Consider the following 113,788-nt stretch of genomic DNA (forward strand, 5'->3'; position numbering starts at 1 on the left):
CAAGGAACTGGATAACTACACGCTGGCCGATTTGGTTGAAAAGAATCAACCGCTTTATAAATTATTGCTGGTGGAGTGACGTAAACTTCACTGGAGATGACAACGGAGGAACCGACATGTCACAAGATCCTTTCCTGGACCGCGAATCTGAAAAATACGCTAATCCAATCCCGAGCCGGGAATTTATCCTCGATCATTTAGCAAAACGCGAAAAACCGGCTAGCCGAGATGAGCTGGCAATAGAGCTGAATATTGAAGGCGAAGAACAACAAGAAGCATTGCGCCGCAGACTGCGCGCAATGGAACGCGATGGTCAACTGGTCTTTACGCGTCGTCAGTGCTATGCGCTGCCGGAACGTCTTGACCTGCTGAAAGGGACCGTTATCGGTCATCGCGATGGTTATGGCTTCCTGCGCGTTGAAGGCCGTAAAGATGACCTGTATCTGTCGTCCGAGCAGATGAAAACCTGTATTCACGGCGATCAGGTGCTGGCGCAGCCGCTGGGCGCCGACCGTAAAGGCCGTCGCGAAGCGCGTATTGTCCGCGTACTGGTGCCAAAAACGGGCCAGATTGTGGGTCGCTACTTTACCGATGCGGGCGTTGGCTTCGTGGTGCCGGATGACAGCCGCCTGAGCTTCGATATCCTGATCCCCCCGGAACAGATCATGGGCGCGCGAATGGGGTTTGTGGTGGTGGTTGAGCTGACCCAGCGCCCAACCCGCCGCACCAAAGCGGTCGGCAAGATCGTTGAGGTCCTCGGCGACAATATGGGTACCGGCATGGCGGTCGATATGGCCCTGCGCACCCATGAAATTCCCTACGTCTGGCCGCCAGCGGTCGAAAAGCAGGTCGCCGGCCTGAAAGAACAGGTACCGGAAGAGGCGAAACAGGGGCGCGTTGATTTACGTAGCCTGCCGCTGGTCACCATTGATGGCGAAGACGCCCGTGACTTTGATGATGCCGTGTACTGCGAGAAGAAACGCGGCGGTGGCTGGCGTCTGTGGGTGGCGATCGCCGATGTGAGCTACTACGTGCGTCCGGGTACGCCGCTGGATGGCGAAGCGCGCAGCCGCGGCACGTCGGTCTACTTCCCGTCTCAGGTGGTTCCGATGCTGCCTGAAGTGCTCTCTAACGGCCTGTGTTCACTGAATCCTCAGGTCGACAGGCTCTGTATGGTTTGTGAAATGACGATTTCGGCCAAGGGGCGTCTGACCGGCTTCAAATTCTACGAAGCGGTGATGAGCTCCCATGCCCGTCTGACCTATACCAAAGTCTGGCATATGCTGCAGGGCGACCAGGATCTGCGTGAGCAGTACGCGCCGCTGGTTAAGCATATTGAAGAGCTGCATAACCTCTACAAAGTGCTGGACGGCGCGCGTGAAGAGCGCGGCGGTATCTCATTTGAGAGTGAAGAAGCTAAATTCATCTTTAATGCTGAACGCCGCATTGAACGTATTGAGCAGACTCAGCGTAACGACGCGCACAAGCTGATTGAAGAGTGCATGATCCTGGCGAACATCTCCGCTGCGCGCTTCGTTGAGAAGGCCGAGGAACCGGCGCTGTTCCGTATCCATGACAAACCGAGTACGGAAGCGATTACCGCATTCCGTTCGGTGCTCGCGGAGCTGGGGCTTGAACTGCCTGGCGGCAACAAGCCGGAGCCGCGCGACTATGCGGAATTACTGACCTCTATCGCCGATCGTCCGGATGCAGAGATGCTGCAAACCATGCTGCTGCGGTCGATGAAACAGGCGATATACGACCCGGAAAACCGCGGCCACTTTGGTCTGGCGCTGCAATCCTATGCCCACTTCACCTCGCCGATTCGCCGCTATCCTGACCTTTCGCTGCATCGCGCAATCAAGTATTTACTGGCGAAAGAGCAGGGACATAAAGGCAATAGCACCGAGACCGGCGGCTGGCACTACAGCATGGACGAGATGCTGCAGCTGGGGGCGCACTGTTCAATGACCGAGCGTCGTGCTGATGAAGCGACGCGCGATGTTTCGGACTGGCTGAAGTGTGATTTCATGCTGGATCAGGTGGGTAACGTCTTTAAGGGCGTGATTGCCAGCGTGACCGGCTTTGGTTTCTTCGTCCGTCTGGATGAGCTGTTTATTGATGGTCTGGTGCACGTCTCTTCCCTCGATAACGACTACTACCGCTTCGATCAGGTCGGACAGCGTCTGATTGGTGAATCCGGCGGCCAGACCTATCGACTGGGCGATCGCGTGGAAGTGCGCGTTGAAGCGGTCAACATGGACGAGCGTAAAATTGACTTCTCGCTTATCTCCAGCGAGCGCGCGCCGCGCAACGTCGGTAAGACCGAGCGTGAAAAAGCGAAGAAGGGCGGCGCAGGTAAATCTTCCGGACGTCGCCGTCAGGCGGGCAAGCAGGTAAACTTCGAGCCGGATAGCGCATTCCGCAAACAGAAAGGTCAGTCTCAGCCGAAAGCCGCTCAGCCAAAAGGCGAGAAGAAAGCGAAGAAGCCGTCGGAGAAAACCCAGAAGATAGCCGCAGCGACCAAAGCCAAGCGCGCGGCGAAGAAAAAGAATATCGCTGAGTAGTGCGATTCCCTTTCCCCCCGCGCCTCCCGACATCGTGGCGGGGCGGGGGGAAGGGAACGGATAACAGAACCTAAACGAGTAGATAAATGAGTGAAATGATTTACGGCATCCACGCGGTGCAGGCACTGCTGGAGCGCGCTCCTGAACGTTTTCAGGAAGTCTTTATTCTGAAAGGCCGTGAGGATAAGCGCCTTATGCCGCTGATCCATGCCCTGGAAGCGCAGGGCGTGGTGATTCAGGTCGCCAGCCGCCAGTTTCTGGATGAGAAAAGCGAAGGCGCCGTTCATCAGGGAATTATTGCCCGCGTGAAGCCCGGACGTCAGTATCAGGAGAACGATCTGCCGGATCTGATCGCCTCTCTCGATCAGCCGTTCTTTTTGATCCTTGACGGCGTGACCGATCCGCACAACCTCGGCGCCTGTTTACGTAGTGCTGACGCCGCTGGCGTGCATGCGGTGATTGTCCCCAAAGATCGTTCTGCGCAGCTGAATGCCACGGCGAAAAAAGTGGCCTGCGGCGCGGCGGAAAACGTCCCGCTGATCCGCGTCACCAACCTGGCGCGTACCATGCGTCTGCTGCAGGAAGAGAACGTCTGGATCGTCGGTACCGCCGGTGAGGCCGATCATACGCTGTTCCAGAGCAAAATGACCGGATCGCTGGCGCTGGTCATGGGGGCGGAAGGCGAAGGCATGCGCCGCCTGACCCGGGAGCACTGCGACGAGTTGATCAGCATCCCGATGGCCGGTAGCGTGTCGTCGCTGAACGTATCGGTAGCCACCGGTATTTGCCTGTTTGAAGCGGTACGCCAGCGCAGCTAATCTCTTCTTTCCAAATAAGCCATTCTCTGGAATGGCTTATCTTCTTCAGTTCTGACCGCCTTCTCGCTCTATCCGACGGGCAATGTCGAGACCTCTTTCAACATAGTTCAGGACCTGGCTCAAGGGTAATTCCTCTCCCGGTTCATCTCCCGTTTGCTCGAGGAATTTAAGCTGCGCGCCTCGATTCTTTAATACTTTGATGAGATTAAGAAAACTTCCAATAGGATTCTGCTCTTCCAGAATGTCATCGCAGATTTTGTTTTCATCAAATGAGGTGACGTAACCGGAAGCGTTCAGGTTCTGTTTGATAGCGCTCATCGCGAGATGAGGAAGATGGCGGTGGATAAGCGGAATATAGTTCGGCGCATTTTGCCGATCTTCAATAATTAAATGAATCATGAAATTCCCTTTCTGATTGTGAGAGAACTTTATAACAGAGTTCTCTGACGGAAAGTGCGCCGTTGTCCATACTTATGGATAGAGCCATTGAAGGAGGGAAACATAATGCACTGGCAAACTCATACCGTATTTAATCAACCCTCGCCGCTATGTAACAGTAACTTATTCCTGTCCGATACCGCCCTGCGTGAAGCCGTCGTCCGCGAAGGCGCGGGCTGGGATAGCGATCTGCTGGCGAGCATTGGCCAACAGCTGGGGACGGCCGAATCGCTGGAGCTGGGGCGCCTGGCCAACAGCAATCCGCCGGAACTGCTGCGCTATGACGCAACGGGATCGCGTCTTGACGATGTTCGTTTCCATCCCGCCTGGCATTTACTGATGCAGGGGCTGTGCGCTAACCGGGTACATAATCTTGCCTGGCAGGAAGAGGCTCGTGAAGGCGCCTTCGTTGCCCGCGCTGCCCGCTTTATGCTGCATGCGCAGGTCGAGGCGGGCACCCTGTGTCCCACCACCATGACCTTTGCCGCGATTCCATTGCTGCAGCGCTCCTTACCCGAGACTTTTAGCGACTGGCTATCGCCGCTATTAAGCGATCGCTACGATCCGCACCTTGTGCCGGGTAATCAGAAACGCGGGCTGCTTATCGGGATGGGGATGACGGAAAAGCAGGGCGGGTCCGATGTCCTGAGCAACACGACGCGAGCGGAGAAAAGCGCAGAAGGCTTTTATCATCTGATCGGACATAAATGGTTTTTCTCGGTACCGCAGAGCGATGCTCATCTGGTGCTGGCTCAGGCGCCGGCGGGCCTCTCCTGCTTTTTTGTTCCGCGCCTGTTGCCGGATGGCCAGCGTAACGGTGTACATCTGGAAAGGCTGAAAGATAAATTAGGTAACCGCGCGAACGCCAGCAGCGAAGTCGAGTTTTTCAATGCCTGCGGCTGGCTGGTCGGAGAAGAGGGCGATGGCGTCCGGCAAATTCTCAAAATGGGCGGCCTGACCCGTTTTGACTGCGCGCTGGGTAGCCATGCGCTGATGCGCCGGGCCTATTCGGTAGCGCTATACCATGCTCTGCAGCGTCAGGCATTTGGTAAAAATCTGGTCGATCAGCCGATAATGCGTCAGGTTCTGGGGCAGATGGCGCTGCGGCTGGAAGGGCAAACCGCCTTTCTGTTCCGCCTGGCGAGGGCCTGGGACAGGCGCGACGATGTGCAGGAAGCGCTATGGGCAAGGCTGTTCACGCCCGCCGCGAAATTTGCTGTCTGCAAATCCGGGATCGCGTTCGTCGCCGAGGCGATGGAGGTACTGGGCGGTTCAGGCTATTGTGAAGAGAGTGAATTACCGCGTTTGTACCGTGAAATGCCGGTAAACAGCATCTGGGAAGGTTCCGGTAATATTATGTGTCTGGACGTGATGCGGGTTCTGATGAAGCAGCCGGCGGCGCTCGAACTTCTGGCGGCGGAGTGCGCGGAAGTGAAAGGGCAAAATCGTCATTTCGATCGGACGTGGCGGCAGCTGCAGCAGTGGCTACGGCGGCCTCTGGAAGAGCAGGGGCGGGAGATTACCCGGCTGGTCTATATGCTGGGCGTTGGGGCGCAGCTATTACGCTTCGCGTCACCGCCGCTGGCAGAGGCCTGGTGCCGTATGATGCTCGACGCGCGCGGCGGCATGCGGCTGGATGAGCAGACGCTGGATGACTTACTGTTACGGGCAACGGGGCGTGGACGACAGGCGCCTCAGGCATAAAGAATGGCCTGTACCCGCCAGTTGTCCGGCTGCTGCTCCTCGTACATCTGGACGATGCGATACCAGGAGGCGCCCTGCTCATCGGCCTGCACGGCGATAGCGTGTTCAACATCCTGCTGGCTGCCCGAGATGTTGTTAACGCAAATCAGGCCAATTTCGTTCAGGCCCGTTACGCAGTCAGCGCTGGCAAACTCCGCTGACTGCGCGGAAGTATTGGCCGTGACGGTGGTCAACATCAGGCTGGGTAGGGTAAAAGTTCGTTTCATCGTCAGCTCCATTTCACATAGTCCTGAGGGCAGTCCGTTGCTAACGTTCTGCCAGGTTACAGCTGGCCGAACGTTATTATGCACAGGAGAACGTGAATGGATGCAAAGCAGTGTAAAGCTGGCTTAAAGGTTGACCGCTATTTACGGTACAAAATTGCCTGCGAATACCACTGGCCCGGAACCATGGTGTCATCAATCATTATGATGACGTAGTAATCCGCTTTAGCCGCCTCAGCTTTGACCTTTAGCGCAGCCTCGACATCCATCGGTGAGCCGTACATTAATACGCTCACCGTCCCCATCTTCTGCAGACCCGCCGTCTGATTACGCTGGATCTCTTGTGGATGGTCGGTTGCCGGCGGCGGCGCCTTTGGCGTCCCCTGTAGGGCGCTACAGCCGGTTAAAGCGATTGCCATTAACCACGGTGCAAACCTACGCATAACCATATCTCGTTTCCTGTTAGTCATAGTGTAGTGGTAGCCTGAATGTCATTTCCGGGGAATGTTCCCAAATTGTTATCCCGTACGCGATTTTCGAATGAAAATATCGTGAAAGCGTAATCTGGTTCTCAAGATTATGAATCATGTGCGAACGAGCGACTTGAGTAATAACATAACATCACTTGAGAGAAAGGAGACGGTAAATGATTGCATTAGAAATGCGTAACCTTGCGGGTGGGGAGGTTCTCCATGCATACCCGCAGGGCGCCGCAGATACGGCGCTGCCTTGCATTGTCTTTTATCATGGTTTTACCTCTTCTAAGCTGGTCTACAGCTATTTTGCCGTTGCGCTTGCAGAGGCGGGGTTTCGGGTGATTATGCCTGATGCAGCGGAACACGGCGCGCGCTACCGGGGAGACGAGCAGGGGCGGATGCAGCGCTTCTGGCCGATTCTGATGAACAATTTTATTGAATTTCCGGCACTACAGGAGGCGATTCGGGATCGGGGATGGCTTGCTGACGACAGGCTGGCGGTGGCAGGCGCATCGATGGGCGGAATGACGGCATTAGGAATTATGACCCACCACCCGGAGCTGAAAAGCGTAGCCTGCCTGATGGGGTCAGGCTATTTCAGTTCGCTCTCGCAGGCGCTTTTCCCTTCGCCTTCGTTCGATGCAGAACAGCTGGTGGCGTGGGACGTCAGCCAGCAGCTGGCGACCCTGGCCAGCCGTCCGCTGCTGCTCTGGCACGGCGATGAAGATGATGTCGTGCCGCCGGGGGAAACCTTCCGCCTGCAGCAGGCGCTGCAGCAAAACGCGCTGGCCGACAATTTAACCTGCCTCTGGCAGAAAGGCGTCCGCCACCGCATTACGCCGGAAGCGTTAGCCGCGACGGTGGACTTTTTTCAACGTCACCTTTAAACGCGAATCACCTGCACGCCCTGATCCTCAAGCTGCTTGAGGATCGCCTCATCCGCCTGTTTACCGGTAATCACCAGGTCGATTTGCCCGGCCTGGCTAAAGAGCATTCCGGCGCGTTCGCCGACTTTGCTGCTGTCGACCAGGACCGCGAGTTTGCCGACGACGTTAAGCATTTTTTGCTCCGCCATCGCCGTCAGCATATCGGTTTTATACAGCCCTTCGGCGGTCAACCCTTTGCCGCTGGTGAACATCCAGTGCCCGGCATACAGGCTGTTTTCGCTGCCCTGCGGGCTCAGGGTGATAGAGTGGCTGCGGTTATACTGCCCGCCCATAATGATGACGCTGTCGTGTTCCTGATCGATCAGATAGTTGGCCAGCGGCAAATAGTTGGTGATGATCTGTACCGGTTTGCCGCACAGCTCCTGCCCAAGCAGGAATGCGGTAGAGCCGCAGTTAATGACGATGCTTTCGCCAGGGTTGACCAGCTGCGAAGCCGCACGCGCAATCCGTACCTTCTCATCGTGGTTTTGCGCCTGGTGAATATTCATTGGCGACCAGCGCGGGCGCTGCTCGCTGATGGCTTCCGCGCCGTTGCGGACTTTTTTTAGCCTGCCGCTTTCGTCGAGTTTGTTGATATCGCGTCGTGCCGTCGCCGGAGAAATTCCCAGCCGGGAAATCACCTGCTCCACGGTGACAAATCCCGTTTGTGCCAGCAAATCCAGTAAAATTTGATGTCTTTGCGCTTCCGTCATGAGCAAATCCGATTAAAAGTGATAAGCAAAGATGATATTTGAAATCAGGTGAAAATACTAATGCTGACGGGGATAATTTCCGGCGGGCGGTCCCGCCGGAGAAGCCTTACAGGAACGACTTAAAGGGCAGGTCCGGTTCCATCGTGAAGCAATCGTCGAATCCGCGCGGATAATGGTATTCGAAGTTGTCTTTATCCAGCGGCCAGGTGAATTTTCCGCCCACCTGCCAGATGAAAGGCTTAAAGCCATACTGCAGACGATCTTTTTTCATCTCCCACAAAACGCGGATTTCCTGCGGATCGGCCTGGAAGTTTGACCAGATATCGTGATGGAACGGGATTACCACTTTAGCATTCAGCGACTCGGCCATGCGCAGGATATCGGCGCTGGTCATTTTGTCGGTGATACCGCGCGGGTTCTCGCCATAGGAGCCCAGCGCCACGTCGATCTGGTGTTCGTTACCGTGCTTCGCGTAGTAGTTGGAGTAGTGGGAATCGCCGCTGTGATACAGGTTGCCGCCCGGCGTTTTGAACAGGTAGTTCACCGCGCGCTGATCCATTCCGTCCGGCAGGACGCCTGCGGCTTTTTGATCCGCGGGTAAGGTGATGAGGGCCGTACGGTCAAAAGCGTCAAGCGCGTGGATTTCAACATCCTTTATTTTAACCACATCCCCTGGTTTCATCACGATACAGCGCTCTTTTGGAACGCCCCAGCCCATCCACAGGTCGACGCAGGTTTGCGGGCCGATGAACGGCACGTCCTCGGCGCAGTTCTGCATGACCGCGGCGGCCACGTTCACATCAATATGATCGTTATGATCGTGAGTGGACAGTACGGCGTCGATCTGGCGAATAGCGAACGGATCGAGAACAAACGGAGTGGTGCGCAGGTTTGGCTGGAGCTTCTTCACGCCGGCCATACGCTGCATCTGGTGGCCCGTTTTCATCAGCGGGTTCCCGTGGCTTTGCTTGCCGGTACCGCACCAGAAATCGACGCAGATATTGGCTCCGCCTTCGGATTTCAGCCAGATGCCCGTACAACCCAACCACCACATGGCAAAGGTGCCCGGCGCAACCTGCTCTTGTTCAATTTCTTCGTTCAGCCAGCTACCCCACTCCGGAAAAGTGTTCAGGATCCATGATTCGCGGGTGATGGTTTGTACTTTACTCATTTGTTTTTCCCTCACATATTATCAGAAGTAATCACGATGTGATTTGTTTTGACGAATACTGGCACCGTTTATTCAAGATTGCAATCCTGAAATTTGCCCTTCATGAGGGGAATCGTGGAGAGTAAAAAGAGGGGCAGGCTGACGTTATGACATGAGTTAGGTTTTATTTCATTGATTTAAATATACTATTTTACATTTTGTAGAAATGAGAATTAATACGATGGCGGATTGTGTGATTATTTGCGGCGTGCGTCACATTTAATCAAATATAATCTTGTTGTGATTATTTTTGATTATTAGAGTGATCGCAACAACCAACCTGGGCGTAGCGTGCGTTCAGAGCGTCCACCTTCTGGAGTGTGTTATGGAGATTCTCTACCACATCTTTACCGTGTTCTTTAACCAGGTTATGACCAACGCCCCGCTGCTGCTGGGTATTGTGACCTGCCTGGGCTATATCCTGCTGCGCAAAAGCGCCAGCGTTATTGTTAAAGGGACGATTAAAACCATTATCGGTTTTATGCTGCTGCAGGCCGGCTCCGGCATTCTGACCAGCACGTTTAAGCCGGTCGTGGCGAAAATGTCTGAGGTTTACGGCATTAACGGCGCTATCTCCGATACCTACGCGTCAATGATGGCCACGATCGAACGCATGGGCGACGCCTACAGCTGGGTGGGCTATGCCGTGCTGTTAGCCCTGGCGCTGAATATCTGTTATGTCCTGCTGCGGCGTATTACCGGTATTCGCACCATCATGCTGACCGGGCACATCATGTTCCAGCAGGCGGGGCTGATTGCCGTCTCTTTTTACATCTTCGGCTACCCGATGTGGACGACCATCATCTGTACGGCGGTACTGGTGTCGCTCTATTGGGGCATTACCTCGAACATGATGTATAAGCCGACTCAGGAAGTGACCGACGGCTGCGGCTTCTCCATCGGACACCAGCAGCAGTTCGCTTCATGGATTGCTTACAAGGTCGCCCCGTATCTGGGCAAAAAAGAGGAGAGCGTTGAGGATCTTAAGCTGCCGGGCTGGCTGAACATCTTTCACGACAACATCGTCTCCACGGCCATCGTGATGACCATTTTCTTCGGCGCGATTCTGCTCTCCTTCGGCATCGACACCGTACAGGCGATGGCGGGTAACACCCACTGGACGGTCTATATCCTGCAAACGGGCTTCTCGTTCGCCGTCGCTATTTTCATTATCACCCAGGGCGTGCGCATGTTCGTCGCCGAACTTTCCGAGGCGTTCAATGGTATCTCCCAGCGCCTGATTCCCGGCGCCGTACTGGCCATTGACTGTGCGGCGATCTATAGCTTTGCGCCAAACGCCGTCGTCTGGGGCTTTATGTGGGGCACCATCGGCCAGCTGATCGCCGTCGGTATTCTGGTCGGCTTCGGCTCTTCCATTCTGATTATTCCGGGCTTTATCCCGATGTTTTTCTCAAACGCCACCATCGGCGTCTTTGCTAACCACTTTGGCGGCTGGCGCGCGGCGCTCAAGATTTGTCTGGTGATGGGCATGATCGAAATATTTGGCTGCGTCTGGGCGGTGAAGCTGACCGGCATGAGCGCCTGGATGGGCATGGCGGACTGGTCAATTCTGGCGCCGCCGATGATGCAGGGCTTCGCCTCCATCGGTATCGCGTTTATGGCCGTCATTATCATTATCGCACTGGCTTATATGTTCTTCGCAGGGCGCACGCTGCGCGCTGAAGAGGACGCGGAAAAACAACTGGCAGATGCTTCTGCTCAATAAGGAGTTTCGACTATGACCGTACGTATTCTGGCTGTATGTGGCAACGGGCAAGGCAGTTCCATGATCATGAAGATGAAGGTGGACCAGTTTTTGACCCAGTCAAATATCGATCACACGGTAAACAGCTGCGCGGTGGGGGAATACAAAAGTGAACTCAACGGCGCGGACATCATCATCGCCTCCACCCATATCGCCGGTGAGATTAGCGTCTCCGGCAATAAATACGTGGTTGGCGTGCGCAACATGCTCTCGCCTGCGGATTTTGGCCCGAAACTGCTGGAGGTGATCAAAGCGCACTTCCCGCAGGATGTGAAGTAAGGACGCCAAATGAAATTACGTGATTCGCTGGTGGAGAACAACTCCATCCTTTTACAGGCCGACGCCAGCACCTGGCAGGAAGCCGTCAAGCTGAGCGTTGATTTACTGGTGAAGGCGGATGTCGTGGAGCCGCGCTACTACCAGGCCATTCTGGATGGCGTTGCTCAGCACGGCCCTTATTTTGTGATTGCTCCCGGTCTGGCGATGCCGCACGGTCGGCCGGAAGAGGGGGTGAAGAAAACGGGCTTTGCGCTGGTTACGCTGAAAACGCCGCTGGTTTTCAATCATGAGGATAACGACCCGGTCGACATCCTGATCACCATGGCGGCCGTGGATGCCAATACCCATCAGGAAGTCGGCATCATGCAGATCGTCAACCTGTTTGAAGATGAAGCCAATTTTGACCGTTTACGCGCCTGCCGCTCCGCGCAGGAAGTTCTGGAATTAATTGATAACGCTACGGCAGCGGCCGTTTAAAAGGAACACCAAAATGTCATTACCTATGTTGCAGGTTGCGCTCGATAACCAATCTATGTCTTCCGCGTATGAAACGACGCGCCTGATTGCCGATGAAGTGGACATTATTGAAGTCGGTACCATTCTCTGCGTGGCTGAGGGCGTACGCGCCGTTCGCGACCTGAAGGCGCTCTATCCCAACAAAATCGTGCTGGCGGACGCCAAAATCGCCGATGCCGGTAAAATTCTCTCCCGCATGTGCTTTGAAGCCAACGCCGACTGGGTCACCGTGATCTGCTGCGCGGACATCAACACCACCAAAGGCGCGCTGGACGTGGCGAAAGAGTTCAACGGCGACGTCCAGATCGAACTGACCGGCTACTGGACCTGGGAGCAGGCGCAGGAGTGGCGTGAAGCGGGCGTTCAGCAGGTGGTTTATCACCGCAGCCGCGATGCCCAGGCCGCCGGCGTAGCGTGGGGCGATGCGGATATCAGCGCGATCAAACGCCTGTCCGGGATGGGCTTTAAAGTCACCGTCACCGGCGGCCTGGCGCTGGAGGATTTGCCGCTGTTCCAGGGGATTCCGATCCACGTCTTTATCGCCGGTCGCAGCATTCGCGACGCCGCTTCCCCGGTGGAAGCCGCGCGGCAGTTTAAACGTTCGATCGCCCAGCTGTGGGGCTAAGGAGCGGCTATGCTGTCGAAACCTATTCCGCTCGGCATCTATGAAAAAGCGCTCCCCGCCGGGGAGTGCTGGCTGGAACGTCTGCGGCTGGCTAAGGCGCTCGGTTTTGATTTCGTCGAAATGTCGGTCGATGAAACTGACGACCGCCTGGCCCGGCTCGACTGGAGCCGGGAGCAGCGCTTCGCGCTGGTTAACGCGATTGCGGAAACCGGGGTGCGCGTGCCCTCAATGTGCCTGAGCGCCCATCGGCGCTTCCCGCTCGGTAGCGAAGACGACGCGGTACGGGCGCAGGGCCTGGAGATTATGCGCAAAGCGATTCGGCTGGCGCAGGATGTGGGGATTCGCGTAATCCAGCTGGCGGGCTACGACGTCTACTACCAGGAAGCCAATAACGAGACGCGTCGTCGTTTCCGCGATGGGCTAAAAGAGAGCGTTGAAATGGCCAGCCGCGCGCAGGTAACGCTGGCGATGGAAATTATGGACTACCCGCTGATGAACTCGATCAGCAAGGCGCTGGGCTACGCCCACTACCTGAATAATCCGTGGTTCCAGCTCTATCCGGACATCGGCAACCTTTCCGCCTGGGATAACGACGTACAGATGGAGCTTCAGGCCGGGATGGGGCATATCGTGGCGGTGCATATAAAAGACACGAAACCCGGCGTATTTAAAAACGTGCCGTTCGGCGAAGGCGTCGTCGATTTTGAACGTTGTTTCGAAACGCTCAAGCAGACGGGCTACTGCGGCCCGTATCTAATTGAAATGTGGAGCGAAACGACCGACGATCCCGCCGCCGAGGTCGCGAAAGCGCGCGATTGGGTGAAGGCGCGGATGGCCAGCGCCGGTCTGCTGGAGGTGGCATAATGCAAACGCTGAAACGGCAGGTTTTCGACGCCAATATGGATTTACCGCGCTACGGCCTGGTCACTTTTACCTGGGGTAACGTCAGCGCTATCGACCGCGAACGGGGGCTGGTGGCGATTAAGCCCAGCGGCGTCGCCTACGAGACCATGAAAGCGGACGATATGGTGGTCGTGGATCTCGAAGGGAACGTGGTGGAAGGACGCTATCGTCCTTCTTCCGATACCGCCACGCATCTGGCGCTGTATCGCCGCTATCCGAGCCTTGGCGGCGTGGTGCATACCCACTCGACGCACGCGACGGCCTGGGCGCAGGCGGGTCTGGCTATTCCCGCTCTGGGGACGACCCACGCGGACTACTTCTTTGGCGACATTCCCTGCACCCGGGCGTTAAGCGCGCAGGAAGTGGCGGAGGCTTATGAGCTGAACACGGGCCACGTGATTATCGAAACGCTGGGTGACGTTGAGCCGCTGCATACGCCGGGCATCGTGGTCTATCAGCACGGGCCTTTTGCCTGGGGCAAGGATGCGCACGATGCGGTGCATAACGCGGTGGTGATGGAAGAGGTGGCGCGGATGGCGTGGATTGCTCGCGCGATCAATCCGCAGCTGAAGCCCATCGATAGCTGGCTGATGGACAAGCATTTTATGCGCAAGCACGGGCCAGATGCCTATTACGGGCAAAAGTGAAACAGGTGCTCCGGAGCATTTCATCTTTATGATGAATCAACCGGTCTGCTCCGGAGCCATTTTTAGTTTTGCTGATAAGCCGACGGCATGCAGCGCATGCCAACCAGCGTCACAACGCAGATTATCGCGCCGGCGTAAAACGTCGAGGCGGCGCCCAGAACTTCCCACAGCACGCCCGCACCTGCGCTGGCCAGCAGCAGGGCGATGCCGCTCATTAGGTTGAACATCCCGAACGCTGTTCCGCGCAGTTCAGGCGGGGCGGTGTGCGCCACCATCGCCGCCAGCAGACCCTGCGTCATGCCCATATGAATACCCCACAGCGCGACGCCGGCTAAAAGCGTGCTCCAGTGGCTGCTGAGCGCCAGCACGATATCGGCGGCGATCAGCACCAGCAGGCCCCACTGCAGCATTTTGCTGTGGCTCATGCTGTCCGATAGTTTCCCGAATGGATAGGCGGTCAGGCTGTAAACCAGATTCATGGCGACCATCACCAGCGGAATAGCGAACAGCGGGATCGCCATCTGCTGGGCGCGCAGGACCAGAAAGGCTTCGCTGAAGCGGGCGAGGGTAAAAATCGAGCCGATAGCCACCACCCACCAGTAGGCGGCGGAAAGCTTCTTGAGATTCTCGCGGCGCAGGGGGTTAGTGCGTTTCTGGACGATCGCCGTCCTGGGCTCTTTTAATCCAAAGCCCAGTAAAGCGATAGAGAGAACGGCGGGGATCGCCTCGACCCAAAAAATAGACTGGAAATCGTTATCCCAGAGAAACATCAGCGCGACGGCAAGCAGCGGCCCCAGAAAAGCGCCGATGGTATCCAGCGACTGGCGCAGCCCGTAGGCGGCTCCGCGAATTTCCGGCGGGGTGACGTCGGCGACCAGCGCATCCCGCGGCGCGCCGCGTATCCCTTTGCCCACGCGGTCGATCATCCGGGCGCTAAACATCACGCCTGAGGTGGGCGCGATGGCGAAAAGAGGCTTGCTCAGCGCACCCAGGCCATAGCCGAGCAGCGCCAGCCCTTTACGCTTGCCGACATAATCGCTGATGACGCCGGAAAACACCTTCAGTATCAGCGCGGTGGCTTCCGCGACGCCTTCGATAATGCCGATAATAATGACGCTGGCTCCCAGCGTGGTGGCCATAAATAGAGGGAGCAGGCTGTGGATCATTTCCGAGGAAACATCCATCAGCAGGCTAACGCCGCCAAGAACCCAAACCCCTTTTGGGATACGGCTTAGCGTGGCAAAACGCGGAACCATGAAGCACTCCGGATAATCATGCGGTTAAAGAGTGATTAAATCAGGTTACGCTGGCGCTGATAAGTCACGAGAAAAAATAATTCTCAATTGCATTAAGGCGCGATTGTGCGGGTATGACCGCCGGGCAATGCCATCGCTGGCTTCCCCCTGCAACGGGAAGAAGCCAACGATCCGGGAAAACTAGCGGTAAATGGCGGCACTGGCGTGAATGGCGCCGTCGCTTCCCGGTTCATGAATGAGGATCGGCTGGAAGTACTTCGCTCCCTGAGCATCGCTCTGCTGGCTAAGCGCCTGGTCGGCTTCCTGCTCGGTGGCGATGTTGTGGTTGATATAGATAACGCCGAGGCTCTGCACATCGTCCATGTTGCGGGCCTGGCGGGCATCGATTTTAATAGCAGCCAGCGCGTTGGCGCTCAACAAAAGCGCTGCCATCATGGTTATGAGGATGTATTTCATCACCTACCTCCTTATGACGCTCCTGACGTTCACCCGCTTCCCTGGGGTATGGATTGCTTCTGATCTAAGTGTAATCTCTGCCTGTCTGGCGTATCGCGACCATTTCTGATGCAGTTGTTCAAAAAATTGTCGCTTCCGTCGTTGATTAATTTTAAATCACCGGCTTAAGGCCACTTCGCGCTTAGTGCGAATTATTTGCACAATTCACTTGTCTTAAACCCCGCTCGCCCGTATTATGACGCGTCAATTTTTCAGCCGCCCTTTAACACGTTCCTTGCCTCCATGGGCCGCGGCTGACCCAGACAGGAGGCTGAATAATCCGTAAGGAGCAATTCGATGCGTCATTACGAAATCGTTTTTATGGTCCATCCTGACCAGAGCGAACAGGTTCCGGGCATGATCGAACGTTACACTGGTGCAATCACTGCAGCAGAAGGTACGATCCACCGTCTGGAAGACTGGGGCCGCCGTCAGCTGGCTTATCCGATCAACAAACTGCACAAAGCTCACTACGTTCTGCTGAACGTTGAAGCGCCGCAGGAAGCGATCGATGAGCTGGAAACTAACTTCCGCTTCAACGACGCCGTTATCCGCAGCATGGTAATGCGTACTAAGCACGCTGTTACCGAAGCATCTCCGATGGTTAAAGCGAAAGACGAGCGCCGTGAGCGTCGCGAAGATTTCGCCAACGAAACCGCAGATGATTCTGAAGCTGGGGATTCTGAAGAGTAATCCTGATGACCAACCGTCTGGAGCTGTCCGGCATTGTATGCAGGACTCCACTTCGTAAGGTCAGCCCGTCAGGAATTCCACACTGCCAGTTCGTGCTTGAGCATCGTTCAGTGCAGGAGGAAGCCGGTTTTCACCGGCAGGCATGGTGCCAGATGCCCGTGATAATCAGCGGACACCAGAACCAGGCCATTACTCACAGTATAACGGTCGGTAGCGCAGTAATCGTTCGAGGGTTCATCTCTTGCCACAAGGCAAAGAACGGCTTGAGCAAAATGGTTCTGCATGCCGAGCAGATTGAATTGATAGATTCTGGAGACTAGCCATATGGCACGTTATTTCCGTCGTCGCAAGTTCTGCCGTTTCACCGCGGAAGGCGTTCAAGAGATCGACTATAAAGATATCGCTACGCTGAAAAACTACATCACCGAAAGCGGTAAGATTGTCCCGAGCCGTATCACCGGTACCCGTGCAAAATATCAGCGTCAGCTGGCACGCGCTATCAAACGCGCTCGCTACCTGTCCCTGCTGCCGTACACTGATCGTCATCAGTAATCGGTCACGGTCCATTAATACGACTTTGAGAGGATAAGGTAATGCAAGTTATTCTGCTTGATAAAGTAGCAAACCTGGGTAGCCTGGGTGATCAGGTTAACGTTAAAGCGGGCTATGCTCGTAACTTCCTGGTACCACAGGGTAAAGCTGTTCCTGCTACCAAGAAAAACGTTGAATTCTTCGAAGCACGCCGTGCTGAACTGGAAGCCAAACTGGCCGAAGTTCTGGGCGCTGCTAACGCACGTGCTGAAGCAATCAACGCACTGGGCACCGTTACCATCGCGTCTAAATCTGGCGACGAAGGTAAACTGTTCGGTTCCATCGGTACTCGCGACATCGCTGACGCTGTAACTGCAGCTGGCGTTGCCGTTGCTAAGAGCGAAGTTCGTCTGCCGAACGGCGTTCTGCGCACCACCGGTGAGCACGAAGTGGACTTCCAGGTTCACAGCGAAGTTTTCGCTAAACTGGTTGTTAACGTTGTAGCTGAGTAATTTTTTACTCAACTCACGTCGAGACGCCGGCCTTGTGCCGGCGTTTTGCTTTTCTGTCTTTGTCGAATCTTTTCCTGGTATGGTGGCTATTCTTAGCAACTTTCTGGATAATAAAATAAAACACTATTTTATTTCTGGTGAAGTGAATGGACGCACCCTCGATTTTTTCCCGCAAGAAAGTGGCTTATGCCTGCGCAACCCTCTGCTGTCTGCTGTGGGGAAGCTCCTATCCGGCGATTAAAAGCGGCTATGAACTGTTTCAGATTGCCACTGATGATGTGCCGTCTAAAATCGTCTTTGCTGGCTATCGCTTTCTGTTTGCCGGCGCGCTGCTGCTGCTCTTCGCGCTGGTGCAGCGTAAGCCGATTGCCCGCTTGAATCCCCGTCAGTGCGGGCAACTGGCGATACTTGGCGTCACGCAAACCTCTATCCAGTACGTTTTCTTCTACGTTGGCCTGGCGTTTACCACCGGCGTGAAGGGATCGATTATGAACGCCACCGGTACCTTCTTCAGCGTTCTGCTGGCGCACTTTATCTATCAGAATGACAGGCTGAGCTACAACAAAGCCATCGGCTGTATTGTCGGCTTTGCCGGCGTAATGCTGGTGAATGTTAATCGTTCATTGAGCGATTTTAGCTTTGTCTGGCAGGGTGACGGCTTTGTGGTGCTGGCGGCGTTTATCCTGTCGGCGGCGACGCTGTACGGGAAGCGCATTTCGCAGACGGTTGACCCGACGGTGATGACCGGCTGGCAGCTGGCGTTTGGCGGCCTGGTACTGGTCGGCGGCGGCTATCTGACCGGCGGCACCCTTGAGGTTCACAGCGCCGCTGCTGCGCTGGTTCTGGCTTATTTGACGCTGCTCTCTTCCATCGCCTTTGCGCTATGGAGCGTGCTGCTCAAGCATAACCGGGTGAGCATGATTGCGCCGTTCAACTTTGTGGTCCCGGTCGCCGGCACCGTACTGTCGGCCATCTTCCTCGGCGAGAATATTCTTGAACTGAAATATGCGGTTGCGCTGGCGCTGGTGTGCGCCGGGATCTGGTGGGTGAATAAGCCGGGGACAACATCCGGGAAATCGCCACAGCAGGCCGGGTAAGCTACCCGGCCGTGAGGCCTTAACGGACGCGAATAAAGCTGCCGTTCGACTGGCGGGTAAATAGCACCTGCTGGCCGCCGCCGGTATCGATAGTCAGCCCGGTGACCACGCCGCTGGCGTTCTGACGGATCTGGACCGTCTGCCCGGTCTGCAGTGAGCTTAGCGGTTTACCGGCGCCTTCCACCTGGGCCATGGCGTAAACGTCGGTCGGCGGCAGGTTGTGGTCGCGGAACAGCTGCGCGAGAGTTTTCCCCGATTCAATACGGTAGGTCCGCCACTGCTGCTCGATGCCGGGAGTCGACTGCGGCTCCTGATAAGGCTGAGATGCGGTCTGCTGCGGCTGATCCGGCTGCTCATCCTGAATCGGCTCCGGTGCGACCGGCGCCACCTGATCGGCATCGTTGACCGGCGGCGTGTTGGTGATGGGCGGCAGCGGGACCGCCTGATTGCCGGAAGAGGGCTGCGACTGGGATTGCAGGTTGAGATTCGCCTCGCGGCTGGCCTGAACCGGGCTGCTGTTATCCTCGGAAGGGAGCAGAACGCCGATAATTACCAGCAGCGCCCCGGCAATGATGCCGCGGCGGTGCATCGGCGGTAGCGGATCCATGAGGCGAAAATGATCCGGGGCGTGCCAGATCTTCGCCAGGGTAGATGTCAGTTCAAAGCGCCCGGGCATGGCTTTCCTCCTGCTCCGCATATTTTTATCCTGTAAATAAAGTATATACCCTAAATAATTTAAGTCGCAGGACAAGGTTTGCCTTGAACAGCGCTTGCGCTGGCCCCGTAGGGGCGAGGCCGCAGGCCGAGTAACGCGGCAAGCCAGTAAGTTCCCAGGAGCATAGATAACTATGTGACTGGGGCGCGCTGGCGAAGCCAACGCTCCTGCAACTTAAAGTATGACGGGTATAGATGGCTAACTTCCTGAAGGACGAGACAAAGCTATGTTTCGTGAGGTTAACCTTATCTCTCTATTGTTTCTGTTTCCCTTAGATTTGTCATCATCCAGGCGACAAAGTTTTACCCGTCGTGCTATGGCTGATATGCTTCCCACCTCTTTTCTCCGCTCGCCGCCTTTCGCAATTTGAAGGCCCGGGAGCATGAGAATCCCCACCAAAAAAGGAACAAAGATGGCAACCCCAACTTTTGACACGATCGAAGCACAGGCAAGTTACGGTATCGGCTTGCAGGTTGGACAACAGCTGAGCGAATCTGGCCTGCAGGGGCTGCTGCCGGAAGCGCTGGTCGCGGGTATTGCTGACGCGCTGGAAGGTCAACAGCCGCAGGTGCCGGTGGAAGCCGTTCACCGCGCGCTGCGCGAAATCCACGAACGCGCTGACGCCGTGCGTCGCGAGCGTTTCCAGGAAATGGCCGCGGATGGCGAGAAATACCTGGAAGAAAACCGCGAGCGCGAAGGCGTGAACAGCACCGAGTCTGGCCTGCAGTTCCGCGTTCTGACCCAGGGCGAAGGCCCGATCCCGGCGCGTACTGACCGCGTTCGCGTTCACTACACCGGCAAGCTGATCGACGGCACCGTCTTCGATAGCTCCGTTGCGCGCGGCGAACCGGCTGAATTCCCGGTGACCGGGGTGATCGGCGGCTGGATTGAAGCGCTGACTCTGATGCCGGTGGGTTCCAAATGGGAACTGACGATTCCGCACAGCCTGGCCTACGGCGAGCGCGGCGCGGGCGCATCCATTCCTCCGTTCAGCACCCTGATTTTTGAAGTTGAACTGCTGGATATTATCTAAACAGCAGGTGCTTCCTCTCCCGTACGGGGGAGGGAGCCGCTTTAAATAGTGTAAAACCCTTAAGTTGAGCGTTTGGTGGAGCTTTATATTGCATATCTGCTTAATGGGTGTATTTTTGTGAGCTGTTTCGCGTAACCGGAGTGATATAACACTCACTTTAAACATAAAATTAACATTATATCTAAATCATAGTATTCATCCCTCCGATTCTTACCTAATATCGATAAACCCTCGTTCCGGGGTTAATACGAATGAAGGGCCAGTAGAGCCCGAACAACACAGACAGGTACAACAGGAAAAAATCACATGGTAGATCAGGTCAAAGTCGCTGCCGACGAACAGGCTCCGACTGAACAATCGCTGCGGCGAAATCTCACTAACCGGCATATTCAGCTTATTGCTATCGGTGGTGCGATTGGCACCGGGCTGTTTATGGGCTCAGGCAAAACCATCAGCCTTGCCGGGCCGTCAATTATTTTTGTTTATATGATCATCGGCTTTATGCTGTTTTTCGTCATGCGCGCCATGGGCGAACTGCTGCTGTCGAATCTCGAATACAAGTCGTTCAGCGATTTTGCCGCCGACCTGCTGGGCCCCTGGGCAGGCTATTTTACCGGCTGGACCTACTGGTTCTGCTGGGTGGTAACCGGGATGGCGGACGTGGTGGCGATCACCGCCTACGCGCAGTTCTGGTTCCCGGGACTCTCCGACTGGGTCGCCTCGCTGGCGGTCATCCTGCTGCTGCTGGGCCTTAACCTCGCCACCGTGAAGATGTTCGGCGAGATGGAGTTCTGGTTTGCGATGATCAAAATCGTCGCTATCGTGGCGCTGATTGTCGTCGGCCTGGTGATGGTGATGATGCACTTCCAGTCACCGACCGGCGTAGAGGCCTCTTTCGCCCATCTGTGGAATGACGGCGGCTGGTTCCCGAAAGGCATCAGCGGATTCTTTGCCGGGTTCCAGATAGCGGTCTTCGCCTTTGTGGGCATCGAACTGGTGGGAACCACGGCGGCGGAAACCAAAGATCCTGAGAAATCCCTGCCGCGGGCGATTAACTCAATTCCAATCCGCATCATTATGTTCTACGTCTTTGCGCTGATCGTGATTATGTCAGTGACGCCGTGGAGCTCCGTCGTGCCGTCAAAGAGCCCGTTCGTTGAGCTGTTTGTGCTGGTCGGGCTGCCGGCGGCGGCAAGCCTGATCAACTTCGTGGTGCTGACCTCGGCGGCCTCTTCCGCTAACAGCGGCGTGTTTTCCACCAGCCGTATGCTGTTCGGTCTGGCGCAGGACGGACAGGCGCCGAAAATGTTCGCCAAGCTGTCGAAGCGCGCGGTACCGGCGAAAGGCCTGACCTTCTCCTGTATGTGTCTGCTGGGCGGCGTGGTCATGCTGATGGTCAATCCAAGCGTGATCGCGGCGTTTACCATGATTACCACGGTGTCGGCGATCCTGTTTATGTTCGTCTGGACGATTATCCTGTGCTCGTATCTGGCCTATCGCAGAAAGCGTCCGCAGCTGCATGAGCAGTCCAAATATAAGATGCCGCTGGGCAAACTGATGTGCTGGGTGTGCATGGCATTCTTCGTCTTTGTGCTGGTCCTGCTGACGCTGGAAGCCGATACCCGCGAAGCGCTGATGGTGACCCCGCTGTGGTTTGTGCTGCTCGGCGCGGGCTGGCTGTTTGCCGGCAAGAAGCGCCTGGCGAAATAAAAAATCTTCGGCAGCGGTTTTTAACGTTGCTTGCAACGGTCCGTCATAAAAAAGGCCACCCGGGGTGGCCAATAAGACTGACAATGTCGAGGGCGCCTGCGGGCGCCTTTTTATTTACTTTCCGGCGAGGGCACGCGGGAACAGTACGTTATTTTCAAGGCTGATGTGCTCCATCAGGTCATCAATCAGCTCGTTGATGCCGTTGTACATCGCTTTCCAGGTAGTGCAGGCTTCCGCCGGCGGCGTCACGTTCTGCGTGATGTGCTTAATCACCTCCAGCAGCTCGCCCGCTTCATCATGCTCGCTTTCCATGACGCTGATAGGACCGCCGGCCTGCGTTCCCATGCCCTGTTTGATCATCGGGAACAGAATCTGCTCCTCTTTCATCATATGGCTGGAAAGCTCCTGGTGCAGCATGGTCAGATACTTGGTTAAGCCTTTCGGAACGTTGGGCTTGTCGGCGTGAACGCGCTCGACTTTAGTGGCCTGTAAAATCAGCTCCGGCAGCTGCTCGCGATGCCGGTCGTGATAGCGAACGATAATGTGATCGATGATTTCCGCATAGGGCGCAGCCCGCCAGTCGCGCTCTACCGGCTCTTCCGCCAGTTTGGCCAGCTCGGCTTCAATCACCGCGACGTCCAGTTCTTTGCGAGACGCCGCGCGCTCCAGCGTCTGTTTGCCGCCGCAGCAGTAGTCCATATCGTATTGACGGAACAGCGCGGAGGCGCGCGGAATCGTCAGCGCCAGCTCGCCTAAAGGTTGGTCACGGAAAGCCATAGCAGTTACCTCGTCATCAAGAATATAAGTTGTATTTTAAATGCATCTTATGTTCCTGGGAATACCCCTTTAGGATACCAGGCTATTTTTTCTCGCTGACCAGCTCCTGCAGCGCGGGCTTTTCCGGGCGGGCACGCACGGCGGACACCACGCCGAGCACCAGCAGCAGGATACCGCTGAAGGTGAGAAGCGGGGGCAGGCTCTGGCGCAGAATAAAGGTATACAGCAGTCCGGCAAGGGTTTCGAAGACGATCAGCGGCCCGAGGATCACCGTTGGCAGACGCTGGCTGGCAACGTTCCAGCACCACGCGCCGACCCATGAACAGAAGATAGCGATCGCCAGCATCAGGGTGACAAACACCGCCGGGCGCGGGCCGAAGGGGAGCGGAAAGTCCGCGTGCTGGCCGTGCAGCCACCCGCAGGCGATAAGGTATCCGGCCAGGGATACCGGCAGGGTCACCAGCGCCTGCGCGGTGGCCCACATCATCGGCGGTTTATCCGGATTTTCCCGCAGCCAGCGGGCGTTGCGCAGCGCGTACCAGGCCCAGCATACCACCGAGATCAGCGCCAGCGCGATACCGGAGCCGTAGCGCCACGGGCTGAAATCGGGTAAGCCCTGATGCAGCTCGGCGATATTGACGCACGCCAAGCCGAGGGCAATACAGACCAGCGCCGGGAACAGGCGTCGCCACGGCAGCTTGCCGTCGCGCTGGCTATAGAGCAGGTTGGCGAAAACCGGCAGCACGACCGGCAGGGTGCCGATAATCATCGTCGATACCGGCGCGCCGGTACGCTGAATCGCGCTGGCCAGGCAGACGTAATAGATTAAGTTGCCCATCATGGTCAGCCCCAGCGCCGTCCACCAGTCTTTCCCGGTGAGCTGGCGCAGCCGCGCGCGGCCCAGCCAGGCCAGCGGCAGGGCGATCAGCCCCAGCGCCAGATAGCGCCCCATCGACTGTAAAACCGCCGGGTATTCCGGCACCAGTAAAGGACCCACGAATATCAATCCCCACATCAGCCCTGCCAGCAGGGCGTACAGCACACCACTAATCATCACGCCTTCCATTACTTTTTTCGTTGGCGACAGTGTAGGCGAGGCAAAAGCGGGAATATTGTATGAGGTTGCGCATTAGCGCGGGAGAACCTGCTTTTGATAACGTACCGGCGTAATGCCGTAGCGGCGGGTGAACGCGCGCGTCAGGTGCGACTGGTCGGTCAGCCCGGCGGCGAGAGCAACGTCGGCGGCGGGCATGCCGTGGGTGAGAAACGCTTTGGCGCGCCACAGGCGAATCGCCATCAGCATCTGGTGCGGCGTAACGTGGAAGTGCGCTTTGAACTGGCGCTGGAAATGGTACGGGCTCAGCGCCGCCACCTGCGCCAGCTCATCGAGGGTCACCGTACGCATATAGTTGTCGTGCAGATAGTCGCGCACCCGCTCGAAGCGGTGGCGGGCTTCGGGCAGCGCAGCGGCGTGATGGGCAAACGGGCGGAAGGTATCGATCAAATCCAGCAGCAGGCCCTGCTGCGCCAGCGGATCGTCAGTATGCCACAGGCCGTAGATGAGATTGCCGATTTGCCGGGAGCGCAGGGGATCCTGGCGAACCACCTCGCTGAACCACCAGTGGCGTTCGCCGGTCACCTCTTCCAGCGTATCCGGGTCGAGATAAATCATCCGATAGCGCCAGCCGTCGGCGGTCTCTGCCTCGCCGGTGTGCAGCTCATCGGGGTTCATGGTGACGATCGAGTTAACCGAAGCCACGTGCTGGCTGCCGCGATAGCGAAAACGCTCGGCGCCGAGCTCGATCGCGCCGATACCAAAGGCTTCATGGGTGTGCGGTTCAAAGGCGTAGCGGGAGATATGGGCATGGTACAGCTCAACGCCGGGCAGCTGCGCCAGATGGCGAAAGCGCGCGCTGTCTCTTTCATCACTGAACTGTTCTGGTACGCCTTGCATGCGATAACTCCCGACGGACATCCGTGCATTATTGAGGATGGCCCGCCGGGATGCTACAAAAATTAACCACTATGTAACAGTTACAGAATGCCTTTGACGCTCTCTGCCAGCGTCGTGGTTGGGCGACCGATGAGCTTACTCAGGGTGCGGCTATCGTCGAACAGACCGCCTTTGGACGCGCCGGTATCAGAATCCGCCAGCATGTCAGCCAGGCCAGCGGGCAGGCCTACGCCCTTCAGCGCGGCGGCGAAGTCGGCTTCGCTGAGGTTTTGATACACCACGTTTTTACCGCTTTGTTTGCTCAGCTCAGCGGCCAGTTCGCTCAGCGTCCACGCTTCATCGCCCGCCAGCTCGTACACTTTTCCGGCATGGCCCTCTTCGGCGATAACGCGAGCGGCGGCGGCGGCGTAGTCCGCGCGGGTGGCGGAGGCGATTTTGCCGTTACCGGCCGCGCCGATAAATACGCCATGCTCAATCGACGGCGGCGCGCTGGCAAGGTAGTTTTCGGTGTACCAGCCGTTGCGCAGCAGGGCATACGCAATGCCGGAGTCGGCGAGCATTTTCTCGGTGGCGATATGCTCATCCGCCAGCCCCAGCGGGGAGGTATCGGCGTGCAGCAGGCTGGTGTAGGCGATAAATTTCACGCCGGCGGCTTTCGCCGCGTTAATCACGTTGCTGTGCTGGACGGCGCGCTGGCCGACTTCGCTGGACGAGATCAGCAGGAGTTTGTCCACGCCCTGCAGGGCGGCGGTCAGCGCGGCTTCATCGCTGTAGTCGGCCTGACGAACCACTACGCCCTTTTGGCTCAGCGATTCGGCCTTCGCCGGGTTGCGCACGATAGCCACAACCTGGCCTGCGGGGACGGTAGTTAACAGATTTTCCAGGACGTGCTGGCCAAGCTGGCCGGTTGCGCCGGTAATTGCGATCATAGGTCTTCTCCTTCGTGTTCATTGGCAGTTGTGGTAAGCTAACACCTTAACTAACTTTTAGTAAGTACGTACAAAAAGGTAAGTATGAATATGGCGAATCTGACGCTGAGCGAGCAGCTACGCAACGGCAACCTGTTTGCCGAACAGTGCCCCTCGCGGGAAGTGCTCAAGCACGTGACCAGCCGCTGGGGCGTACTGATTTTGGTGTCCCTGCGCGATGGCACCCATCGGTTTAGCGATCTGCGGCGTAAGATCGGCGGCGTCAGCGAAAAGATGCTGGCCCAGTCGCTCCAGGCGCTGGAGCAGGATGGCTTTCTTAACCGCGTGTCGTACCCGGTGGTACCGCCGCACGTTGAATATAGTCTGACTCCGCTCGGTGAGCAGGTGAGCGAGAAGGTGGCGGCGCTGGCGGACTGGATTGAGCTGAACCTGCCCGCGGTTCTGGCGAACCACGAACAGGTAGCCTGAGGGTGATGCCAGGGTAGCCCCGGTAAGCGCAGCACAACCGGGGAACCGGCAATTATTTACTCAAATCCAGCTGATAAATGGCAAAGCCGATATCGTCGGTAGCCACCTGGCGCATCGGGTATTGCGCTTTCTCTTTGATAAACGCCGCGGCCTTATCGCCTGGTGAGGTTTCAAAGCGAATATCCAGCGGTACGGTGCTGTGGATCGGCGCCAGGCGCCAGTTGTTATCCGCCGCCGGATGGATCTCGCCGTTTTTCTTCGACTCCGCGCCAATCCACGCCGCCAGCACCGAGCGGTTTTCATCCGGCGAGGCGAACGCGATATGATCCTCACCGGTGCCCTGGAATTTACCGCCGTAAGCGCGGTAGTTATTGGTCGCGACGAGGAAAGTGGCGTTCGGATCGATTGGCTTGCCGTTAAAGGTCAGGTTTTTAATTCGCTCGGCCTGCGGATTAACGGGCTGACATTCGCCGTCATAGCGCGCCGGCTGGGTGATATCGATCTGGTAGTTCACGCCATCGATGACATCGAAGTTGTAGGTGCGAAAGCCGTCCCAGTTAATCAGCGACTGCGGCTTGCTGCTGCCGGGGTCAATCTGATTGAACTGCCCGGCGGAGCACTCCAGCCACTCTTTAACCTCTTTACCGCTGACTTTCATCACCACCAGGGTGTTGGGATACAGGTAGAGGTCGGCGGCGTTGCGGAAGGTGAGCTGCCCTTTTTCCACTTCAACAAAGCTGGCGGGGTCATTTTTGCGTCCGCCGACTTTAAACGGCGCGGCGGCGGAGAGTACCGGCAGTTTCGCCAGATCCGGGTCGCCCTGAATATAGTGCTCAACGTAGGCCTTCTGGGCCATATTGACCACCTGTACGGTCGGATCGTCCTGCACCAGCGCCAGATAGCTGTACATATTGTCCGAGGATTGACCAATCGGTTTGCCGACAAACTCGCGGGTGGCGTCATGGTCGGCTTTTAGTACCGCCACCATGTTGCTGTCTTCTGCCGCCAGCGATTTCTTCGCCACCGAGTCGTAGATCGGCCGCGCTTCGGCTTTCGCTGCGCTGACCTGCCATTTACCGCTGTCGTTGTTCAGAACCAGATCGACCACCCCAAGGTGATCGCCCCACATGCCCGGCATCACTGCCGGTACGCCGTTCAGCGTACCTTTCGCGATATCTGCGCCTTTGATACCGGCAAAATCTTTGCTCGGGAAGACGGCGTGCGCGTGGCCGAACATAATGGCATCGACCCCAGGCACCTGGCTTAAATAATAAACGGAGTTCTCCGCCATGGCCTGATACGGGTCGGCGGAAAGGCCGGAGTGGGCAATGACCACCACCACGTCCGCGCCTTTCTCACGCATTTCCGGGACAAACTTGCGCGCGGTAGCGGTAATGTCATTGACGGTGACTTTGCCGCTGAGATTGGCTTTATCCCAGGTCATAATCTGCGGCGGTACGAAGCCGATATAGCCAATGCGCAGGGTCTGCGTTTTGCCGTCGCTATCCTGTACCTGGGTATCCTGAATCAGATAAGGCGTAAACATCGGTTGGCCGGTTTTGGCGTCAATAATATTGGCGTTCACGTAGGGGAATTTTGCCCCGGCCAGCGCTTTGTGCAGGAAGTCGAGCCCGTAGTTAAACTCGTGGTTGCCGAGGTTACCTACGACATAATCCAGGGTATTCATCGCCTTGTAGACCGGGTGAACATCGCCTTCTTTCAGTCCCTTCGCCGCCATATAGTCGCCCAGCGGGCTGCCCTGAATAACGTCGCCGTTATCGACCAGCACGCTGTTTTTGGCTTCCTGGCGCGCTTTCTCAATCAGGGTTGCGGTGCGCACCAGGCCAAATTTTTCCGTGGCGCTGTCTTTGTAATAGTCAAAGTCCATCATATTACTGTGCAGATCGGTGGTTTCCATGATCCGCAAATCGACCGTCGCCGCATTTACGCTGGCGGCGATCAGCGTGGCCAGCAGCGTTGCGCTAAACTTAATCATCAGTGGCGTCCTTTTTTATGAGCAATGGCACAGAAGAAAATGTATTTACATTCTGTTGCTTACAGAAATGTGAATCATGCCAGAAAAGCGGTGAAGGAAACCGCCATCGTTATCACAGATAGCGGAACTCACAATGATGCGATATAAATAAAACAACGAGTTAACGCCACTGTAACCAGACGAGGTGGAGAATGTTAGAACAAGTATGTCAGCTAGCACGGAACGCGGGCGATGCCATCATGGAAGTTTACGATGGAAAACAGCCGATGGACGTTGCCAGCAAGAAGGACGATTCTCCGGTCACGGCCGCGGATATTGCGGCACACAAGGTGATTATCAGCGGCCTGCTGGCGCTGACGCCCGATATTCCGGTTCTGTCGGAAGAGGACCCGCCGGCCTGGGAGGTACGCCAGCACTGGCAGCGCTACTGGCTGGTGGACCCGCTGGACGGCACCAAAGAGTTTATCAAGCGCAACGGCGAGTTTACCGTCAATATCGCCTTGATTGAAAACGGGAAGCCGATCCTTGGCGTGGTCTACGCGCCGGTGATGAAGGTGATGTACAGCGCGGAAAAGGGCAAAGCGTGGAAAGAGGAGTGCGGCGTTCGCAAGCAGATTCAGGTCCGCGATGCGCGTCCGCCGCTGGTGGTGATTAGCCGCTCCCACGGCAATGACCCGGAGCTGCAGGAGTATCTGGAGCAGCTTGGCGAACACCAGACCACCTCAATCGGTTCATCGCTGAAGTTCTGTCTGGTCGCCGAAGGGCAGGCCCAGCTTTATCCGCGCTTCGGGCCGACCTCCACCTGGGACACCGCGGCCGGTCATGCGGTCGCCAGCGCCGCCGGGGCGCACGTTCACGACTGGCAGGGGCGTACCCTTGATTACACGCCGCGTGAATCGTTCCTCAACCCCGGCTTCCGGGTCTCTATTTATTGAGCAGCTTGTGCAGCAGGGCAACCACCTGCTGCACCTCTTCCTGGCTAAGCGCGCCGTCTTTAGCCCACTGTACGCGGCCATCTTTATCCAGCACCACGATGGCCGAACTCTCTTCATTAAGCTGCCACGCTTTGCGGACCACACCGTTGCTGTCGACGATAAACTGCGACCAGGGGTAGAGCTGCTTGTTGCTCTCAATACTGCTGCGGACAAACATGCCTGAACCCGGGATAGCGTCATCGGTATTGACGATTGTGGTGGTTTGATAGCGATCGTGCGGGAGCTTCGCGCTTTTAATCGCTTCAATCAGGGTCGCGTTTTTTTCTTTTGCCGACGAGCGCCCGGCAATATGCTGCACGACGTGCACTTTCCCCACCAGCTGCGCGCTATTCCAGCTTTTATAGCTAAACTTATCGTTGCTCAGTACCAGCTCCCCCCGATCCGCGACGCCGACCGGCGCAACGCGCTGACCATCGACAAAGTTATGCGCCGACGCCATCAGCGGGAACAGGAGACATGAAACGGCCAGTAATCTACGTAGGGTCATGGTGTTTCCTTTTATTATCTGTGCAGGTGATCCGACCACTTGGTCTGCTTTAATCATAAGTGCGATTTATGGGCATTACCCGCAATGATGGTGCCAGTTTGCGTGTTGACGCACAATTCCGTCTAAAATCGGCGACTTATACTACCTTCATCGGATGCCTGAAACGAAAACTCTGAATTATTGTCATCATAAGGTAAATAAACTTATACAAACTGGGTATCACTCAGATTCTGGACTATAGTTTCAGGGCATTAAAATTTGCGATTCCGGTACGTGGGCTAACTGTGGCACCACAGGAGCGTAACCCTGGCAGGAGACAACAATGAAAATTTTCCAACGCTACAACCCGCTACAAGTAGCGAAGTACGTGAAGATCCTGTTCCGTGGACGTTTGTATATCAAGGACGTTGGCGCTTTTGAGTTTGATAAGGGCAAAATCCTTATCCCGAAGGTTAAGGACAAGCTGCATTTGTCAGTGATGTCTGAAGTCAACCGCCAGGTGAGCCGTCTGCAAACAGAGATGGCATAACCTGAAAAGAGGTATGACTACACGGTAAAAAGGCGGCTCCCTAAGGGAGCCGTTGATGTTTCTGGACCTATCCCTTCATTTCCGCATAGCGTTTACGGTACTCTCCCGGGGGAATGCCGTTATGTTTACGGAAAATGCGCGTGAAATAGACCGGGTCTCCGTAACCTACCGACAGGGCGATTTTGTTAAGCGGCAGGGAGGTGCTCTGGATCAGCCACCTCGCGCGGTTGATGCGCTGCGCCTCGCGCCAGGCGTAAACCGTTTGCCCCAGCTCATTTTTGAACAAATGCGCCAGCCGCGAAGGGGAGAGAAAAACCATCGCCGCCAGGGTCTCGATCTTCATCTCCTGGGCAATATGTTCGTTAAGATAGTCGCACACCGCGTTAATCCGCGGGTCGTGGGCGTGGCGGTTGCTGATCGGCTGTCGCTGAAAGCAGTTCAGGATCAGGCGCTCCAGCGCATTCATCGCCAGCGCCTCCGACAGCGGGGCGGAAGCGGAGTGGTGGCGGATAACTTCATAGAACAGATCGCGCAGACTCTGCAGCTGCTCAGGATCGTTGACCGTGGTTTTACCAATGCCGTGGGTCGTTTGATCCCATTTTAGCCAGTCTATCCAGTAGGGCCGGGGGATGAAGTAGATCCATAAATGATCCCAGTATTCGCTGTGTTCGTCCCGTCCGTAATGGTGCGGAACGCCGGGCGGGAAGAGCAGCAGATCGTTTTCACGACACAGAAGGGAGCCGTCTCCCGCTTTCGCGCGCGCCTGGCCGCGAAGCGTCAGATTGATGATGTAACCTTTCATCCCCTGCGGGCGGTTTATGTAGTAGTCCAGCTTTGAGCCGCGGGTGATGGGGGTAAAGCCGGCGACGACCCAGGCGTTGAAGGTAAAGGTCTTCATCAATGGCGAGAAGTTCAGTAGCTCATTGATATCCAGTTCCATCGTTTCTCCCGCCCGAGCGCCGCCGCCCGCTTAACTTTCGATGATAGTAAATTCCCATGCTTTGAGGCGCAACGGCTGGCCGCAGCTAACTTTTTCCCCGCTCAACAGCGCGTTGCCCGATGTCTCGCTGATAAACGCCTGCGGTTCGCCGGAGTAGTTGAACAGGAAGTGGATGCTGTTGCCGTCGCGGTTGCGCATCTTTTTGACCACCAGCGGATAGCGGTAGGCCGATGTACGTGAACGCAGATCCAGTCCTGCGGTCAGCCGATCGAACAGCTGGCTAATCAGCGTTTTCTGCGGCAGGAAGCCAACGTAAATCGCCCGACCCTGAGCGTAATCCGCCTCGGTGGCGGCGGCATAGTCGCCCCATGCCGGATGCTGATAGCGCAGTAGCGTACGGGTACCGGCGTCCGGCGTCAGCAGCTCCATCCACAGCTCGGCCTGATTGTCTTGACGGCAATCAATGTCAGCGCTGCAGGCGCTTACCGTGGTTTCTTCCGGCAGGGTGAATTGACTGTAGCTCACGCCGCAGCTCTCGCGCAAAATTCCCGGCTGCGCGCCGCTGCGCACCTTCACGTTTTCATCGCTAAAGCCTGATTTAAAGCCGATCAGCGCTCTGCCGCCCTGCTCAATATAGCGGTTGATGCGCGTCAGCAGGCCATCATCGGCGGCGTAGAGTCCGGGTACGATCAGCGCGCGGTAGCGCGCGGTTTCCTCGTTAACGTCGTGGATAATATCGAGGCTGATATTGTGGTCGTACAGCGCATCGTGGAAGCGGCGGAAAATATCGTTATAAATATTGCCCTGCGCGTCGCCGGGACGGAACTGGTTAAGGGCGTCCATCGCCTCATTGCTTATCAGCAGCGCGACGTCGTTTTCTGCCTTCAGCTCCGCCAGCTGTGGCGACAGGCGGGAAAAGTCAGCCCCGATAGTGGTGGCCTCCTGCCAGGTCGCGTTGCGTGAGAAGTCGTGGCTTAACAGCCCCTTCCAGTAGGTCTCGAACGCGTTATGAATCGAATGCCAGTGCCAGTAAGAGACCATTGCCGCCCCCGATGCCACGTGGCTAAAAGCCTGCAGGCGCAGCTGGCCCGGATAAGGTGTCCACTGGGCAAAGCCCTGCGCCTGGGTTTCCAGCACGAAGTAATTCTTACCCTGCTTTAGCGAACGCGTAATGGCGCCGCCAAACGCGATTTCTCGCCCGGTCAGGTGTTTCTGGCTCGGATGATAGATATCGACTCCGGCAATATCCAGCGTCTGCGCCGCCGCAAAATGGTCAACTCGCGGCTGCACGCCGTAGGAGTAGCCGCGCCATTCAAAATCGAAGTTGTGGGTGACGAACTGATGCGGCTGGGCATATTCGCGCACGATCTCCGCCTGCCAGGCGAGATACTCCGTCACCTGCTGGCGCTGGTAGCGGGAGAACGCGCAGGCGAGGCTGGCGTTGATAGTGTTTTCGACCGGCGGAAAATCCTGCCAGCTATCGATGCGGTTGCTCCAGTAGTCCAGACCAAAATCGTTATTCAACCGGTCAAGGTCGGGGTATTTTTCCTGCAGGCTGCGTACAAAACCCTCCTGCATATGGCGGCCGATATTATCGTAATGCTTGGTTTCGTTATCCAGCTGCCAGCCAATAATCGCCGGATGGTGCTGCACGTGCGCCATTAGCGTACGGATAATCTTTTCGGCATAGCGGCGAAAGGTCGGGTTGACGATATCCATAATCTGGCGCGGGCCATATTTTTGCTGCCCGTTGACGGTAGTGACCAGAATATCCGGGTGCTTCGCCGCCAGCCAGGCCGGGACGGCGTAGGTTGGCGTGCCGATAATCACCGCGATCCCCGCTTTATGCATGGCATTCAGCACCCGGTCGATATGGTAGAAGTTATATTCGCCCTCCCGGGGCTCCAGCGTACTCCAGGTCGATTCGGCAATCCGCACCACGTTAATGCCCGTTTCCTGCATTAAGGCGATATCTTTCGCCAGCCGATCTTCCGGCATATATTCATCGTAATAGGCCACGCCATAAAATAAATCAGACATACAGGTTACCTCCTTAAATTAATGCGCGGGCGCCGGCTGCGGGGCAAAAGCGCGCGCTTTGTCCAGCGTAATAAATGAAATCAGCGTAAAGCACAGGGCGATACCGCCGAGCACGATATAGCTGCTGGTAAAGCCCATGCTCTGGTACATATGACCGATGCCGGTAGAAAGGAAAATAGAGCTAAAGCTTTTCGAAAACTGGAAGCCGATTAAATAAACCGTGGCCGAAAGCAGCGGGTTGAAGTTGGCAGTAATATATTTCAGCGCGGCGACGAGTAATACCGAGCTCTCAAAACCGTGCAGCAGTTTAATCAGGCTAATGGACACCGGACCGATAGCCCAGGCCGAGCCGATAATGCGCAGACTCATAATCATTCCGCAGTACAGCAGAGCATTTTTCGGGCCGATTTTATTCACGAACCATGGGGCGAAAAACATCACTACCGCATCAAGGAAAATCTGACCTGTGGTTAAATAGCCGAAGACTTCCGCGCCGCGCGCTTTGCTCTCAAAGAAGTGGCTGTAATAGATGGCGAACTGCTGGTCGTAGGTTTCATATACCGCGCCGACGCCGATCGTGTAGATCGCGAAGAACCAGAATTTCTTCATTTTCAGCAGCGAGGTGGCGTCGCTCAGGGTGACCGGCGAGGCTTTACTGCTGTGTATCGCGCCTTGTTTATTCGCGCTAATCTGCATTTTCCAGACAATGACCAGCAGGCATACGCCGGCACCGCTGGCCAGCCAGAAAATCATGTTCTGGTCGATCCCGTAGAGCTTGCCTGCCGCGAAGGTGCCGATAGCCGCGCCAATGCCGCCAAACATTCTGGCGCGACCAAACTCAAAACCGGAAGCGCGGCTGACTTTATCAATGTAAGCTTCGCAAATACCGCAGCCTGCGCCGTAGGCCATGCCAATATAGATGCCGCCCGCCAGCGCCCCGAGAAAAACGTTAACTTTTAATAATGGCGCAAAGACGTAGATCCAGTAGGGGGCAAAGAGGGTAATAATGATGGCCAGCAGCCACATCAGGTTTTTACGATAGACCAGCCTGTCGGATATAAAACCGAATAGTGGTTGAACGCAAACGGCAATAATCGCGGTAAAGGAATAAACCAGACCGACGTCAGTGTAATTAATGCCGATGGTTTCCGTTAACCACAATGATAAATAAGGATAGCAGCATCCCCAGCCAATAAAGAAGAACAGGAAGAACAGACAGCTTATATAGTAGTTTTTATTTGATTCTATCATGATAACCCTCGCTTCCTTTATTCAGGAATATGATCGTGTAGACGCGAGCAAAGTTACCTTTTTGCGCAGAGGGGAGTCATGAACGTTTCGCTGTGGAGCAGTAAAAATCTGCTATTGCCCGAGGGGCGTGAGCAGCCTCACATTCGGACAATAAAAAAGGCGGATTTTCATCCGCCTTGTCGGTTCGTCAACGGTTTTACGCTGACTCTTTATCGCTGTTGGCCGCATCCGGCAGCTTGGGCACCAGCACCGTCGGCTTATTGTCGATACGGGTCACCAGCAGCTGATCGATGCGGTAGTTGTCGATATCCACCACTTCGAACTTATAGCCGGAGAATTTCACCGCGTCGGTGCGCTTGGGAATTTTACGCAGCATAAACATCATAAAGCCGCCGATGGTCTCGTAATTGCCGGACTGCGGGAAATCATCGATATCCAGCACCCGCATCACGTCGTCGATCGGCGTTCCGCCGTCAATGAGCCAGGAGTTTTCATCGCGCGCGACGATCTGCTCTTCCAGCCCCTGGCCGACGAGGTCGCCCATCAGGGTGGTCATCACGTCGTTCAGGGTGATAATCCCGACCACCAGCGCATATTCGTTCATGATCACGGCGAAGTCTTCACCGGCGGTTTTAAAGCTTTCCAGCGCTTCAGACAGCGTCAGGGTATCCGGGACAATCAGCGTATTGCGAATCTGCACGCCGCCGGTCAGCACCAGACTCTGGTTTGCCAGCACGCGGTTCAGCAGGTCTTTGGAATCAACGTAGCCGATGATGTGGTCGATATCTTCATTACAGACCAGGAACTTGGAGTGCGGATGCTCCGCGACCTTATTCTTCAGGCTCTGTTCATCTTCGTGAAGATCGAACCAGATGACGTTTTCACGCGAGGTCATCGATGAAGGCACGGTGCGCGATTCCAGTTCGAACACGTTCTCAATCAGCTCATGCTCCTGCTTACGCAGCACCCCTGCCAGCGCGCCGGCTTCCACCACGGCGTAAATATCATCGGAGGTAATGTCGTCTTTACGCACCATCGGAATTTTGAACAGGCGGAAGATATTGTTGGCCATGCCGTTAAACAACCACACCAGCGGGCGGAAGAGAAACAGGCAGAAGCGCATCGGGTTGATGATGCGTAAAGCGACGGCTTCAGGCGCGATCATACCGATGCGTTTCGGAGTCAGGTCAGCAAACAGAATGAACAGGCTGGTGACCAGGGTAAAGGAGATAATAAAGCTCAGCTGCTCGGAGAGCTCCGGGGACATATAGCGGCTAAAGAGACTATTAAACGCCGGCGAAAATGCCGCATCGCCGACGATACCGCCGAGAATCGCTACCGCGTTGAGGCCGATTTGCACCACGGTAAAGAACATCCCGGGGTTTTCCTGCATCTTCAGCACGCGTTGAGCGTTGATGTTGCCGTCATCGGCCAGCAGCTTGAGTTTGATTTTACGTGATGCGGCCAGCGAGATTTCCGATATCGAAAAGAACGCACTGACGGCTATCAGACAAAGTATTACTAAAATACTGTTTAACATATCTTATCTGACCGTTGAGATCAGATCCTCGGAAGGGAAGTGGATAACGCTAAGTGGAATTCACAAAAAGCCGGTCCGAAGGCTCTGGACCGGCGATAGCACGGCGTAGTATAGCGTAAGGTACTGTAAAGCCGCCAGAGCGTAAATTATTCAATCCGGCGGCCTGCCCTACGGTGCAGCCGCATCAGGCCTGCGGCGGCAAACAAACCCCAATTCCGCCAATGCCGCAGTATCCGTACGGATTTTTATGCAGATACTGTTGATGATCGTCTTCCGCATAGTAGAACGGCTTCGCCGTCGCGATCTCGGTGGTGATAGTGCGCGGGTCGTTGGCTTCATTCATTGCCGCCTGGAAACGCGTCAGGCTGGCCTTCGCCGCCTCGCTCTGCTCAGGCGTTAGCGGATAAATCGCGGAGCGATACTGCGTTCCGCGGTCGTTACCCTGCTGCATGCCCTGCGCCGGGTCGTGATTTTCCCAGAATACCTGGAGCAGCTGCTCATAGCTGATAACCTGCGGATCGTAGACCACGCGCACGGCTTCAGCATGGCCAGTCTCGCCGCTGCAGACTTCGCGGTAGGTCGGGTTGGGCGTATAGCCGCCGGTGTAGCCAGCGGCGGTGCTATAAACGCCGGGCAGCTGCCAGAACAGGCGTTCAACGCCCCAGAAGCAGCCCATGGCGAACAGGGCGACTTCCATTCCTGCGGGAACGTTGGTCATCGAGTGACCATTGACGGCGTGGAGCGTAGCCACCGGCATCGGCGTGTTGCGTCCCGGCAGCGCGTCCGCTTGGGCGACAAGATGCGTTTTATCAAATAGACTCACGGTGGGCCTCTCAAAACAGAAAATGTGGTTAAGGTTGTAACCAAGCGTGTCTTTGAACACAATAAACGCGCTTAATACGTCTAGATTTAAACATAAGAATTATTTGGGATAACGTCTATTTTTCAACCCTTAGTTGTTAGGGTTTTGTTAAGCCGTGGAGCGGCACTTTCGTTTCCTTCGGGGGGAAACAAGGATATTCAGGAGAAAAAGTGCTACAAATCCGCCAGTTATGTATCGCCAGCGTTTTGCTGGTCAGCGGGGTCGCCAGCGCAGCGAGCGTGCGTTTGCAGGTTGAGGGACTATCCGGGGAACTGGAAAAAAACGTCCGCGCCCAACTCTCTACGATCCAGAGCGATGAAGTCACGCCGGACCGGCGCTTTCGCGCGCGCGTTGATGATGCTATCCGCGAAGGACTGAAAGCGCTGGGCTACTACGAACCCACGATTGATTTTGATTTACGTCCGCCGCCGGCGAGGGGGCGTCAGGTGCTGATCGCCAAAGTCACGCCCGGCGAACCGGTGCGCATTGGCGGCACTGACGTGATTTTACGCGGCGGCGCCCGAACCGATCGCGACTATCTGGATTTGCTAAACACGCGCCCGGCGATCGGCACGGTCCTCAATCACGGTGATTATGACAGTTTTAAAAGCTCTCTGACCCGGGTTGCGCTGCGTAAGGGCTACTTTGACAGCGAGTTTAATAAAAGCCAGCTTGGCGTTTCCCTCGACCGGCATCAGGCCTTCTGGGATATCGACTACAACAGCGGCGAGCGCTACCGCTTTGGCCCGGTCACTTTTGAAGGCTCGCAAATTCGCGACGAATATCTGCAAAACCTGGTGCCGTTTAAGCAGGGCGACTACTACACCTCGCAGGATTTAGCCGAACTTAACCGCCGCCTGGCGGCAACCGGCTGGTTTAGCTCCGTCGTGGTGGCGCCGCAGTTTGACAAGTCCCGTCAGACGAAAGTGCTGCCTCTGCAGGGCGTGGTCTCTCCGCGTAAAGAGAACACCGTGGAAACCGGGGTTGGCTACTCAACCGATGTCGGGCCGCGCGTCAAAGGCACCTGGAGAAAGCCGTGGATGAACTCCTACGGCCACAGCCTCACTTCCAGCCTCAGCCTTTCCGCCCCTGAACAGCAGCTTGATTTCAGCTACAAGGTACCGCTGTTAAAAAGCCCCCTGGAGCAGTACTACCTGATGCAGGGCGGCTTTAAACGTACGGATCTCAACGATACCAAATCTGACTCCACCACCCTGGCCGTTTCGCGCTACTGGGAGATGTCGAGCGGCTGGCAGCGCGCGCTGAACCTGCGCTGGAGTCTTGACCACTTTACCCAGGCCAACGTCACCAACACCACCATGCTGATCTATCCCGGCGTGTCGGTGAACCGTACCCGTTCGCGCGGCGGCCTGATGCCGACCTGGGGCGATTCGCAGCGCTATTCGGTGGACTACTCCAACACCATGTGGGGCTCGGATATTAACTTTATTGTGATGCAGGCGCAGGACGTCTGGATCCGTACCCTTTATGACCGCCACCGCTTCGTGGTGCGCGGCAACCTCGGCTGGATTGAGGCCGATAACTTCAGCAAAGTCCCGCCGGATCTGCGTTTCTTCGCCGGCGGCGACCGCAGCATTCGCGGTTATAAATACAAATCTATCTCGCCAAAAGATGACGACGGCAAACTGATGGGGGCCTCGAAGCTGGCTACCGGCTCGCTGGAGTATCAGTACAACGTGAGCGGCAAGTGGTGGGGCGCGGTGTTCGTCGATAGCGGTGAAGCGGTAAGCGATATCCGCGAAAGCAACTTTAAAACCGGCGCCGGCCTCGGCGTGCGCTGGCAGTCTCCGGTCGGGCCAATCAAGCTGGATATCGCCAGACCGATCGGCGACAAAGAAGAGCACGGTTTACAGTTTTACATCGGTCTGGGGCCTGAATTATGAGTTTATGGAAGAAGATAAGCCTCGGCGTACTGATTTTTCTGCTGCTGCTGCTGGGGACGGTAGGATTCCTGGTGGGGACGACGACCGGTCTGCATCTGGTTATCAAAGCCGCCGATCGCTGGGTCCCGGGGCTGGAAATCGGTAAAGCCACCGGCGGCTGGCGCGATCTGACGCTGGAGAACGTGCGCTTTGAGCAGCCGGGCGTGGCGGTCACCGCCGGCCAGTTCCATCTGGGCGTTAAGCTGCGCTGCCTGTGGGACAGCAGCCTGTGCGTCAACGATATCTCCCTGCGCGATATCTATGTGGCGATCGATACCAGCAAGATGCCGCCAGCGGCGCCGGTTGAAGAAGAAGAGAGCGGGCCGCTGAATCTCTCCACGCCTTATCCCGTCACCCTGAGCCGGGTGGCGCTGCATAACGTCAACGTGAAAATTGACGATACCGCCGTCTCGGTGCGCGACTTTTCCACGGGGCTCAACTGGCAGGAGAAAAACCTCACCCTGACGCCGACCTCGCTGCAGGGGTTGCTCATCGCGCTGCCGAAGGTGGCGAAGGTGGCCCAGGAGCAGGTCGTCGAGCCGAAAATTGACAACCCGCAGCCGGAAGAAAAGCCGCTCGGCGAGACGATGAAAGATCTGTTCTCGAAACCGGTGCTGCCGGAAATGACCGACGTCCATCTGCCGTTGAATCTTAATATTCAGGCGTTCCGCGGCGAGCAGCTGCGTCTCACCGGCGATACCGATATAACCATCTACAATCTGCTGCTTAAAGTCAGCAGCATCGATGGGCAGATGAAGCTGGACGCGCTGGACGTGGACTCCGACCAGGGGAAAGTCACGGCTTCCGGTAACGCGCAGCTGCAGGATAACTGGCCGGTCGATATCACCCTCAACGGTACGCTGAATATTGACCCCCTGAAGGGCGAGAAAGTGCAGCTAAAAGTGGGCGGCGAAGTGCGTAAAAAGCTCACGGTCGGCGTGGATCTGAATGGGCCAGTCGCGATGACGCTGCGCGCCGAAACGCAGCTGGCGGAGGCCGGCCTGCCGCTGGATATGGAGGTGAAAAGCAAGCAGCTCTACTGGCCGTTTACCGGCGAGAAAGCGTATCAGGCTGACGATCTTCTGCTGAAATTTAACGGCAAGATGACTGACTACACCCTGGCCTTTAGCACCGCGGTGAAAGGGCAGTCGCTGCCGCCAGCGAAGATTAACCTGAACGCGAAGGGCAACGAGCAGCAGGTGAATCTCGATAAGCTCACCGTCGCCGCCCTCGAAGGGAAAACCGAACTGAAGGCGCTGCTCGACTGGCAGCAGGCGATCAGCTGGCGCGGCGAACTGACGCTTGACGGTATCAACACCGCTAAAGAGGTCCCGGACTGGCCGTCGAAGCTCAACGGTCTGATTAAGACCCAGGGCAGCCTGTACGGCGGCAGCTGGCAGATGTCGGTGCCGGAGCTGAAAATCACCGGTAACGTGAAGCAAAACAAAGTCGATGTGAGCGGATCGCTGCAGGGCAACAGCTATATGCAGTGGAAAATCCCCGGCCTGCATCTGGCTTTAGGCCCTAACAGCGCCGACGTGAAAGGCGAGCTGGGGGTCAAAGACCTAAACCTCGACGCCACCATTGACGCGCCGCATCTCGATAACGCCCTGCCGGGCCTGGGCGGGACGGCGAAAGGGCTGGTGAAGGTTCGCGGCACCGTCGACGCGCCGCAGCTGCTGGCGGATATCACCGCCCGGGCGCTGCGCTGGCAGGAGCTGTCGGTGGCTCAGGTGAACGTGAAGGGCGATGTGAAATCCACCGACCAGATTGGCGGTAACCTTGACGTACGCGTTGACCGTATTAGCCAGCCGGGCGTGAATATCAGCCTGGTGCAGCTCAATGCGAAGGGCAATGAGAAGCAGCACGACCTGCAGCTGCGGGTGCAGGGCGATCCGGTCTCCGGGCAGCTCTCGCTGGCGGGGAGCTTTGACCGCAAAGCGGAGCGCTGGAAAGGCACGCTGAGCAATACCCGTTTCCAGACACCGGTGGGGCCGGTGGCGCTGACGCGTGATATCGCGCTGGATTACCGCAACCTTGAGCAGAAAATCAGCATCGGGCCGCACTGCTGGACTAACCCGAACGCCGAGCTGTGCGTACCGCAGACCATCGACGCCGGCGCGAGCGGGCGCGCGGTGGTGAACCTCAACCGTTTCGATCTCGCGATGCTCAAGCCCTTTATGCCGGAAGCGACACAGGCCAGCGGCGTGTTTAGCGGTAATGCCGATGTGAGCTGGGACACCACCAAAGAGGGGCTGCCGCAGGGTAAGGTCACCCTGAGCGGGCGTAACGTGAAGGTGACGCAGACGGTCAACGACGCGCCGCTGCCGGTGGCTTTCGATACCCTGAACCTCACGGCCGATCTGCACAATAACCGCGCCCAGCTGGGCTGGCTGATTCGCCTGACCAACAATGGCCAGCTGGACGGACAGGTGCAGGTCACCGATCCCCAGGGCCGACGCAATCTGGGCGGTAACGTCAATATCAGCAACTTCTCGCTGGCGATGATCAACCCTATCTTCTCGCGCGGTGAAAAGGCGGAAGGGAGACTGAACGCGCGTCTGACACTGGGCGGTAACGTCCAGAGCCCGCAGCTTTTCGGTCAGATGCAGCTGAACGGCGTGGATATTGACGGTAACTTTATGCCGTTTGATATGCAGCCGAGCCAGCTGGCGATGAATTTTACCGGTACCCGTTCGACCCTGCAGGGGACGGTGAACACTCGCCAGGGACAGATTGCGCTCAGCGGCAACGCCGACTGGACGCAGATTGACAACTGGCGCGCGCAGATTGCGGCGAAGGGCAGCCGGGTGCGGATAACCGTGCCGCCGATGGTGCGCCTGGATGTGTCGCCGGACGTGGTCTTTACCGCCACGCCAAGCCTGTTTAACCTGGATGGCAGCGTTGACGTACCCTGGGCGCGTATCGTCGTCAACGAAGTGCCGGAAAGCGCCGTTGGGGTCTCATCTGACGAAGTGATGCTGGATAAAAATCTGCAGCCGATTAAGCAGCAGAGCGCCGGTATCCCTATCAACAGCAATCTGACGATTCACGTGGGCAACAACGTTCGTCTCGACGCCTTTGGTCTGAAAGCGCGTCTGACCGGCGATTTGAAAGTGGCGCAGGACAAACAGGGGCTGGGGCTCAACGGGCAGATCAACATCCCGGAAGGGCGTTTCCATGCCTACGGCCAGGATCTGATCGTGCGTAAAGGCGAGCTGCTGTTCTCTGGTCCGCCGGATCAGCCGCTGCTGAATATCGAAGCCATTCGTAATCCGGACGCCACCGAGGACGACGTTATCGCCGGCGTTCGCGTGACCGGCTCGGCCGATCAGCCGAAAGCGGAGATTTTCTCCGATCCGGCGATGTCGCAGCAGGAAGCGCTCTCTTACCTGCTACGCGGGCAGGGTTTAGGCAGCGGACAGAGCGATAGCGCAGCCATGACTTCAATGCTTATTGGTATGGGGGTTGCACAAAGTGGTCAGGTTGTGGGTAAAATCGGCGAGACGTTTGGCGTAAGCAATCTGGCGCTGGATACCGAGGGAGTGGGCGACTCCTCCCAGGTGGTGGTCAGCGGCTATGTACTGCCGGGTCTGCAGGTAAAATATGGGGTAGGGATCTTTGACTCCCTGGCGACGTTGACGTTACGCTATCGCCTGATGCCTAAGCTATATATGGAAGCTGTGTCTGGCGTAGACCAGGCTCTCGATTTGCTCTATCAGTTTGAGTTTTAGCAATGCGAATATTTGTTTACGGCAGTTTACGACGCAAACAAGGCAACAGCCACTGGATGACCAACGCTCAGTGGCTGGGCGATCATAGTGTCAATGATTATCAACTGTACAGCCTGGGCCACTATCCAGGCGCGGTGCCCGGCGATGGCACGGTACATGGTGAGGTCTATCGTATTGACGCATCGACGCTGGCTGAATTGGATGCGCTGCGTACCAAAGGCGGCGAGTACGCTCGTCACCTGATCCAGACGCCCTACGGTAGCGCCTGGATGTATGTCTATCAGCGCCCCGTTGAGGGCTTCACGCTGATAGAAAGCGGCAACTGGTTGGATAAAGACCAGTATTAATAACGATAACGCCACCTTCGGGTGGCGTTGTTTTTTGTGGCGTTAGGTGCTGTCGCCGGCTAAGGCGTCAGCCGCCGCTCGGGCATGGATCAACGGCCAAAAAAACACCGCCCGGAGGCGGTGTTTTTGCGAACCTGAGTGCGGCTGAATTACTTCTTAGCGCGCTCGAAGGAAGCCACGATTTCAGCTTTCGCCGCTTCAGCGTTGTCCCAGCCGTCAACCTTAACCCATTTGCCCGCTTCGAGGTCTTTATAGTGCTCGAAGAAGTGGGTGATCTGCGCTTTCAGCAGTTCCGGCAGGTCGTTCACATCTTTAATGTGATCGTACTCTTTGCTCAGCTTGGTGTGCGGTACCGCAACCAGTTTCGCATCTTCACCGGATTCGTCGGTCATTTTCAGCACGCCAACCGGACGGCAGCGGATGACTGAACCTGGCTCCAGCGGGTACGGCGTCGGGACCAGAACGTCAACCGGGTCGCCGTCCAGGGACAGGGTGTGGTTGATGTAGCCGTAGTTGCACGGATAGAACATCGCCGTGGACATGAAACGGTCAACGAACAGTGCACCGCTCTCTTTGTCGACTTCGTATTTGATAGGATCTGCGTTCGCCGGGATCTCGATCACGACGTAGATGTCTTCCGGCAGATCTTTGCCCGCAGGTACGTTGAGTAAGCTCATGTCTGTTTCCTTTAAAATGTATGGCAAACAAGTGCCCGGTATTATAGCCAACTCACATCGAATGTCTTCGCTTCTTTTTCCCCAGAACGGGTGGGTGGAGTCTGAATTTTTCAGCGTAAGACAGCCTGAAAATCCATAAACATAGCCGCATACTGAATAAAATTATGTAACCGTTTTCATTGCATATGCTTGATATCTCAAAGTGTGCAAAATTTCGTCATAAACGGCGAAGCTCGCGCGGCTCGCGAAGCCTCACCGGCTCTCCGCTGGTGAGATGGCCGCTGATTAACATCTAATTAACTTTTTTGAAGTGTGATGTAACGCATTCAGTTACATCTCCGATTGTCTATAGTTTGTCCGCAGGTGAGGCTTTAACCAACAATAACCCTACGAGGATCCTCTTATGTGGAAGCGCTTACTTCTTGTCACAGCAGTTTCCGCAGCTATGTCGTCTATGGTCATGGCTGCCCCTCTTACCGTAGGTTTTTCGCAGGTCGGTTCTGAATCCGGCTGGCGCGCGGCCGAAACTAACGTCGCGAAAGAGGAGGCCGCGAAGCGCGGCATCACTCTGAAGATTGCCGACGCGCAACAAAAACAGGAAAACCAGATTAAAGCCGTACGCTCCTTTATCGCTCAGGGCGTCGATGCCATCTTCATCGCGCCGGTCGTAGCGACCGGCTGGGAGCCGGTACTGAAAGAAGCGAAAGAGGCCAAAATCCCGGTATTCCTGCTCGACCGCTCAATTGATGTTAAAGACAAAGATCTCTACATGACCACCGTTACCGCGAACAACGTGCTGGAAGGCCAGCTGATCGGCGAGTGGCTGGTCAAAACCGTCGACGGTAAGCCGTGTAACGTTGTTGAACTGCAGGGCACCGTGGGGGCCAGCGTGGCGATTGACCGCAAGAAAGGCTTCGCTGAGGCCATTTCTAAAGCCTCTAATATCAAAATTATCCGCTCCCAGTCCGGCGACTTTACCCGCAGCAAGGGCAAAGAAGTCATGGAGAGCTTTATCAAAGCGGAAAACAACGGCAAGAACATCTGCATGGTTTACGCCCATAACGACGATATGGTGATTGGCGCCATTCAGGCGATTAAAGAGGCCGGGCTGAAGCCGGGCAAAGATATCCTCACCGGCTCTATCGACGGCGTGCCGGATATCTATAAAGCGATGATGGCCGGCGAGGCCAATGCCAGCGTCGAACTGACGCCGAATATGGCCGGTCCGGCGTTCGATGCGCTGGAGAAATACAAAAAAGACGGCACCCTGCCTGAAAAAGTCACCATCACCAAATCGACCCTCTACCTGCCGGATACGGCGAAAGAAGAGTTAGAGAAGAAGAAAAATATGGGCTACTGAGTAGCCGAATGACAGGTTCACCGCCGCCTCCGGGATGTCCCCGGTCGCTAAAGCGCGGCTGATTTCCCTCTCCTCCCATCGGGGAGAGGGCAAAGGTGAGGGGGAGAGCATGAACGGCGAATTACATCAGGAAATCCTTCGTACTGAAGGGCTTAGCAAATTTTTCCCCGGCGTGAAGGCGCTGGATAACGTTAATTTTAGCCTGCGCCGGGGCGAAATCATGGCTCTGTTAGGCGAAAACGGCGCGGGTAAATCCACCCTGATCAAAGCGCTGACCGGCGTCTATCATGCCGATCGCGGGGCCATCTGGCTGGAAGGGCGGGAGATCGCGCCGAAAAATACCGCTCACGCCCAGCAGCTGGGGATCGGCACCGTCTATCAGGAAGTGAACCTGCTGCCTAATATGTCGGTGGCGGATAATCTGTTTATCGGCCGCGAGCCCAGACGCTTTGGCCTGCTGCGGCGTAAAGAGATGGAAAAGCGCGCTACCGCGCTGATGGCGTCCTACGGTTTTTCTCTTGATGTCCGTGAACCGCTGAACCGCTTTTCGGTGGCGATGCAGCAGATTGTCGCGATCTGCCGGGCGATCGACCTGTCAGCAAAAGTGTTAATTCTTGATGAACCGACCGCCAGCCTGGATACCCAGGAGGTGGAAATGCTCTTTACCCTGATGCGCCAGCTGCGCGATAGCGGGGTCAGCCTGATTTTCGTCACCCACTTCCTCGACCAGGTGTATGCCGTCAGCGATCGCATCACCGTGCTGCGTAACGGCGGTTTTGTCGGCTGCCGGGAAACCCGCGAGCTGCCGCAAATTGAACTGGTGAAGATGATGCTGGGCCGTGAGCTGGAGCATAACGCCCTGCAGCGCGCGGGCCGCACCCTGCTGAGCGATAAGCCGGTGGCCGCCTTCGAAGATTTTGGCAAAAAAGGCACCATCGCACCGTTTAGTCTGCAGGTCCGTCCCGGTGAAATCGTCGGCCTGGCGGGGCTGTTAGGCTCGGGACGTACGGAAACGGCGGAGGTGATCTTCGGCATTAAACCCGCCGACAGCGGCAAAGCGTGGATCAAAGGCAAGCCGCAAACCCTGCGCTCGCCGCATCAGGCATCCTGCCTCGGGATCGGCTTCTGTCCGGAAGATCGTAAAACCGACGGCATTATCGCCGCCGCCTCGGTGCGGGAAAATATCGTTCTGGCGCTACAGGCGCAGCGCGGCTGGCTGCGGCCGATTGGTCGGCGCGAACAAAATGAGATTGCTGAACGTTTCATTCGCCAACTGGGTATTCGTACCCCCAGCGCTGAACAGCCGATCGAATTTCTCTCCGGCGGTAATCAGCAGAAGGTGCTGCTCTCCCGGTGGCTGCTGACGAAGCCGCAGTTCTTGATCCTTGATGAACCGACTCGCGGTATTGACGTTGGCGCCCACGCCGAAATCATCCGCCTGATTGAAACCCTGTGCGCCGATGGTCTGGCGCTGCTGGTCATTTCTTCAGAGCTGGAAGAGCTGGTGGGTTACGCCGATCGGGTGATTATCATGCGCGATCGCCAGCAGGTGGCGGAGCTGGCTCTGAGCGAGCTCTCCGTGCCGGCGATCATGAACGCTATTGCGGCATAAGGAGTAACCGATGATGCCTCAATCTGTTCCGAAAACCGGCCAGCCGAAACGGCGCTTTAACTGGCCAAAAGGGATGCCGCAAATTATTGCGCTGCTGCTGGTACTGGTCGTTGACAGCCTGGTCGCCCCGCATTTCTACCAGATCGTGCTCCAGGACGGGCGACTGTTCGGCAGCCCGATAGATATTTTGAACCGCGCCGCACCGGTGGCGCTGCTGGCGATTGGCATGACGCTGGTTATCGCCACCGGCGGGATTGATCTCTCCGTCGGGGCGGTGATGGCGATTGCCGGCGCAACGGCGGCGTCAATGACCGTGGCGGGGCACAGCCTGACGGTTGTGCTGCTCGCATCGCTGGGGGCCGGCGCGCTGGCCGGTCTGTGGAACGGCATTCTGGTGGCGGTGCTGAAGATCCAGCCGTTCGTCGCCACGCTGATCCTGATGGTCGCCGGACGCGGCGTGGCGCAGCTGATCACCTCCGGGCAGATCGTGACCTTTGACTCTCCGCATCTGGCGTGGCTCGGCAGCGGATCGCTACTGCTGTTCCCGACGCCGGTGATTATCGCGATCGTGACGCTGGTGCTGTTCTGGCTGTTTACCCGCAAAACCGCGCTGGGGATGTTTATCGAAGCGGTGGGGATTAACATTCGTGCGGCGAAAAACGCCGGGGTAAATACCCGCATCGTCGTGATGTTGGCCTACGTGCTGAGCGGCGTTTGCGCGGCGATTGCCGGGATTATCGTTGCGGCGGATATTCGCGGCGCGGATGCCAATAATGCCGGGCTATGGCTGGAGCTGGACGCCATCCTGGCGGTGGTTATCGGCGGCGGCTCGCTGATGGGCGGGCGTTTTAACCTGCTGCTCTCGGTCGTCGGGGCGCTGATTATCCAGGGGATGAATACCGGGATCCTGCTGTCAGGATTCCCGCCGGAGCTTAATCAGGTAGTCAAAGCGGTGGTGGTGCTGTGCGTACTGATCGTCCAGTCGCCGCGCTTTATCAGCATACTGAAGGGGATGCGCGGCCATGATAAAACGTAATTTACCGTTAATGATTACCCTCGCGGTCTTCGTACTGGGATACCTTTACTGCCTGACCCAGTTTCCCGGCTTTGCCTCGACGCGGGTGATCTGCAATATCCTGACCGACAATGCCTTTCTTGGGATCATCGCCGTCGGCATGACCTTCGTGATCCTCTCCGGCGGGATCGATCTGTCGGTCGGGTCGGTGATCGCCTTTACCGGCGTATTTCTCGCTAAAGCGATCGGTTTCTGGGGGATTTCGCCGCTGGTGGCGTTTCCGCTGGTGCTGGTGATGGGCTGCGCCTTTGGCGCGTTTATGGGCCTGCTTATTGATGCGCTGAAGATCCCGGCGTTTATCATCACCCTCGCCGGGATGTTTTTCCTGCGCGGCGTCAGCTACCTGGTCTCGGAAGAGTCGATTCCCATTAATCATCCGGTGTATGACGCGCTGTCAGGACTGGCATGGACCATCCCCGGCGGCGGGCGTCTGAGCGCGATGGGGCTGTTGATGCTGCTGGTGGTGATCGGCGGAATTTTTATGGCCCACCGCACCCGCTTTGGCAATCAGGTTTATGCCATCGGCGGTAATGCGACTTCGGCGAACCTGATGGGGATTTCCACGCGGAGCACGACGATCCGCATTTATATGCTCTCTACCGGGCTGGCGACGCTGGCGGGGATCGTTTTCTCCATCTATACCCAGGCGGGCTATGCGCTGGCGGGCGTTGGCGTTGAACTGGACGCGATTGCATCGGTGGTTATCGGCGGTACGCTGTTGAGCGGTGGGGTGGGGACGGTTCTCGGCACGTTGTTTGGCGTCGCCATTCAGGGGCTGATTCAAACCTACATCAACTTCGATGGTACGCTGAGTTCATGGTGGACCAAGATCGCTATCGGTATCCTTCTGTTCATCTTTATCGCGCTGCAGCGCGGCCTGACGGTGCTGTGGGAGAATCGGCAGAGTTCGCCGGTGACAAGGGTGGGGCACTGATGGAAGGATTTCCCCTCCCGTAAGGCGGGAGGGGAAGAGGCGGGTTACGCGTCCGGGAACTCTTTAATAAAGTTTTCGACGTCTTCAACCATATGGTTGTTGCCGACGAAGAAAGAACGGCGCTGATGCAGGCTTTCCGGGATGATATCCAGAATACGCTCTTTACCATCGCTGGCCTTACCGCCCGCCTGTTCCGCAAGGAACGCCATCGGGTTGCATTCGTACAGCAGGCGCAGTTTACCGTCCGGGTGGCTGGCGGTGCTCGGATAGAGATAGATGCCGCCTTTAAGCAGGTTGCGGTGGAAATCCGCCACCAGAGAGCCGATGTAGCGTGAGGTATACGGGCGCTGGGTCTCTTTATCTTCTTCCTGGCAGTGCTTAATGTACTTCTTCACACCCATCGGGAACTTAATGTAGTTACCTTCGTTAATCGAGTAGGTGTTGCCTTTTTCCGGGAAGCGCATGCGCTCCTGGCACAGGCAGAAGACGCCAAGGGAGGGGTCATAGGTAAAGGCGTGGACGCCGCAGCCGGTAGTGTAAACCAGCATCGTCGAGGAGCCATACACCACATAGCCCGCGGCGACCTGTCGGTTGCCCGGTTGCAGGAAATCTTCTTCGGTAACGGGGGTGCCCACCGGCGTGACGCGGCGGTAAATAGAGAAGATCGTGCCAACAGAGACGTTAACGTCGATGTTAGAAGATCCATCCAGCGGGTCCATCAGCACCACGTATTTGGCGTGTTCGCATCCTTCAAAGACGACGATCTCATCTTCTTCTTCAGAGGCGATCCCGGCAACAATATCGCGTGCTCGCAGTGCGGCTTTCAACTTTTCATTGGCAAACAGGTCGAGTTTTTGCTGAACCTCGCCCTGAACGTTTTCAGCACCGCTGGCACCCAGGATATCGACCAGGCCGGCCTTGTTGATATCGCGGTGGATGATCTTGGCGCCTAACTTTATCGCCGACAACAAAGCAGTAAGCTCGCCGGTTGCGTGAGAGAACTCGTGCTGCTTTTCGACAATAAATTCACCTAACGTTTTCATAACCCGTTCCCTGCATGTTTATGTGAAGTAAAACGAACATAACAATCTTAACAAAGAATAAAAAAAGTTCGCACTGGTGAATCGCGCCAGCAAAATACGGATTCGCCTGAAATGCATTTCTTTCCCCCCCAACATCCCGGTAAACTGTGCTTCAGATAAGAGAAGGAAATGACGAATGCGCATTCATATTTTAGGAATCTGTGGCACGTTTATGGGGGGGCTGGCGATGCTGGCGCGTTCCCTCGGTCATGAGGTAACGGGGTCGGATGCGAACGTCTATCCGCCAATGAGTACCCTGCTGGAAAACCAGGGAATTGAGTTAATTCAAGGATATGATGCCAGCCAGCTGGATCCGCAGCCGGACCTGGTGATCATCGGTAACGCAATGACGCGCGGAAACCCGTGCGTGGAAGCGGTGCTGGAAAATAATATCCCTTACATGTCCGGTCCCCAGTGGCTGCACGATTTCGTGCTGCGCGATCGCTGGGTGCTGGCGGTTGCCGGAACGCACGGAAAAACCACCACTGCCGGCATGGCGACCTGGATCCTCGAAGCCTGCGGCTACAAGCCGGGCTTTGTTATCGGCGGCGTTCCGGGCAACTTCGATGTTTCCGCGCGCCTCGGCGACAGCCCGTTCTTCGTGATTGAAGCCGATGAATACGACTGCGCTTTCTTCGATAAACGTTCCAAATTTGTTCATTACTGCCCGCGCACGTTGATTCTCAATAACCTTGAATTCGACCACGCGGACATCTTTGACGATCTAAAAGCTATCCAGAAGCAATTTCATCATCTGGTGCGTATTGTGCCGGGCAAAGGCAAGATTATCCTGCCGGAGAACGACATCAATTTGAAGCAGACGATGGCGATGGGCTGCTGGAGCGAGCAGGAGCTGGTTGGCGAACAGGGGCACTGGCAGGCGAAAAAGCTCACCACCGATGCTTCCTCCTGGGAAGTGTGGCTGGACGGCGAGAAAGTCGGCGAAGTGAAGTGGGCGCTGGTCGGCGAGCATAATATGCATAATGGCCTGATGGCCATCGCCGCCGCCCGGCATGTCGGCGTGCTGCCTGCCGATGCGGCCAACGCGCTGGGCAGCTTTATCAACGCCCGCCGCCGTCTGGAGCTGCGCGGCGAAGCCAACGGCGTGACCGTATACGATGATTTCGCCCACCACCCGACGGCGATTCTGGCGACCCTGCAGGCGCTACGCGGCAAAGTTGGCGGTACCGCGCGTATTCTTGCCGTGCTTGAACCCCGTTCTAACACCATGAAAATGGGCATTTGCAAAGACGACCTGGCGCCGTCTCTCGGTCGCGCGGACGAGGTCTTCCTGCTGCAGCCGCAGCATATCCCGTGGCAGGTTGCTGAAGTGGCTGATGCTTGCGTACAGCCTGCGCACTGGAGCGCCGATGTCGATGCGCTGGTGGATATGATTGTTAAAACCGCCCATCCTGGCGACCACATTCTGGTGATGAGCAACGGTGGATTTGGCGGCATTCATCAGAAGCTGCTCGATAAGCTGGCGAAAAAAGCCGAGGCGGCCGAGTAGGCTATTCTCCTCGTTTATCCGCCCTCCGCGTGAGGGCGGATAGTTTTTGTGGCCAGGAGGGTTCATGTTGAATTCAGAAAGAGTGACCTCTACCGATTCCGCGCATTTTCCCGCGCTTGATGCGCTGTACGGCAGGGCCTTCCCGTGGCACGAGCAGCGTGAAGCCGAGGCTAAGCAGCAGGCGCTTGATAATCCGCATTATGAACTGGAAGCCTGGTTCGATGATGGCCAGTTTATTGGCCTGAGCGGCTGCTGGCGGTTTGCTGACTATCGCTACGTTGAACATCTGGCCATCGACGATACCTTGCGATCGCGCGGCTACGGCAAGCGGCTGTTAGCTGAAATACTTCAGCGCGCGCCGCTGACCGTTCTGGAAATCGATCCGCTGACCAGCGAAGTTGCCCATAAGCGCCTGCGCTTTTATGAAACCATGGGCTTTTGCGCGAACCCCTGGGCGCATCGCCATCCGACCTATCATCAGGGCATCGCCGATCATGAACTGATCGTGTTGAGCTATCCGCTGCCGATTAATGAGGCGCAGTACCAGCGCTTTGCGCAGGATTTGCGTTTGGTGGTCATGGAGCAGGCTGGCGCGGTCAAGGTTTTGTAGCCCGGACAAGGCGCGTCAAGCGCCGCCTCCGGGAAGCAGCGCGCAATGTCATCTCCGCTTTTTTCCCGGCTCGCGCTGCGCTTGGCCGGGCTACGGGTTCAGCGCCGTCTGCGGGCCGGTAGCCCGGACAAGGCGCGTCAAGCGCCGCCTCCGGGAGGCAGCGCGCAATGTCATCTCCGCTTTTCTCCCGGCTCGCGCTGCGCTTAGCCGGGCTACGGGTTCAGCGCCGTCTGCGGGCCGGTAGCCCGGGTCAGGCGCGTCAAGCGCCGCCTCCGGGAAGCAGCGCGCAATGTCATCTCCGCTTTTCTTCCGGCTCGCGCTGCGCTTAGCCGGGCTACGGGTTTACCGTCGTCTGCGGGCCGGTAGCCCGGGTCAGGCGCGTCAAGCGCCGCCTCCGGGAGGCAGCGCGCAATGTCATCTCCGCTTTTTTCCCGGCTCGCGCTGCGCTTAGCCGGGCTACGGGTTCAGCGCCGTCTGCGGGCCGGTAGCCCGGGTCAGGCGTTACGCCGCAACCCGGGATGGGCTCAAAGCTTACGCTACTCCTTCGCGATAGGCGTTTCGTTTTCCGCCACTTTGGTATCGCCCTGAATGGCCGCGATTTTCTTCTCCACGTCGGCAACCTGCTCGCTGCTGTGCAGCAGCGTATAGGTCAGATCAAACTGGGTGCTTGCCCCGGGCTGAAGCTGCTTAACGCGTTTTTGCTCGCGCTCGATGGTTACCGGATAGGCGTAGCTGGTACCCGGCTCAATACCGGTCACGTAACCCTGTTTCTCGGTATCGGTGTTTTTCCACAGCGTCAGCACCGGCAGCTGGCGGGTATCAAACTGAATCGATGCCCCTTTGTCGCCGGCTTTGTTGACCACGGCGGCCAGCGTTTGATGATTTTCGTCCGCCAGCGGCTGCATGTTAAACACCATTTCATCGAAACCTTTGGTTGGACCGGCGTAGGTTTGCCAGGTTTTTAAGCCGGCTTTGGCGTAGTCATTGAACGGGCTGATGCTGGCGATCGGCGCCATAAAGCGGGCCCCCTCTTCGAGGATCGGCTTGCCAAAGTTGCTGTGATAGATAATCTGATAGTCATGCGGATAGTCAGCATGGTTGGTTAAGACATCGTGCAGGCTGAAGCTGTTGCTGCCGGGTACATAGCGCAGCTCGGTCATGGTCTGCAGATCCGCTTTCTTAAACGTGCTCTCCTTCACCAGCCCGCGAACGCGAATTTCATACGGCGCGGTGTCCGCGACTTCCACTTCCACCTGTGAAGCCGGCGTGTTGCCGACTTTACCGTGCAGGGTATAAATCTGCCCGTCTGCGGTTACCGGGTGGCCGGTCCATTCATAGCCGCAGCGCACCATCATTTCATTGAAGCCTTCCAGCCAGCCCAGCCCGTTGCGGCTTTCGAGGTTAATAAAGGCCGGGTTGACCACCTCTTTTACCGGTGAGTCCCAGCCCATCCGTGAACCAAAACCTTCGATTTTCAGCAGATTCATGCCGCGAGTCGGGCTCAAGGTAATCGTCAGGCCGTCTTTGCTGTGGATCACGAGGATTTTGCTGCCTTCCTGTTTCCCGCCGTGAAGGACTTTTTGCTCAATGCTGAAGTTATGATCTTTTATCTTCAGCTGGTCGCTGGTTATCTGCCAGTTTCCTTTATCCATACCGCTTTCAGCGCTTGTCAGCACCCATGTTTTCGCGACTACAGGCCCAGAAACAAGCATAGCGATTGCTGTTAAAGCTAATGTTTTTTTCATTTTTTAACCCTTTTGCTGAATCGATTGTGTTGCTGATGCAGGGAATTTAGTTGTAAGTGGATTATGAAAATGTGAAGTGTCTCACCTGGTGAGAAAACGGCCGTTTTTATATTTTTAAATGAGATTTAAATCGCTTTTTTTAAGTAATTATAAAAGTTGTTGCTAAAAAAATGTGAATCAAGATGATTTTAGCTTTAACGATTCAGCTATTACTGGCTACGGCTATGATGAAGCCTTTAGAAACGACAGGGCCGCCGGGCTTTGGTGGCCCAGGCGGCTCTGGTTGAAGCGGCTTTACCGTTTAAAAAAACGCAGCGGGGAGGTTATCAAGCGCCGTAGAACGCTTTGGTATAGAGCCCTTTGACATCCTGAACGGACGGATAGTTAGGATTCGTTAATGTGCAGGGATCGTCAACGGCATGGTGACTCATTCTGTCGAGGACGTTCACAAAGGTGATTTCATTGATTTCAACTTCGCCGCACTGGCTTAGCGTTTTCGGCACGCCCAGACGTTGATTCAGCGCGTTGATCGCTTCAATCAGGTTTTTGATGCCTAACGCCGCTTCCAGCTGACGGTATTTTTTGGTGAACTTCGCATTATATTGAATGATATAAGGCAGCATAATCGCGTTTGCCAGACCGTGGGTAATACCAAACTCGCCGCCAATCTTGTGCGCCATTGAATGAACTAACCCCAGCGAGGCGTTGGTGAAGGCGATTCCCGCCAGCGCAGAAGCATTGTGCATATGCATGCGGGCGTTTAAATCATCAGGTGAGCGCCAGGCGATTTCCAGATACGTAAACACCAGCCGAATCGCTTCTACCGCATAGGGGTCAGTAAACGAGTTGGCCGCGGTGGACACATAGGCTTCAATGGCGTGGGTCAGAACGTCCATTCCGGTATGAACGGTAACGTGCGGCGGCATTTTTGCCGGAATGGTGGGGTCGAGAATGGCGATATCCGGTACCAGATCGGCGGCAACAATCGGGTATTTGATATGATTTGCCGTGTCGGTGATCACTGAAAATGCGGTGATCTCAGAGGCGCTGCCGCTGGTGGAAGGGATCGCCACAAATCGGGCTTTATTGCGTAGCGCCGGAATGGAACCGACCGGAAGAATATCCTCGAACTTCAGCTGCGGATGCTCGTAGAAACACCACATCACTTTTGCGGCATCAAGCGCGGAGCCGCCGCCAATCGCCACTATCCAGTCCGGTTCAAAAGCCTGCATCGCTTTTGCGCCGCGCCAGACGGTTTTAATGGACGGATTGGGTTCGACATTATCGATAATAATGCACTCCATACCCGCTTTATTAAGTTCGCTGACGGCTTTATCCAGAAAGCCAAAACGCTTCATGGAACTTCCGCCAGTGACTAACGCGGCTTTTTTGCCGCTCAGCGTGGAAAGATGTTCTAAAGCATTTTCGCCATAAATAATACTGCGAGGAATTGAGAAGGCCTGGGTCATAGGAAACTCCATTTAATATTAAGGATTTTTTTAGTGTGCATTCGTCATTTACGATTCAGCGACACGTGCAGAGTAAAAAAATCGAATTAATGCTCCAGATATTGCTGAAGCAATATCTGGAGGGAGTTGACCGTCATACTTCGAGCGGCTGGTGCGTTGACTGCAACTTGAATTATTTGGGGTATTAGCGGCGTTTAAATCGTACCGTCCCAGGAGTCGACTTTTTCGCGTTTCGCTTCCTCTTCATCAAACCAGCGCGAGGTCACGCATTTTGATTCGGTGTAGAAACGGACGCCGTCTTTGCCCAGGCAGTGCAGGTCGCCGAAGAAGGACTGCTTATGGCCTGAGAACGGGAATACGCCGACCGGCACCGGAATACCGACGTTGATACCGACCATGCCGCCGTGGGTGCGTTTCTGGAATTCGCGGGCGTAGTAGCCGCTTTGGGTGAAAATAACCGAGCCGTTGGCAAACGGGTTATTGTTCATAAGTTGCAGACCTTCCTCGAAGGTTTTGACCCGCTTAAAGCACAGCACCGGCCCGAAAATTTCCTGCGTGCCGACGCTCATCTCTTCGGTTACGCGATCCAGGATGGTTGGCCCGACGTAGAAGCCATTTTCCTGGCCCGGCACCTGAATAGCGCGACCGTCGAGCACCAGCTTTGCCCCCTCCTCAATGCCTTTATTAATCCAGTTGATGACCGATTGCTTATGATCTTTAGAAATCACCGGACCCATATCGGTATCGCGCAGATAGCCGGGGCCGATTTTCAGCTGTTTGGCTTTCTCGGCGACGGCGGCAATCAGCTTATCAGCGATCTCTTCCTGCACCACGACAACCGGCAGCGCCATGCAGCGTTCGCCCGCGCAGCCAAACGCGGCGTTGATAATCCCCGCTGCGGTACGGTTAATTGGCGCATCGGCCAGCACCAGGGCATGGTTTTTCGCTTCGCACAGCGCCTGAACGCGCTTGCCGTGAGCGGCGGCTTTGGAGTAAACGTGCAGGCCCACGGAGGTTGAGCCGACGAAGGAGACGCCGTTGACGTCCGGGTGGGTCAGCAAGATATCGGCTTCATTGCGTGAGCAGGTCACGACGTTAATCACCCCATCCGGCACCCCTGCTTCCTGATAGAGTTTGGTGATTTCCATACAGGTCATCGGCGTCATACTGGCCGCTTTAATCACCATGGTATTACCGGAGGCGACGCATAATGGCGCCATCCATCCCATCGGGATCATTGCCGGGAAGTTAAACGGCACAATACCGGCGAACACGCCAATTGGCTCACGATAAAGGTTGGTGTCGATCCCGGCAGAGGCGTCCATCAGGTTTTCACCGGCCATGAGAGTGGGAATCGAGCAGGCAAGCTCGGTACCTTCTTTCGCTTTTAATACATCGCCCTGGGCGTCGCCCCAGGCTTTACCGTTTTCTTTTGCCACCAGCTCGGTTAAGCGGTCCTGATGCTGGATTAATAATTCGCGAACGCGGAACATAATTTGCGAGCGTTTAATGGCCGGCGTATCTGACCACGCCGGAAAGGCTTTGCGCGCCGCGGCAACGGCATCCAGCACTTCTTGCTCGGTGCAGCAGGGGGCCTGAGCCATGACTTCCCCGGTACTTGGGTTATAGACGTCCATATAGCGTTCGGTCTGCGATACGCGCCATTGACCATCAACGAAATATTTCAGCCTTGGTACAGTAGTCATATTTTTCTCCATGATGATAGCTGTCGACTCTCTAAAATCTGGCTCCGGTCGGCGGCAAATAACCGACCGCCGGGTTAGCCCCTCTCGTGAAAAGTGAATTCCTGCTTCTTGCCGGACGATGGCCTCCGCTGGGCGATTCACCTGCGGCGGTGCGGATGATTTTGTCGACTTTCTGCTGAGGAAAGCCTGCAGACGCCAGGTTTTAATGAACAGAACTCACTGGCCAAAAATACGCGCACGCACCGTTTCGGTTCTTGTACTTTAATGAAATTTATTTTTCATTATAATAATGTATGAAATAACAAAACCGTTTTGAGAGGTGGATCAAAGATAAGCAAATTGCTGATAAAGTCAGCGCCCTAAAGGCAGGGTTATATTGTTTTATTTAATAAAGTTAACAGGTTGTGTTGATGGCATTGGCGTTGATGGCGAGGGGAGATTGCCAGCCGGATTGCAATGGAACGGCTTTCTTGTGAAATAAAAGTTAAATATAAGCGCGAAATCGAATGAAAATGAAAAATTAAAACCGATTTAAATGCAGGGAAAATTCGAATTGACCATTGTCCATGGCATTGCGTTCGAGGGAGTGGGTCGCCCGGATCGGGCAACAGCCGTAATCCGGGGAGTCATACAGAATTAGCCTTCGCTTTCGGCCAGTTCGCGCAGGTACTGGAAGATAAGACGCGCGGACTTCGGCGGCTTGTTGCCTTCTTTCTCTTTTTTGGCGTTGCGGATCAGCGAACGCAACTGCTGACGATCGGCATCTGGCCACAGGTTCAGCACTTCAGCCACGGCATCATCACCATTATCAATCAGACGATCGCGGATCTGCTCAAGCTTATGGAACAGCGCAACCTGCTGGTTGTGGCGGTTCTTCAGCTTGTCCAGCGCCTGACGAATCGGCTCGACGTCGCGGCTGCGCAGCATTTTACCAATCAGCTGCATCTGGCGGCGGCGGCCTTCTTTCTTGATACGCTGGGCGAGTTCAATCGCGTCGCGCAGGTCGGTATCCAGCGGGATTTTATCGAGCGCGTTTTTACCCAGCTCGACCATTTCCGCGCCAAGACGCTTCAGTTCTTCGGCGTCACGCTTAATTTCACTTTTACTGACCCAGATAATTTCATCGTCTTCATCTTCGACGTCATCACCAGGGACGTCGTCGAGCCAGTCTTCGGGCTGCTTTGTCATCTCAGGCTCCTTAAAAAAGAGACTAATGTTACCAGTTAAGGCGCGCACTGAAAAACGGTTCTCTGTTAGACTTCAGTTAACTCCTTCTTACATTATGGCATTAGCGATGAAAGTCATCTCTCAAGTTGCACAACAGCGTAAGACGCTGGAAGAGGCCGTGACCACGGCGCTGGAACTGGCGGCAGGCAAATCCGACGGCGCGGAAGTCTCCGTCAGTAAAACTACCGGTATCGGCGTGAGCACCCGCTACGGCGAAGTGGAGAACGTAGAATTCAACAGCGATGGTGCTCTCGGCATCACCGTTTATCACCAGAATCGCAAAGGCAGCGCGTCTTCGACCGATCTCAGCCCGCAGGCTATTGCCCGCACGGTGCAGGCGGCGCTGGATATCGCCCGCTATACCTCGCCGGACCCGTGCGCGGGCGTGGCGGATAAAGAACTGCTGGCTTTTGAAGCCCCGGATCTTGACCTGTTCCATCCGGCGGAAGTTTCCCCGGATGAAGCCATCGAGCTGGCCTCCCGCGCTGAACAGGCGGCGCTAAAAGCCGATAAACGCATCAGCAATACCGAAGGCGGCAGCTTTAACAGCCACTACGGCATTAAAGTGTTCGGCAACAGCCACGGCATGCTGCAGAGCTACTGCTCTACCCGCCACTCGCTCTCCAGCTGCGTGATTGCCGAAGAGAATGGCGATATGGAGCGCGATTACGCTTACACCATCGGACGGGCGATAGACGACCTGCAATCGCCGGAGTGGGTTGGCGAAGAGTGCGCCCGCCGCACCCTGTCGCGCCTGGCCCCGCGTAAGCTATCGACGATGAAAGCGCCGGTGATTTTCGCCAACGAAGTCGCTACCGGTCTGTTTGGCCATCTGGTCGGGGCGATCGCCGGCGGTTCGGTTTACCGTAAATCCACCTTCCTGCTTGATGCGCTGGGTAGCCAGATCCTGCCGGACTGGCTGACCATTGAAGAGCATCCTCACCTGCTGAAAGGTCTGGCTTCGACGCCGTTTGATAGCGAAGGCGTCCGTACGGAACGCCGGGATATCATTAAAGACGGCGTACTGACCCAGTGGCTGCTGACCAACTACTCGGCGCGCAAGCTGGGATTGAAGAGCACTGGCCACGCGGGCGGTATTCATAACTGGCGTATTAACGGCCGCGGCCTGAGTTTTGCAAAGTTGCTTAAAGAGATGGGGACCGGTCTTGTCGTCACGGAACTGATGGGGCAGGGTGTAAGCGGCGTCACCGGCGACTACTCACGCGGCGCATCCGGCTTCTGGGTAGAAAACGGCGAAATTCAGTATCCGGTCAGTGAGATAACCATTGCAGGAAATCTGAAAGATATGTGGCGTAATATCGTGACCATCGGCGACGATATCGAAACGCGCAGCAACATTCAGTGCGGTTCCGTACTGCTGCCGGAGATGAAGATCGCCGGGCAATAACACTTGTGTGCTTAATAATAAAAAAGGAAGTGAGCAATGCGTAAAAAACTGTTAGCGATGCTGGCCGTATCGGCTTTTGCGCTTGGTTCGGCATCGGCTTTCGCCGATCTGGGCGAAGATATGGATACCCTTGCTGAGAACCTGCAAGTGGTGCAGAAAACTTCAGATGCCGGCGAGCTGAAAGCGGCGCTGAATAAGATGCGCACAGCGGCGGCTGACGCTCAGAAAGAGACGCCGCCGAAGCTGGAAGGTAAAGCGGCGGACAGCGCGGAAATGAAAGACTATCGTCACGGTTTCGATGTGCTGATCGGCCAGATTGACGGCGCGCTGAAGCTGGCTGATGAAGGCAAAGTCAAAGAAGCCCAGGCCGCAGCGGAAGAGTTTAAAACCACCCGCAATACATACCATAAGAAGTACCGTTAATTTCTCTTTGTGGGGAGGCGTCAGCCGATGCCTCCCACATTCTGTTAATTCAAAACTCCATCACCGTCACATTTTTCGCTTTTCCTGCATGCCGGTTTTCGCCACCGTGACACCGAGGATCTTGTGATGTTCATCACGAGAATTGGTTGAGGTGAATACATTCACAATAACTATGTGAAATAGATCACGCCTGCCTTCTTCCTTTCCACTTCGAAGTGGAAAACAACTCGCTACAAACTCTTTGCCCCCGGCATTAGTGTTATCCCCAGAGACATCAACGGGGTAATTCAAGTGAATAACGGAGCGGTAACACACGTCCCAGAGGAGCAGGCCACGCTAACCGAACAGCTGGCCGACAAGATGCTGCAGCAGGTTTTCGCACTATTAAGCCGCCGCAACATCGTCCCCAACGACGTTCAGGAGCAAATGCTGACTTCCCACGTTCGGGCGATGGCCCATCGGTCAATCAGCGGCGAGCCGCTGCCGGAAGTGGATGCCAGCCTGTTCGAAGAGATCTCAGAAGATTCAATGATGCTGGCCCGCGAAGTGGTCGCGCAGTTCGGCAATCTGCCAGATGAAGAAGCCTGGCTGCTGTCCGTCCACTTCGAAGTCGCGAAAGATAACCTGTAAGGAGCACACAAATGGAACAAATCACCGTTGTTATTGGCGATCGCCTGGGTAAAGGACAAAAAGTTGCCGCAGGTGCGGAAAAAGCCGGCGCTCGCGCCGTGGTCGTGCCGGGCGTTGCCGCGGATATGAAGCTGGGCGACATGATGAAGGCGGAAAACGCCACCTTCGGTATCTCTTTCTGCGGCAGCGGCGGCGCAGGGGCTATCACCGCGCAGAATAAGCACGGCTACAAGGCGAAATATGGCATGCGTTCCGTTGATGAAGGCGTCACCGCGATCAACGAAGGCTACAACGTACTGGGCTTCGGCTTTATGGATAAAGAAGAGCTGGGTGAACGCCTGGTTGAGGCCTGGAAGAAGAAGTACAGCGCGTGAGCATGAAAGAGCAATTCACCACCACGGTGAGCGTTACCGGCAAAGGCGAGAGCAAAACGCGCGCTTTTGCCGATGCCCTGAACCATGTCCAGGCGGCGGTGATGAAAACGTCGCCGCACATCTTACTGCGTATTGAACCACAGGACGTGGAGGTTGTTCATGCGCGTGAAGCGGTACGGAAAGAGGCCTTTTTATTCTTCTTTTTGCGCCGTGAGCGACGAACCTACAGCGTGGAGCTGAAGGTCACCGTCACCGTGACCGCCATTAATCTCGATAAAGTGGATTTCGTCACGCAAACCTGATTTTCACCAAAGGGTCAGACTATGTTCCTGATAATTTTAATAAAATCGCTCATCATCGGCGGCCTGGTTGGCGTCGGCGTAGGCGCCGGAGCGGCACGCATGTTTCATGCGCCCACCACGCAGGGGATGGGGGCGTTTCGTACCTTGGGCGAGCTGAATTCATGTGAAGGCGATCCGGCTTCCCACTTCTCATTTGGCCTGGGCTTCTTCTTCAACGCCTGGGCCTCTTCCGTCGCGGCAGGCTCCTTCACTCAGGACGTTGACCACCGCATTATCCCCAACTGGGGGGCGGCAGCGTTGATGATTAAAAACCGCAACGTCGGCGAGACGCTGCACGATCCGAAAAAGATGGCCATCGCCTGCGGCATTATCGGCATGATCGTGGTCGCTTTCCTCAACCTCACCGCCTCTTCTGTACCGGAAGCGCTGCAGGTGACGGCGGTTAAAGTGCTGGTTCCGGCGGCAAATCTGCTGGTGAATACGGTGATGCCGGTCATCTTCTGGCTGGCGGCGATTGATGCCGGTAAAAAATCGGGCTTCTGGGCGACGATTTTCGGCGGCGCGGCGCAGCTGATTATGGGTAACGCCGTTCCGGGCCTGGTGCTGGGCATCCTGATCGGGAAAGGCGTTGAAGAGAGCGGCTGGCACCGCGTCACCAAGGTGATGATGGTGGCGATCGTCGCGCTGTTCGTTCTGAGCGGCTTCTTCCGCGGTTTCGACATGAAGATGATTGAATCCTTCCATCTGACCGTGCCGAACTGGCTGGAACTGATCCACAACTCGCTCAGCGGTAAATAACAGGAGCCTCTCATGGAACAAAATAAAGGTTTTTGGTATGCCGACTGGTCGTTCCCGATCTTTGTTGGCCTGCTCTCCGCCGGCGTCTTTGCCGGGACGCATATGTACTACCTCTACGGCATCGGCGCGTTTAACGAAGTCGCCTTCGTGGCGATGCTGAAAGCGGGAATTGATACAGGGGCCTACGGCGCGGTAGCGGCGTTCGGCGCTAGCTTCTTGTTCGCGCGTATTATCGAAGGCTCGCTGGTGGGGATTCTGGATATCGGCGGGGCGATTCAGACCGGCGTCGGCTTAGGCGTTCCGGCGCTGCTGCTCGGCGCGGGCTTTGTTTTCCCGGTCGCCAACTTTGCCGCCTCGCTGGTCACCGGACTGGTGCTGGGCCTCGCGATTGGCTACATCATCATCCTGGCGCGTAAATTCACCATCAACCAGAGCGATTCCACCTACGGTGCGGACGTCATGATGGGGGCCGGTAACGCCTCAGGCCGTTTCCTCGGACCGTTGATTATCCTCAGCGCCATGACCGCTTCTATTCCTATCGGCATCGGTTCCCTGGCGGGCGCGCTGCTGTTCTACATCTGGCAGAAGCCTATCACCGGCGGCGCGATCCTTGGCGCCATGCTTCTTGGGTCAATCTTCCCGGTGGCGATTAGTTAAGTCCTGCGGGCGCCTCGGCGCCCGCGTTAACAGGAGAGAGACATGTTTGATTTACTCCTGCGCCGTGCGCGCCTCGTCGACGATACCCTGACCGATATCGCCATCCGGGACGGTAAAATCGCGGCGCTTGGCGAGATTAGCGCGCCTGCGCGCAAAACCCTTGAGCTGGACGGTCGCTATTACGTTAGCGCAGGCTGGATTGACTCTCACGTTCACTGCTATCCGAACTCGCCGATTTACCATGATGAGCCGGACAGCGTGGGGGTTGCTACCGGCGTGACCACCGTGATTGACGCGGGCAGCACCGGCGCGGACGACGTGGATGATTTCTACCAGCTGACCCGCAAAGCCGCGACCGAAGTTTACGCCCTGCTTAACATCTCCCGCGTCGGGCTGATTGCCCAGAATGAACTGGCCAATATGGCGAATATCGACGCGGAGGCGGTGAAGCAGGCGGTCAACCGCTACCCGAACTTTATCGTCGGCCTGAAGGCGCGGATGAGCAGCAGCGTGGTGGGGGAAAACGGCATTACGCCGCTGGCGCGCGCAAAGGCGATTCAGCAGGAAAACGGCGGCCTGCCGCTGATGGTGCATATCGGCAACAATCCGCCCGACCTGGATGAGATCGCCGACCTGCTGACCTCCGGCGACATCATTACCCACTGCTACAACGGTAAACCCAATCGTATCCTGACGCCGTCCGGCGAGCTGAAAAGCTCGATTTCTCGCGCGCTACAGCGCGGCGTGCGCCTTGATATCGGCCACGGCACCGCCAGCTTCAGCTTCGAGGTGGCGCGGCGGGCGATTGCTATGGGCATTCTGCCGCACACCATCAGCTCCGATATTTACTGCCGCAACCGTATCGACGGCCCGGTGCGATCGCTGGCGCTGGTGATGTCGAAATTCCTCGCCATTGGCATGTCACTGCCGCAGGTCATTGACTGCGTGACCGCCAACGCCGCTGAAGGCCTGCGTCTTAGCCACAAAGGGCGGCTGGAAGTGGGTTACGACGCCGACCTGACGCTGTTTACCCTCGCGCAGACGCCAACGGTGCTGGTGGATGCGGAAAAAGAGAGCCTTCAGACCGACAAGATTCTGCTGCCGCTTGCCGCCGTTCGCGCGGGCAAGGGCTATCTGACCGAACAAGGGAGCGCGGAAAATGCCTTCGATTTTTGAGAAATATGATTTAAAACAGGTGATTAATACCTCCGGTCGTATGACCATTCTTGGCGTCTCCACGCCGCGGCCGGAAGTGGTGGACGCCGCGATGGCGGGGATGAACCAGTACTTCGAGATGAAAGATCTGGTCAATAAAACCGGCGCGTATATTGCGAAGCTGCTGGACGTGGAAGGGGCGACCGTCGTCTCCTGCGCCTCGGCGGGCATCGCCCAGTCGGTGGCGGCGGTGCTGGTAAAAGACAGCGACTGGCTGCTGGAAAACCTGCACGTGACGCCGATTGAAAACAACGAAATCGTGCTGCCTAAGGGTCATAACGTCAATTTTGGCGCGCCGGTGGGCACCATGGTGGCGCTGGGCGGCGGCAGGCTGGTGGAAGCGGGCTACGCCAATGAATGTTCCGCCGGGCAGCTGGCGGCGGCCATTACCCCGCGCACCGCGGCCATTCTGTACATCAAATCCCACCACTGCGTGCAGAAAAGCATGCTCAACGTGGCGCAGGCGGCAGCGGTGGCGCAGAGCCATAATCTGCCGCTGATTGTCGACGCGGCGGCGGAGGAAGACCTCCAGGCCTACTATCGCGCCGGCGCGGATCTGGTGATTTATAGCGGCGCGAAGGCGATCGAAGGGCCGACCAGCGGGCTGGTGATTGGCAAAACCCAATATGTTGAGTGGGTTAAACGTCAGTCGAACGGCATTGGCCGGGCGATGAAGGTGGGCAAAGAGGGGATCCTCGGCCTGACCTGCGCGATTGAGCACTATCTGACGGCGCGCAAAGAGAGCGGTGAAGAGATGGTGGCGAAGATGACGCCGTTTATTCAGCAGCTCAATACGCTCGATGGCGTCACCGCGCGCGTGGTCTGGGACAGCGCCGGCCGCGATATCGCGCGGGCGGAGATCAAGTTTGATGAAGCGGTGACCGGCGTCGATACCGGCGATCTGGTCAATGCGCTGAAGCAGGGCGAATACGCCATCTACTTCCGTGGCTATAAAGCAAATGAAGGCATTATTGAAGCCGATGTCCGCAGCGTGAACGCGCAGCAGCTGGAGATTGTCTCCCGTCGCATCGCAGAAGTTTTGAACAAGGAGAAAAACGCATGAAACTGACCCCTAATTTTTATCGTGACCGCGTCTGCCTGAACGTGCTGGCGGGGAGCAAAGAGAACGCCAGCGAGATTTATGAGGCGGCGGAAGGTCATGTACTGGTGGGCGTGCTCTCCAAAAATTACCCGGACGTCGCCAGCGCGGTTGCCGATATGCGTGAATACGCGCAGCGGATTGATAACGCGCTCTCCGTGGGATTGGGCGCGGGCGACCCGAACCAGTCGGCGATGGTCAGCGAAATTTCGCGTCAGGTGCAGCCGCAGCACGTCAACCAGGTATTTACCGGCGTGGCGACCAGCCGCGCGCTGCTGGGGCAGAACGAAACCGTGGTTAACGGCCTGGTGTCGCCAACCGGTACGCCGGGAATGGTGAAGATCTCCACCGGTCCGCTCAGCAGCGGCGCGCCGGACGGCATCGTACCGCTGGAAACCGCGATTGCGCTGCTGAAAGATATGGGCGGCAGTTCGATTAAATATTTCCCGATGGGCGGGCTGAAGCATCGCGACGAGTTTATTGCGGTGGCCGAGGCCTGCGCCCGTCATGATTTCTGGCTGGAGCCCACCGGCGGGATCGATCTGGAAAACTACGGCGAGATCCTGCAGATCGCGCTGGACGCAGGGGTAAGTAAAATTATCCCGCATATCTACAGTTCGATTATTGATAAAGCCAGCGGTCACACCCGCCCGGCGGACGTGCGTCAGCTGCTTTCGATCACCAAACAGTTAGTAAAATAGCGCCGATTATCCCTCACCCGGCCCTCTCCCCAACGGGGAGAGGGTTAGGGCGAAGGGAAACCGCCACCGAACCATCAAGGAGTCACCATGCCAACCGCTCGTCACCTGCTTGTTGCTTCACTCTCTCTGCTCGCCGCCGGCGCCGCTGCGCAAACCCAGTACGCCTGGGTCGGCACCTACAACCCCAATGGCGAAGGGCTGTATCGCTTTACCGTTGATAGCCAGACCGGGGCGCTGCGCGATAAAACGCTGGTCGGGACGCTGCCTGACCTGGCCCAGCTTACCGTCTCGGCGGATGGCAAAACCCTGTACGGCGCCAGCGAAGTGGAAAAGGGAGTGGTGCAGGCGTGGCGCATCGGCAGCAACGGTGAACTGAGCGAGCTGAATCAGGTCGCTTCCGGCGGCGCCGGGCCGGTTTATCTCTCCCTGACCCCCGATGGACGTCATCTGCTGGTGGCAAACTACGTCAGCGGCAGTATCGCCGTGCTGCCGGTGAAAGAAGATGGTAACCTGGGCGAGGCGGTGGATGTGCATCAGGATCAAGGGCCTGCGGGCGCGGAACGCCCGGCGGCAGCCGTCGAAGGCAGTTTTGCCATTAGCGATCATAACGGCCCCCACGCCCATATGATCGCCGCCGATCCCAGCGGTAAATTCGTTTACTCCACCGATCTCGGCCTGGACCGGATCTATCAGTACCGGCTGGATAGCGCCACCGGGAAGCTGACGCCGAACGATCCGCCGTTTATCGCGGCCTCATCTCCCGGCGCCGGACCGCGCCACTTTGTGTTTACGCCGCAGGGCGACGGACTATGGTTGATTAACGAAGAGGCGTCGACGCTCACTTTTTATCATCTCAATAAGCAAAGCGGCCTGCTGCGCGAGGGGAAAACGGTCTCGGCGCTGCCTGCAGAGTATAAGGGCACCAGCTTTGCCGCCGGCCTGGTCCTGAGCCGCGACGGCAAGCAGCTGTACGTCGCCAACCGACTGCATAACAGTATCGCCCACTTTACGGTGCTGGCTGACGGCAGCCTGAGCCACCAGGACGATATCTGGACCCGCGGCGACTATCCGCGCACGCTGACGCTGGACAGTCAGGGGCAGTGGCTGTACGTCATGAACCAGCGTAGCGACAACATCACCCGCTTTCGCGTCGCGCCGAAGGATGGCAGGCTGACGTTCTCTCCGGACTACACCCCGGTTGGCAGCCCGTCGCAGATGGTGATATCCGCTCAACCCTGAGCCGTAAGAAAAAGGAACTGACATGCGATTTCCCCATCAACGTTTAGCGCAGCTGTTTACTCTGTTGCAAAACGAAACGCTGCCGCAGGAGGAGCTGGCGCAGCGGCTGTCGGTTTCTACTCGCACGGTACGCGCGGACATCACCGCGCTGAACGCGCTGCTGCTGCACTACGGCGCGCAGTTTATCCTCACCCGCGGCAGCGGCTATCAGCTGGTGATTCACGATCCGACGCGCTATCAGACGCTGGAAGAGAGCGCGCCGAAAGCGCAGCATATCCCGCGAACCGCGGCGGATCGCATCCACTTTTTGCTGGTGCGCTTTTTAACTTCCGCGTTTTCTATCAAGCTGGAGGATCTGGCCGATGCGTGGTTCGTCAGCCGCGCCACCTTACAGGGCGATATGGTTGACGTACGCGAGCGTTTTCAGCGTTATCAGCTCACCCTCGAGACCCGGCCGCGCCACGGCATGAAGCTGTTCGGCAGCGAGGTCTCCATTCGCGCCTGCCTGACCGATCTGCTGTGGGAGCTGAGCCAGCAGGGGCCGCTGAACCCGCTTATTGGCGAAGAGGCGTTTGACGCCAGCGTACCGACGCTGCTGGCCGGCGTGCTGCAGGAGACGTTAACCCGCCATCACGTGCGGCTGACGGACGCGGGGGAGCGCTTTATCTGCCTGTACGTCGCGGTTGCCGTGCGCCGCGTGAGCGAAGGGTATCCGCTGGCGGATTTTAGCGCCGAGGATGTGGGGCAAAACGTACGCGACGCCGCACGCGAGCTGGCAAACACGATGCAGCAGCTGGCGGGCAAACTGCTTGCTCCGGCGGAAGAGGAGTGGCTGTGCGTCCACCTTGCCGCCCGCCAGGTGCAGGACGTCGATCCGGGCACCATCAGCGCCGACGACGACGAAGCGCTGGTGAACTACATCCTGCGCTATATCAATCAGCAATATAACTACAATCTGCTGGACGATGCCCAGCTGCGTGCGGATTTACTGACCCATATTAAGACCATGATCACCCGCGTGCGCTACCAGATAATGATCCCCAACCCGCTTCTGGAAAATATCAAACAGCATTACCCCATGGCGTGGGACATGACCCTGGCGGCGGTATCGAGCTGGGGGAAATATACTCCCTACGCCATCAGCGAAAACGAGATCGGCTTTCTGGTGCTGCATATCGGCGTCGGGCTGGAGCGCCATTACAATATCGGCTATCAGCGTCAGCCGCAGGTGCTGCTGGTCTGCGATACCAGCAACGCGATGGTGCGGATGATTGAAGCCATTCTTCAGCGTAAGTATCCGCAGCTGGAAATTGCCGCCACCCTTTCGCAACGCGAATATGAACAGCGGGAAGAGATCGCGGAAGATTTTGTCATTTCCACCGTGCGCATCAGTGAGAAAGAGAAGCCGGTGGTCACCATTGCGCCGTTTCCTACCGACTACCAGCTCGACCAAATCGGCAAGCTGGTGCTGGTGGACCGCACGCGTCCCTGGATGCTGAATAAGTATTTTGATGAGGCCCACTTCCAGGTGATAGATACCCCGATGGATCAGCAGGCGCTGTTTGCCGCGCTGTGCCAGCAGCTGCAGCAGGAGGGGTTTGTCGGAGCGGAGTTTCATGGGTCGGTGGTGGAGCGTGAGGCTATCGTCAGCACCATGCTCGGCGACGGGATCGCGCTGCCTCACGCCCTCGGCCTGCTGGCGAAAAAGACCGTGGTCTATACGGTCATCGCCCCGCACGGTATCGCATGGGGCGATGAAACCGCGCATATCATCTTCCTGCTCGCCATCAGCAAAAGCGAGTATGAAGAGGCGATGGCGATCTACGATATTTTCGTCACCTTCCTGCGTGAACGGGCAATGGCCCGCCTTGCCGCCACCCGCAGTTTTGCTGAGTTTAAAGCGGTGGCCATGGAGTGCGTCAGCCGGTTTTGAGATGCGCAGCCAGAGTTCGAGCCGCGCGCGCTTCGGGATACCGACGGGTATATCAGGTTCGGGATGAGGTGGTGAGGGTTTATGTTATTGCTGTGGGAAAACGAGAGAAATTAGCCGTCTATCGGAACGTCCATAAACGGCTGTAGCGGGAGGCTATCTCAGGTGATGTACAACCTGGTTGCTGCTGCCGCGCCAGATCAGCGCCGGGTCTTTTAAGTCCTGCACAAATTTGCCATCAACCAGCACGTTGATGAGATCCACCACCTGCATCTGCGCGGCGTTAAGTTCGTCCAGCTTGTAGCCGGTCCACACCCAGATATCTTTGCCGGGGCACTCGGCGCGAACGCGCTGCACCAGCTTAAGGATCTCCGGGACGTTCTGCGGGTGCAGCGGGTCGCCGCCGGAAAGCGTGATCCCCTGGCGCTTAACGCGGGTATCGTTGAGGTCAGCAATAATGCGGTCGGCTATCTCGGCGGTGAACGGCATGCCGGAGTTTAGCCGCCAGGTGCTCTTGTTATAGCAGCCGGGGCACTCGTGAACGCAGCCGGAAACGAACAGGGTGCAGCGAGTGCCCGGACCGTTAACGATATCTACCGGGTAGTACTGATGGTAATTCATTTTTCGCTTCTCAATTAACGCCATAGCCGCGTTGGCTGCGCTCGCTCACCCCAGTCACGTACTTAATGTACGCTCCCGGGGATTCCCTCGTTTGCCGCCTTGCTCTGACGCGAATTGCTTTGCGAAAACGGAGGGGCTTTGCATTTGTAAAGGGAACGGCTCCCGGCGTCGCTGCGCTCGGCCGGGCTACGAAGAGCCGCATACGCGGTTGTAGCCCGGATAAGGCGCTTTGCGCCGCGATCCGGGAACGGCTCGAGTGGCCGGTCGGTCCCCTCTCCCGGCAGGGGAGAGGATTAGGGGAGGGGCTAAACCACCCGGAATTAACCGATCTGCCCGTTGCCCAGGTGCTTAACCCGGCGCTTCACTTCTTCCTGCTTGCCGGCGTTGAACGGACGGGCGTCCGGGCTCCCGAGATAGCCGCACACGCGGCGGGTTACCGACACGCGGGAGGCATCGTGGTTGCCGCATTTCGGGCAGGTGAAGCCTTTGCTGGTGCATTCGAACTCACCGGTAAAGCCGCACTCGTAGCATTCGTCGATCGGCGTATTGGTCCCGTAATAGGGCACGTGCTGATAGCTGTAATCCCACACGTCTTCCAGCGCTCTCAGGTTGTGCTGAATATTCGGGTACTCGCCGTAGCAAATAAAGCCCCCGTTAGCCAGCGGCGGATAAGGCGCTTCAAAATCGATTTTATCGTACGGGTTTACCTTCTTCTCTACGTCAAGGTGGAAGCTGTTGGTGTAATACCCTTTATCGGTTACGCCTTCGATCACGCCGAACTCAGCGGTATCCAGACGGCAGAAGCGGTCGCAGAGGTTTTCGCTCGGCGTGCTGTACAGGCTAAAGCCGTAGCCCGTCTCGTCTTTCCACTGGTCTACCGCTTCGCGCAGGCGCTGAACGATGGCGATGCCTTTCTCACGCAGCGCTTCGCTATCGTACATATGCTTGTTGCCGAACAGCGCGTTGATGGTTTCATGAATGCCGATATAGCCCAGCGAAATCGACGCGCGGCCGTTTTTGAAAATCTCAGAGACGTCGTCGTCCGCTTTCAGACGCACGCCGCAGGCGCCTTCCATATACAGAATCGGCGCCACGCGAGCCTTCACTCCTTCCAGACGAGCGATGCGGGTCATCAGCGCTTTACGCGCCAGCTGCAGGCGTTCGTCGAGAAGTTTCCAGAACTCAGTCTCGTCGCCACGGGCTTCCAGCGCGATGCGCGGCAGGTTGAGGCTGATAACGCCGAGGTTGTTGCGGCCATCGTGCACCTGTTCGCCGTCCTCGTTTTCCCACACGCCGAGGAAGCTGCGGCAGCCCATCGGGGTTTTGAACGAGCCGGTCACCTTCACGACCTGATCGTAGTTGAGGATATCCGGATACATGCGCTTGCTCGCGCACTCCAGCGCCAGCTGTTTAATATCGTAGTTCGCATCGCCAAACTTGTGGTTCAGGCCGTCGCGAATGGCGAAGACCAGCTTCGGGAATACCGCCGTTTTACGGTTTTTACCGAGTCCCGCAATGCGGTTGCGCAGAATGGACTGCTGAATCAGACGCGATTCCCAACTGGTGCCGAGGCCGAAACCGAAGGTCACGAACGGCGTTTGGCCGTTGGCGGTATGCAGGGTGTTCACTTCATATTCCAGCGACTGGAAGGCGTCGTAGCACTCTTTCTCGGTGCGGGAACGGGCGTAGCCTTCGGCGTCGGGGATGTGCCACTCTTCGGCAATTTTACGGTGCTTATTGAAGCTTTCGGTAACAAACGGCGCCAGCACTTCGTCGATGCGGTTGATGGTCGTACCGCCATAAATATGGCTGGCGACCTGAGCGATAATCTGCGCCGTCACCGCGGTAGCGGTAGAGATAGACTTCGGCGGCTCAATCTCGGCGTTGCCCATTTTAAAACCCTGGGTCAGCATGCCTTTAAGATCGATCAGCATACAGTTGAACATCGGGAAGAACGGGGAGTAGTCGAGATCGTGATAGTGGATCACGCCGCGCTCGTGGGCCATGACCACGTCATGCGGCAGCAGGTGCTGGCGCGCGTAGTGCTTGGCGACGATGCCCGCCAGCAGATCGCGCTGGGTAGGGATGACTTTGCTGTCTTTGTTGGCGTTCTCGTTGAGTAACGCCGAGTTGGTCTGCTCAACCAGGCCGCGAATTTCCTGGTTCAGACGACCGCGCTTTTCACGTTGGCTATCGCGGTCGTGGCGATATTCAATGTAGGCGCGCGCCAGCTGCTTGTAGGGACCGGACATCAGCTGGTTCTCAACGGCGGTCTGGATCTCGCTGATATCCACCTGGGCGCGGCCCTGCATTTGCTGGCTAACGACTTCTGCGACGGTGGCGCAATAGTCTGCGTCATCGACTCCCGCTGCTTTAGCTGCACGTAGAATTGCTTCATTAATGCGCTCTGACTTGAACGGCACTTTACAGCCATCGCGTTTCATCACATGCGGTGTCATGATCACTCCATAATTTTTTACAGAACAGGTTATCCACAGAGGCGGAAGGTCAACCGAAGTCCCGGGGCGCTGTAGCTGCCGCCGTTTCCCTCCGATCCCGGCCCTTTTTATCCACATCCCATCACCGCCTGAGTACGATGGGTGTGGTGACATAATAGACTATTAATACAATATGTGGGGCCGGGACGCATTTTAAGTTCTATATGTAGTGCTTTGCATCAAAGATGTTTGCAATTTTATTGATGCAGAACAAAGTAAAAAGAGGAGAGCAGGAATGATGGGCGCTTGCGCTTAATGTAAATTTATCCGCTTATAAAATAAGCAAAAATGGGGCCTGAACGCAGGAAATTCAGGCCCGAAAGGAATAACGTCAGGCGAGCAGCGCGTCGTTAAGCAGGTCAACCAGCAGCAGCAGGGCGTAACGCGCGGCCTGCGCATTCTCAGGCAGGGGCAGCAGCGCGGAGGCCATATTGCTCAACGCGTGGTTGACGGGGGTGAGGGCGAAAATTGTCGCTTCCTGTACCCGGGCCAGCAGGGTCGCGCCCTGCAAAATCGCGTCGGCCTCGCCGGTTGCCAGCACCAGCAGGAGATGATCGTCGCTGAGGGTACTGGCGATCATCCGCATCAGGGCGCTGTCCTGGCAGAGATTCATCACGATCCCGATGGAGAGCAGCTGGTGCTGAAGCAGCGTCGCCAGCGCGATGTCCTGTGCGCCGAGGGCGAAACAGTGTACGGCGCGGGCATTTTGCAGGCGCGTGCGCAGCTTTTGCAGCGTTGATTCGGGCGTGCTCACCAGCTGCTGCTCAAGATGTGTGCTAATCAGGCTTAATTTGTCGCGCCACGCGACGGGCAGCGCGGCGCTCTCCTCGTTAAGCCAGCTGGTACGACGTTCGCAAGCCTGCGCCAGCTGCTTTCGCAAATCACGAATATCCTCGCAGCCGACGGAGCGGGCAAAGCGGGTAATTGTGGCTGCGCTCACGCCAGCGCGCACCGCCAGTTCATCAATCGAAGCGCTGGCGGTAAAACTTAAATTCTGCAGAATAAATGCCGCGACTCTTGATTCCTGAGCGCTAAAGCGAGTCATGCCTTCCTGTAACTGTCCTACGATATCCATGCTTTCAGCCTCTTTCTCCGCCACCGCCTGATTGAAAATATTTTTCAAGTAATGAGGGCTTTTTATACCACGCAATCACGCACAATGCCTGAGATTATTGCCGCTTTCGCTTTTATGCCGGAGTAAAGAGGTGAAAAATAACGCTCCGATCACGTACGTGAAAAAAATTTTCATATAGCCTTCACCCATACCGGCACCTCGTCTTATAGTCGATGGTGTCTGTTTAGCGCTCGCTTACGCCAAATCCATTGGGAGGAATTATGCCACGTATCGTCCTGTGCTGCGCCGCCGGAATGTCCACCAGCATGCTGGTTAACAAAATGAAGGCCGAGGCGCAGCAGCGCGCGCTGGGGCTGGAGATTTACGCCGTACCCGTCGCCGAGTTTGAGCGCGAGTTGCCCAATGCCGACGTGATCTTACTGGGGCCTCAGGTGAAGTATGAAGCGGCCCGATTGACGGAGCTTGCTGCACCGCACGGGAAAGCCGTGGCGGTGATCGACATGGCGGATTACGGCATGATGCGCGGGGCCGCCGTCCTCGATAAAGCGCTCGCTCTGCTGAACTCCTAACCTTTACCCATCAACGCGTTCATTTCGCAACGCCGCTGCGGCCTTGCGCGGGGATCTGTACGCCAAAAATGAGGCCACTATGCAAACATTGAAAATTGCCGTCATCGGCGGCGGCAGCAGCTATACGCCGGAACTTATCGAAGGCATTATCCTTCGCCATCAGCAGATTCCGGTCACGGAACTGGCGCTGGTGGATGTCGAAGCCGGGCGCGAGAAAGTGGCGATTATCGCCGCGCTGACCCAGCGTATGCTAAAGCGCCATGGCCTTGAACAGGTGAAGGTCAGCGTGCATTTCGGCCTCGATGAGGCCATTCGCGGCGCTCAATTCGTGCTGACCCAGCTGCGGGTTGGGCAGCTGGCGGCGCGGGCGGCGGATGAGCGGTTGGGGCTGAAGTACCATCTGCTGGGTCAGGAAACCACCGGCGTCGGCGGCTTTGCCAAAGCGCTGCGCACGATTCCGGTGATTTTACAGGTTGCCCGCAAGGTGGAAGCGCTGGCGCCCGACGCCTTTATCCTTAATTTTACCAATCCGGCAGGGATCGTGACGGAGGCGGTGAGCCGCTACAGCAGCGCGAAAATCATCGGCCTGTGCAACGTGCCCATCAATATGCAGCACATGATTGCCGGAATGCTGGACGCAAAAGAAGAGGAGGTCCGGCTGAGCTTCGCCGGGCTGAATCATATGGTCTGGGTACACAAGGTGATGCAGGGGCGGGAAGAGGTGACCAGTAAGGTCATCGACATGCTGTGTGACGGTCAATCGCTCTCGATGAACAATATTCAATCGCTGCCGTGGCCGGCGGAGTTTCTGCGGGCCCTGAAGGCCATCCCCTGTCCCTATCATCGCTATTTCTGGCTGACGCCGGCGATGCTGGCGGAAGAGATTGAGGCGGCCAAAACCAAAGGCACCCGCGCGGAACAGGTGATGAAGGTGGAACAGGAGCTGTTTGATATCTATGCCCGGCCCGAGCTGGATGAAAAGCCCGAACAGCTGAGCTTCCGCGGCGGGGCGTACTACTCCGAAGTGGCGGTGGAGCTGATTAACGCCATCTACAACAATCTTGGCAAAGAGATGGTCGTCAACACCCGCAACAACGGCGCGATTCAAGGCTTCGATGATGATGCGGTGGTGGAAATTAACAGCATTATTGACGCGCAGGGCGCACGACCGCTGGCCTTTGGCGCGCTGCCGCCGATCATGAACGGTCTGACGCAGCAGGTGAAAGCCTTCGAGCGCTTGACGATTGAGGCCGCGGTCCACGGCTGCCGGGATAGCGCGCTGCTGGCGCTGGTGAGTAACCCGCTGGTCGGGAATGTGACCGATGCCCGGGCGCTGCTTGATGAGGTGTTAACCATCAACCGCCCCTGGTTAACGCAGTTTAACTAAACTTTTCCGCCTTCGGGGATACCACTATGTCTCGTACTTCATTTATTGAACGCTATGTCATGCCCGCTGCGCTGAAAATCGGCGGTCAGAAGCATGTCCTGTCGGTACGCGACGGCATTATTCTCAATATGCCGTTTATGCTGATTGGTTCGTTTTTCCTGATATTCGCCTACCTGCCGATTCCCGGCTACGGTGAGATGATGACCAGCGTGTTTGGCGATGCCTGGCGCGATAAGATGCTGTACCCGGTCAAAGCGACCTATGACATCATGGCGCTGCTCTCCGCGTTCGGCATTGCCTACCGGCTGGCGGAAAAATATCGCACCCTGGACCCGCTCAGCGCCGGGGCGATGTCGCTGGTGGCGTTTGTGATGACGATCCCCCAGGTGACGCTCTTTACGCCGGCAGACGGTTCGGCGGCGCAACTTGTCAAAGGCGTGCTGCCGGTGGGGATGATTGGCAGCCAGGGGCTGTTTGTGGCGATTGTGATTTCGCTGCTTTCCACGGAGATCTACCGCCTGGTGGCCAGCCGTAATCTGGTGATCCGCATGCCGGAGGGCGTACCGCCCGCGGTGGCGAAATCTTTTCTCGCCCTGATCCCCGGCTTCTGCGTGCTGGCCGTGGTGCTGGCGCTGCGCCTGATCGTTGAAGCTTCGCCGTTCGGCGATATCAATAGCATGATTACCACCCTTATCGGTATTCCCATGTCGCACGTCGGCGGTTCGCTGCCGGGGATGATTATCTCGGTGATCCTGATTGGTATCCTGTGGACCCTGGGGCTGCACGGCGACACCATTGTGCTGGTGTTTATTCGCCCGGTCTGGCTGTCGAATATGTCGGAAAACCTGGAAGCGTTTCAGAATGGGCTGCCGATCCCGCATATCATCACCCAGCAGTTTTATGACCTGTGGATTGCGCCCGGCGGTACCGGAGCGCTGCTGGGGCTGGTGATTTTTATGCTGCTGCGCAGCCGTAGCCAGCAGATGAAACAGCTGGGGAAAATTGCCGCGCCGGGAGCGCTGTTCAATATCAGCGAGCCGATGGTATTCGGCATTCCGCTGGTGATGAACCCGTACTTCTTCCTGCCGTTTATTTTGACGCCGGTCCTGCTGGTGATTGTCTCGTATACCGCGATGGCCACCGGGCTGGTGATGAAGCCGGCGGGGATTGCGCTGCCGTTTACCACGCCTATTTTTATGAGCGGCTATCTGGCGACGGGAGGGCATATTTCCGGCGCGGTGCTGCAGGTGGTGAACCTGGCGATCTCGCTGGTGATCTACTATCCGTTCTTCCGGGCATGGGATCGGCTGAAGGCGAAAGAAGAGCAGGCGTCCGCGCAGCCGGAAGCCAGCGCGACGCTGTCTGCGGCCGATCGTATTTAAAGCATATTCCCGGAGGCGGCGCTTGACGCGCCTGTCCGGGCTACCGGCCCGCAGACGGCTGTGAATCGGTAGCCCGGCTAAGAGTAGCGCAAGCCGGGGAGGGGGTTACTCCTGCAGCCACCATACCGCTTCAAACGGACGCAGGGTCATATCGGCAGGGCGGTTCGCCGCCTCCGCGTAGTTGCTTATCAGCATCCGCCAGTCGCCGCTCATCGCTTCCGGCTGCCAGCGCTGGAACTCGCGGCTCAGGTTCGCCACGACCACCAGGGTTTGCCCCTGCCACTGACGGCGATAGCACCACAGCGACGGATGTTCCGGCAGCAGATCCTGATAGTCGCCCCAGGTCAGCACCGGCGTGCTCTTGCGCAGCGTAATCAGCTGCTGATAGGCATAAAACACCGATTCCGGGTCCGCCAGCGCCGCCTCGGCGTTAATCTCGCGATAGTTATCGCACAGCGCAATCCACGGCTCGCCGGCGGTGAATCCGCCGCCCTCACCGCTGTTCCACTGCATGGGCGTGCGGCTGTTATCGCGCGATTTGCTGGCCAGAATCGCCAACAGTTCATCCGCATCCCGGCCCTGCGCCGCGCGTTCGATAAACATGTTGTGGCTCTCAACGTCGCGATAATCGGTGATGCGCGTAAAGTGCGGGTTGGCCATGCCAATCTCTTCGCCCTGATAGATATAGGGCGTGCCCTGCATGCCGTGCAGCACCATCGCCAGCATTTTCGCCGCCGGGACGCGGTACTCCCCCTCGTCGCCGAAGCGGGAGACGATGCGCGGCTGGTCGTGATTACACCAGAACAGCGCGTTCCACGCGCGATTGTGCATCCCCTGCTGCCAGTGCCTGAACAGCGATTTCAAGGCTACAAAATCCGGGCGCGCCAGCGTCCACTTCTCGCCGCCGGGATAGTCCACCTTCAGATGGTGGAAGTTAAAGGTCATCGATAGCTCGCTGCCGTCGAGCGCCGCGTACTTCTGGCAATGCTCAAGCGTGGTGGAGGACATTTCGCCCACCGTCATCAGGTTGCGCGGGGTAAAGACATCGCGGCTCATCTCCTGCAAAAATTCGTGCGCTCGCGGACCATCGGTATAGAAGCGCCGGCCGTCGCCCGCGGTATCGGACGGGAAGGTCTGGTCTTTGGAGATAACATTGATCACGTCGAGGCGCAGGCCGTCGACGCCGCGATCGGCCCAGAATTCGCAGACTTTTTTCAGCTCCGCGCGCACCGCCGGATTTTCCCAGTTCAGATCCGCCTGCTCGACGGCGTACAGATGCAGATAGTACTGCTCGCTTTCGGCGTGCCACTGCCAGGCGTTGCCGCCAAACTTAGATTGCCAGTTGTTCGGCGGCGTGGTCGGTTCGCCGTCGCGCCAGATATAGAACTGACGATACGGGCTCTCTTTGTTGAGCGCTTCGCGGAACCAGGCGTGCTCGGTCGACGTGTGGTTCAGCACCATATCCAGCACGATACGAATTCCTCGCGCCTTCGCCTGGGCCACCAGCTCGTCGAAATCGTCGAGCGTGCCGTAGGCGGGATCGATAGCGGTATAGTTGGCCACATCGTAGCCGTTATCCACCTGCGGCGAGACGTAAAACGGCGTCAGCCAGATAGCGTCAACGCCGAGCTTTTGCAGATAGTCGAGGCGGGAGGTCACGCCGCGCAAATCGCCGGTGCCGGTCCCGGTGGTGTCCTGGAAACTCTTTGGATAGATTTGATAAATAACGCCGTTTTGCCACCAGAGGGGAAGGGTATTCATATTGCGTTCCTGCTACAAAAAAGGGGGGCGACAGCGCGCCCCGAAAATAAGACGTCAGACAATCTGTAAGGTGCCTTGGCGGAATTTGCGCTGGTAAACAACCGTTGTCAGGACAATCGGCACGACCACGGCGATAGCCATCGCCAGCGCGTAAACCTGCCAGTAGGTTGGCTGAATGGAGAGGATACCCGGCAGGCCGCCGACGCCGATGCCGTTGGCCATCACGCCGTTCAGTCCGCACAGCAGCCCGGCAAGACCGGAGCCGACCATCGCGCAGAGCATCGGGAAGCGGTATTTCAGGTTGATACCGTACATGGCCGGTTCCGTCACGCCGAGGTAGGCGGAAATGGCCGCCGGAACGGAGATTTCGCGTTCGTTCTGTTTACGGCTGGCGATGATGATACCCACCACCGCCGATGCCTGGGCGATGTTGGACAGCGCGATCAGCGGCCAGACCGGCGTACCGCCCATGCTTTGAATCATCTGCATATCGATGGCGAGCGTGGTCTGATGGACCCCGGTAATCACCAGCGGCGCGTACAGGAAGCCGAACAGCGCGGCGCCAATCGGCGCGAAGCTGCCGGTTAACAGATGACGCACGGCCCAGGCCACGCCGTCGCCAATCATGCGGCCAACCGGGCCGATAAAGGCGTGAGCGAGAAAGACCGCCAGGATCAGCGAACAGACCGGCACGATCACCAGATAGAGGTAGTCAGGCACGATGCGTTTCAGCCGCGTTTCGATAAAGCCGAGCGCCAGCCCCGCCATCAAGGCCGGGATCACCTGCGCCTGGTAGCCGACTTTCTCAATGGTGAACAGGCCGAAGTTCCATACTTCCGGCACCTGCTGGCCCAGCAGGTAGGCATTCATCAGCTGCGGAGAAACTAACGTAACGCCCAGCACGATACCGAGGATTGGCGTGCCGCCCATTTTCTTTACCGCGGACCAGCAGATACCCACCGGCAGGTAGAAGAAGATCGCCTCGCCAATCAGCCACAGGAAGTCATAAAGGGTTTTCAGCGACGGGTGCATCTGCGCCAGCGTCTGGCCGTTGCTCATCGGCAGATCGCCGATCACGTTGCGGAAGCCTAAGATCAGACCGCCGCTGATCAGCGCAGGCAGCAGCGGGAAGAAGATCTCCGCGAAGTGTGAAATGAGCTGTTCATGCCACTTCATATTCTGCCGCGCGGCTTTCTTGGCTTGTTCTTTATCGGCGCTGGCCTGGCCGGTGGTCGCCAGCAGCGCTTTATAGTAGTCGCCAACCTCGGTACCGATCACCACCTGGAACTGCCCGGCGTTGGTAAAGCAGCCCTTCACCATGCGGAGCTGTTCAATTTCTTTCGGTTTGGCAATGGCTGGATTATTCAGCACAAAGCGCAGACGGGTAATACAGTGGCTGACGGTGGCGATATTGTCGCGCCCGCCCACCAGTTCGATAAGTTTATCGATGTCCTGCTGATTCACTTTACTCATGATGAGGCCTCATGACCGAGGGGAGAGGTTGCATTTAACTTGCATTGGATCCTACTCGCTCCGTTTGAATTGCAAAATGGGAACGTTCCCGAAACCCAGCGAAGATCACATAAATCGTTAAGACAGGCTTAATTCAGTACGGCGGGAATCACGATTTGACGGGGTTCACGGTTTCCGGCGATCTGCTCGATCAGCTGCTGCGCCGCCTGGCGTCCGGACTCGGCGTAGCCGGGATCGACCGTCAGGATCTCCGGGTGGAGAAACTTCATCAGCGGCGTGCTGCCGACGCTGGCGAGCTGGAGACGATCGATTCCCTGCTGCTGGAGATATTTGCTGGCTCCCAGCGCGAGGGTATCGGTGGCGCAGACCAGCGCGCTGGTTTCAGCCGACAGCACGCCGGCGACGTTTTCGTAGCCCTGCTTCATGCCCAGACCCGGCAGCGCGGCGAGGGGCGTGAGGTGTTTTTTCTGGCAGAAATCGAGGTAGGCCTGGTGGCGGCGTTGCCCGGTGGTGATGTCGCTGTGCGGCACGCCGAGGAAACTGATGTGGCGATGCCCGCGATCGTACAGGCGCTGCATCAGCATCCTGATCGATCCTTCATCGTCATAGCAGACGGAGGCGATGCCCGGCGCGTCGCGGGCCAGCAGCACCAGCGTCTCTCGCCACGGGGTGAGCATCTCTTCATGGATGCCGGTGAAACCAAACAGCACCACGCCGTCGATATTGCGCCGGGCGAGCATGCCGAGATGCTCCTCGACCAGCGCCGGGGAGAACTGGCTCTCCATCATAATCGGATCGTAGCCCTGAGCGTAAAAGGCGGGAAGCATGGTCTGTACGGCGAGGTTTTCCGACAGCGAATCCAGACGGGTGACGATGATCGCCACCACTTTATCGCTCTGGCCGCGCATCGCCCTGGCGGAACGTGAGGGCGAAAACCCGTGCTGCTGCATCACCGCTTCAACGCGCTCACGCGTGCGTTCGCTGACGCCGCTTTCGTTGTTAAGCACGCGCGATACCGTCGATTTCCCGACGCCGCTTAAGCGTGCGATATCTTTGATGGTCAGCCGGTTTTGCATGCAGGGTTCTCGTTGTGGTCCGCTTAAAGTGAGCCTAATGCTACTCAACGAAACCACAATGAGCAAAGTCTGGTTTACGTCTGGTTTAGTTGCCCGGGGGTATTATCGCCATAATAGCCACAAATAGATTATCGGCGACGGTATAATTCGCGCCGTTTGTATTCATTTACCGGAGATTTTATGGACCCCGATCCCACTCCTCATCCTCGATGGAGCCCCCTTTTTTTCCGGTAAATCTGCGTAGCGCTGCTTTACCGGAAGCGTAAAGCAGCGATGTCTTTGACGTCCCTGCCATAAAAATAACATGCCTGACAGGTAAGGTTGACTCGCGCCTGTCGGTAGCCTGCGTTCGCTCGCGCGAGCGCGGAGGGACTGTTTATGTTTAAAAATTTTACCCGCCAGCTGTTTGCCCAGCTTGGTCGTCATTTACCGCGTCGTTTAGTACAACGCGATCCGCTACCCGATGCCCGCAATCTGGCGAGCGCGCCGATCCCGGACTCCCTCGGCAAGCAGTGCCTGGACGTGGCGGCAATGGATGAGAATGAAATCTGGCGCGCCTTCGCCAGCCATCCGGAAGGGCTAAATGCAGGCGAAGTGGCGCAGAAAATCGCGCAGTATGGCGAAAACCAGATCCCGGCGCAGAAGCCGTCGCCGTGGTGGGTGCATCTTTGGAGCTGCTACCGCAACCCCTTCAACCTGCTGCTGACCGTTCTGGGTATCGTCTCCTACTCAACGGAAGATCTGTTTGCCGCCGCGGTTATCGCCCTGATGGTGGGGATCTCCACGCTGCTGAACTTTATTCAGGAAGCCCGTTCAACTAAAGCGGCGGACGCCCTGAAGGCGATGGTCAGCAACACCGCGACGGTCCTGCGGGTGGTGAACGAACAGGGCGAGAGCCGCTGGTGCGAGCTGCCCATCGACCAGCTGGTGCCGGGGGATATCGTCAAGCTATCGGCGGGAGACATGATCCCGGCAGACCTGCGCGTCATTCAGGCGCGCGACCTGTTTGTCGCTCAGGCCTCGCTGACCGGTGAATCGCTGCCGGTGGAAAAAGTGGCCCGCACCCGCGACCCGCTGCAGGCAAACCCGCTGGAGTGCGACACCCTGTGCTTTATGGGCACCAACGTGGTCAGCGGTTCGGCGCAGGCGATTGTTTTCGCTACCGGCGGCGGCACCTGGTTTGGCCAGCTGGCTGGCCGCGTCAGCGAGCAGGAAAGCGAGCCGAACGCCTTTCAGAAAGGCATCAGCCGGGTCAGCATGCTGCTGATCCGCTTTATGCTGGTGATGACCCCGATCGTGCTGCTGATTAACGGCTACACCAAAGGCGACTGGTGGGAGGCGGCGCTGTTCGCGCTCTCCGTCGCGGTGGGCCTGACCCCGGAAATGCTGCCGATGATCGTCACCTCGACCCTGGCGCGCGGGGCGGTGAAGCTGTCGAAACAGAAAGTGATCGTCAAGCACCTCGACGCGATACAGAACTTTGGCGCGATGGACATCCTGTGCACCGATAAAACCGGCACCCTGACGCAGGATAAAATCGTGCTGGAGAACCACACCGATGTCTCCGGCAAGGTGAGCGAACGCGTGCTGCATACGGCCTGGCTGAACAGCCACTATCAGACCGGGCTAAAGAATCTGCTCGATACCGCGGTGCTTGAGGGCGTCGAGCTGGAGTCAGCGCGCGGGCTGGCGGAACGCTGGCAGAAAGTCGATGAGATCCCGTTCGATTTTGAGCGTCGCCGCATGTCGGTGGTGGTGCAGGAGCAGGACAACGTCCATCAGCTGATCTGCAAGGGGGCGCTGCAGGAGATCCTCAACGTCTCGACCCAGGTGCGCTATAACGGCGACATCGTACCGCTGGACGACACCATGCTGCGGCGCATCCGTCGCGTAACCGACACCCTCAACCGTCAGGGACTGCGCGTGGTGGCGGTGGCGACGAAGTACCTGCCCGCACGCGAAGGCGACTACCAGCGCGCGGATGAGTCAGACCTGATCCTCGAAGGCTATATCGCCTTCCTCGATCCGCCGAAAGAGACCACCGCCCCGGCGCTGAAGGCGCTGAAGGCCAGCGGTATTACGGTCAAAATCCTGACCGGCGACAGCGAGCTGGTGGCGGCGAAAGTCTGCCATGAAGTGGGGCTGGACGCGGGTGACGTGGTTATCGGCAGCCAGGTTGAAGCGCTGAATGATGATGAGCTGGCCGAGCTGGCAAAACGTACCACCCTGTTTGCTCGCCTGGCGCCGCTGCACAAAGAGCGTATCGTGACCCTGCTGAAACGCGAAGGACACGTGGTGGGTTTTATGGGCGACGGCATTAACGACGCTCCGGCGCTGCGCGCGGCGGATATCGGTATTTCCGTCGACGGCGCGGTGGATATCGCCCGCGAGGCGGCGGATATCATCCTGCTGGAGAAGAGCCTGATGGTGCTGGAAGAGGGGGTTATTGAAGGCCGCCGGACCTTCGCCAATATGCTCAAGTACATCAAAATGACCGCCAGCTCCAACTTCGGTAACGTCTTCAGCGTGCTGGTCGCCAGCGCCTTCCTGCCGTTCCTGCCGATGCTGCCGCTGCATCTGCTGATCCAGAACCTGCTGTACGATGTCTCCCAGGTCGCCATTCCGTTTGATAACGTGGACGATGAGCAGATCCGTAAACCGCAGCGCTGGAACCCGGCGGATCTCGGCCGCTTTATGGTCTTCTTTGGGCCAATTAGTTCCATATTCGATATTCTGACGTTCTGCCTGATGTGGTGGGTGTTCCACGCCAACACGCCGGAACATCAGACCCTGTTCCAGTCCGGCTGGTTCGTGGTTGGCCTGCTGTCGCAGACGCTGATTGTGCATATGATCCGTACGCGGCGGATCCCGTTTATCCAGAGCCGCGCGGCCTGGCCGCTGATCGTGATGACGCTGCTGGTGATGGTGGTGGGGATTGCGCTGCCGTTCTCGCCGCTGGCGGGCTACCTGCAGCTTCAGGCGCTGCCGCTCAGCTATTTCCCATGGCTGATTGCGATCCTTGCGGGCTATATGACGCTAACCCAGATGGTCAAAGGCTTCTACAGCCGCCGCTACGGCTGGCAGTGAGCGAGGCGCTTTACGTGCAGAAACAACAAAGGCAGCCACGGGCTGCCTTTGTTCATACTGTCTACGATTAGCGACGAATGGCGATCGCTTCGATCTCAATTTTTACGTCTTTCGGCAGACGCGCCACTTCCACGCAGGAGCGCGCCGGGAAGGTGGCGTTGTGCTCGGTGAAGAAGGCTTCATAGGTGGCGTTAACGGTGGCGAAATCGTTGAGGTCTTTGACGAAAACGGTGGTTTTAACGATATCGCCCACTTTCAGGCCCGCGGCTTCGACGATAGCTTTCACGTTCTCCAGAGACTGACGCGCCTGAGCGGCGACATCTTCCGGCACGCTACCGGTTTTCGGGTCTACCGGGATCTGGCCGGAAGTGATGATCATGTTACCCAGATCAACGCCCTGAACGTACGGGCCGATGGCTGCTGGCGCATTTTCCGTCGCGATAGTTTTAGACATGAGTTCTCCTGAAATATGTGAATGTAATCTGACTGGCGTGGGTCATTATAAAGAGTGCTGGCTGCTTTATCATTAAGCAGGCCGCATTTTGCGAAGGAGAAAAGCGGATAACGCAGCGCGCTATCCGCATAAGGCGTGAGCCCGAAGGATGAAGTTAGTGGGTGACTTCCGTCCATGCTTTGGCCCAGTCAGAACCTGTACCCGGTTCGAACTGAGTGGCGTACTGGCTCCACTGCACGCAGTAGCCGCTGTAGGGGAACGGGCGACATTGGTACACTTTGCCGTTTTTAGGCTGCATGACTTTCGTTCCCGCCGTATAGCTTTTCAGGTTATCCGGGAAGGTATAGTCGTAGTTTCCCGCAGGCGCAGGCGTCGGATCCGGCTGAACCGTACTCTCTTCCAGCATCAGGTCAATGACCCCCTGGCTGAGGGTGGCGCCCTGCGCATTGCTGGCTGAGTAGCGCAGCATATGATGACCTGCCTGAACGTTGGTCAGCGGAATAGATACCGTCAGGGAGCGATTATCTATCGTCTGCTGAATGCTCCCTTTCTGCGTGCCCGCATGGTCGTTGACGGTGGCGGTGAGATGCATTTTGCCGCTGGCCGTGGCGTTGAACGTCACCGTCGCTTTCCCGTTGGCGATTTTGGTTGCGTTAACGTTGGCGACGCTCAGGGATTCTTCCACGATATCGTCTGACTGCGACTCGGCGTAGGTCAGCGTAACGCTTTGAACGGTGCTGTCTTTTGGCACATACACCTGGTTAACGCCGTGGAGGGGGATAATGTTGCCATCACTCCCTTTTACCCCGGCGCGCAGCTTGCCCTGGTGCGCGGTATTAATAGCTTCAGCCAGATCGTAAGACCACTGGCTGCTTTTTCCTTGCGCTTCGCTGGCGATGGTCAATTCCGTTTGTAGCGAATGAACTTCACCGCTCGCGTTAAAGAAATGGGCAATGACTTTATCTCCCGCATGGAGATCTTTCCCGCTAAGCTGGCCGGCGAGCTGCGTTGTCCAGAGGGATTCATTCTCCGTTTCATCGCTGGCGCCGCCGAAATCAACGTCAATGGCCTGATAAAAACTATTTGCCGTATCGGCAATTTCCCAGACGGCATAAATAACCTGATAGCCGGTGCGATCGGGTACATTACAGGAGTGCGTGACCTGTACAGCCGGCGTCGCGCCATTTCCGTCGATTTGACAAAATGGCTTAGTTTCAAAATCGCTGCGCGTCAGCGGCTTATTTTGATCCCAGTTCTGTTTGGTAATGTAATAACGCCAGTTAGTCGTTCTATGCGGCGCAGAATGGTGCCAGACGAAATTATTTTTACCGCTCTTTATCGTGGTTTTCGCCCAGCGAGTCGGGCTCTGGCTATCCAGCTGCGAGAAGTTGCTTTTACCCGCGCTGGCCAGTTTACCATCAGGCGGCATTGCCCCTTCAGGAAAACCGCTCGCTTGCTCGACGCTTTGCGGTTCCCACTGCACCGAACCGCAGTCGGTGTTTTTCCCTGAATGACATTGGTACGCCCGACTTGGCGGCGATTCCACATAGCCGTGCGCCAATGCTGAGGAGGTAAATAATAATGTTGCTGTATATAACGATATTTTTTTCACTTTCATAATTCATCCTGTGAACATTGATTAAATAATGGAAAACGCACTGGAGTGTATGAAGGGAAAAATTCAGGTTCAATAGCAGTGATATTTAATGATTAATCTCATTGTTTGTTATTTTTAATTATGAGGCGTGTTGATGAGAAATTGATGAATGTTGATTATCTGACCCGTGGTCAGTGAGTTGACGGCCGTGCGGATGATTTAAATTATCGTTCAGGAGCAGTCCCGTTTATCGGGCTGCTCCTGATAAAACCTGGCGAATTTAATTTGCCAGCACGACATGATGTGAAAATTCTTTTTCACAATATTTGCACTTCAGCGCGATATCGTTTTCGCGTTTCTTCACCGCAAAGCTGGAGGACACCGGCTCGGCGTGGCTAATACAGTTGCTGTTCGGGCATACCAGCACGTTGTTAATACGGTCCGGCAGATTCGGTCGGGATTTACCGACGACTTCATACTCATCAATGCGGTTTACCGTGGCCTGCGGCGCGTACAGGGAGAGCTGGTTGACCTGCTCGTCGGTCAGGAAGGTGTTCTCAATTTTGATCAAATCTTTGCGGCCCATTTCGCCTGACGGCAGGTTCAGGCCGATGGTGATGCGCTGATCCGTTTCGGTCAGTTTGAATAGGGTCAGCAGCTTAAAGCCGACCTGCGCCGGGATATGGTCGATAACGGTGCCACGTTTGATGGCTTCTACCTGTAATTTATTGTCGTGTGTCATCTCTTTTCCCCTTACAGTGCCAGATCGCTATTCAGTACCAGCGCCAGTAACGCCTGGCGCGCGAAGATGCCGTTACCCGCCTGCTGGAAGTACCAGGCGTGCGGCGTTTTATCGACATCGGTGGTGATTTCATCAATGCGCGGCAGCGGATGCAGCACCTTCATGTTCGCGCGCGCGCCTTCCAGGTCGGCGGCGCGCAGGACGAACTGCGCCTTCACGTTGGCATATTCCGACGGGTCGAGGCGCTCTTTCTGCACGCGGGTCATATACAGAATGTCCACCTCTTCCATCACCTCTTCAATGGCGCTATGCAGGCTCCAGGCAATGCCTTTTTCGTCGAGCATGTCGAGGATGTACTGCGGCATGGCCAGCGCGTCCGGGGCGATAAAGTAGAAGCGGTTGCCGTTAAATTTCGCCAGCGCCTGGGTCAGGGAGTGAACGGTGCGGCCGTATTTCAGGTCACCCACCATCGCCACGTTAAGATTTTCCAGACGGCCCTGGGTCTCCTGAATGGTGAACAGATCCAGCAGGGTCTGCGTCGGATGCTGGTTCGCGCCGTCGCCGGCGTTGAGTACCGGAATACCGCCGGAGAACTCGGTCGCCAGACGCGCCGCGCCCTCCTGCGGGTGGCGCATGACGATGGCATCGACATAGGTGCTGATGACCGAGATGGTATCGGCCAGGGTTTCGCCTTTTTTGCCCAGCGAGGTGTTGCTGCTGTCTGAGAAACCGACCACGCTGGCGCCCAGGCGGTGCATGGAGGTCTCAAACGACAGGCGGGTGCGGGTCGACGCTTCAAAAAAGCAGCTGGCGATCACTTTATGCTTGAGCAGCTCCGGCTGCGGATTGGCTTTGAGTTTTGCTGCGGTTGCCAGTACCAGTTCAAGGTCTTCGCGGCTGAGATCGTTTATGGAAATGATATGTTTTTGATATAGCGGGTTAGCCATGTTTATCTCCTGACGCCTGGGCAAAAAAAAAGCCCCTTAAATAAGGGGCTTTACGAATACGGATGCAACGGAAAGAAAAAACGGCAGGCCAGCGTCTGTTTTCAGACGCGGTAAGACGCGATGTCGTACACACTGAACCATAATTCCTCCCGGCAAAACGGGTGGCATTATACGCAGCTCATATTTCGGATCAAGCGATTAATCCACAAACAGGTAAACGTTTGCCTGGGGAATCATGCGTTAACGCAAAAAAACCGCAAAAAGAGGTGGTATGGCAGTCGGATGGGGGGTATAAACGCGAAATGAAAAGCTGTTTTATATTTGAGGGCTATTATGATCGTTGGAAATATTCACCATCTGCAAAGCGGGTTGCCGGCGTCTCTGCGTGAGGCGATCGAACATGTTAAAGCGCATGTCACCGACGCGACGCCGCTGGGTAAACATGATATTGACGGCAACAACCTGTTCTATCTCATTTCCGAAGATACCACCGAGCCGATGGCCGACCGCCGCGCCGAGTATCACGCCCGCTACCTGGACATCCAGATTGTACTGAAAGGCCAGGAAGGAATGACCTTTAGCGTTCTCCCTGCCGGCGCGCCGGATATCGACTGGCTGGCGGAGAAAGACATCGCTTTCCTGGCGGAGGGGGCGCAGGAAAAAACCGTCATCCTCAGCGAAGGCGACTTTGTGGTGTTCTATCCCGGTGAAGTGCATAAACCGCTGTGCGCCGTGGGCACGCCGGCGAAGGTGCGCAAAGCGGTAGTGAAGATGCTGATGGCGTAAAAAATACCCCGGGCTGCGGCTGGCGCCTTGCCCGGGCTACAGATCCGCGCGGTTTGGGGGCGGGTAGCCCGGATAAGCGCAGCGCAATCCGGGGAAATATCGCGGGAACGCTTACTTACCCAGCGTCGCCACCATCACCGCTTTGATGGTATGCATGCGGTTTTCCGCCTGATCGAAAACGATGCTCGCCGCGGATTCAAATACCTCGTCGGTGACTTCCATACCGCCGTGCAGGCCGTACTCCGCCGCCATCTGTTTGCCGAGCGTGGTCTGGTCGTCGTGGAACGCGGGCAGGCAGTGGAGGAATTTCACCTGCGGATTGCCGGTCAGCGCCATCATCTCGCTATTTACCTGATACCCGCGCAGCAGCGCGATACGCTCCGCCCACTTCTCTTTGGCTTCGCCCATCGATACCCAGACGTCGGTATAGATAAAGTCCGCGCCCTTCACGCCCGCCGCAATATCTTCGGTCAGCGTAATATTGCCGCCGTTTTTCTGCGCCAGCGCCCGGCACTGCTCGACCAGCTTCTCTTCCGGCCAGCAGGCGGTTGGCGCGACCAGACGCAGATCCAGCCCGGTCAACGCGGCGGCTTCGAGCATAGAGTTGCCCATATTATTCCGCGCATCGCCGGCGTAGACCAGGGTCATCTGATTAAAGGCTTTGCCCGGCAGATGCTCCTGCATGGTCAGTAAGTCCGCCAGCAGCTGGGTGGGGTGGAATTCGTTGGTCAGGCCGTTCCATACCGGAACGCCGGCATACTCGGCCAGGGTTTCAACCACTTCCTGACCGTGGCCGCGATATTGAATACCGTCGTACATGCGCCCCAGCACGCGGGCGGTGTCTTTAATCGACTCTTTATGGCCAATCTGGCTGCCGCTGGGGCCGAGCCAGGTGACGCGAGCGCCCTGGTCAAATGCGGCAACTTCGAAAGAGCATCGGGTGCGGGTAGAGTCTTTTTCGAAGATGAGCGCGATGTTTTTGCCGGTGAGATGCTGAATTTCAATATTGTTTTTCTTATCAGCTTTAAGCCTGGCCGCCAGCTCAAGCAGAGCGGTGATTTCGGCGGGGGTAAAATCGAGCAACTTTAAAAAATGCTTCTGATAAAACGCGGACATGGTTCCCTCACATGGCTCAAGCCATTTGTTGAATTAAAATTCACTTTATATGTATGAATATTCATTTGCAACCCCGTGTCATAAATCTTTCGCTCAGAAGGTGGAGGCAATCACGGCGGTATGTGACAATAGAAGCATCCGCGACACATTATGAGGAACGAGCCATGGCAAACCCGGAATTACTGGAAGAACAGCGTGAAGAAACGCGCCTGATTATTGAAGAGCTGCTCGAAGACGGCAGCGATCCTGACGCGCTGTACACCATTGAGCATCATCTCTCTGCCGATGATTTCGAAACGCTGGAGAAAGTGGCGGTCGAGGCCTTCAAGCTGGGCTACGAAGTGACTGAGCCGGAAGAGCTGGAAGTCGAAGAGGGCGATACCGTGATTTGCTGCGATATTCTCAGCGAATCCGCGCTGAATGCCGAGCTGATTGACGCCCAGGTTGAGCAGCTGATGACCCTGGCGGAAAAATACGACGTTGAATACGACGGCTGGGGCACCTACTACGAAGATCCGAACGGGGAAGACGAAGAAGGTGACGACGACGAAGATCTGGTTGATGAAGACGATGACGGCGTTCGCCACTAAGTAGCAGAGGTATACGGCGGTGCGGTATGCCGCCGTATAGCAAGGAATTTTAATGGATTACTCGCAAATACTCGCCCCGATTTTAAGCTTTCTGCATTGCCCAACTCCTCAGGCGTGGATTGATGAAGCCCGTAAACCGGAAAACCTCCCGCTGCTGTTGACCGACCATATGGTGTGCGAGCTGAAAGCGGCGCAAAACGCTATGCTGCTGGTGCGTCGATACGTCGCGGATAAAGCGGACGCGGATGAGCTGCTGGCCTGCCTGAAGCCGTATGAGGACTTCACCTACCGCTGGGGGCCGGAGCCGGATTTCGTCGCGCTGCATAAGCAGATAAATAAAAGCGCCATGCCGCAGACCGACGATCCCTGGGGACGTCAGCTACTCGACAGCATGATTCTGCTGATCAAAGAGGAGCTGCATCACTTCTGGCAGGTGAGGGAAATCATGCTTTCCCGCGAAATCCCGTACGTCAAAATCACCGCCAGCAACTATGCCCGCGGGCTGCGCCGGGAAGTGCGTTCTCACGAACCGGTCATGCTGATCGATAAACTCATCTGCGGAGCCTATATTGAAGCCCGCTCCTGCGAGCGTTTTGCCGCGCTGGCGCCATGGCTGGATGACGATCTGCAGAAGTTTTATCTGTCGCTGCTGCGTTCCGAAGCGCGCCACTATCAGGACTATCTGGACCTGGCGCAGAGAATCGCCCAGGACGATATCAGCGAACGCGTGCGCCAGCTTGGCGAAGCGGAAGCGGCGCTTATTAACGCGCCTGAAGCGGAGTTTCGTTTTCACAGCGGCGTGCCCGCCTGAGCGTCAGGCCGCCGCTTCACTGCCGCGGCCTGACGATCCATTACAGATTGGCGTTTTTGTCTTTCTCTGCCGTCGCGGCGGCTTTGGGCGCGCCGAGGGTCGCTTTAAACCAGTTCACCACCCGTTCAATAACCGGCTTCTGATACCAGCTGTCATCGCCGTGCTCCGCGCCCGCCAGCAACACGTAATCAGCCGGGTTGCCCTCCTTTTTCAGCGCGCGATAGAGCTGTTGACTTTGTACCGGTGAAACCAGGGTGTCGGCGCTGCCGTGCATAATTAAAAACGGCGGCTTTTTACCGCTGATATGGCCCATCGGGCTGGCCGCCAGGGCTTTTTGCGGATCGCTGTCAATCGTCGCTCCCGGCCAGTCGCGAAAGGCGCTACCGTGTACCAGCAGTGCTTCAGTGACCGCCGGCGACTGGTGCACTTTTTGAATCGCCTGCGGAAAACCTTCGCCGATATTCAACAGGTTCGAAATACCGTACAGCGTGGCGGCGGCCTGCACGTCCGAGGATTGCGCCAGGTTATCGCCACGATCGAACGTTTTGTCACCGTTGGTGAGCGCCAGCATCTGCGCCATATAGCCGCCTGCGGAATCCCCCAGCACGCCAATACGCGACGGGTCTATACCGTATTCCGCGGCATGTTCGCGCAGATAGCGAACGGCGGCTTTACCATCGATAACCGGGGCCGGAAAGGTGTCGGGAACCGTACGGTATTCCGCCGCCGCGACGACGAATCCCGCCGCCGCCAGCGCCATACGCATCTCGATAAACTTATTCCAGGCCGCGCTGGTGAAACCGCCGCCGGGGAAATAGATGATTGCCGGTTTCAGATCGCCATTACGCGGTACCAGTAAAGACATATGCAGCTGACGAACGGCGACGGTGCTTTTTACCTGGCTATAAACGATATCGTTGAGCGCATCGATACGGCCCCGGGTTTTTTCCACGCGAATGACCTGAGCGCCTTCGGTATTGCCAGCAAGTTCGCCGGCGTTAACGCAGGAAGCCATGCCGGCAAGCATCAGGCCGCCGGTGAGCAGGAGGGGGAGTTTTTTCATGATGTTCTATCCTGAGCAAAGCCTGCCGCGGCGGCAGGCGAAAAGATCCAATGCTCGAAGAGTGTATTAGCGAAAACGGGCGGTGAATAACGCTCTTTTTGCATGAAAACCATGCATTTTTTCGATTAATCAACGTCGCCGTTTTGCGGGCGCTACAGCACTTTCAACATCCTGACTTCGCAGTCAACGTGGCCGGTGCAGCCCAGCGGCTCAGCAATATGCTCGAAGCCGAGGTGCTCATATAAACCGACCGCTTCTTTCAGGAAGGCGGTGGTTTCCAGATAGCAGCGTTTGAATCCCTGCTCGCGGGCGTAATCAAGGGCCATCAGCGCCAGCTTTTTCGCCAGCCCCTGGCCGCGCGCGGAGGTCATAAAATACATTTTTTGTAGTTCGCAGATATCGGGCTCGCTGCAGGAGAGCGGTGCCACGCCGCCGCCGCCCACCACTTCACCATTCTGCTCAACGACCCAATAGGCGGAACCCGGCTGGCTATAAAGCTCATAGAGTTCATCCAGATTCGGATCGGCTACCGTATAGCCTTTGTCGGCGGTCAGACCATATTCAGCGGAGACCTGGCGGATAACAGCGGCAATCGCCGGATTATCATTAGCCGTGATGCGGCGCAGGGTTAGCGGTAGGGTTGCGCTCGTATTCATGTGAAGACTCATTGCAAAATAATGACGGATAATGTTGTTAATAACACTGCGGGAGGGGAGAGTGCAAGCGAGGATCTTTCACAGAAAACGCCCCTTATCCGAATGGATAAGGGGCGAGTGAATTACAGCGCGGCGATAATCGCCTGCTGCTCAATCAGCTTCGCTTTTGCTTCCGCGTAACCTTCCAGCTTCTCACGCTCTTTGGCGATCACCGCTTCCGGCGCGCGCGCCACAAAGCCTTCGTTGGAGAGTTTGCTTTCGATGCGGCCAATCTCGCCTTCGATTTTGGTCACCTCTTTAGCGAGGCGCGCCAGCTCATCTTCTTTATTGATAAGGCCAGCCATCGGGATCAGCAGCTCGGCGCCGTCGATAATTTTGGTCACGGAAACCGGACCTTTATCATCGGCAGGCAGCACGGTGATGCTTTCCAGACGCGCCAGGTTCAGCAGGAAGCTGCGGTTGTCGTTCACGCGACGAATCGCGGCTTCGCTGCAGCCGCGCAGCAGCAGCTCCAGCGGCTTACCTGGGGCGATGTTCATTTCCGCACGGATGTTACGCACGGCGACGATCGCCTGCTTCAGCCATTCGGTATCGGCCAGCGCCGCTTCGTCAACCTGAGACGCATCGTATTGCGGGAACGGCTGCAGCATGATGGTATCGGCAGTGATACCGCAAATGACCTTCACGCGCTGCCAGATGGTCTCGGTGATGAACGGAATAATTGGGTGCGCCAGGCGCAGCAGACCTTCCAGAACGGTCACCAGCGTGTGACGGGTGCCGCGCAGCTCAGACTCGGAACCGCCGTTCATTACCGGCTTGGTCAGCTCCAGATACCAGTCGCAGAACTGGTTCCAGGTGAACTCGTACAGAATGCCTGCGGCAATATCGAAGCGGAAGCCGTCCAGCGCCTCGCGGTAGGCTTTGATGGTCTGGTTGAATTCCGCCAGGATCCAGCGGTCCGCCAGCGACAGGGTCATTTCGCCGCCGTTAAAGCCGCAATCCTGATCTTCGGTATTCATCAGTACAAAGCGGCTGGCGTTCCACAGCTTGTTGCAGAAGTTACGGTAACCTTCCAGACGCTTCATATCCCAGTTGATATCGCGGCCGGTAGAGGCCAGCGCCGCCAGGGTAAAGCGCAGGGCGTCGGTACCGTGCGGCTCAATGCCGTTCGGGAACTGTTTCTCGGTGCGTTTGGCGATTTTTTCCGCCAGCTGCGGCTGCATCATGTTACCGGTGCGTTTTTCCAGCAGCTCCGGGAGGGAAATGCCGTCGACCATATCCAGCGGGTCGATAACGTTGCCCTTCGATTTGGACATTTTCTGGCCTTCATCATCGCGGATCAAACCGGTCATATAGACGGTTTTAAACGGCACCTGCGGCTTGCCGTTTTCATCTTTGATGAAGTGCATGGTCATCATGATCATGCGGGCAATCCAGAAGAAGATGATGTCGAAGCCGGAAACCATCACGCTGGTCGGGTGGAACTGACGCAGGGCATCGGTGTTTTCCGGCCAGCCGAGGGTGGAGAAGGTCCACAGCGCGGAGGAGAACCAGGTATCGAGAACGTCTTCGTCCTGGCGCAGCGCCACGTCGGCGCCCAGGTTATTTTCCTGACGCACTTCGTCTTCGGTGCGGCCAACGTAGACGTTGCCGTCGTTGTCGTACCATGCCGGGATGCGGTGACCCCACCACAGCTGGCGGGAGATACACCAGTCCTGAATATCGCGCATCCAGGAGAAGTACATGTTTTCGTACTGCTTCGGCACGAACTGGATGTCGCCGTTCTCCACCGCTTCAACCGCCGGTTTAGCCAGCACGTCGGCGCGGACGTACCACTGGTCGGTCAGCATCGGCTCAATTACCACGCCGCCGCGGTCGCCGTACGGGACGGTCAGATCGTGCGGTTTTATCTCGTCCAGCAGGCCCAGGGCGTCGATAGCGGCAACCACCGCTTTACGCGCGGCAAAGCGCTCCAGCTTCTGGAACTCCGCCGGGATGGCGTTTGAGTAGACATCGGACTCGTTGCCTTTGGTGTCGTAAACTTCCGCGGTTTCGCGGATGTCGCCGTCAAAGGTCAGGATGTTGATCATCGGCAGCGCATGACGCTTGCCCACTTCATAGTCGTTAAAGTCGTGCGCCGGGGTGATCTTCACGCAGCCGGTGCCCTTTTCCATATCGGCGTGTTCATCGCCCACAATCGGAATGCGGCGGTCAACCAGCGGCAGGATCACGAATTTGCCGATAAGGTCTTTATAGCGCGGATCTTCCGGGTTAACGGCCACGCCGGTATCGCCCAGCACGGTCTCCGGACGGGTGGTGGCGACGACCAGATAATCTTTACCGTCAGCGGTTTTCGCGCCGTCGGCCAGCGGATAGCGGATATGCCACATCGAGCCTTTAGACTCGCGGTTTTCCACTTCCAGATCGGAGATGGCGGTGCGCAGTTTCGGGTCCCAGTTGACCAGGCGCTTACCGCGGTAGATCAGATCTTCTTTGTACAGGCGGACAAAGACTTCTTTTACGGCGTTGGACAGGCCTTCGTCCATGGTGAAGCGCTCGCGCTCCCAGTCCACGGAGTTGCCCAGGCGGCGCATCTGACGGGTAATGGTGCCGCCGGATTCCGCTTTCCACTGCCAGATTTTATCGATAAAGGCGTCGCGACCGTAGTCGTGGCGGGTTTTACCTTCTTCGGCGGCAATCTTACGCTCAACCACCATCTGGGTAGCGATACCCGCGTGGTCGGTACCGGCCTGCCACAGGGTGTTTTTACCCTGCATGCGCTGGTAGCGAATCATGGTATCCATGATGGTTTGCTGGAAGGCATGACCCATATGCAAACTGCCGGTGACGTTCGGCGGCGGGATCATGATGCAGAAACTTTCCTGGCTTTCGTCGCCATTGGGTTTGAAATAGCCCTGCTTTTCCCAGTGCTCGTAAAGCGGCTGTTCGATATCTTGGGGGTTGTATGTCTTTTCCATTATTTCCAGGTTGCCGTGTTCAGGTTGAAACCAGCCATGCGGTACGCTTTATAGCGTTCGCGCGCCAGTTGTTTCAAAGAATCTTCATAAGGGACGAAGTCTATCACTTCTGTGAAAGCGGTGGCAAAATCTGCAAAGTTTAGCCGCAGGCTAATCAGAATATCCCGCGGGCTGCTGTTGCGCTTTTGCGGCCAGGCAATCTCCACCGGCGCGCCGCCACGCGGACCTTCTCCCGCCAGATTATGCGGAACGAAACTTTCCGCGGGTCGAGCCCAGAGCGCTTCGTCCAGACGAATGGCCTGCTGCTCATCTTCACAGGCGATGAGTACCCGCTTGCCGCTGCGCCAACGTTCTGCGGCAATGTCACACACCAGTTGTTCAACGGCGCTCAGGCCGTCTTGTTGCGTATCATTGTCCAGAAGATAGAACGTTGCGTTTTTCATATATGGGGCTTCTTGTGGTGACTTTAAATGCTTAAGCCGGGCGGCGCTACGCTGACCCGGCCTATAAACGGCATCTTTTCGTTGGCCCGGCAAGCGTAACGCCGCCGGGCATCAGACGGCAATTACTCTTCGCCGGTAAATCCGGCGCGATTAAGCAGGAACTGCGACAGCATCGCTACCGGACGACCGGTCGCGCCTTTGGCTTTCCCGGAACGCCACGCGGTACCGGCGATATCCAGGTGCGCCCAGTTGTACTTGCGGGTAAAGCGCGCCAGGAAGCAGCCCGCGGTAATCGCCCCGCCGGGACGGCCGCCGATATTGGCCATATCCGCAAAGTTAGACTCCAGCTGCTCCTGGAACTCGTCGCCAAGCGGCAGACGCCATGCGCGATCGCCCGCCAGTTCGGACGCGCCGATCAGCTCGTGGGCCAGCGGGTTGTGGTTCGACATCAGACCGGTGATGTGGTGGCCCAGCGCAATCACGCAGGCGCCGGTCAGCGTGGCCACGTCGATAACGGTTTCCGGCTCGAAGCGCTCAACGTAGGTCAGCACATCGCACAGCACCAGACGCCCTTCGGCATCGGTATTCAGCACTTCCACCGTTTGCCCGGACATCGTGGTCAACACGTCGCCTGGACGATAGGCGCGGCCGCCCGGCATGTTTTCACATCCGGCCAGCACGCCGACAACGTTCAGCGGTAGCTGAAGTTCGGCAACCATACGCATCACGCCGTACACCGCCGCCGCGCCGCACATGTCGTATTTCATCTCGTCCATGCCTTCGGAAGGCTTGATGGAGATGCCGCCGGAGTCAAAGGTCAGACCTTTACCCACCAGCACGATAGGGCGCGCGTCTTCCGCCGGGTTGCCTTTATATTCGATAACCGACATCAGCGATTCATTTTGCGAACCGTTGCCGACCGCCAGATAGGAGTTCATTCCCAGCTCTTTCATCTGCTGTTCGCCGATAACGCGGGTAATGACGTTCTTACTGTAGGTATCGGCCAGCTGGCGCGCCTGAGAGGCCAGATAGGCGGCATTACAGATATTTGGCGGCATATTGCCGAGATCTTTCGCCGCTTTGATGCCGGCAGCAATCGCCAGACCGTGCTGAATGGCGCGTTCGCCGCTGGTCAGCTCGCGACGGGTTGGGACGTTGAAGACCATTTTACGCAGCGGGCGACGCGGCTCGCTTTTGTTGGTTTTCAACTGGTCAAAGCTGTACAGCGTCTCTTTGGCGGTCTCGACCGCCTGACGCACTTTCCAGTAGTTATTGCGGCCTTTGACGTGCAGCTCGGTCAGGAAGCAGACGGCTTCCATTGAGCCGGTATCATTCAGCGTATTGATTGTTTTCTGAATGACCTGCTTGTACTGACGTTCATCCAGCTCGCGCTCTTTGCCGCAGCCAATAAGCAGAATGCGCTCTGACAGAATGTTCGGCACATGGTGCAGCAATAAAGTCTGGCCAGGTTTGCCTTCCAGCTCGCCGCGACGCAGCAGGGCGCTGATATAACCGTCGCTAATTTTATCAAGCTGTTCGGCGATGGGGGAGAGGCGACGTGGTTCAAAGACGCCGACCACGATACAGGCGCTCCGCTGCTTCTCCGGGCTACCGCTTTTTACACTGAACTCCATGCACTATGCTCCTGAATCTTAAAGACAACAGTGGTGGCTACAGATATACTCGTCGTCTTTCAAGTTGCAGATGCGTTGGCTGCGCCTGCTCACCCCTGTCACTTACCTGATGTAAGCTCCGGGGCTTCACAGTCTTGCCGCCTGCCTGCAACTCGAAATCCATAGAGTATAGAAATTGAAAGCTTTCGTAACTCATGTCCGCTGTTGTGGTGACTTCGTGTTAATCTTAACGTTATTACGGCCTTGGTTCGTCAGAAAAGATCCTGATACGCAGAACCAGCGAGTCATTTAATCTTAGCGATGTTTTCGACGACCAAAGAGAATAAATGACGTTTAAGCCATGAAACAAGCAATTTTCCTGCAATAAAACGGGTTTTTACGGGCGTATTTATAGTGATAATCATAAGATATCTGGTTCGTGAGACGCTGAAAAGCCAGTTGGCGATCCTATTCATCCTGCTGCTCATTTTCTTTTGTCAGAAACTGGTCAGGATCCTCGGCGCCGCTGTTGATGGCGATATCCCGACAAATCTGGTGCTCTCGCTGTTAGGGCTGGGCGTACCTGAAATGGCGCAGCTTATTCTGCCCCTGAGTTTATTCCTCGGGCTGCTGATGACGCTGGGCAAACTGTATACCGAAAGCGAAATTACGGTGATGCACGCCTGCGGCCTGAGTAAAGCCGTGCTGGTGAAAGCCGCCATGATCCTGGCGCTCTTTACGGGCGTCGTCGCGGCGGTCAACGTGATGTGGGCCGGCCCCTGGTCTTCTCGTCACCAGGATGAAGTGCTGGCGGAAGCGAAAGCGAACCCCGGCATGGCGGCGCTGGCTCAGGGCCAGTTCCAGCAGGCCAGCGACGGCAGCGCGGTGTTGTTTATTGAGAACGTCAACGGCAACCGCTTCAGCGACGTTTTCCTTGCTCAGCTGCGGCCGCGAGGCAACGCGCGCCCGTCGGTGGTGGTCGCGGATACCGGCGAGCTCTCGCTGCGTAAAGACGGCTCGCAGGTGGTGACCATGAATCAGGGCACCCGCTTTGAAGGCACCGCGATGCTGCGCGACTTCCGCATTACCGACTTCAAAAACTATCAGGCGATAGTCGGCCATCAGGCGGTGGCCTCCGACCCGAACGATACCGAGCAGATGGATATGCGCACCCTGTGGCATACCGATACCGATCGCGCCCGGGCGGAGCTGCACTGGCGCTTCACGCTGGTGGCAACGGTGTTCATCATGGCCCTGATGGTGGTGCCGCTCAGCGTGGTGAACCCGCGCCAGGGCCGCGTGCTGTCGATGCTGCCGGCGATGCTGCTCTATCTGGTGTTCTTCCTGCTGCAAACGTCGATTAAATCGAGCGGCGGTAAAGGCAAAATGGATCCGATGGTCTGGATGTGGGCGGTAAACCTGCTCTATTTCGCGTTGGCCGTGCTGTTGAACCTGTGGGATACGGTGCCGATGCGCCGCTTCCGTGCCCGTTTTAACAAAGGAGCGGCGTGATGCAGGCGTTTGGGGTACTTGACCGTTATATCGGTAAGACGATTTTCAATACCATCATGATGACTCTGTTCATGCTGGTTTCCCTCTCGGGCATCATCAAGTTTGTCGACCAGCTGAAAAAGGCCGGGCAGGGCAACTATGATGCGCTGGGGGCCGGAATCTACACGATTCTCAGCGTGCCGAAAGATATCCAAATCTTCTTCCCGATGGCGGCGCTGCTCGGCGCGTTGCTGGGGCTGGGAATGCTGGCGCAGCGCAGCGAACTGGTGGTGATGCAGGCTTCCGGCTTTACCCGTTTGCAGGTGGCGCTGTCGGTGATGAAAACCGCGATTCCGCTGGTGCTGCTGACCATGGCGATGGGCGAGTGGGTTGCCCCGCAGGGCGAGCAGATGGCGCGTAACTATCGTGCTCAGCAGATGTACGGCGGTTCGCTGCTTTCCACTCAGCAGGGGCTATGGGCGAAAGACGGCCATAACTTTGTGTATATCGAGCGGGTAAAAGGCAACGATGAGCTGGGCGGGGTGAGCATCTACGCCTTTAACGACCAGCGCCGCTTACAGTCCGTTCGCTATGCCGCTTCGGCAAAGTTCGACACTGAGAATAAGCTCTGGCGACTGTCGCAGGTGGATGAATCCAACCTGACTGACCCGAAACAGGTCACCGGAACGCAGACGGTCAGCGGGACCTGGAAGACCAACCTGACGCCGGACAAGCTCGGCGTGGTGGCGCTGGACCCGGACGCGCTGTCCATCAGCGGCCTGCACAACTATGTTACCTATCTGAAGTCCAGCGGTCAGGATCCGGGCCGCTATCAGCTCAATATGTGGAGCAAAATCTTCCAGCCGCTGTCGGTGGCGGTGATGATGCTGATGGCGCTGTCGTTTATCTTCGGCCCGCTGCGTAGCGTACCGATGGGCGTCAGAGTGGTGACCGGGATCAGCTTCGGCTTTATCTTCTACGTGCTGGACCAGATTTTCGGCCCGCTCACCCTGGTTTACGGCATTCCGCCGATTATCGGCGCGCTGTTGCCGAGCGCCAGCTTCTTCTTGCTGAGCCTCTGGCTGATGATGCGTAAAACCTGACGTCACGCGCCCCCTTCCTGAATTCAGAAAGGGGGCGTTTTTTTAGCGTTTCCGCCCGCCAAGTAAGCTTCCCAGCATTCCCCTGACTATCTGGTTGGTGACCTGACGCACCGCGCTCCTGGCCGCCGTTTGCACAATGCCGTCGCGTTTGCCGCCGCGCGGCCCGGTGGTGCCGAACAGAATGTCTTTGAGCCCGCCGAGCAGGCCGTCGTCATCGCCGTTTTGCTGGCCTTTTGCGGGCGGTGATTGCTGCTGCTCCGTTGTGCTCTGAACGCCCTGTTGCAGCATTTCAAAGGCCGATTCACGGTCGATCTCTTCTTCATATTTTCCGTACAGCGCCGAGTGGTTAAGCAGCCCGTTACGTTCGTCATCGGTGACCGGCCCCATACGCGAGCAGGGTGCGATAACCATCGCGCGTTCCACTATCGAAGGGCTGCCTTTCTCATCAAGAAAGGAGATCAGCGCCTCGCCGGTGCCCAGCTCCTGGATCGCCTGTTCGGTACTGAACGCGGGATTCGCGCGCATGGTCTGCGCGGCGGTTTTTACCGCTTTTTGGTCTTTCGGCGTGAAGGCGCGCAGGGCGTGCTGCACGCGATTACCCAACTGACCGAGAACCGCATCGGGAATGTCCGCCGGGTTTTGTGAAACAAAATAGACCCCGACGGCTTTAGAACGAATCAGGCGAATGACCTGCTCGATTTTATCCAGCAGCACCTGCGGCGCATCGTTAAACAGCAGATGCGCTTCATCAAAGAAAAAGACCAGCTTTGGCTTCTCCTGGTCACCGGCCTCCGGCAGGCGTTCGTAAAGCTCGGAGAGCATCCACAGCAGGCTGGCGGCGTACAGCTTCGGCATCTGGTAAAGCTTTTCGGCGCTCAGGATATTAATCACCCCTTTACCCTCAGCGTCGACGCGCATCCAGTCCTGGATATCGAGCATCGGTTCGCCGAAAAAGTGCTCCGCGCCCTGCTGCTCCAGGGTTAATAATCCGCGCTGAATCGCCCCAACGGAGGCGCTGCTGATGTTGCCGTACTGGTTCTGAAACGCTTTGGCGTTGTCGCCAATGTATTGGGTTATAGCGCGCAGGTCTTTAAAGTCGAGCAGCAGCAGCCCGCGATCGTCGGCGATACGGAAGATGATATTCAGCACCCCGGACTGAACCTCATTGAGGTTGAGCAGGCGAGCCAGCAGCAGCGGCCCGAGATCGGAAACCGTGGCGCGAACCGGGTGGCCTTTTTCGCCAAAAATATCCCATAGCACCACCGGATTGGCGTGCGGCTGCCAGTCCGTTGCGCCGATTTTTTCCAGACGCGCCTGCAGCTTTTCCGAACTTTGGCCCGACTCGGCGATACCGGTGAGGTCGCCTTTCACATCGGCCATAAATACCGGAACGCCGATTTCCGAGAAAGACTCCGCCAGCTTTTGCAGAGTGACGGTTTTACCGGTCCCCGTGGCGCCGGTAATCAAGCCGTGGCGGTTGGCCATAGCGGGCAGTAAATGCAGCTGTTTATCCAGCGTGCGTGCAATCAGCAGAGGTGAGCTCATGAGCGATTTCTCCATTTATCCTGCTGCGAGTATAGGCAACCTGATAGCAAAAGGAGGGAAATCACGCACACCTTCGCTTATTCACGTCAGGCGCAGTGGCGCTGAATTAACGCGATGCTCTGCTCGATTTCGCGGCGGATATCGTCTTCGCTCCAGTTTGCCAATTCCGGCGCGAAGGGTTCGAACGCATACACGCCCTGATAGCCGCGCGCCTCCAGGTTTTTGACCTGCTCGCAGCTTTGCAGCTGGTCTTTTGCGGTCAGCATGATGCGCTCATTGTCGGTAAGGGCTTCGCGCGGGCGGGTATCCTCTACGCCGGAAAGATGGACCAGACCGATTTCGCCGATATCCACCTGGTTAAACTCCTGCTCCGCCTGCGGATAAAGATGATGATGGAAGGTATCTATCAGCAGCTTAAACGGCACCCGCGCGTCGTGGATCAGCGTTTGCGCCTGCGCCGAGGAGCGGAGCGAGCTCTGCGGGAAACCGAGCGGCTCCACCAGCCCCTGAATACCGTAGAAGGCGAATAGCGGCGCCAGGTCACGCAGGGCGTTAAGGGTTTCGCTCGCCGGAACCTCGGTACCATCGTTCAGCGGGCACAGCACCAGCGATTTGGCACCAACGGCTTTGGCTTCTTTCAGCAATGACTCCGTCAGGCTACGAACCTCTGCGGTGCGGCAGTTGAAGGGGTAGACCGCATTGATAGTGAGGATCTCGATATGGTAGCGGTCAGCCAGCTCCCGCACCTGCTGGTGGCTCAGGTCGTCGGTTACTTTTCCGCTGGGGAGGTCGTTACGTAGCTCGACTTTGTTCAGCCCCAGGCTGTTCACCAGCCGGAAAAAGGCCTCAATGCTGAGTGACGGGGCGATCTTGCGGTTGATGCAGAAACGTTGCGATGCAATAGCCATTTTGACTCTCCAGAAATGTAGGGATCGGATTCGTTCGAATGCCTCATAGTCAAAACATTTATTCCAAAATTAGTAATGTATGAAATGGTGATTTTTTGAGCCGACTCGCAAAATATTTTTCTGCTGCGTTTTAAAGGGCACGGGTTGCAGGTGGCGCTAAATCTCAACTCTTTTTATCGTGCTTTAGTCCGCAAGCCGGCAATTTCTTACACGAAATTGCGACCATCATCACCAAAATAGAATTTCACTAGTCATCAATATTGAAATATTAATTTCATTTTACTACGGTTACAGCACAGCAGATCCAGTAATGGGCCGTACTGCGTTGGCCCCCGATACCCCATACAGATGAGGCGAGAGCATGACTATCACAGGAAACTTTATTGGCGGGAAAACCGTTACCAGCGGCAGCAGCAAAACAATGCCGGTTTTCGACCCCGCGACGGGCAAAGTGGTCCGCGAAGTCACGTTATCGACCGCGCAGGAAGTCTCTGACGCCATTCAGGTGGCGCGTGATGCTTTTGAAAGCTGGTCGCGCACCACGCCGCTGCGCCGCGCCCGCGTGATGTTCAATTTTAAAATGTTACTGGAACAGCACGCTGAAGAGCTGGCGGGGATTATCGTCAGCGAACACGGTAAAGTGTTTTCCGACGCGATGGGGGAGCTGACGCGCGGCATGGAAGTCGTTGAGTTTGCCTGCGGTATTCCGCACCTGATCAAAGGGGAGTTCTCATCGGATGTCGGCACCGGCGTTGATAGCTATTCTCTGATGCAGCCGCTGGGCGTGGTAGCGGGCATTACGCCGTTCAACTTCCCGGCGATGGTACCGATGTGGATGTTCCCGCTGGCGCTGGCCTGCGGCAACAGCTTTGTCCTGAAGCCGCCAGCGCTGGCGCCTACTGCCGCGGTGCGTCTGGCGGAATTGCTGAAACAAGCGGGTCTGCCGGATGGCGTCTTTAACGTCGTGCACTGCAGCAACGAAGATGCCGAGCAGCTATACCGGGACCCGCGGATCGCGGCGGTAAGCTTTGTCGGATCTTCCGGCGTGGCGGAGCATATTTATAAAACCGCCAGCGCTTATGGCAAGCGGGTACAGGCGTTTGGTGCGGCGAAAAACCACGCGATTGTGATGCCGGATGCCGATCTTGATGCCACCGTGAATGCCATTATGGGCGGCGCGTTCGGCTCGGCGGGCGAGCGCTGCATGGCGCTGCCGGTGGTGGTTGCCGTGGGTGATGAAACGGCGGATAAACTGATTGCGCGCCTGAAGCCGCTGGTGGAATCCCTGAAGGTTGGGCCGGGCTGTATGCGCGGAAAAGAAGAGAACGAAATGGGGCCGGTCGTCTCCGATACCCATCAGAAAAAAGTGCTGGGATATATTGATAAAGGGGTTAGCGAGGGGGCGACGCTGGTGGTTGACGGACGCAAGCCGCAGGTGCCCGGGTTTGAAGAGGGATACTACGTCGGCGGAACGCTGTTCGACAACGTCACGCCGGAGATGACTATCTGGCGCGAAGAGATTTTTGGCCCGGTGCTGGGGATTGTTCGCGTGGCGGATTACCACAGCGCGCTGGAGCTGGTGAACAGCCATGAGTTCGGCAACGGTAGCGCCGTCTTTACCAGCAACGGCCACACCGCGCGTGAATTTGTCCATGATGTCCAGGCCGGAATGGTTGGGGTCAACGTACCGGTACCCGTTCCAATGGCCTTCCATAGCTTTGGCGGCTGGAAACGCTCCGTATTCGGCGCACTGAACGTCCATGGCCCGGACGGCGTGCGCTTCTATACGCGTATGAAAACCGCCACCGTCCGCTGGCCGCAGGGTCAGCAAACCGTATCTGAATTCAGTATGCCGACGTTAGGCTAATCGGCGAAGGAGAGCGCCATGTCTTTACTGGCTATAGCAAAAAAAGAAGGGCAGATTCAGCACATCACCCCGCAGAGCGCGGGGTGGAAGTACATTGGTTTTGATGTCTGGATGTTAAAGAAAGGGCAAACCGTCACCCTGGAAAGCGGCGATCGCGAACTGTGCCTGGTGCTGGTTGCCGGCCTGGCTTCGGTAAAAACCACGCAGGCGGATTTCCCGAACCTCGGCCAGCGTATGTCGCCGTTTGAGCGGACGCCGCCCTGGTCAGTCTACGTGCCGCCGCAGGATAAAGTCGAAGTGACGGCAGATTCTGACCTCGAGCTGGCCGTATGCAGCGCCCCGGGTAAAGGAACCTTCCCTGCACGGGTTATCTCCCCGCAGGACGTGGGCGTAGAGCATCGCGGTAAAGGGCGTAACCAGCGGCTGGTGCACAATATTCTGCCGGATAGCGCGCAGGCGGACTGCCTGCTGGTGGTGGAGGTTTACACCGAGGAAGGGGCGACCAGCTCATGGCCGTCGCACAAGCATGATACGGCACTGCCGGGCCAGGAAACCCAGCTGGAAGAGACCTACTACCACCGTTTCGATCCGCCGCAGGGTTTTGCCTTCCAGCGCGTCTATACCGATGACCGCAGCCTTGATGCCTGCATGGCCCCCTACAACCACGATGTGGTCATGGTGCCGCGCGGCTACCATCCGGTGGCGGCGATTGCCGGATATGACAGCTACTATCTGAACGTGATGGCCGGCCCGGATCGCAAATGGATGTTTACCTGGGAAGAGGATCACGCGTGGATCAATAGCCCAGATTATCCTCGCCACGATTAGCATCGGTTGAGGATAAAAAGGCCGGTTAGCCATGCTAGCCGGCCTTTTTGATCCTGTTACCCGAATAAGATCGTCGTCGCAATTCTGCCATATCCCCGGCTCGCGCTGCGCTTAGCCGGGCTACGGGTTTACCGTCGTCTGCGGACAAGTAGCCCGGGTAAGACGTTTATGTCGCCATCCGTAGACATGAAAAATTTAAGCCAGCTGCACCCCGGCTCGCGCTGCGCTTAGCCGGGCTACGGGTTTACCGTCGTCTGCGGACAAGTAGCCCGGATAAGACGTGTACATTGCCATCCGGGAGTCATGAAAAACTTAAGCCAGCTGCACCCCGGCTCGCGCTGCGCTTAGCCGGGCTACGGGTTTACCGTCGCCTGCGGACAAGTAGTCCGGATAAGACGTTTATGTCGCCATCCGTAGACATGAAAAATTTAAGCCAGCTGCACCCCGGCTCGCGCTGCGCTTAGCCGGGCTACGGGTTTACCGTCGTCTGCGGACAAGTAGCCCGGATAAGACGTTTACGTCGCAATCCGGGAATAATGAAAAGCTTAAGCCAGCTGCACCCCCGGCTCGCGCTGCGCTTAGCCGGGCTACGGTTTTACCGTCGTCTGCGGACAAGTAGCCCGGATAAGACGTTTACGTCGCAATCCGGGAATAATGAAAAGCTTAAGCCAGCTGCTTCGTCTCTGCATCTTTGCTGCTGTTCAGCGCCAGCGAGACCGCCAGCGTCTGGGCCAGGCACAGCGAGGCCACCTGCGAGCGGAAACCATCAACCTGCGCCTCGCGCACCACAAAGCAGACGTCGCTGAAGGCCGCCAGCGGGCTGACCTGGCTGTCGGTAATCGCTATCTGTCGTGCTTTACGCTGCGCGCCGAGCTCCACCAGTTCAACCACTTCCCGCGCATACGGAGAGAAGCTCACCGCCACCACGACATCTTTCGGCCCGACCAGGCTCAGTTGCTCGGTAAACATGCCGCCCAGACCGTCAATCAGGAACGCTTTACGGTCCAGATGGCGCAGGGCGTAGGTCAGATAGGAGGCGACGCTAAAAGAGCGGCGCAGGCCAATAACGTAGATATTCTCAGCTTCCGCCAGCAGCGCGACCGCGCGCTGCAGATCGTCGCCGGAGGTCTGCATCGCCAGCTGCTGCAGCGCCTGGGTATTGACCATGGTGAACATATTCAGGATTTCGGTCGGCGTTTCCGGCGGGGTTGCGTCATCCGTGGTGGTCTGGCGGAACAGACGCGCGCGCTCGGTATAGTTAGCCGTCTCTTCCATCAGATGCTGCTTGAACATCTGCTTCATTTCGTTGAAGCCGCTAAAACCAAAGGCGTTAGCGAAGCGGATCAGCGTGGAAGGGGGGACGTCAGCTTGTTGCGCGATAGAGGCCACGGTGTCGAAAGCCACGCTATTGCTGTTATCGAGAATATAGCGGGCTACCTGTTTCAGGCGTTTGCTTAACGTGTCGTAGCGACGCCTGATTTCATCCTGCAAGATGGTAAGTTGGGTCGGATTATTGGCCATAGATTGCGCTCTGAGAAAATGAAAGGAATATAATTTCCAGTGTATCAAATGAAGCGAATTTTTCATTTACTACGATGAAATACGCGATTCATTTCACGAAGATCCAGAAAAAAGCCCGCATCTTCTGAAGAGGATGCGGGCCTGGGCGGAATCAGCCGCGGGCTTCTCGCCAGTAGCCGATGAGCGTGAGGTAGTTGCGTTTCACTTCGTTAATCAGCGCCTCGTCGCTGAGCTCTCCCTGCATCCAGCGCCGTGAAGGCTGGCCAAAAATGGTGCGTCCTACGGCAAAACCTTTGATCATCGGATGCTTCGCCGCTTCGGCAAAACCGGCGCGCAGACGGTCCGAAGGGGCGTCCAGGCCGAGGATTAAGATCCCGCGGCACCAGCTATCTTCGCGCGCGATCAGTTTGCCAATCCTTTCCCATTCCGCGCTCGACAGCGGCGGCAGCTTCCACCAGTCCGGCTGGATGCCCAACTGATAGAAGTGCTCCAGCATGTCGTGGTAGTGGCGTTCATCTTTATCCGGGCCGTTTTCCGGCAGGATGATTTCCAGCAGCAGCTCATGCCCGGACTTGTTGCACGCCTGCCAGACCTCCAGCAGCAGCGCATCCTGTTCGGCGCGCAGCTCGGCCGGATCGGCCGGATGATAGAAGACCAGGCATTTCACCACGTGCTCCAGCGGCCAGTCGATCAGCTGGGAACCGATGTTGCCATGTTCCAGGCGCAGCGGGCGCGAGCTCGGCATTTCAATCGGTCGACCAATCCACCAGCCCTTGCCGGTGATAGCATTGAGCGAGCGCTGGCCGTAGGTGCCATCGGCGAGGATGCCGCTGCGACCGTCAAGACCGGCTTCGTCTGCGGCGGCTTCCGCGGCCGCCAGCAGCAGCAGCTTCAGCTGCGGAATGCAGGATTCATCACGCCCGGTTTCCAGCGCCAGGTCTGCCAGCTGTTTACGGTGGTCAAAGGCGAAAATGCACAGCTCCGGCCACGCCTGGCGGCGGCTGGTGACGCGATGGAGATGGTTGAGACGATCGTCGATATCCGGACGCGGCACCGATTCTGCCCGCGACAGATAGTCGTCAAGCTCGGCTTTGGTCGGCATTGCGGGCGCGCAGCCGTGGCGTGAAACCACCAGCGCGCCGCAGGCGTTAGCGTAGCGGCAGGCCTGCTCCCAGCCTTCATCGTTAAGCCAGCCGCGCAGCAGGCCGGACATAAAGGCATCGCCCGCGCCCAGGACGTTAAGCACGTCTACGCGTACGCCCTGCTGCAGCGGCACGCTATCCCAGCTGTCGGGAATAGCGCCTTCCAGCACCACGCAGCCCATCGGACCGCGCTTGCAAACCAGCGTCGCTTTCGTGGCGTTACGCACGTTTTTCAGCGCGGTCAGGGTATCGGTGCTGCCGCCGGCAATATGAAACTCCTCTTCTGTCCCCACCACTAAATCGAACAGATGCAGGACTTCCTGCAGCTGGCTGGTCACCTGGCCGGATTCAATGAAACGCGTTTCACCGTCGCCTAAAGACGTTAACCCCCAAAGCACCGGACGATAGTCGATATCCAGCGCGGTACGCAGGCCGTGACGGCGGGCGTACTCCAGCGCCTTCAGCACCGCTTCGCGCGTCTTGGCGTGCGAAAGGTGGGTGCCGGTTACCGCCAGCGCCCGGGAAGAGGCGATGTACTCTTCCTTAATATCTTCTGGCGAAAGGGCCATGTCGGCGCAGTTATCGCGGTAAAAAATCAGCGGAAACGTCTCCTGATCTTTAATCCCCAGCATCACTAACGCCGTCAGGCGCTGCTTATCGGTGATCAGATATTCGGTATCGACGCCGGCGCGGCTCAGGGTTTCGCGTAGAAAACGACCATTATGCTCATCGCCCACGCGAGCGAGCATTGCCGATTTTAATCCCTGAATGGCGGTGCCGAAGGCGACGTTGCCGGAAGAGCCACCCAGGTATTTAGAAAAACTGGCGACATCTTCCAGCCTCGCGCCAATCTGCTGGGCATAGAGATCGACTGCCACCCGGCCAATACAGATGACGTCGAGTCGCTTTACTGCTGCATTCATAGCTAGGGTTTCCTTTTGCATTTCTGCTGTACGGAAGAGTCGGGATACCGACAGCGTCTCCGAAAACAGCCTGAGGGTTATTGGTTATCTCTAGTTTGAGAAATAAATATTTCATTTGCAAACTAGATCGAAATTAAAAAACCAAAAATGTGAGGGATATACCACTATGCCGCGCTGAGCCTCATTCTGCCTCGGATCCTGGGCTGCGGCTGAAAGTTGAACCAGAGCCCGTTTAGATGCGGTCTTTACCTATGATTTTTAAGGGGATATTAAGAGGTGGGCCGCGTAATTTGCGCGTTATCCCGTATACAGGATGCGAATGAAACGGGTGAAATGCATAGAGAGTTTGATCGCTCTCGCAAAATGAAATATTTCTTCTGTATTTCTATTTAATGAAAAAAATGTTTGCCTATAATCCAGAAGTATTCCAGTGACGTTAACGATTTCCCTGACTCATCGCTGTATCGCTGTGCAGGGCAAAACGCGAACCCACACGCAAATACTGAACAATAAGGATTGGGCAACATGGGCAAACTGAGACTGACAATGGCGCAGGCGCTGGTGAAGTTCCTGGATAACCAGTACCTGGAAGTCGATGGCGAAGAGCATAAGTTCGTCAAAGGCATCTTTGCTATCTTTGGCCACGGCAACGTGCTGGGAATGGGCCAGGCCCTTGAACAAGATAGCGGTGAAATGCGGGTCTATCAGGGGCGTAACGAGCAAGGGATGGCGCATGTCGCCACCGGTTTTGCCAGACAGTCCCTGCGTCGTCAGATTATTGCCTGCACCTCCTCCATTGGCCCCGGCGCGGCGAATATGATTACCGCTGCCGCCACCGCGACCGCCAACCGCATCCCGCTGCTGCTGCTGCCGGGCGATGTGTTTGCGACCCGCCAGCCTGACCCGGTGCTGCAGCAAATCGAACAGAGCCACGATCTCAGCATTACCACTAACGACGCGTTTCGCGCGGTGAGTAAATACTGGGATCGCATCACCCGTCCGGAACAGCTGATGAGCGCCTGCATCAACGCCATGCGCGTGTTGACCGACCCGGCGGAAACCGGTGCGGTCACGCTCTGTCTGCCGCAGGATGTCCAGGGCGAAGCCTGGGATTATCCGGAATCCTTCTTTACCCGCCGGGTACACCGCCTTGATCGCCGCCCGGCCAGCGCCGCGCAGCTGGCGGATGCCGTGGCGGCGATTAAAGCCAGCCGTAAGCCGCTGATCGTCTGCGGCGGCGGGGTGAAATACTCCGGCGCCGGCGAGGCGTTGACCCGTTTTGCCGAGCGCTACGGCGTGCCGTTTGCCGAAACCCAGGCGGGTAAAGGCAGCGTTGTCTCTTCGCATCCGTATAACGTGGGCGGCGTCGGCGAAACCGGCTGCCTGGCGGCGAACCTGCTGGCGAAAGAGGCGGATCTGGTCATCGGTCTCGGCACGCGTTTCAGCGATTTCACCACCTCGTCAAAATGGATTTTCCAGCACCCGGGCGTGCGCTTCCTCAATATTAACGTCAGCAACTTCGACGCCTGGAAGCTGGATGGCATCCCGATGCTGGCGGATGCTCGCGAAGCCCTCACTGCCCTGGACGACGCCCTGTCCGGCGAATCCTGGCAGGCTGGCTGGGGCGAGCAGATTGAAAGCGTGCAGAGCCGCCAGCTGAAAGAGACCCAGCGCGTTTACCAGGCGGTCTGGCAGGAAACCGCTTTCGTCCCGGAAATCGACGACCATCTGGATCGGGAATCGGTGTATCGCGAATTTCGCCAGATAACCGACTCCACCCTGACGCAAAGCAGCGTCCTTGGCGTACTCAACGAAACGCTGCCGGCGGATGCGGTGATTGTGGCGGCGGCGGGGAGCCTGCCGGGAGACCTGCAGCGCGTCTGGCGCAACCGGGCCACCAACACCTATCACGTGGAATACGGCTACTCCTGCATGGGGTACGAAGTCAGCGCCGCGCTGGGCGTGAAGTTAGCCCAACCGCAAAGCGAGGTCTATTCGCTGGTCGGCGACGGCTCGTTCATGATGCTGCACTCCGAGCTGGTGACCTCCCTGCAGGAGCGCGCGAAGATCAACATCGTGCTGCTCGACAACATGGCCAACGGCTGCATTAACAACCTGCAAATGGAGCACGGTATGGACAGCTTCGGCACCGAGTTCCGCTTCCGCTGCGCCGAATCGGGCCAGTTGCAGGGCGGCCTGGTGCCGGTAGATTTCGCCACCGTCGCTGCCGGCTACGGCTGCAAAACCTGGCGCGTCACGACGCTAGAAGAACTACGCCACGCGCTGGACGCCGCGCGCCGCGAAACCGTCAGCACCCTGATAGACATTAAAGTGCTGCCGAAAACCATGGTGCACAAATACGGCAGCTGGTGGAACGTCGGCGTCGCGCAGTCTGCGCTCTCCGAGCGGATCCGCAAGGTGGCGCAAATGATCAATGAAAAACGCGCTCAGGCGCGGGATTACTAAAACAGAACACAAACCCTGAACCCTACAAATCTCGGGAGAAAACCAACTATGTCACTCAAATTAGGTGTCATCGGTGCCGGCGCTATCGGTAAAGAGCATATCCGTCGTTGCACTCAGGTACTGCAGGGAGCCACGGTAGTGGCGGTTTCGGATATCAACGAAGAGAACGCCCGCGCCGCGGTTGCGCTGCCGGGCGTGCATGCCGAAGTGTACGCCGACGGTCATGACGTGATTAAGGCCAGCGACGTGGACGCTATTCTGGTCACCTCATGGGATCCCACCCACGAAGAGTACACCCTGGCCGCCATCGCCGCCGGGAAGCCGGTGTTCTGCGAGAAGCCGCTGGCGATGAGCGCGGAAGGCTGCCGCCGCATCGTTGATGCGGAAATGAAAGCCGGTCGCCGCCTGGTGCAGGTTGGATTTATGCGCCCTTACGACGAAGGCTATCTGGCGCTGAAAAAAGTGATCGATGACGGCGACATCGGCGCGCCGCTGATGCTGCGCTGCGCGCACCGCAACCAGTCGGTGGGCGAGGATTACATCACCAACATGGCGATCACCAACACCCTGATTCACGAGCTGGACGTTCTGCGCTGGCTGCTGAATGACGACTATGTTTCCGTACAGGTGCGCTTCCCGCGCTCCACGTCCCACACCCACGCGCGCCTGAAAGACCCGCAGATCGTGTCGTTTGAAACCAAAAAAGGCACGCTGATCGACGTGGAAGTCTTCGTGAACTGCCAGTACGGCTACGACATCCAGTGTGAAGTGGTAGGGGAAACCGGGATTGCCCGCCTGCCTGAGCCGTCGGCTGTGCAGATGCGCAAAGCCGCTAACCTGTCGACCGCTATCCTGACCGACTGGAAGGATCGCTTTATCAAAGCGTATGACGTTGAACTACAGGCCTTTATCAATGATGTTCAGGCCGGCCAGCTGCACGGCCCATCGGCGTGGGATGGCTACGCGGCGTCCGTTGCTGCCGACGCCTGTATCAAAGCCCAGGAAACCAGCGAGCCGGTTGAGGTGACGCTGCCGGAATGCCCGGCATTCTACAAACGCTAATCCCGCTTTGCTGACGGAACTTCTTTGCACAGGTAACGACGATGAAAATTGCTTTTGACGTTGATGTCATTAAAGACCTCGGGGTAACCCGAATGGTCCATCAGGTGGCGGAGTGGGGCTACAAGTACATTGAGCAATCGCCGCACCCGCAGATCAACCCGTTCTACAAGCACCCGCGCGCCAGCCGGGAAATTATGGCTGAGTACAAGCAGGCGCTGCGCGATACCGGCGTGGAACTCTCCTCGTTTATCTGCGTCTACCGCTGGTCCGGTCCGGATGAGCTGCGCCGTCAGGCGGCAGTGAAAAACTGGAAACGGCTGATCGAAATCGCGGTTGAAATGGGTGTTCAGGTGATCAACACCGAGTTCTCCGGCGATCCTAACCAGCCGGAGATTTGCGATGAGATGTTCTATCGCTCCATGGAAGAGCTGCTGCCGATTTTTGAGCGCGAAGGCATCCGCGTTGAAATTCAGGCACATCCGTGGGACTTCTGCGAAGAGAACAATGAAACCGTCGATATCGTGAAGTCGTTCCGCAGCGATAACGTTAAGTACGTTTACAGCGTCCCGCATACCTTTTTCTATGACAAAGGCGTGGGCGACGTTGAGAAGATGCTGCGCTACGCGGGAAGCGATCTCTCCCATGTGCTGATCGCGGATACCCGCAACCATACAAAACACTGCCGCTATATCGTTAACCCACCGGGCGTAGATGCCGTCGTTCACCAGCACGTGGGCGTCGGAGAAGGGGATGTTGATTTCGACGCGCTGTTCCGCACCCTGCGCGATATGAAATTTGCCGAGCAGACCTTCAAGGTCGGCGGTGAGCCGATTGTGGCCACCTCGCTGTTCGGCTACCCGGAAAAGATGAAATACCAGGCAGTGGAAACCCGTGAACTCATCGAACGTGAATTGCTGCGCCGGTAAGGCGCAGCGGCAGGAGCCCCCTACTATGAACAAAGATAACGTAAAACTGGCTATCGCCCCGATTGGCTGGACTAACGACGATATGCCGGAGCTGGGCAGCGAGAATACTTTCCAGCAAATCGTCAGCGAAATGGCGCTGGCGGGCTTTACCGGCAGCGAAGTCGGCAGCAAATATCCACGCGATCCGGCGGTTCTCAAGCCGATGCTGGATATCCGCGGCATTCAGATTTGCAACGCCTGGTTCAGCACCTTTTTTGCTAACGGCCAGCGGGAAAAGACCATTGATGAATTCGTTAACCACATGAATTTCCTGCATGCTATGGGCGCGAAAGTGATCGGCTGCTCTGAGCAGAGCGGCAGCATCCAGGGGCTGGAAAAGCCCATTCTGGAGAATGCGAAACCGTGCTTTAGCGAAGAAGAGTGGCAGCGGGTGGCGGAAGGCTATAACACCCTCGGTCGTCTGGCGGCGGAAAAGGGCATGCAGGTTTGTCTGCACCATCATATGGGCACCGGTATCCAGACGACGGCAGAGATCGACAAGTTTATGTCGCTGGTGGATGACAAAGTCTTCCTGCTCTACGACACCGGACACGCCTGGTATTCCGAAGGCGGCGAAGAGCCGATGCTGGCGATTCTGAAAAAATATCTGCCGCGCATTAACCACGTGCACCTGAAAGACGTGCGTCCGCCGGTGATCGAGCAGGTGCGTCGCGAAGGGCTCTCCTTCCTGGACGGCGTGAAGAAGGGGACCTTCACCGTGCCGGGCGACGGCGTCATTGATTTCCGTCCGGTGTTCAAGCTGCTGGACGAGCAT

Annotated in this window: 105 protein-coding genes and 1 pseudogene (2 of these 106 running past the window's edge); 59 read left to right on the forward strand and 47 right to left on the reverse strand. The window is 57.0% G+C overall.

Annotation, left to right across the window (positions count from 1 at the left end; all coding sequences use genetic code 11):
- From nsrR to rlmB, 3 genes are all read left to right on the forward strand, one after another.
- Positions 1–79: the end of a nitric oxide-sensing transcriptional repressor NsrR gene (gene nsrR / locus CDA56_RS03695; RefSeq protein WP_004097980.1), read on the forward strand. Its footprint begins 347 nt before the window's first position; 79 of the gene's 426 nt are visible here — the last part of the coding sequence; the start codon falls outside the window, past its left edge; its stop codon occupies positions 77–79.
- A 37-nt stretch (positions 80–116) separates the two neighbouring features.
- Positions 117–2,567, forward strand: a complete 2,451-nt coding sequence (gene rnr / locus CDA56_RS03700) for a ribonuclease R (RefSeq protein ID WP_004097981.1) — start codon at positions 117–119, stop codon at positions 2,565–2,567.
- 86 nt (positions 2,568–2,653) lie between these two features.
- Positions 2,654–3,385 carry a 23S rRNA (guanosine(2251)-2'-O)-methyltransferase RlmB gene (rlmB, locus tag CDA56_RS03705; protein ID WP_004109129.1) on the forward strand — a complete coding sequence of 244 codons (732 nt, stop codon included), beginning with the start codon at positions 2,654–2,656 and terminating at the stop codon, positions 3,383–3,385.
- A gap of 45 nt (positions 3,386–3,430) precedes the next feature.
- Here rlmB and CDA56_RS03710 read toward each other — a convergent pair whose 3' ends face one another.
- Positions 3,431–3,784 carry a hypothetical protein gene (locus CDA56_RS03710; RefSeq protein WP_032695151.1) on the reverse strand — a complete coding sequence of 118 codons (354 nt, stop codon included), beginning with the start codon at positions 3,782–3,784 and terminating at the stop codon, positions 3,431–3,433.
- 105 nt (positions 3,785–3,889) lie between these two features.
- Here CDA56_RS03710 and CDA56_RS03715 point away from each other — a divergent pair, with 105 nt between their 5' ends.
- Positions 3,890–5,527, forward strand: coding sequence for an isovaleryl-CoA dehydrogenase (locus CDA56_RS03715; protein ID WP_032747632.1), 1,638 nt, complete (start codon positions 3,890–3,892; stop codon positions 5,525–5,527).
- Here the strand turns inward: CDA56_RS03715 and yjfN are convergent.
- Positions 5,518–5,793 (reverse strand): DUF1471 family protease activator YjfN, encoded by a 276-nt coding sequence (gene yjfN / locus CDA56_RS03720; protein WP_014227626.1) that lies wholly within the window; start codon positions 5,791–5,793, stop codon positions 5,518–5,520. The genes CDA56_RS03715 and yjfN overlap by 10 nt on opposite strands.
- Before the next feature lie 137 nt (positions 5,794–5,930).
- Positions 5,931–6,239 carry a biofilm peroxide resistance protein BsmA gene (gene bsmA / locus CDA56_RS03725; protein ID WP_004097988.1) on the reverse strand — a complete coding sequence of 103 codons (309 nt, stop codon included), beginning with the start codon at positions 6,237–6,239 and terminating at the stop codon, positions 5,931–5,933.
- Positions 6,240–6,436: 197 nt separating this feature from the next.
- On the opposite strand from bsmA, the gene yjfP reads away from it, so the two are divergent.
- On the forward strand, positions 6,437–7,153 hold the full coding sequence (yjfP, locus tag CDA56_RS03730) for an esterase (protein ID WP_004097989.1): 717 nt from the start codon (positions 6,437–6,439) through the stop codon (positions 7,151–7,153).
- Here yjfP and ulaR read toward each other — a convergent pair.
- Positions 7,150–7,905 (reverse strand): HTH-type transcriptional regulator UlaR, encoded by a 756-nt coding sequence (gene ulaR, locus CDA56_RS03735; protein ID WP_004097990.1) that lies wholly within the window; start codon positions 7,903–7,905, stop codon positions 7,150–7,152. The genes yjfP and ulaR overlap by 4 nt on opposite strands.
- A 106-nt stretch (positions 7,906–8,011) precedes the next feature.
- On the reverse strand, positions 8,012–9,076 hold the full coding sequence (gene ulaG / locus CDA56_RS03740) for an L-ascorbate 6-phosphate lactonase (protein ID WP_004097991.1): 1,065 nt from the start codon (positions 9,074–9,076) through the stop codon (positions 8,012–8,014).
- Positions 9,077–9,440: 364 nt separating this feature from the next.
- Between ulaG and ulaA the strand changes: the two genes are divergently transcribed.
- The 6 genes from ulaA to CDA56_RS03770 are packed head-to-tail and all read left to right on the forward strand — an operon-like array spanning position 9,441 to position 13,850.
- Positions 9,441–10,841 (forward strand): PTS ascorbate transporter subunit IIC, encoded by a 1,401-nt coding sequence (gene ulaA, locus CDA56_RS03745; RefSeq protein WP_004097992.1) that lies wholly within the window; start codon positions 9,441–9,443, stop codon positions 10,839–10,841.
- Between the two features lie 12 nt (positions 10,842–10,853).
- Positions 10,854–11,159, forward strand: a complete 306-nt coding sequence (gene ulaB / locus CDA56_RS03750; RefSeq protein ID WP_004109091.1) for a PTS ascorbate transporter subunit IIB — start codon at positions 10,854–10,856, stop codon at positions 11,157–11,159.
- A 9-nt stretch (positions 11,160–11,168) separates the two neighbouring features.
- Positions 11,169–11,636, forward strand: coding sequence for a PTS ascorbate transporter subunit IIA (gene ulaC / locus CDA56_RS03755; RefSeq protein WP_004097995.1), 468 nt, complete (start codon positions 11,169–11,171; stop codon positions 11,634–11,636).
- Between the two features lie 13 nt (positions 11,637–11,649).
- Positions 11,650–12,300, forward strand: coding sequence for a 3-keto-L-gulonate-6-phosphate decarboxylase UlaD (locus CDA56_RS03760; protein WP_025107630.1), 651 nt, complete (start codon positions 11,650–11,652; stop codon positions 12,298–12,300).
- A 9-nt stretch (positions 12,301–12,309) separates the two neighbouring features.
- Complete coding sequence (locus tag CDA56_RS03765; protein ID WP_014227628.1) at positions 12,310–13,164, forward strand: L-ribulose-5-phosphate 3-epimerase; 855 nt, start codon at positions 12,310–12,312, stop codon at positions 13,162–13,164.
- Positions 13,164–13,850: an L-ribulose-5-phosphate 4-epimerase gene (locus tag CDA56_RS03770; RefSeq protein ID WP_004097998.1), complete on the forward strand. Its 687-nt coding sequence runs from the start codon at positions 13,164–13,166 to the stop codon at positions 13,848–13,850. The genes CDA56_RS03765 and CDA56_RS03770 overlap by 1 nt, the downstream gene beginning before the upstream one ends.
- A gap of 62 nt (positions 13,851–13,912) precedes the next feature.
- Here the strand turns inward: CDA56_RS03770 and CDA56_RS03775 are convergent, their stop codons facing one another.
- Together CDA56_RS03775 and CDA56_RS03780 are read right to left on the reverse strand one after the other, a co-directional pair.
- Entirely contained in the window at positions 13,913–15,106 is a 1,194-nt protein-coding gene (locus CDA56_RS03775) for an MFS transporter (protein ID WP_104011294.1), read from the reverse strand.
- A 180-nt stretch (positions 15,107–15,286) separates the two neighbouring features.
- Positions 15,287–15,562 (reverse strand): YdgH/BhsA/McbA family protein, encoded by a 276-nt coding sequence (locus CDA56_RS03780; protein ID WP_004098000.1) that lies wholly within the window; start codon positions 15,560–15,562, stop codon positions 15,287–15,289.
- Between the two features lie 336 nt (positions 15,563–15,898).
- On the opposite strand from CDA56_RS03780, the gene rpsF reads away from it, so the two are divergent.
- The 5 genes from rpsF to CDA56_RS03805 all read left to right on the forward strand — a co-directional run bounded on the left by rpsF (position 15,899) and on the right by CDA56_RS03805 (position 18,434).
- The gene (rpsF, locus tag CDA56_RS03785; protein ID WP_004098001.1) at positions 15,899–16,294 is read left to right on the forward strand and encodes a 30S ribosomal protein S6; all 396 of its coding nucleotides are present in this window, start codon (positions 15,899–15,901) and stop codon (positions 16,292–16,294) included.
- 5 nt (positions 16,295–16,299) lie between these two features.
- Entirely contained in the window at positions 16,300–16,614 is a 315-nt protein-coding gene (gene priB, locus CDA56_RS03790) for a primosomal replication protein N (protein ID WP_004098002.1), read from the forward strand.
- A 4-nt stretch (positions 16,615–16,618) separates the two neighbouring features.
- Positions 16,619–16,846 (forward strand): 30S ribosomal protein S18, encoded by a 228-nt coding sequence (rpsR, locus tag CDA56_RS03795; RefSeq protein ID WP_000135199.1) that lies wholly within the window; start codon positions 16,619–16,621, stop codon positions 16,844–16,846.
- A 41-nt stretch (positions 16,847–16,887) separates the two neighbouring features.
- Positions 16,888–17,337, forward strand: a complete 450-nt coding sequence (gene rplI, locus CDA56_RS03800; RefSeq protein WP_004098003.1) for a 50S ribosomal protein L9 — start codon at positions 16,888–16,890, stop codon at positions 17,335–17,337.
- 146 nt (positions 17,338–17,483) lie between these two features.
- Positions 17,484–18,434 carry a DMT family transporter gene (locus CDA56_RS03805; protein WP_046876859.1) on the forward strand — a complete coding sequence of 317 codons (951 nt, stop codon included), beginning with the start codon at positions 17,484–17,486 and terminating at the stop codon, positions 18,432–18,434.
- A gap of 19 nt (positions 18,435–18,453) precedes the next feature.
- Here CDA56_RS03805 and CDA56_RS03810 read toward each other — a convergent pair whose 3' ends face one another.
- Positions 18,454–19,110 carry a LysM-like peptidoglycan-binding domain-containing protein gene (locus CDA56_RS03810; protein ID WP_025107627.1) on the reverse strand — a complete coding sequence of 219 codons (657 nt, stop codon included), beginning with the start codon at positions 19,108–19,110 and terminating at the stop codon, positions 18,454–18,456.
- A gap of 451 nt (positions 19,111–19,561) precedes the next feature.
- Between CDA56_RS03810 and bamJ the strand changes: the two genes are divergently transcribed.
- Entirely contained in the window at positions 19,562–20,182 is a 621-nt protein-coding gene (bamJ, locus tag CDA56_RS03820) for a BamJ family beta-barrel-assembly machinery protein (RefSeq protein WP_004871077.1), read from the forward strand.
- A 306-nt stretch (positions 20,183–20,488) separates the two neighbouring features.
- Complete coding sequence (gene cycA / locus CDA56_RS03825) at positions 20,489–21,892, forward strand: D-serine/D-alanine/glycine transporter (protein ID WP_004128150.1); 1,404 nt, start codon at positions 20,489–20,491, stop codon at positions 21,890–21,892.
- A gap of 114 nt (positions 21,893–22,006) precedes the next feature.
- On the opposite strand, the gene ytfE is transcribed toward cycA, so the two are convergent.
- The 4 genes from ytfE to CDA56_RS03845 all read right to left on the reverse strand — a co-directional run bounded on the left by ytfE (position 22,007) and on the right by CDA56_RS03845 (position 25,552).
- Positions 22,007–22,669: an iron-sulfur cluster repair protein YtfE gene (ytfE, locus tag CDA56_RS03830; RefSeq protein ID WP_014227630.1), complete on the reverse strand. Its 663-nt coding sequence runs from the start codon at positions 22,667–22,669 to the stop codon at positions 22,007–22,009.
- An 82-nt stretch (positions 22,670–22,751) separates the two neighbouring features.
- Positions 22,752–23,723, reverse strand: a complete 972-nt coding sequence (locus CDA56_RS03835; RefSeq protein ID WP_004098010.1) for a DMT family transporter — start codon at positions 23,721–23,723, stop codon at positions 22,752–22,754.
- Positions 23,724–23,798: 75 nt separating this feature from the next.
- Positions 23,799–24,623, reverse strand: coding sequence for an AraC family transcriptional regulator (locus tag CDA56_RS03840; RefSeq protein WP_004128154.1), 825 nt, complete (start codon positions 24,621–24,623; stop codon positions 23,799–23,801).
- 80 nt (positions 24,624–24,703) lie between these two features.
- On the reverse strand, positions 24,704–25,552 hold the full coding sequence (locus CDA56_RS03845) for an SDR family oxidoreductase (protein ID WP_102803696.1): 849 nt from the start codon (positions 25,550–25,552) through the stop codon (positions 24,704–24,706).
- A 90-nt stretch (positions 25,553–25,642) separates the two neighbouring features.
- Between CDA56_RS03845 and CDA56_RS03850 the strand changes: the two genes are divergently transcribed.
- Complete coding sequence (locus CDA56_RS03850) at positions 25,643–26,020, forward strand: winged helix-turn-helix transcriptional regulator (RefSeq protein ID WP_004098015.1); 378 nt, start codon at positions 25,643–25,645, stop codon at positions 26,018–26,020.
- A gap of 52 nt (positions 26,021–26,072) precedes the next feature.
- Here the strand turns inward: CDA56_RS03850 and CDA56_RS03855 are convergent, their stop codons facing one another.
- A complete protein-coding gene (locus CDA56_RS03855; protein WP_049069025.1) occupies positions 26,073–28,016 on the reverse strand; it encodes a bifunctional 2',3'-cyclic-nucleotide 2'-phosphodiesterase/3'-nucleotidase in 1,944 nt (647 codons plus the stop codon).
- A gap of 191 nt (positions 28,017–28,207) precedes the next feature.
- Here CDA56_RS03855 and cysQ point away from each other — a divergent pair, with 191 nt between their 5' ends.
- On the forward strand, positions 28,208–28,951 hold the full coding sequence (gene cysQ / locus CDA56_RS03860) for a 3'(2'),5'-bisphosphate nucleotidase CysQ (RefSeq protein WP_004098019.1): 744 nt from the start codon (positions 28,208–28,210) through the stop codon (positions 28,949–28,951).
- Here the strand turns inward: cysQ and CDA56_RS03865 are convergent.
- The gene (locus CDA56_RS03865) at positions 28,941–29,498 is read right to left on the reverse strand and encodes a YtfJ family protein (RefSeq protein WP_064377790.1); all 558 of its coding nucleotides are present in this window, start codon (positions 29,496–29,498) and stop codon (positions 28,941–28,943) included. The two genes, cysQ and CDA56_RS03865, sit on opposite strands and share 11 nt — an antisense overlap.
- A 322-nt stretch (positions 29,499–29,820) precedes the next feature.
- Here CDA56_RS03865 and CDA56_RS03870 point away from each other — a divergent pair, with 322 nt between their 5' ends.
- Positions 29,821–30,027, forward strand: coding sequence for a DUF1107 domain-containing protein (locus tag CDA56_RS03870; RefSeq protein WP_004098023.1), 207 nt, complete (start codon positions 29,821–29,823; stop codon positions 30,025–30,027).
- A 67-nt stretch (positions 30,028–30,094) separates the two neighbouring features.
- On the opposite strand, the gene araC is transcribed toward CDA56_RS03870, so the two are convergent.
- The 5 genes from araC to msrA all read right to left on the reverse strand — a co-directional run bounded on the left by araC (position 30,095) and on the right by msrA (position 36,621).
- Positions 30,095–30,967, reverse strand: coding sequence for an arabinose operon transcriptional regulator AraC (gene araC / locus CDA56_RS03875; RefSeq protein WP_004098024.1), 873 nt, complete (start codon positions 30,965–30,967; stop codon positions 30,095–30,097).
- Between the two features lie 30 nt (positions 30,968–30,997).
- A complete protein-coding gene (locus CDA56_RS03880) occupies positions 30,998–33,007 on the reverse strand; it encodes a beta-galactosidase (RefSeq protein WP_103814240.1) in 2,010 nt (669 codons plus the stop codon).
- 18 nt (positions 33,008–33,025) lie between these two features.
- Positions 33,026–34,258 carry an oligosaccharide MFS transporter gene (locus tag CDA56_RS03885; protein WP_014227639.1) on the reverse strand — a complete coding sequence of 411 codons (1,233 nt, stop codon included), beginning with the start codon at positions 34,256–34,258 and terminating at the stop codon, positions 33,026–33,028.
- A 196-nt stretch (positions 34,259–34,454) separates the two neighbouring features.
- The gene (gene paeA, locus CDA56_RS03890) at positions 34,455–35,798 is read right to left on the reverse strand and encodes a polyamine export protein PaeA (RefSeq protein WP_025107621.1); all 1,344 of its coding nucleotides are present in this window, start codon (positions 35,796–35,798) and stop codon (positions 34,455–34,457) included.
- A 184-nt stretch (positions 35,799–35,982) separates the two neighbouring features.
- A complete protein-coding gene (msrA, locus tag CDA56_RS03895) occupies positions 35,983–36,621 on the reverse strand; it encodes a peptide-methionine (S)-S-oxide reductase MsrA (protein ID WP_025107620.1) in 639 nt (212 codons plus the stop codon).
- A gap of 209 nt (positions 36,622–36,830) precedes the next feature.
- On the opposite strand from msrA, the gene tamA reads away from it, so the two are divergent.
- The 3 genes from tamA to CDA56_RS03910 are packed head-to-tail and all read left to right on the forward strand — an operon-like array spanning position 36,831 to position 42,684.
- Complete coding sequence (tamA, locus tag CDA56_RS03900) at positions 36,831–38,564, forward strand: autotransporter assembly complex protein TamA (RefSeq protein WP_014227642.1); 1,734 nt, start codon at positions 36,831–36,833, stop codon at positions 38,562–38,564.
- Positions 38,561–42,337, forward strand: coding sequence for an autotransporter assembly complex protein TamB (tamB, locus tag CDA56_RS03905; RefSeq protein WP_042944137.1), 3,777 nt, complete (start codon positions 38,561–38,563; stop codon positions 42,335–42,337). Before tamA ends, tamB begins: the two co-directional genes overlap by 4 nt.
- Before the next feature lie 2 nt (positions 42,338–42,339).
- Positions 42,340–42,684 (forward strand): gamma-glutamylcyclotransferase family protein, encoded by a 345-nt coding sequence (locus tag CDA56_RS03910; RefSeq protein WP_004098039.1) that lies wholly within the window; start codon positions 42,340–42,342, stop codon positions 42,682–42,684.
- Between the two features lie 149 nt (positions 42,685–42,833).
- Here CDA56_RS03910 and ppa read toward each other — a convergent pair whose 3' ends face one another.
- Positions 42,834–43,361, reverse strand: coding sequence for an inorganic diphosphatase (gene ppa / locus CDA56_RS03915; RefSeq protein WP_004098041.1), 528 nt, complete (start codon positions 43,359–43,361; stop codon positions 42,834–42,836).
- Between the two features lie 403 nt (positions 43,362–43,764).
- On the opposite strand from ppa, the gene ytfQ reads away from it, so the two are divergent.
- The 4 genes from ytfQ to yjfF all read left to right on the forward strand — a co-directional run bounded on the left by ytfQ (position 43,765) and on the right by yjfF (position 48,342).
- Positions 43,765–44,721 carry a galactofuranose ABC transporter, galactofuranose-binding protein YtfQ gene (ytfQ, locus tag CDA56_RS03920; protein ID WP_004098043.1) on the forward strand — a complete coding sequence of 319 codons (957 nt, stop codon included), beginning with the start codon at positions 43,765–43,767 and terminating at the stop codon, positions 44,719–44,721.
- A gap of 109 nt (positions 44,722–44,830) precedes the next feature.
- Positions 44,831–46,333: a galactofuranose ABC transporter, ATP-binding protein YtfR gene (gene ytfR, locus CDA56_RS03925; protein ID WP_014837206.1), complete on the forward strand. Its 1,503-nt coding sequence runs from the start codon at positions 44,831–44,833 to the stop codon at positions 46,331–46,333.
- A 10-nt stretch (positions 46,334–46,343) separates the two neighbouring features.
- Entirely contained in the window at positions 46,344–47,369 is a 1,026-nt protein-coding gene (gene ytfT / locus CDA56_RS03930) for a galactofuranose ABC transporter, ATP-binding protein YtfT (RefSeq protein WP_014227645.1), read from the forward strand.
- A complete protein-coding gene (gene yjfF / locus CDA56_RS03935) occupies positions 47,356–48,342 on the forward strand; it encodes a galactofuranose ABC transporter, permease protein YjfF (protein WP_004098052.1) in 987 nt (328 codons plus the stop codon). The genes ytfT and yjfF overlap by 14 nt, the downstream gene beginning before the upstream one ends.
- Before the next feature lie 44 nt (positions 48,343–48,386).
- Here yjfF and fbp read toward each other — a convergent pair whose 3' ends face one another.
- Positions 48,387–49,385 carry a class 1 fructose-bisphosphatase gene (gene fbp / locus CDA56_RS03940; RefSeq protein WP_004098053.1) on the reverse strand — a complete coding sequence of 333 codons (999 nt, stop codon included), beginning with the start codon at positions 49,383–49,385 and terminating at the stop codon, positions 48,387–48,389.
- 175 nt (positions 49,386–49,560) lie between these two features.
- Between fbp and mpl the strand changes: the two genes are divergently transcribed.
- Both mpl and CDA56_RS03950 read left to right on the forward strand, forming a co-directional pair.
- On the forward strand, positions 49,561–50,934 hold the full coding sequence (mpl, locus tag CDA56_RS03945) for a UDP-N-acetylmuramate:L-alanyl-gamma-D-glutamyl-meso-diaminopimelate ligase (protein WP_004098056.1): 1,374 nt from the start codon (positions 49,561–49,563) through the stop codon (positions 50,932–50,934).
- A 64-nt stretch (positions 50,935–50,998) separates the two neighbouring features.
- Positions 50,999–51,544: a GNAT family N-acetyltransferase gene (locus CDA56_RS03950; protein WP_102803698.1), complete on the forward strand. Its 546-nt coding sequence runs from the start codon at positions 50,999–51,001 to the stop codon at positions 51,542–51,544.
- A 536-nt stretch (positions 51,545–52,080) separates the two neighbouring features.
- On the opposite strand, the gene CDA56_RS03955 is transcribed toward CDA56_RS03950, so the two are convergent.
- The 4 genes from CDA56_RS03955 to yjgA form a co-directional block, all read right to left on the reverse strand.
- Positions 52,081–53,289 carry an aldose 1-epimerase family protein gene (locus CDA56_RS03955; RefSeq protein WP_046878183.1) on the reverse strand — a complete coding sequence of 403 codons (1,209 nt, stop codon included), beginning with the start codon at positions 53,287–53,289 and terminating at the stop codon, positions 52,081–52,083.
- 326 nt (positions 53,290–53,615) lie between these two features.
- Entirely contained in the window at positions 53,616–54,758 is a 1,143-nt protein-coding gene (locus CDA56_RS03960) for an iron-containing alcohol dehydrogenase (RefSeq protein WP_074188801.1), read from the reverse strand.
- 194 nt (positions 54,759–54,952) lie between these two features.
- A complete protein-coding gene (locus tag CDA56_RS03965; protein ID WP_049079517.1) occupies positions 54,953–56,464 on the reverse strand; it encodes a CoA-acylating methylmalonate-semialdehyde dehydrogenase in 1,512 nt (503 codons plus the stop codon).
- Between the two features lie 636 nt (positions 56,465–57,100).
- A complete protein-coding gene (gene yjgA / locus CDA56_RS03970; RefSeq protein ID WP_004098062.1) occupies positions 57,101–57,652 on the reverse strand; it encodes a ribosome biogenesis factor YjgA in 552 nt (183 codons plus the stop codon).
- Between the two features lie 94 nt (positions 57,653–57,746).
- Here yjgA and pmbA point away from each other — a divergent pair, with 94 nt between their 5' ends.
- The 13 genes and pseudogenes from pmbA to CDA56_RS31185 form a co-directional block, all read left to right on the forward strand.
- Complete coding sequence (gene pmbA, locus CDA56_RS03975; protein WP_004098067.1) at positions 57,747–59,099, forward strand: metalloprotease PmbA; 1,353 nt, start codon at positions 57,747–57,749, stop codon at positions 59,097–59,099.
- 36 nt (positions 59,100–59,135) lie between these two features.
- Positions 59,136–59,522: a cytochrome b562 gene (gene cybC / locus CDA56_RS03980; RefSeq protein WP_032695164.1), complete on the forward strand. Its 387-nt coding sequence runs from the start codon at positions 59,136–59,138 to the stop codon at positions 59,520–59,522.
- Positions 59,523–59,813: 291 nt separating this feature from the next.
- Positions 59,814–60,152: a PRD domain-containing protein gene (locus CDA56_RS03985; protein ID WP_004098070.1), complete on the forward strand. Its 339-nt coding sequence runs from the start codon at positions 59,814–59,816 to the stop codon at positions 60,150–60,152.
- Between the two features lie 11 nt (positions 60,153–60,163).
- Entirely contained in the window at positions 60,164–60,526 is a 363-nt protein-coding gene (locus CDA56_RS03990; protein WP_102803699.1) for an SFCGS family glycine-rich protein, read from the forward strand.
- A gap of 2 nt (positions 60,527–60,528) precedes the next feature.
- Entirely contained in the window at positions 60,529–60,828 is a 300-nt protein-coding gene (locus CDA56_RS03995; RefSeq protein ID WP_004098073.1) for a DUF4312 family protein, read from the forward strand.
- Positions 60,829–60,849: 21 nt separating this feature from the next.
- Complete coding sequence (locus CDA56_RS04000) at positions 60,850–61,626, forward strand: DUF4311 domain-containing protein (RefSeq protein WP_004098075.1); 777 nt, start codon at positions 60,850–60,852, stop codon at positions 61,624–61,626.
- Between the two features lie 12 nt (positions 61,627–61,638).
- On the forward strand, positions 61,639–62,283 hold the full coding sequence (locus CDA56_RS04005; RefSeq protein ID WP_004098076.1) for a DUF4310 family protein: 645 nt from the start codon (positions 61,639–61,641) through the stop codon (positions 62,281–62,283).
- Between the two features lie 42 nt (positions 62,284–62,325).
- The gene (locus CDA56_RS04010) at positions 62,326–63,459 is read left to right on the forward strand and encodes an amidohydrolase/deacetylase family metallohydrolase (RefSeq protein ID WP_032695165.1); all 1,134 of its coding nucleotides are present in this window, start codon (positions 62,326–62,328) and stop codon (positions 63,457–63,459) included.
- Positions 63,443–64,561: a DgaE family pyridoxal phosphate-dependent ammonia lyase gene (locus tag CDA56_RS04015; RefSeq protein WP_014227652.1), complete on the forward strand. Its 1,119-nt coding sequence runs from the start codon at positions 63,443–63,445 to the stop codon at positions 64,559–64,561. The genes CDA56_RS04010 and CDA56_RS04015 overlap by 17 nt, the downstream gene beginning before the upstream one ends.
- Positions 64,558–65,298, forward strand: a complete 741-nt coding sequence (gene dagF, locus CDA56_RS04020) for a 2-dehydro-3-deoxy-phosphogluconate aldolase (protein ID WP_014227653.1) — start codon at positions 64,558–64,560, stop codon at positions 65,296–65,298. The genes CDA56_RS04015 and dagF overlap by 4 nt, the downstream gene beginning before the upstream one ends.
- Before the next feature lie 87 nt (positions 65,299–65,385).
- Positions 65,386–66,537, forward strand: a complete 1,152-nt coding sequence (locus tag CDA56_RS04025) for a lactonase family protein (RefSeq protein WP_064358218.1) — start codon at positions 65,386–65,388, stop codon at positions 66,535–66,537.
- Between the two features lie 22 nt (positions 66,538–66,559).
- Positions 66,560–68,470 carry a BglG family transcription antiterminator gene (locus CDA56_RS04030; RefSeq protein WP_102803700.1) on the forward strand — a complete coding sequence of 637 codons (1,911 nt, stop codon included), beginning with the start codon at positions 66,560–66,562 and terminating at the stop codon, positions 68,468–68,470.
- A 26-nt stretch (positions 68,471–68,496) separates the two neighbouring features.
- Positions 68,497–68,616: pseudogene (locus tag CDA56_RS31185) on the forward strand (type II toxin-antitoxin system mRNA interferase toxin, RelE/StbE family); the annotation flags it as partial.
- Positions 68,617–68,623: 7 nt separating this feature from the next.
- On the opposite strand, the gene nrdG reads toward CDA56_RS31185, so the two are convergent.
- The 3 genes from nrdG to CDA56_RS04045 all read right to left on the reverse strand — a co-directional run bounded on the left by nrdG (position 68,624) and on the right by CDA56_RS04045 (position 72,661).
- Complete coding sequence (gene nrdG / locus CDA56_RS04035) at positions 68,624–69,088, reverse strand: anaerobic ribonucleoside-triphosphate reductase-activating protein (RefSeq protein WP_032718943.1); 465 nt, start codon at positions 69,086–69,088, stop codon at positions 68,624–68,626.
- A gap of 320 nt (positions 69,089–69,408) precedes the next feature.
- On the reverse strand, positions 69,409–71,547 hold the full coding sequence (nrdD, locus tag CDA56_RS04040; protein ID WP_025107452.1) for an anaerobic ribonucleoside-triphosphate reductase: 2,139 nt from the start codon (positions 71,545–71,547) through the stop codon (positions 69,409–69,411).
- A 370-nt stretch (positions 71,548–71,917) separates the two neighbouring features.
- A complete protein-coding gene (locus CDA56_RS04045; RefSeq protein WP_025107453.1) occupies positions 71,918–72,661 on the reverse strand; it encodes a MurR/RpiR family transcriptional regulator in 744 nt (247 codons plus the stop codon).
- Between the two features lie 260 nt (positions 72,662–72,921).
- Between CDA56_RS04045 and CDA56_RS04050 the strand changes: the two genes are divergently transcribed.
- The 3 genes from CDA56_RS04050 (at position 72,922) to celB (ending at position 75,999) form a co-directional block, all read left to right on the forward strand.
- The gene (locus CDA56_RS04050) at positions 72,922–73,230 is read left to right on the forward strand and encodes a PTS sugar transporter subunit IIB (protein ID WP_014227662.1); all 309 of its coding nucleotides are present in this window, start codon (positions 72,922–72,924) and stop codon (positions 73,228–73,230) included.
- Positions 73,231–73,309: 79 nt separating this feature from the next.
- Complete coding sequence (locus tag CDA56_RS04055) at positions 73,310–74,617, forward strand: 6-phospho-beta-glucosidase (protein ID WP_014227663.1); 1,308 nt, start codon at positions 73,310–73,312, stop codon at positions 74,615–74,617.
- 26 nt (positions 74,618–74,643) lie between these two features.
- Complete coding sequence (gene celB, locus CDA56_RS04060; RefSeq protein ID WP_014227664.1) at positions 74,644–75,999, forward strand: PTS cellobiose transporter subunit IIC; 1,356 nt, start codon at positions 74,644–74,646, stop codon at positions 75,997–75,999.
- Between the two features lie 105 nt (positions 76,000–76,104).
- Here the strand turns inward: celB and treC are convergent, their stop codons facing one another.
- The 3 genes from treC to treR form a co-directional block, all read right to left on the reverse strand.
- A complete protein-coding gene (treC, locus tag CDA56_RS04065) occupies positions 76,105–77,760 on the reverse strand; it encodes an alpha,alpha-phosphotrehalase (RefSeq protein ID WP_102803701.1) in 1,656 nt (551 codons plus the stop codon).
- A 54-nt stretch (positions 77,761–77,814) separates the two neighbouring features.
- Entirely contained in the window at positions 77,815–79,233 is a 1,419-nt protein-coding gene (gene treB / locus CDA56_RS04070; protein ID WP_014227666.1) for a PTS trehalose transporter subunit IIBC, read from the reverse strand.
- 128 nt (positions 79,234–79,361) lie between these two features.
- The gene (gene treR / locus CDA56_RS04075) at positions 79,362–80,309 is read right to left on the reverse strand and encodes a trehalose operon repressor TreR (RefSeq protein ID WP_014227667.1); all 948 of its coding nucleotides are present in this window, start codon (positions 80,307–80,309) and stop codon (positions 79,362–79,364) included.
- A gap of 180 nt (positions 80,310–80,489) precedes the next feature.
- On the opposite strand from treR, the gene mgtL reads away from it, so the two are divergent.
- Positions 80,490–80,543, forward strand: a complete 54-nt coding sequence (mgtL, locus tag CDA56_RS31645) for a mgtA regulatory leader peptide MgtL (protein ID WP_219539102.1) — start codon at positions 80,490–80,492, stop codon at positions 80,541–80,543.
- Positions 80,544–80,687: 144 nt separating this feature from the next.
- The gene (gene mgtA / locus CDA56_RS04085) at positions 80,688–83,396 is read left to right on the forward strand and encodes a magnesium-translocating P-type ATPase (RefSeq protein WP_032747673.1); all 2,709 of its coding nucleotides are present in this window, start codon (positions 80,688–80,690) and stop codon (positions 83,394–83,396) included.
- A 67-nt stretch (positions 83,397–83,463) separates the two neighbouring features.
- On the opposite strand, the gene ridA is transcribed toward mgtA, so the two are convergent.
- The 5 genes from ridA to CDA56_RS04110 form a co-directional block, all read right to left on the reverse strand.
- Complete coding sequence (ridA, locus tag CDA56_RS04090; protein ID WP_009652347.1) at positions 83,464–83,850, reverse strand: 2-iminobutanoate/2-iminopropanoate deaminase; 387 nt, start codon at positions 83,848–83,850, stop codon at positions 83,464–83,466.
- A gap of 154 nt (positions 83,851–84,004) precedes the next feature.
- Complete coding sequence (gbpA, locus tag CDA56_RS04095; RefSeq protein ID WP_102803702.1) at positions 84,005–85,468, reverse strand: N-acetylglucosamine-binding protein GbpA; 1,464 nt, start codon at positions 85,466–85,468, stop codon at positions 84,005–84,007.
- 259 nt (positions 85,469–85,727) lie between these two features.
- The gene (pyrI, locus tag CDA56_RS04100) at positions 85,728–86,189 is read right to left on the reverse strand and encodes an aspartate carbamoyltransferase regulatory subunit (protein ID WP_004098115.1); all 462 of its coding nucleotides are present in this window, start codon (positions 86,187–86,189) and stop codon (positions 85,728–85,730) included.
- An 11-nt stretch (positions 86,190–86,200) separates the two neighbouring features.
- Complete coding sequence (gene pyrB, locus CDA56_RS04105; protein ID WP_014227670.1) at positions 86,201–87,136, reverse strand: aspartate carbamoyltransferase; 936 nt, start codon at positions 87,134–87,136, stop codon at positions 86,201–86,203.
- 36 nt (positions 87,137–87,172) lie between these two features.
- On the reverse strand, positions 87,173–87,277 hold the full coding sequence (locus CDA56_RS04110; protein ID WP_072351778.1) for a pyrBI operon leader peptide: 105 nt from the start codon (positions 87,275–87,277) through the stop codon (positions 87,173–87,175).
- Between the two features lie 192 nt (positions 87,278–87,469).
- Here CDA56_RS04110 and CDA56_RS04115 point away from each other — a divergent pair, with 192 nt between their 5' ends.
- Positions 87,470–87,922 (forward strand): YhcH/YjgK/YiaL family protein, encoded by a 453-nt coding sequence (locus tag CDA56_RS04115; RefSeq protein ID WP_014227671.1) that lies wholly within the window; start codon positions 87,470–87,472, stop codon positions 87,920–87,922.
- Positions 87,923–88,033: 111 nt separating this feature from the next.
- Here CDA56_RS04115 and argF read toward each other — a convergent pair whose 3' ends face one another.
- Complete coding sequence (gene argF, locus CDA56_RS04120; protein WP_014227672.1) at positions 88,034–89,038, reverse strand: ornithine carbamoyltransferase; 1,005 nt, start codon at positions 89,036–89,038, stop codon at positions 88,034–88,036.
- Positions 89,008–89,103, reverse strand: a complete 96-nt coding sequence (gene argL / locus CDA56_RS31650) for a putative translational regulatory protein ArgL (protein ID WP_370798676.1) — start codon at positions 89,101–89,103, stop codon at positions 89,008–89,010. The genes argF and argL overlap by 31 nt, the downstream gene beginning before the upstream one ends.
- A gap of 99 nt (positions 89,104–89,202) precedes the next feature.
- Between argL and rraB the strand changes: the two genes are divergently transcribed.
- Positions 89,203–89,628, forward strand: coding sequence for a ribonuclease E inhibitor RraB (gene rraB / locus CDA56_RS04125; RefSeq protein ID WP_004098122.1), 426 nt, complete (start codon positions 89,203–89,205; stop codon positions 89,626–89,628).
- Between the two features lie 52 nt (positions 89,629–89,680).
- Positions 89,681–90,439 (forward strand): tRNA isopentenyl-2-thiomethyl-A-37 hydroxylase MiaE, encoded by a 759-nt coding sequence (miaE, locus tag CDA56_RS04130; protein ID WP_064375399.1) that lies wholly within the window; start codon positions 89,681–89,683, stop codon positions 90,437–90,439.
- A gap of 40 nt (positions 90,440–90,479) precedes the next feature.
- Here the strand turns inward: miaE and CDA56_RS04135 are convergent, their stop codons facing one another.
- From CDA56_RS04135 to pepA, 5 genes are all read right to left on the reverse strand, one after another.
- The gene (locus tag CDA56_RS04135) at positions 90,480–91,502 is read right to left on the reverse strand and encodes an alpha/beta hydrolase (RefSeq protein WP_102803703.1); all 1,023 of its coding nucleotides are present in this window, start codon (positions 91,500–91,502) and stop codon (positions 90,480–90,482) included.
- A gap of 152 nt (positions 91,503–91,654) precedes the next feature.
- The gene (locus CDA56_RS04140) at positions 91,655–92,158 is read right to left on the reverse strand and encodes a GNAT family N-acetyltransferase (RefSeq protein WP_004098126.1); all 504 of its coding nucleotides are present in this window, start codon (positions 92,156–92,158) and stop codon (positions 91,655–91,657) included.
- A 122-nt stretch (positions 92,159–92,280) separates the two neighbouring features.
- A complete protein-coding gene (locus CDA56_RS04145) occupies positions 92,281–95,136 on the reverse strand; it encodes a valine--tRNA ligase (protein ID WP_004098127.1) in 2,856 nt (951 codons plus the stop codon).
- The gene (holC, locus tag CDA56_RS04150) at positions 95,136–95,579 is read right to left on the reverse strand and encodes a DNA polymerase III subunit chi (RefSeq protein WP_004098129.1); all 444 of its coding nucleotides are present in this window, start codon (positions 95,577–95,579) and stop codon (positions 95,136–95,138) included. The genes CDA56_RS04145 and holC overlap by 1 nt, the downstream gene beginning before the upstream one ends.
- Before the next feature lie 122 nt (positions 95,580–95,701).
- The gene (gene pepA / locus CDA56_RS04155) at positions 95,702–97,213 is read right to left on the reverse strand and encodes a leucyl aminopeptidase (protein ID WP_004098131.1); all 1,512 of its coding nucleotides are present in this window, start codon (positions 97,211–97,213) and stop codon (positions 95,702–95,704) included.
- A 393-nt stretch (positions 97,214–97,606) separates the two neighbouring features.
- Here pepA and lptF point away from each other — a divergent pair, with 393 nt between their 5' ends.
- Together lptF and lptG are read left to right on the forward strand one after the other, a co-directional pair.
- Positions 97,607–98,704 (forward strand): LPS export ABC transporter permease LptF, encoded by a 1,098-nt coding sequence (gene lptF / locus CDA56_RS04170; RefSeq protein ID WP_004098132.1) that lies wholly within the window; start codon positions 97,607–97,609, stop codon positions 98,702–98,704.
- A complete protein-coding gene (gene lptG, locus CDA56_RS04175) occupies positions 98,704–99,786 on the forward strand; it encodes an LPS export ABC transporter permease LptG (RefSeq protein WP_014227676.1) in 1,083 nt (360 codons plus the stop codon). Before lptF ends, lptG begins: the two co-directional genes overlap by 1 nt.
- A 42-nt stretch (positions 99,787–99,828) precedes the next feature.
- On the opposite strand, the gene CDA56_RS04180 is transcribed toward lptG, so the two are convergent.
- Both CDA56_RS04180 and CDA56_RS04185 read right to left on the reverse strand, forming a co-directional pair.
- The gene (locus tag CDA56_RS04180; protein WP_014227677.1) at positions 99,829–101,331 is read right to left on the reverse strand and encodes a helicase HerA-like C-terminal domain-containing protein; all 1,503 of its coding nucleotides are present in this window, start codon (positions 101,329–101,331) and stop codon (positions 99,829–99,831) included.
- Between the two features lie 86 nt (positions 101,332–101,417).
- On the reverse strand, positions 101,418–102,239 hold the full coding sequence (locus tag CDA56_RS04185; protein ID WP_032747679.1) for a TIM barrel protein: 822 nt from the start codon (positions 102,237–102,239) through the stop codon (positions 101,418–101,420).
- Positions 102,240–102,600: 361 nt separating this feature from the next.
- On the opposite strand from CDA56_RS04185, the gene CDA56_RS04190 reads away from it, so the two are divergent.
- Positions 102,601–104,106, forward strand: a complete 1,506-nt coding sequence (locus CDA56_RS04190) for a CoA-acylating methylmalonate-semialdehyde dehydrogenase (protein ID WP_014837226.1) — start codon at positions 102,601–102,603, stop codon at positions 104,104–104,106.
- 18 nt (positions 104,107–104,124) lie between these two features.
- Complete coding sequence (gene iolB / locus CDA56_RS04195) at positions 104,125–104,934, forward strand: 5-deoxy-glucuronate isomerase (RefSeq protein WP_103814246.1); 810 nt, start codon at positions 104,125–104,127, stop codon at positions 104,932–104,934.
- A gap of 663 nt (positions 104,935–105,597) precedes the next feature.
- On the opposite strand, the gene CDA56_RS04200 is transcribed toward iolB, so the two are convergent.
- Together CDA56_RS04200 and CDA56_RS04205 are read right to left on the reverse strand one after the other, a co-directional pair.
- Complete coding sequence (locus tag CDA56_RS04200) at positions 105,598–106,455, reverse strand: MurR/RpiR family transcriptional regulator (protein ID WP_004098142.1); 858 nt, start codon at positions 106,453–106,455, stop codon at positions 105,598–105,600.
- 151 nt (positions 106,456–106,606) lie between these two features.
- Positions 106,607–108,520: a bifunctional 5-dehydro-2-deoxygluconokinase/5-dehydro-2-deoxyphosphogluconate aldolase gene (locus tag CDA56_RS04205; protein WP_102803990.1), complete on the reverse strand. Its 1,914-nt coding sequence runs from the start codon at positions 108,518–108,520 to the stop codon at positions 106,607–106,609.
- A gap of 525 nt (positions 108,521–109,045) precedes the next feature.
- Between CDA56_RS04205 and iolD the strand changes: the two genes are divergently transcribed.
- The 4 genes in view from iolD to iolE are tightly spaced (at most 48 nt apart) and all read left to right on the forward strand, a layout consistent with a single transcriptional unit that may run on beyond the window.
- Positions 109,046–110,986, forward strand: a complete 1,941-nt coding sequence (gene iolD, locus CDA56_RS04210) for a 3D-(3,5/4)-trihydroxycyclohexane-1,2-dione acylhydrolase (decyclizing) (protein WP_014227682.1) — start codon at positions 109,046–109,048, stop codon at positions 110,984–110,986.
- Between the two features lie 48 nt (positions 110,987–111,034).
- Positions 111,035–112,048 carry a bifunctional inositol 2-dehydrogenase/D-chiro-inositol 1-dehydrogenase gene (gene iolG, locus CDA56_RS04215; RefSeq protein WP_004098145.1) on the forward strand — a complete coding sequence of 338 codons (1,014 nt, stop codon included), beginning with the start codon at positions 111,035–111,037 and terminating at the stop codon, positions 112,046–112,048.
- A 41-nt stretch (positions 112,049–112,089) separates the two neighbouring features.
- On the forward strand, positions 112,090–112,974 hold the full coding sequence (locus CDA56_RS04220; protein WP_004098146.1) for a sugar phosphate isomerase/epimerase family protein: 885 nt from the start codon (positions 112,090–112,092) through the stop codon (positions 112,972–112,974).
- Between the two features lie 25 nt (positions 112,975–112,999).
- Positions 113,000–113,788 carry the 5' portion of a myo-inosose-2 dehydratase gene (iolE, locus tag CDA56_RS04225; protein ID WP_004098147.1) on the forward strand. Its footprint extends 111 nt past the window's final position, so 789 of the gene's 900 nt are visible here — the first part of the coding sequence; its start codon is at positions 113,000–113,002; its stop codon lies beyond the right edge, outside the window.

It is taken from the genome of Klebsiella michiganensis (genome assembly GCF_002925905.1).
Lineage (GTDB): Bacteria > Pseudomonadota > Gammaproteobacteria > Enterobacterales > Enterobacteriaceae > Klebsiella > Klebsiella michiganensis.

What these genes read in the sequence shown, in the direction of transcription:
- CDA56_RS04010 (WP_032695165.1), top strand. Translation starts at nt 62,326, where the DNA reads ATGTTTGATTTACTCCTGCGCCGTGCGCGCCTCGTCGACGATACCCTG.
- treC (WP_102803701.1), bottom strand. Translation starts at nt 77,760, where the DNA reads ATGAATACCCTTCCCCTCTGGTGGCAAAACGGCGTTATTTATCAAATC.
- priB (WP_004098002.1), top strand. Translation starts at nt 16,300, where the DNA reads ATGACCAACCGTCTGGAGCTGTCCGGCATTGTATGCAGGACTCCACTT.
- iolB (WP_103814246.1), top strand. Translation starts at nt 104,125, where the DNA reads ATGTCTTTACTGGCTATAGCAAAAAAAGAAGGGCAGATTCAGCACATC.
- rplI (WP_004098003.1), top strand. Translation starts at nt 16,888, where the DNA reads ATGCAAGTTATTCTGCTTGATAAAGTAGCAAACCTGGGTAGCCTGGGT.
- CDA56_RS03855 (WP_049069025.1), bottom strand. Translation starts at nt 28,016, where the DNA reads ATGATTAAGTTTAGCGCAACGCTGCTGGCCACGCTGATCGCCGCCAGC.
- CDA56_RS03835 (WP_004098010.1), bottom strand. Translation starts at nt 23,723, where the DNA reads ATGATTAGTGGTGTGCTGTACGCCCTGCTGGCAGGGCTGATGTGGGGA.
- cycA (WP_004128150.1), top strand. Translation starts at nt 20,489, where the DNA reads ATGGTAGATCAGGTCAAAGTCGCTGCCGACGAACAGGCTCCGACTGAA.
- ytfE (WP_014227630.1), bottom strand. Translation starts at nt 22,669, where the DNA reads ATGGCTTTCCGTGACCAACCTTTAGGCGAGCTGGCGCTGACGATTCCG.
- CDA56_RS03850 (WP_004098015.1), top strand. Translation starts at nt 25,643, where the DNA reads ATGGCGAATCTGACGCTGAGCGAGCAGCTACGCAACGGCAACCTGTTT.
- argF (WP_014227672.1), bottom strand. Translation starts at nt 89,038, where the DNA reads ATGTCCGCGTTTTATCAGAAGCATTTTTTAAAGTTGCTCGATTTTACC.
- ytfQ (WP_004098043.1), top strand. Translation starts at nt 43,765, where the DNA reads ATGTGGAAGCGCTTACTTCTTGTCACAGCAGTTTCCGCAGCTATGTCG.
- CDA56_RS03780 (WP_004098000.1), bottom strand. Translation starts at nt 15,562, where the DNA reads ATGAAATACATCCTCATAACCATGATGGCAGCGCTTTTGTTGAGCGCC.
- CDA56_RS04045 (WP_025107453.1), bottom strand. Translation starts at nt 72,661, where the DNA reads ATGGATATCGTAGGACAGTTACAGGAAGGCATGACTCGCTTTAGCGCT.
- ridA (WP_009652347.1), bottom strand. Translation starts at nt 83,850, where the DNA reads ATGTCTAAAACTATCGCGACGGAAAATGCGCCAGCAGCCATCGGCCCG.
- CDA56_RS04110 (WP_072351778.1), bottom strand. Translation starts at nt 87,277, where the DNA reads ATGGTTCAGTGTGTACGACATCGCGTCTTACCGCGTCTGAAAACAGAC.
- CDA56_RS03760 (WP_025107630.1), top strand. Translation starts at nt 11,650, where the DNA reads ATGTCATTACCTATGTTGCAGGTTGCGCTCGATAACCAATCTATGTCT.
- ulaR (WP_004097990.1), bottom strand. Translation starts at nt 7,905, where the DNA reads ATGACGGAAGCGCAAAGACATCAAATTTTACTGGATTTGCTGGCACAA.
- dagF (WP_014227653.1), top strand. Translation starts at nt 64,558, where the DNA reads ATGAAACTGACCCCTAATTTTTATCGTGACCGCGTCTGCCTGAACGTG.
- argL (WP_370798676.1), bottom strand. Translation starts at nt 89,103, where the DNA reads ATGAATATTCATACATATAAAGTGAATTTTAATTCAACAAATGGCTTG.
- iolG (WP_004098145.1), top strand. Translation starts at nt 111,035, where the DNA reads ATGTCACTCAAATTAGGTGTCATCGGTGCCGGCGCTATCGGTAAAGAG.
- ulaA (WP_004097992.1), top strand. Translation starts at nt 9,441, where the DNA reads ATGGAGATTCTCTACCACATCTTTACCGTGTTCTTTAACCAGGTTATG.
- ulaB (WP_004109091.1), top strand. Translation starts at nt 10,854, where the DNA reads ATGACCGTACGTATTCTGGCTGTATGTGGCAACGGGCAAGGCAGTTCC.
- CDA56_RS03885 (WP_014227639.1), bottom strand. Translation starts at nt 34,258, where the DNA reads ATGATAGAATCAAATAAAAACTACTATATAAGCTGTCTGTTCTTCCTG.
- cysQ (WP_004098019.1), top strand. Translation starts at nt 28,208, where the DNA reads ATGTTAGAACAAGTATGTCAGCTAGCACGGAACGCGGGCGATGCCATC.
- miaE (WP_064375399.1), top strand. Translation starts at nt 89,681, where the DNA reads ATGGATTACTCGCAAATACTCGCCCCGATTTTAAGCTTTCTGCATTGC.
- ulaG (WP_004097991.1), bottom strand. Translation starts at nt 9,076, where the DNA reads ATGAGTAAAGTACAAACCATCACCCGCGAATCATGGATCCTGAACACT.
- holC (WP_004098129.1), bottom strand. Translation starts at nt 95,579, where the DNA reads ATGAAAAACGCAACGTTCTATCTTCTGGACAATGATACGCAACAAGAC.
- CDA56_RS04050 (WP_014227662.1), top strand. Translation starts at nt 72,922, where the DNA reads ATGCCACGTATCGTCCTGTGCTGCGCCGCCGGAATGTCCACCAGCATG.
- CDA56_RS03810 (WP_025107627.1), bottom strand. Translation starts at nt 19,110, where the DNA reads ATGCCCGGGCGCTTTGAACTGACATCTACCCTGGCGAAGATCTGGCAC.
- CDA56_RS04015 (WP_014227652.1), top strand. Translation starts at nt 63,443, where the DNA reads ATGCCTTCGATTTTTGAGAAATATGATTTAAAACAGGTGATTAATACC.
- tamB (WP_042944137.1), top strand. Translation starts at nt 38,561, where the DNA reads ATGAGTTTATGGAAGAAGATAAGCCTCGGCGTACTGATTTTTCTGCTG.
- gbpA (WP_102803702.1), bottom strand. Translation starts at nt 85,468, where the DNA reads ATGAAAGTGAAAAAAATATCGTTATATACAGCAACATTATTATTTACC.
- mgtA (WP_032747673.1), top strand. Translation starts at nt 80,688, where the DNA reads ATGTTTAAAAATTTTACCCGCCAGCTGTTTGCCCAGCTTGGTCGTCAT.
- CDA56_RS04140 (WP_004098126.1), bottom strand. Translation starts at nt 92,158, where the DNA reads ATGAATACGAGCGCAACCCTACCGCTAACCCTGCGCCGCATCACGGCT.
- fbp (WP_004098053.1), bottom strand. Translation starts at nt 49,385, where the DNA reads ATGAAAACGTTAGGTGAATTTATTGTCGAAAAGCAGCACGAGTTCTCT.
- CDA56_RS03910 (WP_004098039.1), top strand. Translation starts at nt 42,340, where the DNA reads ATGCGAATATTTGTTTACGGCAGTTTACGACGCAAACAAGGCAACAGC.
- treR (WP_014227667.1), bottom strand. Translation starts at nt 80,309, where the DNA reads ATGCAAAACCGGCTGACCATCAAAGATATCGCACGCTTAAGCGGCGTC.
- CDA56_RS04200 (WP_004098142.1), bottom strand. Translation starts at nt 106,455, where the DNA reads ATGGCCAATAATCCGACCCAACTTACCATCTTGCAGGATGAAATCAGG.
- CDA56_RS03715 (WP_032747632.1), top strand. Translation starts at nt 3,890, where the DNA reads ATGCACTGGCAAACTCATACCGTATTTAATCAACCCTCGCCGCTATGT.
- rpsR (WP_000135199.1), top strand. Translation starts at nt 16,619, where the DNA reads ATGGCACGTTATTTCCGTCGTCGCAAGTTCTGCCGTTTCACCGCGGAA.
- CDA56_RS03765 (WP_014227628.1), top strand. Translation starts at nt 12,310, where the DNA reads ATGCTGTCGAAACCTATTCCGCTCGGCATCTATGAAAAAGCGCTCCCC.
- CDA56_RS04030 (WP_102803700.1), top strand. Translation starts at nt 66,560, where the DNA reads ATGCGATTTCCCCATCAACGTTTAGCGCAGCTGTTTACTCTGTTGCAA.
- bsmA (WP_004097988.1), bottom strand. Translation starts at nt 6,239, where the DNA reads ATGGTTATGCGTAGGTTTGCACCGTGGTTAATGGCAATCGCTTTAACC.
- CDA56_RS04220 (WP_004098146.1), top strand. Translation starts at nt 112,090, where the DNA reads ATGAAAATTGCTTTTGACGTTGATGTCATTAAAGACCTCGGGGTAACC.
- ytfR (WP_014837206.1), top strand. Translation starts at nt 44,831, where the DNA reads ATGAACGGCGAATTACATCAGGAAATCCTTCGTACTGAAGGGCTTAGC.
- CDA56_RS04025 (WP_064358218.1), top strand. Translation starts at nt 65,386, where the DNA reads ATGCCAACCGCTCGTCACCTGCTTGTTGCTTCACTCTCTCTGCTCGCC.
- yjfF (WP_004098052.1), top strand. Translation starts at nt 47,356, where the DNA reads ATGATAAAACGTAATTTACCGTTAATGATTACCCTCGCGGTCTTCGTA.
- CDA56_RS03950 (WP_102803698.1), top strand. Translation starts at nt 50,999, where the DNA reads ATGTTGAATTCAGAAAGAGTGACCTCTACCGATTCCGCGCATTTTCCC.
- pmbA (WP_004098067.1), top strand. Translation starts at nt 57,747, where the DNA reads ATGGCATTAGCGATGAAAGTCATCTCTCAAGTTGCACAACAGCGTAAG.
- pyrB (WP_014227670.1), bottom strand. Translation starts at nt 87,136, where the DNA reads ATGGCTAACCCGCTATATCAAAAACATATCATTTCCATAAACGATCTC.
- CDA56_RS04145 (WP_004098127.1), bottom strand. Translation starts at nt 95,136, where the DNA reads ATGGAAAAGACATACAACCCCCAAGATATCGAACAGCCGCTTTACGAG.
- rpsF (WP_004098001.1), top strand. Translation starts at nt 15,899, where the DNA reads ATGCGTCATTACGAAATCGTTTTTATGGTCCATCCTGACCAGAGCGAA.
- lptG (WP_014227676.1), top strand. Translation starts at nt 98,704, where the DNA reads ATGCAGGCGTTTGGGGTACTTGACCGTTATATCGGTAAGACGATTTTC.
- CDA56_RS04185 (WP_032747679.1), bottom strand. Translation starts at nt 102,239, where the DNA reads ATGGCTATTGCATCGCAACGTTTCTGCATCAACCGCAAGATCGCCCCG.
- CDA56_RS03995 (WP_004098073.1), top strand. Translation starts at nt 60,529, where the DNA reads ATGAAAGAGCAATTCACCACCACGGTGAGCGTTACCGGCAAAGGCGAG.
- CDA56_RS03805 (WP_046876859.1), top strand. Translation starts at nt 17,484, where the DNA reads ATGGACGCACCCTCGATTTTTTCCCGCAAGAAAGTGGCTTATGCCTGC.
- pyrI (WP_004098115.1), bottom strand. Translation starts at nt 86,189, where the DNA reads ATGACACACGACAATAAATTACAGGTAGAAGCCATCAAACGTGGCACC.
- rlmB (WP_004109129.1), top strand. Translation starts at nt 2,654, where the DNA reads ATGAGTGAAATGATTTACGGCATCCACGCGGTGCAGGCACTGCTGGAG.
- CDA56_RS03960 (WP_074188801.1), bottom strand. Translation starts at nt 54,758, where the DNA reads ATGACCCAGGCCTTCTCAATTCCTCGCAGTATTATTTATGGCGAAAAT.
- CDA56_RS04205 (WP_102803990.1), bottom strand. Translation starts at nt 108,520, where the DNA reads ATGAATGCAGCAGTAAAGCGACTCGACGTCATCTGTATTGGCCGGGTG.
- nrdG (WP_032718943.1), bottom strand. Translation starts at nt 69,088, where the DNA reads ATGAATTACCATCAGTACTACCCGGTAGATATCGTTAACGGTCCGGGC.
- CDA56_RS04115 (WP_014227671.1), top strand. Translation starts at nt 87,470, where the DNA reads ATGATCGTTGGAAATATTCACCATCTGCAAAGCGGGTTGCCGGCGTCT.
- rraB (WP_004098122.1), top strand. Translation starts at nt 89,203, where the DNA reads ATGGCAAACCCGGAATTACTGGAAGAACAGCGTGAAGAAACGCGCCTG.
- CDA56_RS03990 (WP_102803699.1), top strand. Translation starts at nt 60,164, where the DNA reads ATGGAACAAATCACCGTTGTTATTGGCGATCGCCTGGGTAAAGGACAA.
- CDA56_RS03775 (WP_104011294.1), bottom strand. Translation starts at nt 15,106, where the DNA reads ATGGTTCCGCGTTTTGCCACGCTAAGCCGTATCCCAAAAGGGGTTTGG.
- iolD (WP_014227682.1), top strand. Translation starts at nt 109,046, where the DNA reads ATGGGCAAACTGAGACTGACAATGGCGCAGGCGCTGGTGAAGTTCCTG.
- CDA56_RS03965 (WP_049079517.1), bottom strand. Translation starts at nt 56,464, where the DNA reads ATGACTACTGTACCAAGGCTGAAATATTTCGTTGATGGTCAATGGCGC.
- CDA56_RS03865 (WP_064377790.1), bottom strand. Translation starts at nt 29,498, where the DNA reads ATGACCCTACGTAGATTACTGGCCGTTTCATGTCTCCTGTTCCCGCTG.
- ytfT (WP_014227645.1), top strand. Translation starts at nt 46,344, where the DNA reads ATGATGCCTCAATCTGTTCCGAAAACCGGCCAGCCGAAACGGCGCTTT.
- CDA56_RS03770 (WP_004097998.1), top strand. Translation starts at nt 13,164, where the DNA reads ATGCAAACGCTGAAACGGCAGGTTTTCGACGCCAATATGGATTTACCG.
- CDA56_RS03870 (WP_004098023.1), top strand. Translation starts at nt 29,821, where the DNA reads ATGAAAATTTTCCAACGCTACAACCCGCTACAAGTAGCGAAGTACGTG.
- yjfN (WP_014227626.1), bottom strand. Translation starts at nt 5,793, where the DNA reads ATGAAACGAACTTTTACCCTACCCAGCCTGATGTTGACCACCGTCACG.
- CDA56_RS03880 (WP_103814240.1), bottom strand. Translation starts at nt 33,007, where the DNA reads ATGTCTGATTTATTTTATGGCGTGGCCTATTACGATGAATATATGCCG.
- ppa (WP_004098041.1), bottom strand. Translation starts at nt 43,361, where the DNA reads ATGAGCTTACTCAACGTACCTGCGGGCAAAGATCTGCCGGAAGACATC.
- CDA56_RS03955 (WP_046878183.1), bottom strand. Translation starts at nt 53,289, where the DNA reads ATGAAAAAAACATTAGCTTTAACAGCAATCGCTATGCTTGTTTCTGGG.
- CDA56_RS04180 (WP_014227677.1), bottom strand. Translation starts at nt 101,331, where the DNA reads ATGAGCTCACCTCTGCTGATTGCACGCACGCTGGATAAACAGCTGCAT.
- CDA56_RS04190 (WP_014837226.1), top strand. Translation starts at nt 102,601, where the DNA reads ATGACTATCACAGGAAACTTTATTGGCGGGAAAACCGTTACCAGCGGC.
- rnr (WP_004097981.1), top strand. Translation starts at nt 117, where the DNA reads ATGTCACAAGATCCTTTCCTGGACCGCGAATCTGAAAAATACGCTAAT.
- CDA56_RS04055 (WP_014227663.1), top strand. Translation starts at nt 73,310, where the DNA reads ATGCAAACATTGAAAATTGCCGTCATCGGCGGCGGCAGCAGCTATACG.
- celB (WP_014227664.1), top strand. Translation starts at nt 74,644, where the DNA reads ATGTCTCGTACTTCATTTATTGAACGCTATGTCATGCCCGCTGCGCTG.
- CDA56_RS03845 (WP_102803696.1), bottom strand. Translation starts at nt 25,552, where the DNA reads ATGATCGCAATTACCGGCGCAACCGGCCAGCTTGGCCAGCACGTCCTG.
- bamJ (WP_004871077.1), top strand. Translation starts at nt 19,562, where the DNA reads ATGGCAACCCCAACTTTTGACACGATCGAAGCACAGGCAAGTTACGGT.
- CDA56_RS04005 (WP_004098076.1), top strand. Translation starts at nt 61,639, where the DNA reads ATGGAACAAAATAAAGGTTTTTGGTATGCCGACTGGTCGTTCCCGATC.
- CDA56_RS04135 (WP_102803703.1), bottom strand. Translation starts at nt 91,502, where the DNA reads ATGAAAAAACTCCCCCTCCTGCTCACCGGCGGCCTGATGCTTGCCGGC.
- yjgA (WP_004098062.1), bottom strand. Translation starts at nt 57,652, where the DNA reads ATGACAAAGCAGCCCGAAGACTGGCTCGACGACGTCCCTGGTGATGAC.
- CDA56_RS03710 (WP_032695151.1), bottom strand. Translation starts at nt 3,784, where the DNA reads ATGATTCATTTAATTATTGAAGATCGGCAAAATGCGCCGAACTATATT.
- nrdD (WP_025107452.1), bottom strand. Translation starts at nt 71,547, where the DNA reads ATGACACCGCATGTGATGAAACGCGATGGCTGTAAAGTGCCGTTCAAG.
- CDA56_RS03840 (WP_004128154.1), bottom strand. Translation starts at nt 24,623, where the DNA reads ATGCAAGGCGTACCAGAACAGTTCAGTGATGAAAGAGACAGCGCGCGC.
- araC (WP_004098024.1), bottom strand. Translation starts at nt 30,967, where the DNA reads ATGGAACTGGATATCAATGAGCTACTGAACTTCTCGCCATTGATGAAG.
- pepA (WP_004098131.1), bottom strand. Translation starts at nt 97,213, where the DNA reads ATGGAGTTCAGTGTAAAAAGCGGTAGCCCGGAGAAGCAGCGGAGCGCC.
- CDA56_RS04000 (WP_004098075.1), top strand. Translation starts at nt 60,850, where the DNA reads ATGTTCCTGATAATTTTAATAAAATCGCTCATCATCGGCGGCCTGGTT.
- ulaC (WP_004097995.1), top strand. Translation starts at nt 11,169, where the DNA reads ATGAAATTACGTGATTCGCTGGTGGAGAACAACTCCATCCTTTTACAG.
- treB (WP_014227666.1), bottom strand. Translation starts at nt 79,233, where the DNA reads ATGAGTAAAGTGAATCAGCAGGACATCGATAAACTTATCGAACTGGTG.
- cybC (WP_032695164.1), top strand. Translation starts at nt 59,136, where the DNA reads ATGCGTAAAAAACTGTTAGCGATGCTGGCCGTATCGGCTTTTGCGCTT.
- yjfP (WP_004097989.1), top strand. Translation starts at nt 6,437, where the DNA reads ATGATTGCATTAGAAATGCGTAACCTTGCGGGTGGGGAGGTTCTCCAT.
- mpl (WP_004098056.1), top strand. Translation starts at nt 49,561, where the DNA reads ATGCGCATTCATATTTTAGGAATCTGTGGCACGTTTATGGGGGGGCTG.
- paeA (WP_025107621.1), bottom strand. Translation starts at nt 35,798, where the DNA reads ATGTTAAACAGTATTTTAGTAATACTTTGTCTGATAGCCGTCAGTGCG.